The 113,292-nt window shown below is 72.8% G+C and carries 102 protein-coding genes, 1 tRNA gene and 3 pseudogenes (2 of these 106 only partly in view); 74 read left to right on the forward strand and 32 right to left on the reverse strand.

Going from position 1 to position 113,292, the window contains the following annotated elements; all coding sequences use genetic code 11:
- Positions 1–538, forward strand: partial view of a cytochrome b/b6 domain-containing protein gene (locus ACH4OA_RS15765; RefSeq protein ID WP_397946606.1) — the 3' portion only. It extends 89 nt beyond the left edge of the window; the window shows 538 of its 627 coding nt (coding positions 90–627); its start codon lies beyond the left edge, outside the window; it ends in the stop codon at positions 536–538.
- Between the two features lie 135 nt (positions 539–673).
- On the opposite strand, the gene ACH4OA_RS15770 is transcribed toward ACH4OA_RS15765, so the two are convergent.
- Both ACH4OA_RS15770 and ACH4OA_RS15775 read right to left on the reverse strand, forming a co-directional pair.
- Positions 674–2,071 carry a gluconate:H+ symporter gene (locus ACH4OA_RS15770; protein WP_365878633.1) on the reverse strand — a complete coding sequence of 466 codons (1,398 nt, stop codon included), beginning with the start codon at positions 2,069–2,071 and terminating at the stop codon, positions 674–676.
- Positions 2,072–2,164: 93 nt separating this feature from the next.
- On the reverse strand, positions 2,165–2,692 hold the full coding sequence (locus tag ACH4OA_RS15775; RefSeq protein WP_365878635.1) for a gluconokinase: 528 nt from the start codon (positions 2,690–2,692) through the stop codon (positions 2,165–2,167).
- 140 nt (positions 2,693–2,832) lie between these two features.
- Between ACH4OA_RS15775 and ACH4OA_RS15780 the strand changes: the two genes are divergently transcribed.
- Positions 2,833–3,534: a FadR/GntR family transcriptional regulator gene (locus ACH4OA_RS15780; protein WP_365878637.1), complete on the forward strand. Its 702-nt coding sequence runs from the start codon at positions 2,833–2,835 to the stop codon at positions 3,532–3,534.
- Positions 3,535–3,540: 6 nt separating this feature from the next.
- Here the strand turns inward: ACH4OA_RS15780 and ACH4OA_RS15785 are convergent, their stop codons facing one another.
- Positions 3,541–3,918 carry a YchJ family protein gene (locus tag ACH4OA_RS15785; RefSeq protein ID WP_397969444.1) on the reverse strand — a complete coding sequence of 126 codons (378 nt, stop codon included), beginning with the start codon at positions 3,916–3,918 and terminating at the stop codon, positions 3,541–3,543.
- Positions 3,919–4,063: 145 nt separating this feature from the next.
- Here ACH4OA_RS15785 and ACH4OA_RS15790 point away from each other — a divergent pair, with 145 nt between their 5' ends.
- From ACH4OA_RS15790 to ACH4OA_RS15800, 3 genes are read left to right on the forward strand one after another with little or no spacing between them, the layout of a single operon-like run.
- Positions 4,064–4,375, forward strand: a complete 312-nt coding sequence (locus ACH4OA_RS15790; protein WP_365878641.1) for a dsRBD fold-containing protein — start codon at positions 4,064–4,066, stop codon at positions 4,373–4,375.
- Positions 4,376–4,386: 11 nt separating this feature from the next.
- Positions 4,387–5,691, forward strand: coding sequence for a phosphoribosyltransferase family protein (locus ACH4OA_RS15795; RefSeq protein ID WP_397969446.1), 1,305 nt, complete (start codon positions 4,387–4,389; stop codon positions 5,689–5,691).
- A 9-nt stretch (positions 5,692–5,700) separates the two neighbouring features.
- Positions 5,701–6,816, forward strand: a complete 1,116-nt coding sequence (locus ACH4OA_RS15800) for a CapA family protein (protein WP_397946604.1) — start codon at positions 5,701–5,703, stop codon at positions 6,814–6,816.
- 64 nt (positions 6,817–6,880) lie between these two features.
- Here the strand turns inward: ACH4OA_RS15800 and ACH4OA_RS15805 are convergent, their stop codons facing one another.
- Complete coding sequence (locus tag ACH4OA_RS15805; protein ID WP_397937059.1) at positions 6,881–7,537, reverse strand: HD family hydrolase; 657 nt, start codon at positions 7,535–7,537, stop codon at positions 6,881–6,883.
- 353 nt (positions 7,538–7,890) lie between these two features.
- Here ACH4OA_RS15805 and ACH4OA_RS15810 point away from each other — a divergent pair, with 353 nt between their 5' ends.
- From ACH4OA_RS15810 to ACH4OA_RS15820, 3 genes are read left to right on the forward strand one after another with little or no spacing between them, the layout of a single operon-like run.
- A complete protein-coding gene (locus ACH4OA_RS15810; RefSeq protein WP_397969448.1) occupies positions 7,891–8,388 on the forward strand; it encodes a hypothetical protein in 498 nt (165 codons plus the stop codon).
- Positions 8,385–9,725 (forward strand): KGGVGR-motif variant AAA ATPase, encoded by a 1,341-nt coding sequence (locus tag ACH4OA_RS15815; RefSeq protein ID WP_397969450.1) that lies wholly within the window; start codon positions 8,385–8,387, stop codon positions 9,723–9,725. The genes ACH4OA_RS15810 and ACH4OA_RS15815 overlap by 4 nt, the downstream gene beginning before the upstream one ends.
- The gene (locus ACH4OA_RS15820; RefSeq protein ID WP_397969451.1) at positions 9,722–11,185 is read left to right on the forward strand and encodes a hypothetical protein; all 1,464 of its coding nucleotides are present in this window, start codon (positions 9,722–9,724) and stop codon (positions 11,183–11,185) included. Before ACH4OA_RS15815 ends, ACH4OA_RS15820 begins: the two co-directional genes overlap by 4 nt.
- A 387-nt stretch (positions 11,186–11,572) precedes the next feature.
- Here ACH4OA_RS15820 and ACH4OA_RS15825 read toward each other — a convergent pair.
- Positions 11,573–11,660, reverse strand: a tRNA-Leu gene (locus ACH4OA_RS15825).
- A gap of 218 nt (positions 11,661–11,878) precedes the next feature.
- Between ACH4OA_RS15825 and ACH4OA_RS15830 the strand changes: the two genes are divergently transcribed.
- The 3 genes from ACH4OA_RS15830 to ACH4OA_RS15840 all read left to right on the forward strand — a co-directional run bounded on the left by ACH4OA_RS15830 (position 11,879) and on the right by ACH4OA_RS15840 (position 14,535).
- Positions 11,879–13,204 carry a M20/M25/M40 family metallo-hydrolase gene (locus ACH4OA_RS15830; protein WP_365941586.1) on the forward strand — a complete coding sequence of 442 codons (1,326 nt, stop codon included), beginning with the start codon at positions 11,879–11,881 and terminating at the stop codon, positions 13,202–13,204.
- A gap of 157 nt (positions 13,205–13,361) precedes the next feature.
- The gene (chpH, locus tag ACH4OA_RS15835) at positions 13,362–13,595 is read left to right on the forward strand and encodes a chaplin ChpH (RefSeq protein WP_365941585.1); all 234 of its coding nucleotides are present in this window, start codon (positions 13,362–13,364) and stop codon (positions 13,593–13,595) included.
- A gap of 142 nt (positions 13,596–13,737) precedes the next feature.
- Positions 13,738–14,535: a chaplin family protein gene (locus ACH4OA_RS15840; protein ID WP_397969453.1), complete on the forward strand. Its 798-nt coding sequence runs from the start codon at positions 13,738–13,740 to the stop codon at positions 14,533–14,535.
- Between the two features lie 153 nt (positions 14,536–14,688).
- On the opposite strand, the gene ACH4OA_RS15845 is transcribed toward ACH4OA_RS15840, so the two are convergent.
- Positions 14,689–14,877 carry a DUF5703 family protein gene (locus ACH4OA_RS15845; RefSeq protein ID WP_043407302.1) on the reverse strand — a complete coding sequence of 63 codons (189 nt, stop codon included), beginning with the start codon at positions 14,875–14,877 and terminating at the stop codon, positions 14,689–14,691.
- 47 nt (positions 14,878–14,924) lie between these two features.
- On the opposite strand from ACH4OA_RS15845, the gene ACH4OA_RS15850 reads away from it, so the two are divergent.
- Positions 14,925–15,626 (forward strand): hypothetical protein, encoded by a 702-nt coding sequence (locus tag ACH4OA_RS15850; RefSeq protein WP_397937055.1) that lies wholly within the window; start codon positions 14,925–14,927, stop codon positions 15,624–15,626.
- Between the two features lie 80 nt (positions 15,627–15,706).
- On the opposite strand, the gene ACH4OA_RS15855 is transcribed toward ACH4OA_RS15850, so the two are convergent.
- Both ACH4OA_RS15855 and ACH4OA_RS15860 read right to left on the reverse strand, forming a co-directional pair.
- Complete coding sequence (locus ACH4OA_RS15855) at positions 15,707–18,208, reverse strand: helix-hairpin-helix domain-containing protein (RefSeq protein ID WP_397969455.1); 2,502 nt, start codon at positions 18,206–18,208, stop codon at positions 15,707–15,709.
- A complete protein-coding gene (locus ACH4OA_RS15860; RefSeq protein WP_397969456.1) occupies positions 18,205–19,188 on the reverse strand; it encodes an aldo/keto reductase in 984 nt (327 codons plus the stop codon). The genes ACH4OA_RS15855 and ACH4OA_RS15860 overlap by 4 nt, the downstream gene beginning before the upstream one ends.
- A 158-nt stretch (positions 19,189–19,346) precedes the next feature.
- On the opposite strand from ACH4OA_RS15860, the gene ACH4OA_RS15865 reads away from it, so the two are divergent.
- Entirely contained in the window at positions 19,347–20,402 is a 1,056-nt protein-coding gene (locus tag ACH4OA_RS15865; protein ID WP_397946598.1) for an LLM class F420-dependent oxidoreductase, read from the forward strand.
- Between the two features lie 294 nt (positions 20,403–20,696).
- On the opposite strand, the gene corA is transcribed toward ACH4OA_RS15865, so the two are convergent.
- Positions 20,697–21,692 (reverse strand): magnesium/cobalt transporter CorA, encoded by a 996-nt coding sequence (gene corA, locus ACH4OA_RS15870; RefSeq protein ID WP_397969458.1) that lies wholly within the window; start codon positions 21,690–21,692, stop codon positions 20,697–20,699.
- Between the two features lie 61 nt (positions 21,693–21,753).
- Here corA and ACH4OA_RS15875 point away from each other — a divergent pair, with 61 nt between their 5' ends.
- The 4 genes from ACH4OA_RS15875 to mshC all read left to right on the forward strand — a co-directional run bounded on the left by ACH4OA_RS15875 (position 21,754) and on the right by mshC (position 25,241).
- On the forward strand, positions 21,754–22,440 hold the full coding sequence (locus ACH4OA_RS15875) for a histidine phosphatase family protein (protein ID WP_397937048.1): 687 nt from the start codon (positions 21,754–21,756) through the stop codon (positions 22,438–22,440).
- Between the two features lie 99 nt (positions 22,441–22,539).
- A complete protein-coding gene (locus ACH4OA_RS15880; protein WP_365882235.1) occupies positions 22,540–23,130 on the forward strand; it encodes a DUF3090 domain-containing protein in 591 nt (196 codons plus the stop codon).
- Positions 23,094–23,918, forward strand: coding sequence for an SCO1664 family protein (locus ACH4OA_RS15885; protein WP_365882237.1), 825 nt, complete (start codon positions 23,094–23,096; stop codon positions 23,916–23,918). Before ACH4OA_RS15880 ends, ACH4OA_RS15885 begins: the two co-directional genes overlap by 37 nt.
- 93 nt (positions 23,919–24,011) lie before the next feature.
- Complete coding sequence (mshC, locus tag ACH4OA_RS15890; protein WP_397937046.1) at positions 24,012–25,241, forward strand: cysteine--1-D-myo-inosityl 2-amino-2-deoxy-alpha-D-glucopyranoside ligase; 1,230 nt, start codon at positions 24,012–24,014, stop codon at positions 25,239–25,241.
- Positions 25,242–25,305: 64 nt separating this feature from the next.
- Here mshC and ACH4OA_RS15895 read toward each other — a convergent pair whose 3' ends face one another.
- The 5 genes from ACH4OA_RS15895 to ACH4OA_RS15915 form a co-directional block, all read right to left on the reverse strand.
- A complete protein-coding gene (locus ACH4OA_RS15895) occupies positions 25,306–26,217 on the reverse strand; it encodes a PAC2 family protein (RefSeq protein WP_397937045.1) in 912 nt (303 codons plus the stop codon).
- Between the two features lie 351 nt (positions 26,218–26,568).
- Positions 26,569–28,185 (reverse strand): FAD-dependent oxidoreductase, encoded by a 1,617-nt coding sequence (locus tag ACH4OA_RS15900; RefSeq protein WP_397937043.1) that lies wholly within the window; start codon positions 28,183–28,185, stop codon positions 26,569–26,571.
- Between the two features lie 47 nt (positions 28,186–28,232).
- Positions 28,233–29,771: a glycerol kinase GlpK gene (gene glpK / locus ACH4OA_RS15905; RefSeq protein WP_365879751.1), complete on the reverse strand. Its 1,539-nt coding sequence runs from the start codon at positions 29,769–29,771 to the stop codon at positions 28,233–28,235.
- Between the two features lie 72 nt (positions 29,772–29,843).
- A complete protein-coding gene (locus ACH4OA_RS15910) occupies positions 29,844–30,638 on the reverse strand; it encodes an MIP/aquaporin family protein (protein WP_397937041.1) in 795 nt (264 codons plus the stop codon).
- Between the two features lie 1,015 nt (positions 30,639–31,653).
- A complete protein-coding gene (locus ACH4OA_RS15915; protein WP_365879747.1) occupies positions 31,654–32,418 on the reverse strand; it encodes an IclR family transcriptional regulator in 765 nt (254 codons plus the stop codon).
- Between the two features lie 277 nt (positions 32,419–32,695).
- Between ACH4OA_RS15915 and metH the strand changes: the two genes are divergently transcribed.
- The 4 genes from metH (at position 32,696) to ACH4OA_RS15935 (ending at position 40,776) form a co-directional block, all read left to right on the forward strand.
- The gene (metH, locus tag ACH4OA_RS15920) at positions 32,696–36,205 is read left to right on the forward strand and encodes a methionine synthase (protein ID WP_397937040.1); all 3,510 of its coding nucleotides are present in this window, start codon (positions 32,696–32,698) and stop codon (positions 36,203–36,205) included.
- 112 nt (positions 36,206–36,317) lie between these two features.
- The gene (locus ACH4OA_RS15925) at positions 36,318–37,019 is read left to right on the forward strand and encodes an HAD family hydrolase (protein WP_397969460.1); all 702 of its coding nucleotides are present in this window, start codon (positions 36,318–36,320) and stop codon (positions 37,017–37,019) included.
- A gap of 470 nt (positions 37,020–37,489) precedes the next feature.
- Positions 37,490–39,094, forward strand: a complete 1,605-nt coding sequence (locus ACH4OA_RS15930) for an ABC transporter substrate-binding protein (protein WP_365879740.1) — start codon at positions 37,490–37,492, stop codon at positions 39,092–39,094.
- Between the two features lie 98 nt (positions 39,095–39,192).
- Positions 39,193–40,776, forward strand: coding sequence for an ABC transporter substrate-binding protein (locus tag ACH4OA_RS15935; protein WP_365879738.1), 1,584 nt, complete (start codon positions 39,193–39,195; stop codon positions 40,774–40,776).
- A 66-nt stretch (positions 40,777–40,842) separates the two neighbouring features.
- On the opposite strand, the gene ACH4OA_RS15940 is transcribed toward ACH4OA_RS15935, so the two are convergent.
- Positions 40,843–41,514 (reverse strand): response regulator, encoded by a 672-nt coding sequence (locus tag ACH4OA_RS15940; RefSeq protein ID WP_397937036.1) that lies wholly within the window; start codon positions 41,512–41,514, stop codon positions 40,843–40,845.
- A 53-nt stretch (positions 41,515–41,567) separates the two neighbouring features.
- Positions 41,568–42,383: pseudogene (locus tag ACH4OA_RS15945) on the reverse strand (RecB family exonuclease); the annotation flags it as partial.
- 813 nt (positions 42,384–43,196) lie between these two features.
- Here ACH4OA_RS15945 and ACH4OA_RS15950 point away from each other — a divergent pair.
- The 3 genes from ACH4OA_RS15950 to ACH4OA_RS15960 all read left to right on the forward strand — a co-directional run bounded on the left by ACH4OA_RS15950 (position 43,197) and on the right by ACH4OA_RS15960 (position 46,594).
- Positions 43,197–44,735: a site-2 protease family protein gene (locus ACH4OA_RS15950; protein WP_397969462.1), complete on the forward strand. Its 1,539-nt coding sequence runs from the start codon at positions 43,197–43,199 to the stop codon at positions 44,733–44,735.
- A gap of 89 nt (positions 44,736–44,824) precedes the next feature.
- Positions 44,825–45,727 carry a tRNA (adenine-N1)-methyltransferase gene (locus ACH4OA_RS15955; RefSeq protein WP_365883579.1) on the forward strand — a complete coding sequence of 301 codons (903 nt, stop codon included), beginning with the start codon at positions 44,825–44,827 and terminating at the stop codon, positions 45,725–45,727.
- A gap of 288 nt (positions 45,728–46,015) precedes the next feature.
- On the forward strand, positions 46,016–46,594 hold the full coding sequence (locus ACH4OA_RS15960) for a hypothetical protein (protein WP_397946596.1): 579 nt from the start codon (positions 46,016–46,018) through the stop codon (positions 46,592–46,594).
- 7 nt (positions 46,595–46,601) lie between these two features.
- Here ACH4OA_RS15960 and ACH4OA_RS15965 read toward each other — a convergent pair whose 3' ends face one another.
- Complete coding sequence (locus ACH4OA_RS15965; protein WP_365882932.1) at positions 46,602–46,904, reverse strand: ferredoxin; 303 nt, start codon at positions 46,902–46,904, stop codon at positions 46,602–46,604.
- 520 nt (positions 46,905–47,424) lie between these two features.
- Between ACH4OA_RS15965 and arc the strand changes: the two genes are divergently transcribed.
- The 6 genes from arc (at position 47,425) to prcA (ending at position 53,258) form a co-directional block, all read left to right on the forward strand.
- Complete coding sequence (arc, locus tag ACH4OA_RS15970; RefSeq protein ID WP_397969463.1) at positions 47,425–49,191, forward strand: proteasome ATPase; 1,767 nt, start codon at positions 47,425–47,427, stop codon at positions 49,189–49,191.
- Positions 49,192–49,423: 232 nt separating this feature from the next.
- Complete coding sequence (gene dop / locus ACH4OA_RS15975; protein WP_365882930.1) at positions 49,424–50,935, forward strand: depupylase/deamidase Dop; 1,512 nt, start codon at positions 49,424–49,426, stop codon at positions 50,933–50,935.
- A 172-nt stretch (positions 50,936–51,107) separates the two neighbouring features.
- Positions 51,108–51,326 carry a ubiquitin-like protein Pup gene (locus ACH4OA_RS15980; RefSeq protein ID WP_016325855.1) on the forward strand — a complete coding sequence of 73 codons (219 nt, stop codon included), beginning with the start codon at positions 51,108–51,110 and terminating at the stop codon, positions 51,324–51,326.
- Between the two features lie 54 nt (positions 51,327–51,380).
- Positions 51,381–51,644, forward strand: coding sequence for an endonuclease domain-containing protein (locus ACH4OA_RS15985; RefSeq protein WP_365882929.1), 264 nt, complete (start codon positions 51,381–51,383; stop codon positions 51,642–51,644).
- A complete protein-coding gene (gene prcB / locus ACH4OA_RS15990) occupies positions 51,596–52,441 on the forward strand; it encodes a proteasome subunit beta (RefSeq protein WP_365882928.1) in 846 nt (281 codons plus the stop codon). The genes ACH4OA_RS15985 and prcB overlap by 49 nt, the downstream gene beginning before the upstream one ends.
- A 64-nt stretch (positions 52,442–52,505) precedes the next feature.
- Positions 52,506–53,258: a proteasome subunit alpha gene (prcA, locus tag ACH4OA_RS15995; RefSeq protein ID WP_365882927.1), complete on the forward strand. Its 753-nt coding sequence runs from the start codon at positions 52,506–52,508 to the stop codon at positions 53,256–53,258.
- A 59-nt stretch (positions 53,259–53,317) separates the two neighbouring features.
- Here the strand turns inward: prcA and ACH4OA_RS16000 are convergent, their stop codons facing one another.
- Positions 53,318–54,337 carry a LacI family DNA-binding transcriptional regulator gene (locus tag ACH4OA_RS16000; RefSeq protein ID WP_397969465.1) on the reverse strand — a complete coding sequence of 340 codons (1,020 nt, stop codon included), beginning with the start codon at positions 54,335–54,337 and terminating at the stop codon, positions 53,318–53,320.
- Between the two features lie 88 nt (positions 54,338–54,425).
- On the opposite strand from ACH4OA_RS16000, the gene ACH4OA_RS16005 reads away from it, so the two are divergent.
- From ACH4OA_RS16005 to ACH4OA_RS16070, 14 genes and pseudogenes are all read left to right on the forward strand, one after another.
- Positions 54,426–55,685 carry an MFS transporter gene (locus tag ACH4OA_RS16005; RefSeq protein WP_365872614.1) on the forward strand — a complete coding sequence of 420 codons (1,260 nt, stop codon included), beginning with the start codon at positions 54,426–54,428 and terminating at the stop codon, positions 55,683–55,685.
- Positions 55,686–55,694: 9 nt separating this feature from the next.
- On the forward strand, positions 55,695–57,056 hold the full coding sequence (pafA, locus tag ACH4OA_RS16010; protein WP_030344102.1) for a Pup--protein ligase: 1,362 nt from the start codon (positions 55,695–55,697) through the stop codon (positions 57,054–57,056).
- A 145-nt stretch (positions 57,057–57,201) separates the two neighbouring features.
- Positions 57,202–58,206 (forward strand): FKBP-type peptidyl-prolyl cis-trans isomerase, encoded by a 1,005-nt coding sequence (locus ACH4OA_RS16015; RefSeq protein ID WP_397969467.1) that lies wholly within the window; start codon positions 57,202–57,204, stop codon positions 58,204–58,206.
- Positions 58,207–58,287: 81 nt separating this feature from the next.
- Positions 58,288–58,659 carry an FKBP-type peptidyl-prolyl cis-trans isomerase gene (locus ACH4OA_RS16020; RefSeq protein WP_365872610.1) on the forward strand — a complete coding sequence of 124 codons (372 nt, stop codon included), beginning with the start codon at positions 58,288–58,290 and terminating at the stop codon, positions 58,657–58,659.
- 167 nt (positions 58,660–58,826) lie between these two features.
- Positions 58,827–59,780: a WYL domain-containing protein gene (locus ACH4OA_RS16025; RefSeq protein WP_365872608.1), complete on the forward strand. Its 954-nt coding sequence runs from the start codon at positions 58,827–58,829 to the stop codon at positions 59,778–59,780.
- Positions 59,781–59,793: 13 nt separating this feature from the next.
- Positions 59,794–60,837 (forward strand): WYL domain-containing protein, encoded by a 1,044-nt coding sequence (locus tag ACH4OA_RS16030; RefSeq protein ID WP_365872606.1) that lies wholly within the window; start codon positions 59,794–59,796, stop codon positions 60,835–60,837.
- A 108-nt stretch (positions 60,838–60,945) separates the two neighbouring features.
- Complete coding sequence (locus ACH4OA_RS16035) at positions 60,946–61,206, forward strand: hypothetical protein (protein ID WP_397937198.1); 261 nt, start codon at positions 60,946–60,948, stop codon at positions 61,204–61,206.
- Positions 61,207–61,270: 64 nt separating this feature from the next.
- Positions 61,271–61,465 carry a hypothetical protein gene (locus ACH4OA_RS16040; protein ID WP_365872604.1) on the forward strand — a complete coding sequence of 65 codons (195 nt, stop codon included), beginning with the start codon at positions 61,271–61,273 and terminating at the stop codon, positions 61,463–61,465.
- Positions 61,466–61,713: 248 nt separating this feature from the next.
- Positions 61,714–61,998 carry a Sec-independent protein translocase subunit TatA gene (tatA, locus tag ACH4OA_RS16045; protein WP_365872602.1) on the forward strand — a complete coding sequence of 95 codons (285 nt, stop codon included), beginning with the start codon at positions 61,714–61,716 and terminating at the stop codon, positions 61,996–61,998.
- Positions 61,999–62,046: 48 nt separating this feature from the next.
- Complete coding sequence (gene tatC / locus ACH4OA_RS16050) at positions 62,047–62,991, forward strand: twin-arginine translocase subunit TatC (RefSeq protein WP_397937022.1); 945 nt, start codon at positions 62,047–62,049, stop codon at positions 62,989–62,991.
- A gap of 118 nt (positions 62,992–63,109) precedes the next feature.
- Positions 63,110–65,962, forward strand: a complete 2,853-nt coding sequence (locus ACH4OA_RS16055; RefSeq protein ID WP_397969469.1) for a DEAD/DEAH box helicase — start codon at positions 63,110–63,112, stop codon at positions 65,960–65,962.
- Positions 65,963–66,381: 419 nt separating this feature from the next.
- Positions 66,382–66,725 (forward strand): annotated as a pseudogene (locus tag ACH4OA_RS16060) (DUF742 domain-containing protein).
- Positions 66,706–67,326 carry a GTP-binding protein gene (locus tag ACH4OA_RS16065; RefSeq protein WP_397969471.1) on the forward strand — a complete coding sequence of 207 codons (621 nt, stop codon included), beginning with the start codon at positions 66,706–66,708 and terminating at the stop codon, positions 67,324–67,326. Before ACH4OA_RS16060 ends, ACH4OA_RS16065 begins: the two are co-directional and overlap by 20 nt.
- A 43-nt stretch (positions 67,327–67,369) precedes the next feature.
- A pseudogene (locus ACH4OA_RS16070) lies at positions 67,370–67,576 on the forward strand (cytochrome P450); the annotation flags it as partial.
- A gap of 46 nt (positions 67,577–67,622) precedes the next feature.
- Here ACH4OA_RS16070 and ACH4OA_RS16075 read toward each other — a convergent pair.
- Positions 67,623–68,585, reverse strand: a complete 963-nt coding sequence (locus tag ACH4OA_RS16075) for a pseudouridine synthase (RefSeq protein ID WP_397969472.1) — start codon at positions 68,583–68,585, stop codon at positions 67,623–67,625.
- 175 nt (positions 68,586–68,760) lie between these two features.
- Between ACH4OA_RS16075 and ACH4OA_RS16080 the strand changes: the two genes are divergently transcribed.
- Complete coding sequence (locus tag ACH4OA_RS16080) at positions 68,761–69,342, forward strand: GNAT family N-acetyltransferase (protein WP_397969474.1); 582 nt, start codon at positions 68,761–68,763, stop codon at positions 69,340–69,342.
- A gap of 142 nt (positions 69,343–69,484) precedes the next feature.
- Here the strand turns inward: ACH4OA_RS16080 and ACH4OA_RS16085 are convergent, their stop codons facing one another.
- A complete protein-coding gene (locus ACH4OA_RS16085; protein ID WP_397969476.1) occupies positions 69,485–70,336 on the reverse strand; it encodes a siderophore-interacting protein in 852 nt (283 codons plus the stop codon).
- Positions 70,337–70,453: 117 nt separating this feature from the next.
- Positions 70,454–71,374 (reverse strand): 5'-3' exonuclease H3TH domain-containing protein, encoded by a 921-nt coding sequence (locus tag ACH4OA_RS16090; RefSeq protein ID WP_397969477.1) that lies wholly within the window; start codon positions 71,372–71,374, stop codon positions 70,454–70,456.
- Positions 71,375–71,797: 423 nt separating this feature from the next.
- On the opposite strand from ACH4OA_RS16090, the gene ACH4OA_RS16095 reads away from it, so the two are divergent.
- Together ACH4OA_RS16095 and ACH4OA_RS16100 are read left to right on the forward strand one after the other, a co-directional pair.
- The gene (locus ACH4OA_RS16095; protein ID WP_365872586.1) at positions 71,798–72,370 is read left to right on the forward strand and encodes a helix-turn-helix domain-containing protein; all 573 of its coding nucleotides are present in this window, start codon (positions 71,798–71,800) and stop codon (positions 72,368–72,370) included.
- Between the two features lie 7 nt (positions 72,371–72,377).
- Complete coding sequence (locus ACH4OA_RS16100; RefSeq protein ID WP_397969479.1) at positions 72,378–73,097, forward strand: helical backbone metal receptor; 720 nt, start codon at positions 72,378–72,380, stop codon at positions 73,095–73,097.
- On the opposite strand, the gene ACH4OA_RS16105 is transcribed toward ACH4OA_RS16100, so the two are convergent.
- A complete protein-coding gene (locus ACH4OA_RS16105; protein ID WP_397937008.1) occupies positions 73,009–74,166 on the reverse strand; it encodes a TDT family transporter in 1,158 nt (385 codons plus the stop codon). The genes ACH4OA_RS16100 and ACH4OA_RS16105 overlap by 89 nt on opposite strands.
- 71 nt (positions 74,167–74,237) lie before the next feature.
- On the opposite strand from ACH4OA_RS16105, the gene ACH4OA_RS16110 reads away from it, so the two are divergent.
- Positions 74,238–75,161: a LysR family transcriptional regulator gene (locus ACH4OA_RS16110; RefSeq protein ID WP_365872580.1), complete on the forward strand. Its 924-nt coding sequence runs from the start codon at positions 74,238–74,240 to the stop codon at positions 75,159–75,161.
- A gap of 117 nt (positions 75,162–75,278) precedes the next feature.
- Here ACH4OA_RS16110 and ACH4OA_RS16115 read toward each other — a convergent pair whose 3' ends face one another.
- Together ACH4OA_RS16115 and ACH4OA_RS16120 are read right to left on the reverse strand one after the other, a co-directional pair.
- Entirely contained in the window at positions 75,279–75,968 is a 690-nt protein-coding gene (locus ACH4OA_RS16115) for a gamma-glutamyl-gamma-aminobutyrate hydrolase family protein (RefSeq protein ID WP_397969481.1), read from the reverse strand.
- A gap of 96 nt (positions 75,969–76,064) precedes the next feature.
- Positions 76,065–76,802, reverse strand: a complete 738-nt coding sequence (locus tag ACH4OA_RS16120) for an FCD domain-containing protein (protein ID WP_365872576.1) — start codon at positions 76,800–76,802, stop codon at positions 76,065–76,067.
- A 96-nt stretch (positions 76,803–76,898) separates the two neighbouring features.
- Between ACH4OA_RS16120 and ACH4OA_RS16125 the strand changes: the two genes are divergently transcribed.
- The 3 genes from ACH4OA_RS16125 to ACH4OA_RS16135 are packed head-to-tail and all read left to right on the forward strand — an operon-like array spanning position 76,899 to position 80,427.
- Positions 76,899–78,263 (forward strand): glutamine synthetase family protein, encoded by a 1,365-nt coding sequence (locus ACH4OA_RS16125; protein WP_397946586.1) that lies wholly within the window; start codon positions 76,899–76,901, stop codon positions 78,261–78,263.
- A gap of 11 nt (positions 78,264–78,274) precedes the next feature.
- On the forward strand, positions 78,275–79,648 hold the full coding sequence (locus ACH4OA_RS16130; RefSeq protein ID WP_397969482.1) for an aldehyde dehydrogenase family protein: 1,374 nt from the start codon (positions 78,275–78,277) through the stop codon (positions 79,646–79,648).
- The gene (locus tag ACH4OA_RS16135; RefSeq protein ID WP_397937001.1) at positions 79,645–80,427 is read left to right on the forward strand and encodes a 3-oxoacyl-ACP reductase; all 783 of its coding nucleotides are present in this window, start codon (positions 79,645–79,647) and stop codon (positions 80,425–80,427) included. The genes ACH4OA_RS16130 and ACH4OA_RS16135 overlap by 4 nt, the downstream gene beginning before the upstream one ends.
- Before the next feature lie 6 nt (positions 80,428–80,433).
- On the opposite strand, the gene ACH4OA_RS16140 is transcribed toward ACH4OA_RS16135, so the two are convergent.
- Entirely contained in the window at positions 80,434–81,636 is a 1,203-nt protein-coding gene (locus tag ACH4OA_RS16140; protein WP_397946584.1) for an amino acid deaminase/aldolase, read from the reverse strand.
- Between the two features lie 271 nt (positions 81,637–81,907).
- Between ACH4OA_RS16140 and ACH4OA_RS16145 the strand changes: the two genes are divergently transcribed.
- The 3 genes from ACH4OA_RS16145 to ACH4OA_RS16155 all read left to right on the forward strand — a co-directional run bounded on the left by ACH4OA_RS16145 (position 81,908) and on the right by ACH4OA_RS16155 (position 85,466).
- Entirely contained in the window at positions 81,908–83,437 is a 1,530-nt protein-coding gene (locus ACH4OA_RS16145; RefSeq protein ID WP_397969483.1) for a hypothetical protein, read from the forward strand.
- Positions 83,434–84,618, forward strand: coding sequence for a type VII secretion-associated serine protease mycosin (mycP, locus tag ACH4OA_RS16150; RefSeq protein WP_397969484.1), 1,185 nt, complete (start codon positions 83,434–83,436; stop codon positions 84,616–84,618). Before ACH4OA_RS16145 ends, mycP begins: the two co-directional genes overlap by 4 nt.
- 101 nt (positions 84,619–84,719) lie before the next feature.
- Positions 84,720–85,466: an SseB family protein gene (locus ACH4OA_RS16155; protein ID WP_365872561.1), complete on the forward strand. Its 747-nt coding sequence runs from the start codon at positions 84,720–84,722 to the stop codon at positions 85,464–85,466.
- A gap of 83 nt (positions 85,467–85,549) precedes the next feature.
- Here ACH4OA_RS16155 and ACH4OA_RS16160 read toward each other — a convergent pair whose 3' ends face one another.
- Positions 85,550–85,906, reverse strand: coding sequence for a DUF1844 domain-containing protein (locus ACH4OA_RS16160; RefSeq protein ID WP_365872559.1), 357 nt, complete (start codon positions 85,904–85,906; stop codon positions 85,550–85,552).
- 390 nt (positions 85,907–86,296) lie between these two features.
- On the opposite strand from ACH4OA_RS16160, the gene infC reads away from it, so the two are divergent.
- The 10 genes from infC to ACH4OA_RS16210 all read left to right on the forward strand — a co-directional run bounded on the left by infC (position 86,297) and on the right by ACH4OA_RS16210 (position 97,072).
- Positions 86,297–86,986, forward strand: a complete 690-nt coding sequence (infC, locus tag ACH4OA_RS16165; protein WP_397937195.1) for a translation initiation factor IF-3 — start codon at positions 86,297–86,299, stop codon at positions 86,984–86,986.
- Positions 86,987–87,097: 111 nt separating this feature from the next.
- Complete coding sequence (gene rpmI, locus ACH4OA_RS16170; protein WP_003977225.1) at positions 87,098–87,292, forward strand: 50S ribosomal protein L35; 195 nt, start codon at positions 87,098–87,100, stop codon at positions 87,290–87,292.
- Between the two features lie 104 nt (positions 87,293–87,396).
- Entirely contained in the window at positions 87,397–87,780 is a 384-nt protein-coding gene (rplT, locus tag ACH4OA_RS16175) for a 50S ribosomal protein L20 (protein ID WP_006141703.1), read from the forward strand.
- Positions 87,781–88,008: 228 nt separating this feature from the next.
- Positions 88,009–88,869 carry a TrmH family RNA methyltransferase gene (locus ACH4OA_RS16180; RefSeq protein WP_397937194.1) on the forward strand — a complete coding sequence of 287 codons (861 nt, stop codon included), beginning with the start codon at positions 88,009–88,011 and terminating at the stop codon, positions 88,867–88,869.
- Between the two features lie 50 nt (positions 88,870–88,919).
- Positions 88,920–90,053: an ATP-binding protein gene (locus ACH4OA_RS16185; protein ID WP_397936993.1), complete on the forward strand. Its 1,134-nt coding sequence runs from the start codon at positions 88,920–88,922 to the stop codon at positions 90,051–90,053.
- 134 nt (positions 90,054–90,187) lie between these two features.
- Positions 90,188–91,309, forward strand: coding sequence for a phenylalanine--tRNA ligase subunit alpha (pheS, locus tag ACH4OA_RS16190; RefSeq protein WP_397936991.1), 1,122 nt, complete (start codon positions 90,188–90,190; stop codon positions 91,307–91,309).
- Positions 91,309–93,822: a phenylalanine--tRNA ligase subunit beta gene (pheT, locus tag ACH4OA_RS16195; RefSeq protein WP_397946579.1), complete on the forward strand. Its 2,514-nt coding sequence runs from the start codon at positions 91,309–91,311 to the stop codon at positions 93,820–93,822. The genes pheS and pheT overlap by 1 nt, the downstream gene beginning before the upstream one ends.
- Positions 93,823–94,003: 181 nt before the next feature.
- Positions 94,004–95,053: a PP2C family protein-serine/threonine phosphatase gene (locus tag ACH4OA_RS16200; RefSeq protein ID WP_397946578.1), complete on the forward strand. Its 1,050-nt coding sequence runs from the start codon at positions 94,004–94,006 to the stop codon at positions 95,051–95,053.
- Between the two features lie 75 nt (positions 95,054–95,128).
- Positions 95,129–96,469, forward strand: a complete 1,341-nt coding sequence (locus ACH4OA_RS16205) for a transcriptional regulator (RefSeq protein WP_397936987.1) — start codon at positions 95,129–95,131, stop codon at positions 96,467–96,469.
- A 66-nt stretch (positions 96,470–96,535) separates the two neighbouring features.
- Positions 96,536–97,072: an NUDIX hydrolase gene (locus tag ACH4OA_RS16210; RefSeq protein WP_397936986.1), complete on the forward strand. Its 537-nt coding sequence runs from the start codon at positions 96,536–96,538 to the stop codon at positions 97,070–97,072.
- Between the two features lie 12 nt (positions 97,073–97,084).
- On the opposite strand, the gene ACH4OA_RS16215 is transcribed toward ACH4OA_RS16210, so the two are convergent.
- Together ACH4OA_RS16215 and ACH4OA_RS16220 are read right to left on the reverse strand one after the other, a co-directional pair.
- Positions 97,085–97,345, reverse strand: a complete 261-nt coding sequence (locus ACH4OA_RS16215) for a hypothetical protein (RefSeq protein WP_365872545.1) — start codon at positions 97,343–97,345, stop codon at positions 97,085–97,087.
- A 195-nt stretch (positions 97,346–97,540) separates the two neighbouring features.
- Positions 97,541–98,416, reverse strand: a complete 876-nt coding sequence (locus ACH4OA_RS16220) for a 3-hydroxybutyryl-CoA dehydrogenase (RefSeq protein ID WP_365877262.1) — start codon at positions 98,414–98,416, stop codon at positions 97,541–97,543.
- Between the two features lie 180 nt (positions 98,417–98,596).
- On the opposite strand from ACH4OA_RS16220, the gene ACH4OA_RS16225 reads away from it, so the two are divergent.
- Positions 98,597–99,847, forward strand: coding sequence for a glycoside hydrolase family 10 protein (locus tag ACH4OA_RS16225; protein ID WP_397969592.1), 1,251 nt, complete (start codon positions 98,597–98,599; stop codon positions 99,845–99,847).
- Here ACH4OA_RS16225 and ACH4OA_RS16230 read toward each other — a convergent pair whose 3' ends face one another.
- Together ACH4OA_RS16230 and ACH4OA_RS16235 are read right to left on the reverse strand one after the other, a co-directional pair.
- Complete coding sequence (locus ACH4OA_RS16230) at positions 99,848–100,045, reverse strand: DUF1918 domain-containing protein (RefSeq protein ID WP_365877258.1); 198 nt, start codon at positions 100,043–100,045, stop codon at positions 99,848–99,850.
- Positions 100,046–100,064: 19 nt separating this feature from the next.
- Positions 100,065–100,976 carry a DMT family transporter gene (locus ACH4OA_RS16235; protein WP_397969486.1) on the reverse strand — a complete coding sequence of 304 codons (912 nt, stop codon included), beginning with the start codon at positions 100,974–100,976 and terminating at the stop codon, positions 100,065–100,067.
- Between ACH4OA_RS16235 and ACH4OA_RS16240 the strand changes: the two genes are divergently transcribed.
- The 3 genes from ACH4OA_RS16240 (at position 100,975) to ACH4OA_RS16250 (ending at position 103,658) form a co-directional block, all read left to right on the forward strand.
- Positions 100,975–102,408, forward strand: a complete 1,434-nt coding sequence (locus ACH4OA_RS16240) for a PLP-dependent aminotransferase family protein (RefSeq protein WP_397936981.1) — start codon at positions 100,975–100,977, stop codon at positions 102,406–102,408. The two genes, ACH4OA_RS16235 and ACH4OA_RS16240, sit on opposite strands and share 2 nt — an antisense overlap.
- A 146-nt stretch (positions 102,409–102,554) precedes the next feature.
- On the forward strand, positions 102,555–102,992 hold the full coding sequence (locus ACH4OA_RS16245) for a GNAT family N-acetyltransferase (RefSeq protein WP_397936980.1): 438 nt from the start codon (positions 102,555–102,557) through the stop codon (positions 102,990–102,992).
- Positions 102,993–103,064: 72 nt separating this feature from the next.
- Positions 103,065–103,658, forward strand: coding sequence for a histidine phosphatase family protein (locus ACH4OA_RS16250; RefSeq protein WP_397936978.1), 594 nt, complete (start codon positions 103,065–103,067; stop codon positions 103,656–103,658).
- Here the strand turns inward: ACH4OA_RS16250 and ACH4OA_RS16255 are convergent.
- Positions 103,640–104,083, reverse strand: coding sequence for a DUF6314 family protein (locus ACH4OA_RS16255; protein ID WP_397936976.1), 444 nt, complete (start codon positions 104,081–104,083; stop codon positions 103,640–103,642). The genes ACH4OA_RS16250 and ACH4OA_RS16255 overlap by 19 nt on opposite strands.
- Positions 104,084–104,237: 154 nt before the next feature.
- Between ACH4OA_RS16255 and ACH4OA_RS16260 the strand changes: the two genes are divergently transcribed.
- Positions 104,238–106,718, forward strand: a complete 2,481-nt coding sequence (locus ACH4OA_RS16260; protein WP_397969488.1) for an alpha-L-arabinofuranosidase C-terminal domain-containing protein — start codon at positions 104,238–104,240, stop codon at positions 106,716–106,718.
- A gap of 228 nt (positions 106,719–106,946) precedes the next feature.
- On the opposite strand, the gene ACH4OA_RS16265 is transcribed toward ACH4OA_RS16260, so the two are convergent.
- Positions 106,947–108,179, reverse strand: a complete 1,233-nt coding sequence (locus tag ACH4OA_RS16265) for a cysteine desulfurase (RefSeq protein WP_365877246.1) — start codon at positions 108,177–108,179, stop codon at positions 106,947–106,949.
- Positions 108,180–108,261: 82 nt separating this feature from the next.
- Between ACH4OA_RS16265 and ACH4OA_RS16270 the strand changes: the two genes are divergently transcribed.
- The 5 genes from ACH4OA_RS16270 to argC form a co-directional block, all read left to right on the forward strand.
- A complete protein-coding gene (locus tag ACH4OA_RS16270; RefSeq protein ID WP_397969490.1) occupies positions 108,262–108,864 on the forward strand; it encodes an ABATE domain-containing protein in 603 nt (200 codons plus the stop codon).
- 246 nt (positions 108,865–109,110) lie between these two features.
- Complete coding sequence (locus ACH4OA_RS16275) at positions 109,111–111,663, forward strand: YfhO family protein (protein ID WP_397969491.1); 2,553 nt, start codon at positions 109,111–109,113, stop codon at positions 111,661–111,663.
- A gap of 22 nt (positions 111,664–111,685) precedes the next feature.
- On the forward strand, positions 111,686–112,636 hold the full coding sequence (locus ACH4OA_RS16280; protein ID WP_365877240.1) for a glycosyltransferase family 2 protein: 951 nt from the start codon (positions 111,686–111,688) through the stop codon (positions 112,634–112,636).
- Entirely contained in the window at positions 112,636–113,004 is a 369-nt protein-coding gene (locus ACH4OA_RS16285; protein WP_365877238.1) for a GtrA family protein, read from the forward strand. The genes ACH4OA_RS16280 and ACH4OA_RS16285 overlap by 1 nt, the downstream gene beginning before the upstream one ends.
- A 45-nt stretch (positions 113,005–113,049) precedes the next feature.
- On the forward strand, positions 113,050–113,292 hold the 5' portion of the coding sequence (argC, locus tag ACH4OA_RS16290) for an N-acetyl-gamma-glutamyl-phosphate reductase (protein ID WP_397969493.1). Its footprint extends 786 nt past the window's final position; only the first 243 of its 1,029 coding nucleotides appear in the window; its start codon is at positions 113,050–113,052; its stop codon lies beyond the right edge, outside the window.

Raw genomic sequence — 113,292 nt, forward strand, 5'->3', positions numbered from 1 at the left:
CGCGCTGATGGGCGTGTGCGTGGTGAGCGCCGCCGTGCTGTACGTCCCGCAGCTCGCGGTGCTGGCGGGCCGGCGCGAGCTGGTGGTCCGGGTCCACGAGTGGGCGGGGCTCCTGCTGCCGGTGCCGCTCCTGCTGGGCCTGGCCTCCCGCGCCGTCCGCGGCGACCTGCGCCTGCTCGACCGATTCGGCCCGCACGACCGGGTCTGGCTGCGCGCCGTCCTGCGCCGCGACCGCCGCCCCGGCTCCCGGCCCGCCGGCAAGTTCAACGCCGGCCAGAAGGTGTACGCCGCCTGGATCGCCGGCGCCACCCTGGTCATGCTCGGCACGGGCCTGATGATGTGGTTCACCCACCTCACCCCGCTGCGCTGGCGCACCTCGGCCACCTTCGTGCACGACTGGCTCGCGCTGACGGCCGGTGTCGTCCTGGCGGGCCACATCGGCATGGCGCTCGGGGACCCGGAGGCGCGCAGGGGGCTGCGGACGGGCACGGTGAGCGAGGAGTGGGCCCGCCGGGAACACCCGCTGTGGCGCCCCTGACGGACCCGCCCGCCCCCCGGGGCCTCGGCGACCCGGGTGACCAGGACGAAGGGGCCCGTGCGGGGAGCGGGCGGGGGCGGCCGTCGCAGCGCCGCCGGAGGACGGTGAGCGCCCCCGGAGGACTCCGTAGCGCCGCTAGATGACTAGGGACAGCAGCAGGACCAGGCCGCCCGCCACCACCGAGATGATCGTCTCCATCAGCGACCAGGTCTTGACGGTCTGCCCGACGCTCAGCCCGAAGTACTCCTTCACCAGCCAGAAACCGGCGTCGTTGACATGGCTGAAGAAGAGCGAGCCCGCGCCGATGGCCAGGACCAGCAGGGCCGTGTGCGTGGTCGACATGTCGGCCGCCAGCGGGGCGACCAGGCCGGCCGCCGAGACCGTGGCCACCGTCGCCGAGCCGGTCGCCAGCCGGATCGCCACCGCGATCAGCCAGGCCAGCAGCAGCGCCGGGATCGACCAGTCCTTGGAGACGTCAAGGATCATCTGGCCCACACCGGAGTCGATCAGCGTCTGCTTGAAGCCGCCGCCCGCGCCGACGATCAGCAGGATGCCGGCGATGGGCATCAGGCCCTTCTCGACGGTCTGCTGGAGCCGGTCCCGGGTGAACCCGGCGGCCCGGCCCAGCGTGAAGAAACCGACGATCACGGCGGCGAGCAGGGCGATCAGCGGGGAGCCGGCGACGTCGAAGACGCGCTGGGTCCGGTCCGCGGGATCGTCGACGACGATGTCCACCAGCGCCTTGGCCAGCATCAGCACCACCGGCAGCAGCATGGTGGCGAGCGTGGCACCGAAGCCCGGACGGCGTTCGAGCTGCTCGGAGGCGCGCTGCGGCAGCATCCGGTCGGGCGCCGGGACGTCCACCCAGCGGGCCGCGACCTTGGAGAACAGCGGGCCGGCGATGATCACCGTCGGGATGGCGACCAGGATGCCCAGCGCCAGGGTCACGCCCAGGTTGGCCTTGACCGCGTCGATGGCGACCAGCGGGCCGGGGTGCGGCGGGATCAGGCCGTGCATCACGGACAGACCGGCCAGCGCCGGGATGCCGATGCGCATCAGGGAGTAGTTGCCGCGCTTGGCGACCATCAGCACGACCGGGATCAGCAGCACGATGCCGACCTCGAAGAACAGCGGCAGGCCGATCACGGAGGCGATCAGCACCATCGCCCACGGCATGGCCCGCCCGCCGGCCTTGGCGAGGATCGTGTCGACGATCTGGTCGGCACCGCCGGAGTCGGCGAGCAGCTTGCCCAGGACCGCCCCGAGCGCGATCAGGACGCCGACGCCCGCCACCGTGCTGCCGAGCCCGGTGGTGAAGCTGGTGATGGCCTTGTCGAGCGGCGCCCCGGCGACCGCCCCGAGCGCCAGCGACCCGATGGTCAGCGCCAGGAAGGCATGGAGCTTGAACTTGGTGATGAGCAGGACGATGACGGCGATGCCCACCAGGACGGCGATGCCCAGCTGGGCGTGTCCGGCGGAGGTGATCGGCGGAGGGGCGTCCGCTGCCAGCATCTCGACGCTGAGTCTGGTCACGGGGGTTCCTTGCGGTTACGGGGGATTCTGTCGGGGAGCCGGCGTCGGCTGCCCGTGGTCGGGGAGCCGGGGGCCCGCCCGTGGTGCCGGGAGCTAGCGGGAGCTGCCCGTGGTGCGGGGAAGCGCCGCGAGGGCCTGTACGGCGCGCTCGGTGATCTCCTGCGGGCTGCCGCCGACGTCCACGCCGACTCCGGCCTCGTCCGGCTCCAGCGGCTGGAGCGTGGCGAACTGGGAGTCCAGCAGCGCGGTCGGCATGAAGTGCCCCTGCCGCTGCGTCATCCGCTCCTCGATCAGCTGCCGGTCGCCCGTGAGGTGCAGGAACACGATCCCGGGCGCCACGCCCCGGAGCCGGTCGCGGTACGACCGCTTCAGCGCCGAGCTGCTGACCACCCCGCCCAGTCCGGCCCGGCCGTGCGCCCAGTGCCCGATGGCGTCCAGCCACGGCCACCGGTCGGCGTCCTCGAGCGGGATCCCGGCCGACATCTTGTCGATGTTGGCCTGCGGGTGGAAGTCGTCGCCCTCGGCGTACGGGACGCCAAGCCGCGCGGCGAGCAGGGGACCGATCGTGGTCTTGCCCGTCCCCGCGACGCCCATCACGACGACGACCTGGGGGGTTCGCATGACTGCCTCGCTGTCTTCCTCGACATCCGACGCCACTGCGGCGTCGCCACACTGAAACCCATTAGGTAGGACGAATTCAAGAGACTGTGATGTATAAGTCTGACTTTTTATCTCTGTGATCCAGGTCGTACGCTGAGTGCATGAGCACACGGGGCCGGGGGCTGCACGGCCATGTACTGGACACCCTCGGTCCCGCGATCACGGCGGGCGAGTACCCGCCGGGCAGTGTGCTGCGCACCGACGAACTGGCCCAGCACTTCGAGGTCTCCCGCTCCGTGATGCGCGAGGCGGTCCGCGTGCTGGAGTCCATGCACCTGGTCGAGTCCCGCCGCCGGGTGGGCGTCACCGTCCGCCCCCGGGCCGAGTGGAACGTCTACGACCCGCAGGTCATCCGCTGGCGGCTGGCCGGCGCCGACCGCCCGCACCAGCTCCGCTCGCTCACCGTGCTGCGCTCCGCGGTCGAACCCGTCGCGGCGGGCCTGGCCGCGCAGCACGCCACGGCCGAGCAGTGCGCCGAACTCACCGAGTGCGCGCTCGGCATGGTGGCCAACTCCCGCGGCCACCGGCTGGACCGGTACCTCGTCCACGACGTCGCCTTCCACCGGGCCGTCCTCAACGCCTCCGGCAACGAGATGTTCGCCCGCCTCGGAGACGTCGTCGCCGAGGTGCTGACCGGCCGCACCCAGCACGAGGTCATGTTCGAGGACCCCGACCCGGCCGCCGTCACCCTGCACGTCCGGGTGGCCGAGGCCGTCCGCGCGCGCGACGCCGTCCGCGCCGAGGAACTGACCCGGCAGATCACCGTGGGCGCGCTCCAGGAACTCGACATCCTCGCACCCTGAGCCCGGCTAGCCGTCCAGGAAGTCGCCGTCGACGTACACCCACGCCCCGGCCACCCGCTCGAACCGGCTCCGCTCGTGCAGCGCACCGCCCCGGTAGGACGCGCGGAACGTCACCGTCCCCGTGCCGTGGAACGCCGACCCGTCCGTGGTGGCGAGGATCTCCAGCCCCGTCCACCGCGTCCGCGGGTCCGTGTCCAGCCGCTCCGGCCGGGTCCGCGGGTGCCAGGTGCGCAGCAGATACCCCGCGTCCCCCTTGACGAACGCGCTGTACCGGGACCGCATCAGCAGCTCCGCGGTGGGCGCGGCCGCCGCGCCCGTGTGGAAACGGCCGCAGCAGGCGTCGTAGGGCTCGGGGAGTCCGCAGGGGCAGGCGCGCGAGGTCATGACCCCATTCTGCCCGGGGCAGCCAAGGCGCCCGCCGCGGGCCGGGTGCACAGTGCGCCCGGGGCAGCGGAGGCGCCCGCCGACGGCCGGGTGCACAGTGGAAGGGCTGGACCCGCACCACCGGCACAGGGAGGAGAGGGCGAGGATGACCGGACCCGCGAGCAGCCGGCCTCCCGCCGTCAAGGAGTGGCGGCTGAACCTGTACCTGTCCGAGCACGATCCGGACACCACGGCCCGGATCATCCTGGACACCGGGGACAACGTCCTGGAGAGCCACGCGGAGGCCCGCCGCAACCCCTACGACCCGGCGATGCCGGAGATCGGCGACGAACTCGCCGCCGGGCGCGCGCTCATCGCCATGGGACGCCGGCTGCTGCGCGCCGCCGACGGCGACATGAAGGCCACCGGAGCGGCCGGCACGGACGGCCCGGCGCCGCTCTGGCTGCCCCGCGAGTGAAGGAGCCCGCCGTGCACTTCGGCGACCGCGCGGAAGCGGGCCGGCGGCTGGGCGCCCGCCTGGAGTTCCTCAGGGACCGGGACGTGGTGGTGCTCGGGCTGCCGCGCGGCGGAGTGCCGGTCGCCGCGGCGGTCGCCGAGGCACTCGACGCGCCCCTGGACGTCTGCCTGGTACGGAAACTGGGCGTGCCCTACCAGCCTGAGCTGGGCATGGGAGCGATCGGCGAGGACGGCGTACGCGTGATCAACCAGGAGGTGCTGCGCGCCACCGGCGTCTCGGCGGCCGGCCTCGCCGCGGTCGAGGAACGCGAACGCCGGCTCCTCGCCGAGCGCGGCGCCCGCTACCGCGGTGCGAGCCCGCCGGTCCCCGTCGCCGGCCGGACCGCCGTCGTGGTGGACGACGGCGTGGCCACCGGCTCCACCGCGCGGGCCGCCTGCCGCATCGCCCGGGCCCGGGGCGCGGCCCGCGTCGTGCTGGCCGTCCCGGTCGCCCCGCGCGACGTCGCCCGGCGGTTCGGCGACGACGCCGACGAACTGGTCTGCCTGCACACGCCCGGGGACTTCACCGCCGTCGGCCAGTTCTACGACGACTTCACCCAGACCGAGGACGAGGAGGTCACCGCCTGCCTGCGGCAGGCCGCGGGCCGCCGCCGACGCCGCCCGGGCGCCACCGGCACCGACCGGGAGGTGACGGTGCCGGCCGGTGCCGTACGGCTGGGCGGACGGCTCACCCTGCCGGACGGCGCGGGCGGTGTCGTGCTCTTCGCCCACGGCAGCGGCAGCAGCCGGCACAGTCCGCGCAACCGGTTCGTGGCCCAGGGACTGCACCGGGCCGGACTCGGCACGCTGCTGTTCGACCTGCTCACGGACGCGGAAGAGGCCGACCGGGACAACGTGTTCGACATCGGGCTGCTGGCCGGCCGGCTGCTGGACGCGACCCGCTGGCTGCGCGCCGAGCCCGGCACCGAAGGGCTCGCCCTCGGCTACTTCGGCGCCAGCACCGGCGCGGCCGCCGCCCTGTGGGCCGCCGCCGAGCCCGCCGCCCGGCCCGCCGCCGTCGTCTCCCGCGGCGGCCGCCCCGACCTCGCCGGGCCCCGGCTGCCCCAGGTGACGGCACCCACCCTGCTCGTCGTCGGCGGCGCCGACCCGCTGGTGCTCGACCTCAACCGGGACGCCCGGGCACGGCTGCGCTGCGAGAGCCGGCTGGAGGTCGTCCCGCACGCCACCCACCTCTTCGCGGAGCCCGGCGCGCTGGAGCAGGTGACCGCTCTGGCGTGCGCCTGGTTCACCGGCCACATGGCACCGGCGCACGTGTAGGCCGCGGTCATGCCCGGCGGGCCCGTCACCCTGTTCCTCGGCGGGGACGTCATGCTCGGCCGGGGCGTCGACCAGATCCTCCCGCACCCGGGCGACCCGGTGCTGCGGGAGGAGTACGTCCACGACGCCCGGGACTACGTCGCCCTCGCGGAGGCCGCGAACGGCCCGGTGCCCCGGCCCGCGGACCCCGCCTGGCCCTGGGGCGAGGCGCTGGCCGTGCTGGAACGGGCCGCGCCGGACGCCCGGATCGTCAACCTGGAGACCGCCGTCACCACGAGCGGCGCCTTCGCACCGGGCAAGGGTGTGCACTACCGCATGCACCCGGCCAACCTGCCCTGCCTCGCCGCCGCCCGCCCGGACGTCTGCGCCCTCGCCAACAACCACGTGCTGGACTTCGGTCCGGCCGGCCTCGCCGAGACGCTGGACCGCCTCGCCGCGGCCGGGCTGCGCACCGCCGGGGCGGGCCGGGACGCGGACGCCGCGTGGCGGCCCGCGGCCGTCCCGCTGCGCACCGGCGGACGCGTCCTGGTCTTCTCCTTCGGCATGCCCTCCAGCGGCATCCCGCGCGGCTGGGCCGCCACCGCCGACCGGCCCGGCGTCGCCTTCGCCGCCGCGCCGACCCCGGCCGCCGCGGCCGACTTCGCCGCCCGGCTGCGGCGCACCGGACGGCCCGGCGACCTCGTCGTCGCCTCCGTCCACTGGGGCCCCAACTGGGGCTACGCCGTCCCGCGCGACGAGATCCGCTTCGCCCACGCGCTCGTCGACGCGGGCACCGACGTCGTCCACGGCCACTCCTCGCACCACCCGCGCCCGCCCGAGATCTACCGCGACCGGCTCGTCCTGTACGGCTGCGGCGACCTCGTCGACGACTACGAGGGCATCGGCGGCTACGAGCGCTACCGCGACGACCTGCGCCTGCTGTACCTGGCCTCGCTCGACCCCGGCACCGGCCGGCTGACCGCCGTGCGGATGGTCCCGCTGCGCTCCCGCCGCATGCGCCTGGAACACGCCACGCCCGCCGACACCGCCTGGCTGCGCACCACCCTGGACACCCACGCCCGCGCCCTCGGCACCCGGGTCGACCCCACCCCGGACCACACCCTCACAGCCCGCCCCGGGAACTGACTCACGGCCCGCCCCGGGAACTGACCCGGCACCCGCCCACCCGGAAACCGGCCGGCATCACCCGTCACACCCCGGGTGCGGCACTCCTCGACCAGCCCCGCGCCTCACCCTCGTCGATGAGGCGCCGCCCGGCCTTCCACAGGGAGGAGGACGCCTCCCCGATCACCGCCTTCCGGGCCCGGACATCGTCGGCGGTGACGCCCGGCGTGCGCCACGTACCGCCCCGGGCCATCCAGTTGAGGACAAGCGGCTGCAGCCGGTCCATGGCCTTGGCGAAGCGGGCCTCGGGAGTGCGGCGTTCCTCGAACTCGTCCCACAGCGCCCGCATGCGCTCTGCCTGGTCCGCCGGAAGCAGGCCGAAGAGTTCGTCGGCCGCGGCGACTTCCCGCTCCCGCTGACCGATCCCTGCCGCACCGTCGTAGAGAGGGGTGTCACCGGCGTAGATCTCCACGAGATCGTGCACCAGGACGAGCTGGATCGTGTGCCCCACGTCGATGGGCTCGTCGGAGTGCTCGGCGAGGACCGCGACCATCATCGCCAGATGCCACGAGTGCTCGGCGTCGTTCTCCCGGCGGTCCGCCGCGGCGAGGGGAGACTGACGCAGCACGGTCTTGAGCTGGTCCACCTCTACGAGGAACGTCAGCTGGGCGCGCAGTCTCTGGTCGAGATCGTCGGGAAAGGGCGTCTTCTCCGCGAGAAGGCTCCGCCGGTCATCGCTCATGCGCCCATGGTGACACGCAGGACCCCGCGCCCGCCCGGCCCCAAACAGAGCAACCCCAGTTGAACTGGCATTTCTGCTGGCGTCCGCCCGGCACTCCAGTGGCTCAGGATGCCTCGACTCCCGCTCCGTGTATGTGCCGCCGCGCAGCAGGATGGCGGCGTCCCTGCCATTCGCGTCACCGACCGGCAGGCCACGGCCCGCGGTTTCGAGAGAAGCGGTCTGAGCTCCCCCATGTGCGCTGCCCCGGCGCCGATCGAACAACCCCGGTTCCGGGCCGCCTACCCGGTTGGGGCAGAAGACCTGGGGTACGAAGACGCTGGAGCCTTCGCGAGGCGGAGCCCTAGGATCATGCCGTGCCTCAGACTTCGAAGGAAGACCACTACGCGGGTGCCGCTCTACGTCACCACAACGACGCGGTCTACCTGCACGACGACGGTCGGCTGCCCAACGCGGATCATCATTTCGGCTTCGCAGTGGAATGCGCTCTGAAGAGCATCATGCTGCGGTACACCCAGGTATCAGTAGCCCCGGTCAGGCCGGGTGGTCAGCCGACACAGAAGCCGTATATCCCGCAGCAGAGTGGCAAGCCGAGGTATATCGAGCACCTCCCGGAAGCGTGGTCCGACACGGGAGATGTCATATCCGACGCGACGCTCCTGCTCCGCGGCCGTACCGGAAGCGCCCTTTCCATGGTTCTGGCGGCCTCGGCGCCGTTCGCCACTTGGAGTGTGCATGACCGGTATAGTGATGGATCTTCCGTCACCGAGGCCGAGGTGCGAGCCCGTCGTGCCGCATCCGAACGAATTCTCGGCCTGCACGAGCAGGCGCTCATAGACGGAGTACTCACGTGACATTCCCACCTGATCCGGTCCGCTTCGACGAGGCGCGACCGCTCGCGCTCGCCGTGGCCGTCGATGTGGCCGCATCCGGTGTCGACGTGCTGCTTGTCCGGGACATCTTCGGTCGGCTCTCCCTGCTCCTGGACGACCGATCCAGCAAAGTCGACGCGGCGAAGGTCGAGGCTTGGCGGGAGCGGCTTACCAGCACGCTGGGCCGGTACGCGGCGGACCGGCCCCTGCTCCTCGCTTCCGGCCTCTTCCAGCCGGACGCATACTTCGCGTCACCCCGAGCGGCCGCCGAACTCGGTTACGTCGCCGGCCCCGGCCAGGGCCGTATCCACTGGCTTGACAACACTGTCGTCGGCGGAGACTGGGCCCGGGTGAGCACCCCGCAGGCAGAGTCGGAGGGAGTGCGCACCGCACGCACCGCACTGTACGGCTTCAAGGGCGGCGTCGGCCGCTCGACCGCAACCTTCATGCTGGCCAAGCACCTCGCCGGACAGGGCAACTGCGTCCTTGTCGTTGACCTCGACCTGGAGTCTCCCGGTGCGGGCCCGCTGCTCGTAGCCGAGGAGCAGATGCCCCAGTACGGCATTATCGACCAGCTGGTGGAATCGGCATTGGGCAACGAGGAAGGCCTCGATCTTGTTGCCCAGGCCACGCACTTTCAGCTCCAGAACAATGGCGAGCTCTGGGTTGCCCCTGCCCGGGGACGTGGGGTGCCCGGCACCGAGTACGCCTACGTCGACAAGCTGAACCGTGTCTACGCCGATGTGCCCGGGCATGGTCAGGGCAGCTTCGCGAACCGGCTTGAGTCAGCGGTCCGCGCGTGCGAGGAAGCGGTCGCCAGGGAGAGCCGCCGTCCCGACGTCGTGCTCCTTGACAGCCGGGCGGGCATTCACGATATCGCCGCAGTGGCGATCTCACGTCTTTGCGACCTTGCCCTGCTGTTCGGCAGCGACAACGGCCAGACCTGGGCGGGCTATCGCGATCTCTTCACGGCGTGGCTCTCCTCAGGCCAGGCGCCGGAGATCCGAGAAAAACTTCGGATGGTCGCCTCAATGGTCCCGGACGCCGATCGCTCCGCCTACCTGGAGACGTTCCGGGACCATGCCTGGGAATGCTTCTCCGTCCTCTATGACGACCTCGTCGATGACGATACGGGCTTCAACCCCAGCCCGGAGGACGAGTCGGCGCCGCATTCGCCTATTCCGATTCTGTTCGCCGTGGAACTCGTCGGTCTCGACGCTGTCTCCACGCCAGGCTGGGACGACCGCGCCTTCGTTCGTGCCGCGTACGATTCCTTCCTGAAAACCACCACCAACCTGATGATCGAAGGACAACGATGACCGCCCCGCTCGAAGCCGAGGACTATCGGAACCTGCTGGTCTCCGCGCTGCCTCCCGCACAGGACGCGGATACGGTCGAACCTACGCTTCTCAACCTCTTCACTCCTGACTCGCACCGCCTCGCGCTCAACGTAGACACCACCGTGGTGCGAGGCGGCCGTGGAGTGGGTAAGACCTTCTGGTGTCGTTCCCTGCTCGACGATCAACTGCGGGATGTCGCTGCGGAGGAGTACCGCATCGAGCGGCTCCGGAATCTGCGGGTTTCGCCGGGCTACAGTGCGAAGCTGGATCCCGATTTGTACCCGGGAGCAGGCGAGTTGGCCAGCCTGGTTGACAGTGGCGTGCGCGCCTATGACCTGTGGAACGCCGTGCTTCTTGTGGCACTCGGGCAGCCTGAGCTTCGTGGAAGCATGGAGTGGAAGGACCGCATCGCGTGGGTGCAGGCCAACCCGGGAGCGCGAGACCGGACCGTCGCCCGGGCTGATAAGGAAGCGCAGGCGGGCAAGATCACGCACCTGATCCTCTTCGATGCGTTGGAGCATCTCCACCGGGACCGTGTCCAGGCGGACCGGCTTGTCGCCGGCATCCTGCAGCTAGCTCTGGAGATGCGGCTGAGTACCAAGAATATCCGGTGCAAGATTTTTATTCGGCCCGACATGTTCGACGGGGCGCTTCTCCACTTCCCCGACGCGTCGAAACTGACGTCGAACGCCGCCAGCCTGCAATGGACGACCACCAATCTGTACGGTCTCTTCTTTCACTACCTTGGCAACCATGAAAGCGTCGAGTCCGCGAGATTTCGCTCGCAGACCGGCAGCTGGACCGAGCACGCCGGACGGCATCTGCTCCCCTCCACGCTGCTTGGTGACGAGCAGATTCAGGCCTCTGTCTTCAGCAACCTGGCTGGCCCGTACATGGGGGCCAACTACAGGAAGGGCATCACGTATACGTGGCTGCCCAACCACCTCATGGACGGCGTCGAGCAGGTGAGTCCCCGCAGCTTTCTCAATGCGCTGAGCATGGCCGTGGACGAGACGCGAGGGAAGTACGCGAGCCATCCGTACGCCATTTACCATGAGGGCATCCGAAAGGGCGTCCAGTCGGCCTCGCAGACTCGTGTCAATGAGATTCGCGAAGACATGCCGTGGGTGCGCACGGTCATCGAACCGCTGACGGGCCAGCAGGTGCCGATCGAGCAAGGGCTTGTGCTGGATCTCTGGCAAGAAGCGGATCTGACGTCCACCTTGGGCAAGGAGGCGGCCCGGACCATTGCGGGCGGGAGCAAGACAGCAGTCCGTACTGGGCCGCGATACTCGGATGATTACCTGCGCCTGATCGACGAACTGATCGCCCTTGGTGTGATGCGTCGCCGCAAGGACGGCCGGATCGACCTCCCGGACGTGTACCGAATCGCCTTCTCGATCGGCCGCAAGGGCGGGGTGCCGAAGGTCCAGTCATAGGCGACTGACCTTTGGGGCCCCGTAGTCCTAGGATTTCTGCCGGATCAACCGAGCCGTAAGCGCTGCTTCGTCGAACTGGCACATAGGGGTGACAAAACGAGGGATGGAACGGGGCCCGGTCCAGCCGGGTCGCGTTGTAGCCCACCCGAGTCAGGCCGGACGTACTCATGGGCGAGGACCCGGAGGTTGTCTCGCCCAGCGTGTGGTCACAGCGTCCGGCGCCCTCGGTGCGGTGGTGTCCAAGTCGGTTCCTTGTCACCCCGGCAGCCACGGCGTACCGCCCATGGCCTGGGTCTGGCCAGGACGTTTGCTCAGTTGCTCGCCACGCGGCCGGTCGCGCCACACTCCCACGAACAGAAAAACCCCAGCTCAGCTGGGGTTTTTCTCTGGTGTCCGAGGGGGGACTTGAACCCCCACGCCCGATAAAGGGCACTAGCACCTCAAGCTAGCGCGTCTGCCATTCCGCCACCCGGACAAGGTGTCTGTCGCTGCGGGACTTCCCCTTCGGCGGGGGTTTCCCTCGCGGCGACGAAGGAAACATTACCAGGCTTTCGAGGGTGGCCGATCACCCCCCGGGCCCCGTCGCCGGCCGCACGTGAACGGGGTGTCACAGGCCGGGCCCCGTCTTGGGCCCGGGGCGGGGGCGGGGAGAGGATGGGGGAACCACCAGCAGTGACAGCGGGAGGAAGCAGCGTGAGCGAGACGGACACGGCCAGGAACGTCACCGGCGAGGACGAGGTCGTGGACCTCTGCCGCGAGCTGATCCGGTTCGACACCAGCAACTACGGCGACCACTCCGGACCGGGCGAGCGCAAGGCCGCCGAATGGGTCGCCGAGAAGCTGGCCGAGGTCGGACTGGAGCCGAAGGTCTACGAGTCGCACCCCGGCCGCGCCTCCACGGTGGCCCGCATCGAGGGCGAGGACCCGTCCCGGCCCGCGCTGCTCATCCACGGCCACCTGGACGTCGTACCGGCCAACGCCGTCGACTGGACCCACGACCCGTTCTCCGGTGAGGTCGCCGACGGGTGCGTGTGGGGGCGCGGGGCCGTCGACATGAAGGACATGGACGCCATGACGCTCGCGGTCGTCCGGGACCGGCTGCGCAGCGGCCGCCGGCCGCCGCGGGACATCGTGGTCGCCTTCCTCGCCGACGAGGAGGCGGGCGGCACCTACGGCGCCCGCCACCTGGTCGACCACCACCCCGAGCTGTTCGAGGGCGTCACCGAGGCGATCAGCGAGGTCGGCGGCTTCTCCTTCACCGTGAACGACCAGCGGCGGCTCTATCTCATCCAGACGGCCGAGAAGGGCATGCACTGGATGAAGCTGACGGTGGCCGGCACCGCCGGGCACGGGTCGATGATCCACCGCGACAACGCCATCACCGAGCTGTCGGAGGCGGTCGCCCGGGTCGGCCGGCACAAGTTCCCGGTGCGTGTGACCAAGACCACCCGGGCCTTCCTCGACGAACTGGGCGACGCGCTCGGCACCGAGCTGGACCCGGAGGACATGGAGGCCACCATCGCCAAGCTGGGCGGCATCGCCAAGCTGATCGGCGCGACCCTCTCCAACACCGCCAACCCCACCCAGCTCAACGCCGGCTACAAGGTCAACGTCATCCCGGGCGAGGCCACCGCCCACATCGACGGACGCTTCCTGCCCGGCCACGAGGAGGAGTTCCTCGCCGACCTCGACCGGCTGCTCGGCCCGCACGTGCGCCGCGAGGACGTGCACACCGACAAGGCGCTGGAGACCGACTTCGACGGCGACCTGGTGGCGGCCATGCAGTCCGCGCTGCTCGCCGAGGACCCGACCGCCAAGGCGATCCCGTACATGCTCTCCGGCGGCACCGACGCCAAGTCCTTCGACGACCTCGGCATCCGCGGCTTCGGCTTCGCCCCGCTGAAGCTGCCGCCGGAGCTGGACTTCGCCGGCATGTTCCACGGCGTGGACGAGCGGGTGCCGGTCGACGGGCTCCAGTTCGGCGTGCGGGTACTCGACCGCTTCATCGACGCGTCCTGAGACCGCCCCCGGCCGTCGCGCCGGGGGATTCGGGCAGCCGTACGAGCCGCACTGAGAAGGGTGAATGCGACGATCAGTTCGTAGCTTCATTAGTTCCTCCTCGTTGCATCTGATGTGACCCCGCGCCTTGGGGTCGCACTGTCAACTAGGAGGAAGAATGATCAAGAAGGTCGTCGCTGCCGCGGTCGCCACCGGTGGTCTCGTTCTCGCGGGCGCGGGTCTCGCCGTCGCCGATTCCGGTGCCCAGGGTGCCGCCGTGGGTTCCCCGGGTGTCGTGTCCGGCAATGTCATCCAGGTGCCCGTGCACGTCCCGGTGAACGTGTGCGGCAACACGATCAACGTGATCGGGCTCCTGAACCCCGCCTTCGGCAACACCTGCGTCAACGACTGACACCGGCTCCCTGAGGGGCGTTTCTTTGACGAGCCGTCGGCCCCGGAGCGCGCGCCGCGCGCTCCGGGGCCGACCGGCTTTCCGAGAACGAGGCACTGGTCTTTCCGGGACGGAAAGCAAGGAAGGCAGGGGGGAATCCAGCATGCGACAGAGCACGCGCAAGGGCCTGATGACCATGGCCGCCGCGACCGGCGTGATCGCCGCCGCGAGCGGGTACGCACACGCCGACTCGGGTGCCGCGGGCGCCGCCGGCGGCTCACCGGGCGTACTGTCCGGCAACACGGTGCAGGTGCCGGTGCACGCGCCCGTGAACATCTGCGGCAACACCGTGAACGTCGTCGGGCTGCTCAACCCGGCGGTGGGCAACACATGCGTCCAGCACGGCGGCGCTCCGGCCGGCCCGCACGCCGGCTCCGGCGGCTCGCGCGCGGACGGCGGCACCGGCGGCTCGCCGGGCGTCGGCTCCGGCAACACGGTGCAGGTGCCGGTCGACATCCCGGTGAACGTGTGCGGCAACAGCGTCGACGTGATCGGCGCCGGGAACACCACGGCGGGCAACGACTGCGCCGACGACGGCGGACACGGCACCCCGGGCCAGCCCGGACACCCGGACCGCCCCGGCCGGCCGGGGCACCCCGGGAAGCCGGGCCACCCCGGACACCCGGACAAGCCCGGTACGCCCGCTCACCCGGGCAGGCCCGGCGGGTCGGGTACGGGCGCCCACCCGGGCACGCAGGGCGCCCACCCGGGCACCGGCGGCTCCACGGCCCACGGCGCCACGCAGGTCACGGCGCGGACGGCTCACCCCGCCTACCTCGAGGCCGGCGGCCGGCTCGCGCACACGGGCAGCGAGATCCCGCTCGGCATCGCGCTGCCGGCCGGCGCGGGCGCGGTGCTCGCGGGCGCGGTCCTCTACCGCAAGGCCCGGGCCGCGGTGTGACCGGAGGAATCCGGCCCGGAGCCGTGATCCGGGGCACTGGGCCGCGAGAACCGTGATCCGACAACCGTGACCGGACGACGGAGCGGGCCCTGCCATGCCGGCGGGGCCCGCTTTCCGTAGTGTCCGGTCACCTCCGCGGTGACGTTCCCGGAGTCACCAGGTGGCACGCACCTGGCGGATGATCCGCCGGCGCAACCGCACCTTGCGACTCCCGTCGCGCAACAGACTCAGTCGGTCCAACTCCCAGTGTCCGTACTCGGCATGATCCGTCAGCAGACGCGTCGCCTCCTTGCGGGACACCCCGCGCGGCACGTACACGTCGACAAATTCGTATTCCGGCATCGCATCTATTGTGCGGGGTGGTGCCCAGTACGGATAGCGTCTGCACTATGTCTGATGCTGCGCAGCCCACCGCTGCCGAGGTACGCGCCGCCGCCGAGGCGGTCAAGACCGCGCTCGACCGTCATCTCGCCGCGGTCGAACGCAGGTCGGGGGAGGACGATCCGGCCGTCTCGGAGGCGTTCAACCAGCTGGCCGCTGCCGCCGAGGCGTACGACGAACTGCTCTACGACCGTTACGACGAGGTCACGCCCTTCGAGATCCCCGGCGCCGAGGAGACGCTGCCGCCGTACGCCGGGCCCGGCGAACCGAACGCGATCAGCGTGCTGATCCGCCGCGACTACACCGTGGCGGAACCCCAGCGGCTGCTCGCCCAGGCCCAGCGGGTCGAGGCGGCGGAGTACGACGAGGGACCGGACGACGAGGCCGCCGGGTCCGTCCCCGGGGCGCTGGGCATCCTGTTCGGCGAGTTCGAACCCGACGAGATCGCCTCCCGGCACAAGGAGTTCGGTCTGGAGGAGGGCGACTCCACGCTCTGGGTCACGGCGGCGGAGGAACCACCCGAGGCCGGGGAGTGGCTGGCGGCGCCGTTCGACCACATCGACGCACAGGCGGTCGTGTGCCGGTTCGACGTGAGCGCGGTGTTCGACGACGAGGTCTCCCACGACGAGGACGACATCGACTTCGTCGACGAGGACGCCGACGAGGATGAGGACGGCGAGGAGCTGGAGCCGCTCGACACCGGCAAGTGAGCGGGCGGCGGTGCCGTAGGGCCTGGTACGGCCACGGCACCGCCGCCCGCCGCCCTGTGGCGCGCGAGTCCCGCGGGACCTCAGACGGCCTGCGTCCGCAGCAGGGTCTGCAGCCGGGTCGTACGAGGCTTGGCCGGCACCTCCGCGACCGCTCTCGGCAGGGCCTGCTCCACGCCGTGGACCACGGACAGATGCCGCTCGGCCCGGCCGAACGCCGTGTACACCCAGGGTCGGCTGAGCGCCTGCGCGGCGTCACCGGGCAGCACCACCACCGCCGCCGGCCAGCGGGTGCCGGCCGCCTGGTGCGCGGTCAGCGCCCAGCCGTGCCGGACACTGCCCTCCACCCGCTCCGGGGGTACGACGACGGGGCCGCCGGCGCACGTCAGGTGCAGTCCGTCGGCGTCGGCCTTCGCCACCACGCCCGGCAGCGTGCGGCCCGGCGCGGGGGAGTAGGCGATCCGGTCCCCGGGATCGAAGCCGCCGAACCGGCCCGGGCCCGGGTTGAGGCGCTCCTTCAGCGCGGAGTTCAGGGCACGGGTGCCCGCGGCGCCGCCGTGGCCCGGGGTGATCACCACGGTCTGGTCGGCCGGGACGCCGATCGCCCGTGGCACCGAGTCCGCGACCAGCTGCACCGTCCGGTGCACCGCCTCGCCCGCGTCCCGCACCGGCACGATGACGATCTCCTTGCCGGGCGCGGCGACCTGGTTCAGCTCGCCCGCGCCGATGCCGGAGACCAGCTCGCCCAGCGGACCGGGGTCGGGGACACGGGAGGCGATCTGCGGGCAGGTCCGGGCCGCGAGCAGGTCGGCGAAGACCCGGCCCGGACCGGCCGACCACAGCACCGCGGGGTCGCCGCTGAGCACCAGCCGGGCCCCGTCCGGCAGCGACTCCACCAGCATGGCCGCGCCCTCCACGTCGAGCTGGGGCGCGTCCAGCACGATCAGCAGATCGAGTGCCAGGGCACCGTCCGCGTCCCGGCCCGGACCCTCGGCACCGGACAGCAGCCCGGCCACCGTGCCCACGCCTGGCTCGTCGGGACCGCCGCCGGACACATCCGGGCCCCTGCCCGGCTCGCCACGGTCACCGCCCGGCTCGCCACGGTCACCGCCCAGCTCGGGACGGTCCCCGCCCGGTTCGGCACGGTCACCGCCGCGCGGCGCGGATGCTCCGCCCGGGTGCGGGGCCAGCCGCCGGTGTCCGTCCGGGGTGTGGCAGGCGGCGAAGGCCCGCAGGCCCGCGGCGCGGGCGGCGCCGAGCAGCGCGGCCGGTTCCGCGCGGGCCGCCTCCCCGCCGGTGTGCAGCACCAGGCCGTGCCCGGCGACCGCGCGGGCCAGCTCGGCGGCACCGCCGGACAGCCCGGCCGCGACCTCCTCCCAGGCCTGACCGGCCTCCGCGGCCAGGGAGTTGACCAGGCGGGCCAGACCGTCCGCGAGGCTCTCCTCGGCCAGCGCGTACCGCTCCAGACCGACCAGGACCCGGACCGGCCGCTCCTCCTCGTCCGGCTCCTCGTCGGCGCCGGTCTGCTGGGGTGTGGGGGCGCCGGGCTCCTCCAGGGCGTCCTGGAACGCCAGCGCCTCACCCTCGGCGAGGGCGTCCTGCAGCGCCCCGTCCGGGTCGGGCACGCCCTGCCGGCCCAGCGCCGCGGTGAGCGCGGGCAGTTCCAGGGCGGTGTGCCCGGCCACGGCCGCCTGCTCCAGCAGCCAGACGGTCAGCGCCCGGCCCCGCCGCTCGTCGTCCGGACCGCACGCGGCACCGAGCAGCGCCCGGGCGAAGCCGTCGGCCTGTTCCGGCCGCACCCCGCCGACCTGGAGCAACTGCCAGGGGTCCTCGCGGAGCACGGTGCCGGCGCCCTCGCCGAGGACCGCCGCGACCTGGGGAGCCAGGGTCTCGGGTGCGCCGCCCTCGGTGAGCACGGCGCGCACGGCGTCGACGGTCTCCGGCGCGGGTCCGGCGGGGGCGGCCGGGACCGGGACGGGCCGGGGCCTGCGCGCCGGTTCCGGGGCGGGGCGGCGCGGTGCCGGCGCGGGCCCGGCGAACGCCGTGGCCACCGGCTTCTCGCCGCTCTCCACGGCCCGGACCGCCGCGAGCAGGTCGGCCGCCGTGCCGCTGAGCTTGGCACCGCTGGCGATCCGGTCCCGCTCGGCCTTGCGCCGCTCGATCCGCTCGCGCTCGATCCGCTGCGCGGCCAGCTCGGCCGCAGCCTCGGACAGCCCGGCCGCGCCGGCCCCGCCCTCGGCCGCGCCGGCCCCGCCCTCGGCGGTGTCTCCCTCGCCCTTGGCGGTGTCTTCCGTGCCCTCGGCGGCGGCCTGCGCCTCCTGCCCGCCTTCCCCGGCCCCCACGGCGCCGGTGTCGTCCACAGCGCCGGTGTCCTCCACGGCGCCGCTGTCCTGCGCCCCGGCGGAACCCTCGGACGCGCCGTCGGCCATCTCCGTACCCCCCGTACCCCCGGGACCTTCGGGCGCGTCCTCGGCCGCCTCCGCGCTCTCGGCCGCGACGCCTCCGTCCGTGCCCTGGTCCGGGGTGTCACGGGTGTCCGGCGTCCCCGGCCCGGCTTCCTCCGTGGTCTCCGGCTCCGTGCTCACAGCGTGCTCCAGTCGTGATCGGGGTAGCGGTGCACGGGCGCCGACACATCGTCCAGCGCCCGGCAGATCTCGTCAGGAAGACTAAGGGCCTCCACTGACAACGCCGCCGTGAGCTGCTGCGCGGTGCGCGCGCCGACGACCGGCGCGGTCACCCCGGGCCGGTCCCGCACCCAGGCCAGGGCCACCTGGAGCGGGCTGACCGCGAGCCCGTCCGCCGCCGTCGTCACCGCGTCCACGATGCGGGTCGCCGTGTCGTCCAGATACGGCTCGACGAACGGCGCCAGGTGCTCGGAGGCGCCGCGCGAGTCCGCGGGAGTGCTGTGCCGGTACTTGCCGGTGAGCACGCCCCGGCCGAGCGGGGAGGAGGGCAGCAGGCCGATCCCGAGGTCGCGCGCGGCCGGCAGCACCTCGCGCTCCACACCGCGCTGGAGCAGCGAGTACTCCATCTGCGTGCTGGCCAGCCGGGTGCGGGTGCCCGGCGCCGCGAGCTGCCAGGTGGCCGCCTTGGCCAGTTGCCAGCCGCAGAAGTTGGACACGCCCGCGTACCGCGCCCGGCCGCTGCTCACCGCGAGGTCGAGGGCCTGGAGCGTCTCCTCCAGCGGGGTGTCCGGGTCGTAGGCGTGGATGTGCCACACGTCGACGTACTCCGTGCCGAGCCGGGCCAGCGAGGCGTCGAGGGCGGCGAGCAGGTGGCCGCGGGAGCCGTCGAAGCGGCGGTCGGGGTCGGGCACGCTGCCGGCCTTGGTGGAGACGACCAGGTCCCGGCGCGGCACCAGGCCGTCCATGAGCCGTCCGAGCAGGTACTCCGCCTCTCCGTCGCCGTACACGTCCGCGGTGTCGACGAGGCTCCCGCCGGCCTCCCAGAACGCTTTCAGCATGTCCGCGGCGTCGTGCTCGTCGGTGTCCCGTCCCCAGGTGAGGGTGCCGAGCCCGATCCGGGACACGCGCAGGCCGGTACGGCCCAGATGCCTCTGCTCCATGCGGGCGAGATTACTGGCCGGAACCGGTGCGGTGGGTGGCCTGTGGACAACCGGTCCGGCCGCGCTCCGCACCGCGTGGTGGCCTGTGGACAACCGCCGCCCGCCGCGCGCTAAGGTCACGGTCAAGGGACGTTACTCACCGGTAAGGGGAAGCGCGTATGCAGCTCGGGATCAACCTGGGGTACTGGGGTGCCGGAATGGACGGCGACAACCTGGCCGTCGCGCAGGAGGCCGACCGGCTGGGCTACGCGGTGTGCTGGGCCGCCGAGGCCTACGGCTCCGACGCGGCCACCGTGCTCAGCTGGGTCGCCGCGCGCACCGAACGCATCGACGTCGGCTCGGCCATCTTCCAGATCCCGGCCCGCCAGCCCGCGATGACCGCGATGACCGCCGCCACGCTCGACTCGCTCTCCGGCGGCCGGTTCCGGCTCGGCCTCGGCGTCTCCGGGCCGCAGGTCTCCGAGGGCTGGTACGGCGTCACGTTCGACAAGCCGCTCGCCCGCACCCGCGAGTACGTGGAGATCGTCCGCAGGGCGCTGACCCGGGAACGGCTGGCGTACGACGGCGAGCACTGGACGCTGCCGCTGCCCGGCGGCCCGGGCAAGCCGCTCAAGCTGACCGTGCACCCCCAGCGCGAGCACATCCCGCTCTACATCGCCGCGATCGGTCCGAAGAACCTGGAGCAGACCGGCGAGATCGCCGACGGCGCGCTGCTCATCTTCCCCTCCGCCGAGCACCTGGAGGAGACCACGATCGGGTACCTGCGCGCGGGCCGGGAGAAGGCGGGCCTGACGCTGGAGGGGTTCGACGTGTGCCCGACCCTGCCGATCGCCGTCGGCGAGGACCGGGACGTGGCCCGGCTCGCGGACGCCTTCCGCCCGTACACCGCGCTGTACGTGGGCGGCATGGGCAGCGCCAAGCAGAACTTCTACAACCGGCTCGCCCAGCGCATGGGCTACGAGGAGGCGGCCGCCGAGATCCAGCGCGCCTACCTGTCCGGGGACAAGGACGGTGCCGCCGCCGCGGTCCCGCAGGACCTCATCGACCAGACCACGCTGCTGGGCTCCGTCGACCGGATCGCCGACCGGATGCAGGCCTACGCCGCCGCCGGCGTCACCACCCTCAGCCTGTCCCCGGCCGGCTTCACGCTGGAGGAGCGGATCGCCTCGCTGCGGGCCGGCAGTGAGGCCCTGGAGCGCGCCGGGCTGGCCTGACGGAGTCTTCCACGGCCGTGGTGGGGGCTCGGGGTGTCTTCCCCGCCACGGCCGTCACGGAGAACAACGCGCCCGGCACCGCCCGGTTACGACCTCCGGTCCCTTCTTTCCCGCCACGATCACCACCGGCCCGCCCCGCCCCGGGTCACCACCGCCCCGTGCCGCGTCCGCCCCGGCCGCCTCCGCCCCGGGACACCACCGCCCCGGCCGCCTCCGTCACGCGTCACCACCGCCCCGCCCAGGTGACCGTGGCGCCCCCGCCCCGGACCGCGCGCTCGGCCGGCCGGCTCGCGCTCACAGCCAGCCGCGCCGCTTGAACAGCCCGTACAGCAGCACCTCCAGCGCGGCCATCACCACGATCACCGCCGGGTACGACCACACCCAGTGCAGCTCGGGCATGTGGTCGAAGTTCATGCCGTAGATGCCCGCGATCATGGTGGGGACCGCGGCCATCGCCGCCCACGCGGAGATCTTGCGCATGTCGTCGTTCTGCCGGACGCTCATCTGCGCCAGATGCGCCGACAGGATGTCCGAAACCAGCCGGTCCAGGGCCTCCACGCTCTCCGACACGCGCGTGAGGTGGTCGTTCACGTCCCGGAAGAAGGGCCGCGACTCGTCGTGCACGAACGGCACCGACGTGCCGAGCGGACCGCTGCCGGCCAGCCGGGCCAGCGGCAGCGCGAGCGGCCCGGTCGCCCGGCGGAACTCCAGGACCTGCCGCTTGAAGGTGTAGATCCGGGACGCGGTGTTGCGGGAACCGCCCACTTCCGGCCGGAACACCTCCGCCTCCAGCTCGTCGAGGTCGGTCTGCAGCTCCGTCGCCACCTCCAGATAGTGGTCGACGGTGGCGTCGGCGATCGCGTACAGCACGGCGGTCGGCCCCTTGTCGAGCATGTCCGGCTCCTTCTCCAGCCGGTGCCGCACGGCCGCCAGCGGCGCACCGTCGCCGTGGCGGACCGTGACCACGAAGTTCTCGCCGACGAAGACCATCACCTCGCCGGCCGAGACCGTGTCGCTCTCGGGCTCGTAGACGACCGGTTTCAGCACCATGAACAACGAGTCGTCGTACACCTCCAGCTTGGGCCGCTGATGTGCCTTGAGCGCGTCCTCCACGGCCAGCGGGTGCAGTCCGAACTCCTGGGTGACCAGGTCGAACTCCCCCTCCGATGGCTCGTGCAGACCGATCCACACGAAGCCGCCCGCCGCCCGCGCCGCGTCCAGCGCGTCGGACAGGTCCCCGGAACCCTTGGTGCGGTGCCCGTGCCGGTACACGGCGCAGTCCATGATCACGGAGCGCATTCTCCCTTCGCCCGGTCAACGGCGCACTTCCCGATGCGCCTACCCTTGCCGCATGCCCACGCTGATCCTCGTAAGGCACGGACGTTCCACCGCCAACACCTCGGGCCTGCTCGCCGGGCGGACACCCGGCGTCGCGCTGGACGAGCGCGGCGCCGCCCAGGCCGCCGCGCTGCCCGCGCGGCTGGCCGGCCTGCCGGTCCACGAGGTGGTCACCAGCCCGCTCCAGCGCTGCCGGGAGACCGTGCAGCCGCTGCTGGACGCGCGCCCCGGCCTGAGCGCCCACGCCGAGGAGCGCATCTCGGAGTGCGACTACGGCGACTGGTCCGGCCGCAAGCTGGCCGAGCTGAACGACGAGCCGCTGATGCAGGTCGTGCAGGCCCATCCGTCCGCCGCCGCCTTCCCGGGCGGCGAGTCCATGCGGGCCATGCAGACCCGCGCCGCCGAGGCCGTCCGCGAGTGGAACGCCCGCGTGGAGCGCGACCACGGCGCCGACGCCGTCTACCTGATGTGCTCCCACGGCGACATCATCAAGTCCCTCGTCGCCGACGCCCTCGGTCTGCACCTCGACCTCTTCCAGCGGATCTCCGTGGAGCCGTGCTCCGTCACCGTGATCCGCTACACCCGGCTCCGGCCGTTCCTGGTGCGCCTCGGCGACACCGGCGACTTCGCCTCCCTGGTCCCGCGCGAGGAACCCGGCGAGGGCGACGCACCGGTCGGGGGCGGTGCGGGCGCACCGTGATCGTCGGTCGCAGTAGGGTGAAGCGATCCACCCCGTCGCTTACCCGCACGGCCAGCACCGCCGAACCTTACGAAACCACGACATCAATGGAGACAGGACGTGTCCCGTCAGGTGTTCCTCTACGACCAGCCGGACCGCTTCGTGGCCGGCACGGTCGGACTGCCCGGGCGCCGTACGTTCTTCCTCCAGGCCACCGCAGGCTCCCGGGTGACCAGCGTGGCCCTGGAGAAGACCCAGGTCGCCGCGCTCGCCGAGCGCATGGACGAACTGCTGGACGAGGTCGTACGGCGTAGTGGCGGCAGCGCCGCCGTCCCCGCCGTGGTACCCACGGAGGTCGCCGACAGCGCCCCGCTCGACACTCCCATCGAGGAGGAGTTCCGCGTCGGCACCATGGCCCTGGCCTGGGACGGCGAGGACCAGCGCATGATCGTCGAGGCGCAGGCCCTGGTCGAGCTGGACGCCGACACGGACGAGGACCTCGCCGAGGCCGAGGAGCGCCTGCTCCAGGACGAGGAGAACGGGCCCCCGATGCTGCGGGTCCGGCTGACCGGCGCGCAGGCCCGGGCCTTCGCCAAGCGCGCCCTCGACGTCGTCAACGCCGGGCGGCCGCCGTGCCCGCTGTGCAGCCTCCCGCTCGATCCGGAAGGACACGTATGTCCGCGCCAGAACGGATACCGCCGGGGAGCGTGACGGCCGGTCCCGACCCCGCCGGACTGCTCGCGCGGGGTGAACTGACCGTGCGCGGACGGATCCGCGAGGCGTCCAACGCGGCGCTGCTGTGCACGGTCGCCCTGGACGGTCACACCGCCTCCTGCGTGTACAAGCCGGTGGCCGGGGAGCGCCCGCTGTGGGATTTCCCCGACGGCACCCTGGCGGGCCGCGAGGTGGCCGCCTACGAGGTCTCCGAGGCCACCGGCTGGGGCCTGGTGCCGCCGACCGTGCTGCGCGACGGGCCGTACGGCGAGGGCATGTGCCAGCTGTGGATCGACGTGCACGCCGAGGCGGAACTGCTCGCCCTGGTCGACGCCGGGGAACCGGAGCCGGGCTGGAAGGCGATCGGCCTCGCCGAGGTCGGCGAGGGCCGCACCGCGCTGCTGGTGCACGCCGACGACGAGCGGCTGCGCCGGCTCGCCGTCCTGGACGCGGTGATCAACAACGCCGACCGCAAGGGCGGCCACCTGCTGCCCACCGCCGACGGCCGGCTCTACGGCATCGACCACGGCGTCACCTTCAACGTCGACAACAAGCTGCGCACCCTGCTGTGGGGCTGGGCCGGGGAACCGCTCACCCCGGAGGCCGTCGACGTGCTCAAGCGGCTCCGGGACGCCCTGGACGGCCCGCTCGGCGAGCGGCTGACGGGGCTGATCACGGCGGCCGAGACCGACGCCACACGCGCGCGAGTCGAGGCGCTGCTCGCCTCGGGCCTGCACCCGGAGCCCAGTGGAGAGTGGCCCGCCATCCCCTGGCCGCCCGTGTGAGCACATCCGGCGCCGAGGTACAAGACCGCGAAACCGGCCGTCAGGCCCGATCCCGTTCGTATCCGCAGCTCGGCGCCGGTTAGGCTCATGTACATGCATGCCTGGCCCGCTTCCGAGGTCCCCGCCCTGCCTGGTCAGGGCCGCGACCTGAGGATCCACGACACCGCGACCGGCGGCCTGGTCTCCCTCGACCCCGGTCCCGTCGCCCGCATCTACGTCTGCGGCATCACGCCGTACGACGCGACCCACATGGGTCACGCGGCGACCTACAACGCGTTCGACCTGGTGCAGCGCGTGTGGCTCGACACCAAGCGGCAGGTTCACTACGTCCAGAACGTCACCGACGTCGACGATCCGCTGCTGGAGCGGGCCGAGCGGGACGGCGTCGACTGGACCGGCCTCGCCGAGAAGGAGACGGCCCTCTTCCGCGAGGACATGACCGCCCTGCGGATGCTCCCGCCGCGGCACTACATCGGTGCCGTCGAGGCGATACCGGGCATCGTCCCGCTCGTGGAGCGGCTGCGCGACCTCGGCGCGGCCTACGAGCTGGAAGGCGACGTCTACTTCTCCGTCGAGTCCGACCCGCACTTCGGGACGGTGTCACGCCTGGACGCCGCCGCGATGCGGCTGCTGTCCGCCGAGCGCGGCGGCGACCCGGACCGCCCGGGCAAGAAGAACCCGCTGGACCCGATGCTGTGGATGGCGGCCCGCGAGGGCGAGCCCAGCTGGGACGGCGGCTCGCTCGGCCGGGGCCGCCCCGGCTGGCACATCGAGTGCGTGGCCATCGCCCTGGACCACCTGGGCATGGGCTTCGACGTCCAGGGCGGCGGCTCGGACCTCGCCTTCCCGCACCACGAGATGGGCGCCTCGCACGCCCAGGTGCTCACCGGCGAGTTCCCGATGGCCAAGGCGTACGTCCACGCCGGCATGGTCGCCCTGGACGGCGAGAAGATGTCCAAGTCCAAGGGCAACCTCGTCTTCGTCTCCCGGCTGCGCCGCGACGGCGTCGACCCCGCCGCCATCCGGCTGGCCCTGCTGGCCCACCACTACCGGGCCGACTGGGAGTGGACCGACCAGGTCCTCCAGGACGCCGTGGCCCGCCTCGGCCGCTGGCGCGCGGCCGTCTCCCGGCCCGACGGCCCGCCCGCCGACGCCCTGGTGGAGGAGATCCGCGAGGCCCTGGCCCACGACCTGGACGCCCCGGCCGCCCTCGCCGCGGTCGACCGCTGGGCGGCCGGCCAGGAAGCCGGGGGCGGTTCCGACACCGCGGCCCCGGGCCTGGTGACCAGGGCGGTGGACGCACTGCTGGGCGTGGCCCTCTAGACACGGTCGCGAACACGCGAGAAGGGGCGGTTCCCGCACGGGAACCGCCCCTTCTCACGTGTCCTCAGTCCTCCGAGGTGTCCTCGTCGTCCTTGGCGCCGCCCGAGGACGGCCGGGGCTTGCCACCCGGCGGGCTCACGTCCCGCCGCCGCAGATACCGCTCGAACTCGCGGGCGATGGCCTCACCCGACGCCTCCGGCAGCTCGGCGGTGTCCCGGGCCTCCTCCAGCGTCTGGACGTACTCGGCGACCTCGCTGTCCTCGGCCGCGAGCTGGTCCACGCCCACCTGCCAGGCCCGCGCGTCCTCGGGCAGCTCGCCCTGCGGGATCCGCAGGTCCAGCAGGTCCTCCAGCCGGTTGAGCAGCGCCAGCGTGGCCTTCGGGTTCGGCGGCTGGGAGACGTAGTGCGGTACGGCCGCCCACAGCGAGACCGCCGGGACGCCCGCGTGCGTGCACGCCTCCTGGAGGACGCCGACGATGCCCGTCGGGCCCTCGTACTTGGTCTCCTCCAGGTCCATCCGGCGGGCCAGGTCCGGGTCGGACGTGACCCCGCTGACCGGCACCGGACGCGTGTGCGGGGTGTCCCCGAGCAGGGCGCCCAGGATCACCACCAGCTCCACGCCGAGTTCGTGCGCGAAACCGAGCAGCTCGTTGCAGAACGAGCGCCACCGCATGGACGGCTCGATACCGCGGACCAGCACCAGATCGCGCGGCTTGTCGCCGCCGACCCGCACCACCGACAACCGGGTCGTCGGCCACGTGATCTTGCGCACACCGCCGTCCAGGAACACCGTGGGGCGGTTCACCTGGAAGTCGTAGTAGTCCTCGGCGTCCAGCGCCGCGAACACCTCGCCCTTCCATTCGCGGTCCAGGTGCGCGACCGCCGTGGAGGCGGCGTCGCCGGCATCGTTCCAGCCCTCGAACGCGGCCACCATGACTGGGTCGATCAGCTCGGGAACCCCCTCCAGCTCGATCACCCAGTGCCTCCTTCCGACGTGCCCTCGCCTGACTCACCAACCTTACGGCGTCCGGCGGGGGCGCCCGCAGTCCCCTTGCACGGGGGTGTGAACGGATCACTGCCCCGTTCCCCGGCACGGAACACCCCGCGATCACCGACTCACAGCGTGCCGCTCCGCCCGCTCCCCGGGCCCGCCCCCGCCCGGGACCGGCCGGCGGCCCCGGACGGCCCGTCGCGCGCCCGGCACGGCACCTTCGCCACCGGCACCGCGCACGGGCGCCGGCACAGCACCGCGCACGGGCGCCGGGCCCCGGGCACGCGCGAGGGCGGCCTCCCCGCTCGCGGTGGGGGCCGCCCTCGCGCCTGCCGGCTACTTCTTGTCCAGCACGTCCCGGACCTTGGCGCGGATCTCGTCCGTGGCCAGGCCGCGGATGGTCAGCGTGGTCCGGCGGCGCAGCACGTCGTCCGGCGTCTCGGCCCACTCGTGGTCACGCGCCCAGACCACCTGCGCCCAGATCTCGGGGGCCTCGGGGTGGACGCGCTCGGCCAGCTCCGGGTTCTCGTTCGCCAGGCGGGCGATGTCGAACGCCAGCGAGCCGTAGTGGGTGGCCAGGTGCCTGGCGGTGTCGGCGGCCATGCGCGGGCCGGGCGCCGGGTGGTCCACCAGCAGCCGGTGGGCGACCGCGCGCGGGTTGGCGACACCGGGCAGCGGCATCTTCTTCGGCAGCGAGGAGACCGGCTCGAAGTCGTCGCCGAGCGGGTGGCCCGGCAGCGCCTCCAGCTTCTTCATGATCGTCCGGCCGATGTGCCGGAACGTCGTCCACTTGCCGCCCGCGACGGACAGCATCCCGCCCTTGCCCTCGGTCACCACGGTCTCGCGCTTGGCCTTGGCGGTGTCGCCGGGGCCGCCCGGCAGCACCCGCAGGCCGGCGAACGCGTAGGTGATCAGATCCCGCTGGAGCTGCTGGTCCCGCACGGAGAACGCGGCCTCGTCCAGGATCTGGGCTATGTCCCGCTCGGTGACGGACACCTCCGCCGGGTCGCCCTCGTACTCCTCGTCGGTGGTGCCGAGCAGCAGCATGTCCTCCCACGGGAGGGCGAAGGTGATGCGGTACTTGTCGATGGGGGTGGCAAGCGCGGCCTTCCAGGGCGAGGTGCGCTTCAGGACCAGGTGCGCGCCCTTGGACAGCCGGATGGACGGCGCCGCGTCCGGGTCCTCCATCCTGCGCAGGTGGTCGACCCAGGGGCCGGTCGCGTTCAGCACCAGGCGGGCGTTGACGCCGAACTCCTCGCCGGACAGCCGGTCCCTGAGGTCGGCGCCGGTGACCCGGCCCCGGGTGAAGCGCAGTCCGGCGACCTCGGCGTGGTTGAGCACGACCGCGCCCGCCTCGACGGCCGCGCGGACCGTCATCAGCGCCATGCGCGCGTCGTTCATCTGGTCGTCGCCGTACACGGCCACGGCCTTGAGGTTCTCCGTGCGCAGCTCGGGCACGTCCTGCGCCGCCTTGGCGGGGGAGAGCAGGTGGCCGACGCCGTCGCCGAACGCGGAGAGCGCCGAGTAGGCGAAGACGCCCGCGCCCAGCTTCGCCGCGCCGTGCGGGCCGCCCTTGTACACGGGGAGGTAGAAGGTGAGCGGGTTCGCCAGGTGGGGGGCCACCTGGCGGGAGACCGCACGGCGCTCGAAGTGGTTCTCCGCCACCAGCTTCACCGCGCCGGTCTGCAGGTAGCGCAGACCGCCGTGGAGCAGCTTGGAGGAGGCGGAGGAGGTGGCACCGGCGAAGTCGCCGGCGTCGACCAGCGCCACCCTGAGACCGGACTGGGCGGCGTGCCAGGCGGTGGAGATGCCCAGGATGCCGCCGCCGATCACAAGAAGGTCGTACGACGCCTTGGCGAGCTGCTCCCTGGTCTCGGCGCGGCTCGGGTTGGAGCCGGAGGCCGGGTGCGTCCCCAGGGCGGGCACGGACTGCAGGGTGGACTGACTGGTCATGTCGGGTACTTACTCCTCGTCAGAGATGTCTGAGCCGTCTTGGCCGCTCAGCTCTCGTCCTCGATCCAGCCCATGGTCCGCTCGACGGCCTTGAGCCAGTTCTTGTACTCACGGTCGCGGGTCTCCGCGTCCATGCGGGGGGTCCACTCGGCGGCCCGGCGCCAGTTGGCGCGCAGCTCGTCGGTGCTGGACCAGAAGCCGACGGCGAGACCGGCGGCGTAGGCGGCGCCGAGGCAGGTGGTCTCGGCGACCATCGGGCGCACCACGGGCGCGTCCAGGACGTCGGCCAGGGTCTGCATCAGCAGGTTGTTGGCGGTCATGCCGCCGTCGACCTTGAGGGTCACCAGCTCGTCGCCGGAGTCCTTGACCATGGCGTCGGCGATCTCCCGGGTCTGCCAGGCGGTGGCCTCCAGGACGGCGCGCGCGAGGTGCGCCTTGGTGACGTACCGGGTCAGGCCGGCGATCACACCGCGGGCGTCGGAGCGCCAGTGCGGGGCGAACAGGCCGGAGAAGGCCGGCACGAAGTAGGCGCCGCCGTTGTCCTCGACCGAGAGCGCCAGCGTCTCGATCTCGGCGGCGGTGGAGATCAGGCCCATCTGGTCGCGCATCCACTGCACCAGCGAGCCGGTGACGGCGATCGAGCCCTCCAGGGCGTACACCGTCGGCTGCTCGCCGATCTTGTAGCCGACGGTGGTCAGCAGACCGGCGTAGGAGTTGATGATCTTGTCGCCGGTGTTCATCACCATGAAGGTGCCGGTGCCGTAGGTCGACTTGGTCTCGCCCTCGGAGAAGCAGGTCTGGCCGAACAGGGCCGCCTGCTGGTCGCCGAGCGCGGAGGCGACCGGGATGCCGCCGAGCAGCTCGCCGAGCCTGCCGCCGGTGACCTCGCCGTAGACCTCGGCGGAGGAGCGGATCTCGGGCAGGATCTGCAGCGGCACGCCGATCGACTCGGCGATCCGCTCGTCCCACCGCATCGTGTGCAGGTTCATCAGCATGGTGCGGGAGGCGTTGGTGACGTCGGTGACGTGCCGGCCGCCGTCGACACCGCCGGTCAGGTTCCAGATGACCCAGGTGTCCATGGTGCCGAAGAGGATGTCGCCCGCCTCGGCGCGCTCGCGCAGGCCCTCGACGTTGTCGAGCAGCCAGCGGGCCTTGGGGCCGGCGAAGTACGACGCGAGCGGCAGACCGGTCTCCCGGCGGAAGCGGTCCTGGCCGACGTTGCGGCCCAGCTCCCGGCAGAGGGCGTCGGTGCGGGTGTCCTGCCAGACGATGGCGTTGTGGACGGGCTCACCGGTGTTCTTGTCCCACAGCACGGTGGTCTCGCGCTGGTTGGTGATGCCGATGGCCTTGATGTCGTCCCGGGTGATGCCGGCCTTGGCGATGGCGCCGGCGACGACCTCCTGGACGTTGGTCCAGATCTCGTCGGCGTCGTGCTCGACCCAGCCCGGCTTGGGGAAGATCTGCTCGTGTTCCTTCTGGTCGACGGAGACGATCCGGCCGTCCCGGTCGAAGACGATGCAGCGCGAGGAGGTCGTGCCCTGGTCGATCGCCGCGATGAAGGGGCCTGCGGTGTGGGCGTCGGTCACTGTGTGCTCCTGAAAGTCCGTGGTGAGGGGTGCGTACGGCGCGTGCGAAGACTCGCGGTGGTCCGCGGCTTCCTACGCGAAGGCGACGTTGTAGATGCCCGCCGCGATCGCGCCGCCGACCAGCGGACCGACCACCGGGACCCAGGCGTAGCTCCAGTCGGAACCGCCCTTGTTGGGCAGGGGCAGCAGGGCGTGCACGATGCGCGGGCCCAGGTCGCGGGCCGGGTTGATCGCGTAACCCGTCGGACCGCCCAGCGACAGACCGATCGACACCACCACGAGCGCCGTGATCAGACCGCCGAGGACACCGAGGCCGTTGCCCTGGTCGTTCAGGCCCTGGGTGAGGACGGCGAGGATCAGCACGACGGTGCCGACGATCTCGGTGGCGAGGTTCTGCGCCACGTTCCGGATCTCCGGGCCGGTGGAGAAGATGCCGAGGACCGGGCCGGCGCCCTGTTCCTGCGCCTCGACGGCCTTGGCCGAGGTGGCCTGCGCGCCCGGGCCGCCGACGATCTCCTTGTCGGTCAGGTGGGCCTGGAACTGGCCGTAGTAGACGACCCACACCAGGGTCGCGCCGATCATCGCGCCGAGCAGCTGGCCGGCGAGGTAGGTCGGGACGTTGCTCCAGGCGCCGTCCTTGATGGCCAGGGCGATGGTGAGGGCCGGGTTGAGGTGCGCGCCGGACAGCGGTCCGGAGATGTACGCGGCCGTCATGACGGCGAAGCCCCACCCGAAGGCGATGGCGAGCCAACCGGCGTTGCGGGCCTTGGAGGCCTTCAACGTGACGGCGGCGCAGACGCCGCCGCCGAGCAGGATGAGTATGGCGGTACCGATGGTCTCGCCGATGAAGATGTCGGAGCTGGACACCCGCGACTCCTTTGTCCTTCGTCCAGGGATAGCCGAACCCCGGGTCCCTCCGGGGGTTCTGGCGCCCTCGGGGATGAGAGCGATGCCGGCCCTTGGCGTTGTCACACTCTAGCGCGTATTGCCGGTAGGTGTTCGACAATGCCGACCGATGGACGGGAGTCTTGTTCGGCGCTACGCGTGCGTCAAGAGTTCTGTTATCGGAAACAGGATCGTTATTGATCGCTGCGGGTTATCGGCCTTCGGGGGTGGACGTGCGGTTTGGCGCGGTTTGTACATATCAGGGTAGATCGACAGCCGGAACACCGCCCGGCACTCCGGCCGTTCGCCACCCGTGTCGCGATTCCCGCGGGCCGCAGCCGCTACGGCGCCCGTCCTGAGCCGTCCGGCGTCCGTCCGGGGCCTTTCCGGCCTCGACCCGCAGTTGTCCGGCGTCCCGGTCGGAAGCGCTCGGCGCCCGGCCGGAACCGCTACGGCGCTCGTCTGCAGCCGCTACGGCGCCCTGGTCAGGAGTGTCCGGCGCCCGGCCGCGGCCGTCCGGCGTCCGTCCGAAGCCGCTATGGCGCTGGGCCGCAGCCGTCCGGTGTCCCGGTCGGAAGCGTTCAGTGCCCGGTCGCAGTCGGCCGGCGGCCGTCCGGAGCCGCTACGGCGCTGGGCGCAGCCGTTCGGTGTCCCGGTCGGAAGCGTTCAGTGCCCGGTCGCAGTCGGACGGCGCTCGTCTGCAGCCGCTACGGCGCCCTGGTCAGGATTGTCCGACGCCCAGGCGCAGTCGACCGGCGCCGGTCCGGGGTCTCTCCGGCCCCGACCCGCAGCCGTCCGGCATCCCGGTCGGGAGTGTTCGGCGCCCGGCCGCAGTCGACCGGCGTCCGTCCGAAGCTGCCACGGCGCTCCGGTCAGGAGTGTTCGGCCCCGGTCGCAGTCGTCCGGCGTCCGTCCGTACCCGTGTGGCGTCCGTCCGTACCCGTGTGGCGCCCGGCCGTACCCGTGTGGCGCTCGGCCGTACCCGTGCGGCGCTCGGTCAGAAGCGTCCGGCGCCCAGGTCGCGGGAGACCGCGCGGGCGCAGTCCCGTACCGCCGCGATCAGCTCCGGGCGCAGCTCGCCCTCCCGGCACAGCCGCTCCACGGCCCCGGTGATGCCGACCGCGCCCACGGGCATCCGGCGCCGGTCGTGGATCGGCGCCGCGATCGACGCGACGCCCTCCCAGGTCTCCTCCACGTCCGCCGCGTATCCCCGCGCGCGCGTGATGTCGAGGAGGTGCTCGAAGTCGCGGGCGTCGCACACGGTGCGGTCGGTGAAGGGCTTGCGGTCCGCCTCCAGCGCCTCGCTGTGCGCCACCGGGTCGTACGCCGAGAGCACCTTGCCGAGCGCCGTGGAGTGCAGCGGCTGCATGGCGCCGATCTCCAGCACCTGCCGGCTGTCGTCGGGCCGGAAGACGTGGTGCACGATCAGCACGCCCTGCTGGTGCAGGACGCCGAGGTGCACGCTCTCCCCGCTGGACCGGGCCAGGTCGTCGGTCCACACCAGCGCCCGCGCGCGCAGTTCGTGCACGTCCAGGTAGGTGGTGCCGAGCCGCAGCAGCTCCGCGCCCAGCTGGTAGCGGCCGGAGGCGTCGTCCTGCTCCACGAACCCCTCCTGCTGGAGGGTGCGCAGGATGCCGTGCGCGGTGCCCTTGGCGAGTCCCAGTGACGAGGCGATGTCCGACAGGCCCAGCCGCCGCTCGCCGCCCGCGAGCAGCCGCAGCATCGCCGCCGCCCGTTCGAGCGACTGGATGTTCCGTGCCATCGCCGTCCTGCCTCCGTCCCCTTCGACTGCCCAATGGTGCTGTCACCGTTCGGCAATGCCGAACACTACCGGTCCATGCCGACCTCCCGCTAATGGTCGGACAGCACCTGTTACACGACGGGTGGCTTCCGCGTGACTTCGGGGTCACCCGCGTCCGTCTCGTGGACGCGGGTGCCCATCCAAGCCGACTCCCGGCTACTCTGACGCCGTGCGGCAAGCCCCGCCCCGCCGGGGAAGCCGCATAGCCGACAGCCGTCGCATCTCAGGGAGCCCTTACATGGCCTCGTCGCCAACGTCCCCTTCCGCCGACAGCCGGGCCCGTGTGTCCGCGCTCCGCGAGGCGCTCGCCACCCGTGTGGTGGTCGCCGACGGAGCCATGGGCACGATGCTCCAGGCCCAGGAGCCCACTCTTGAGGACTTCCAGCAGCTGGAAGGCTGCAACGAGGTCCTGAACGTCACCCGCCCGGACATCGTCCGCTCCGTCCACCAGGCGTACTTCGACGCCGGCGTGGACTGCGTGGAGACCAACACGTTCGGGGCGAACCACTCCGCGCTGGGTGAGTACGACATCTCCGACCGGGTCTACGAGCTGTCCGAGGCGGGCGCGCGGGTGGCCCGGGAGAGCGCGCAGGAGTTCACCGCGCGCGACGGCCGGCCGCGCTGGGTGCTGGGCTCGATGGGCCCGGGCACCAAACTGCCCACCCTCGGCCACACCACCTTCGGGGTGATCCGGGACGCCTACGAGGCCAACGCCGAGGGACTCCTCGCGGGCGGCGCGGACGCGCTGCTGGTGGAGACCACGCAGGACCTGCTCCAGACCAAGGCGGCCGTCCTGGGCGCCCGGCGCGCGATGCGGACGGCCGGGTACGACGTCCCGGTGATCGTGTCGGTGACGGTGGAGACGACCGGGACGATGCTGCTGGGCTCGGAGATCGGCGCGGCGCTGACCGCGCTGGAGCCCCTGGGCATCGACATGATCGGCCTGAACTGCGCCACCGGCCCGGCCGAGATGAGCGAACACCTGCGCTACCTGGCCCGGCACGCCCGGGTCCCGCTGTCCTGCATGCCCAACGCGGGACTGCCCGTCCTGGGCAAGGACGGCGCGCACTACCCGCTGGGCGCGCCCGAGCTGGCCGACGCCCAGGAGACCTTCGTCCGCGAGTACGGACTGTCGCTGGTCGGCGGCTGCTGCGGCACGACGCCGGAGCACCTGCGGCAGGTCGTGGAACGGGTGCGGGGCGTGACGCCGCCGGTGCGCGATCCGCGCCCCGAGCCGGGCGCGGCCTCGCTGTACCAGTCGGTGCCGTTCCGGCAGGACACCGCCTACCTGGCGATCGGCGAGCGGACCAACGCCAACGGGTCGAAGAAGTTCCGGGAGGCGATGCTCGAGGGCCGCTGGGACGACTGTGTGGAGATCGCCCGGGAGCAGATCCGCGAGGGCGCCCACCTGCTGGACCTGTGCGTGGACTACGTCGGCCGCGACGGCGTGGCGGACATGAAGGAGCTGGCGGGCCGCTTCGCGACCGCCTCCACCCTGCCGGTCGTGCTGGACTCCACCGAGGTGGAGGTGATCCGGGCGGGCCTGGAGAAGCTGGGCGGCCGCGCGGTGATCAACTCGGTGAACTACGAGGACGGCGACGGCCCCGACTCCCGGTTCGCGAAGGTCACCCGGCTCGCCCGGGAGCACGGAGCGGCGCTGATCGCGCTCACGATCGACGAGGAGGGCCAGGCCCGTACCCCGGAGAAGAAGGTCGAGATCGCCGAGCGGCTGATCACGGACCTCACGGGGAACTGGGGCATCCGTGAGGAGGACATCCTCATCGACACCCTGACCTTCACCATCTGCACCGGCCAGGAGGAGTCCCGCAAGGACGGCGTCGCCACCATCGAGGCCATCCGCGAACTCAAGCGCCGCCACCCGGCGGTGCAGACCACGCTGGGCCTGTCGAACATCTCCTTCGGCCTGAACCCGGCCGCGCGCATCCTGCTGAACTCGGTCTTCCTGGACGAGTGCGTCAAGGCGGGCCTGGACTCCGCGATCGTGCACGCCTCGAAGATCCTGCCGATCGCCCGCTTCGACGAGGAACAGGTCGGCACCGCCCTGGACCTGATCTACGACCGGCGCCGCGAGGGCTACGACCCCCTCCAGAAGCTCATGCAGCTGTTCGAGGGCGCCACGGCGAAGTCGCTGAAGGCGGGCAAGGCCGAGGAGCTGGCCGCGCTGCCGCTGGAGGAGCGGCTGAAGCGGCGGATCATCGACGGCGAGCGCAACGGCCTGGAAGCCGACCTGGAGACCGCCCTCGCCGACCGCCCCGCCCTCGACATCGTCAACGAGACGCTGCTGGACGGGATGAAGGTCGTCGGCGAGCTGTTCGGCTCCGGGCAGATGCAGCTGCCGTTCGTGCTCCAGTCCGCCGAGGTCATGAAGGCCGCGGTGGCGTACCTGGAACCGCACATGGAGAAGACGGACACCGAGGGCAAGGGCACGATCGTGCTGGCCACGGTCCGCGGCGACGTGCACGACATCGGCAAGAACCTGGTCGACATCATCCTGTCCAACAACGGCTACACCGTGGTCAACCTCGGCATCAAGCAGCCGGTCTCCGCGATCCTGGAGGCCGCCGAGGAACACCGGGCCGATGTGATCGGCATGTCCGGACTGCTGGTGAAGTCCACCGTGATCATGAAGGAGAACCTGGAGGAGCTGAACCAGCGCGGCCTGGCCGCCCGCTTCCCGGTCATCCTCGGCGGTGCCGCGCTCACCCGCGCCTACGTCGAACAGGACCTGCACGAGGTCTACGACGGCGAGGTGCGCTACGCCCGGGACGCCTTCGAGGGCCTGCGCCTGATGGACGCCCTGATCGGCGTCAAGCGGGGCGTGCCCGGCGCGAAGCTGCCCGAGCTGCGCCAGCGCCGGGTCCGCGCCACGGCCACGGTCGAGACGGAGGAGCAGCCGCAGCCGGGCCGCTCCGACGTGGCCACGGACAACCCGGTGCCCGCCCCGCCGTTCTGGGGGACCCGGGTCGTCAAGGGCATCCAGCTCAAGGAGTACGCGAGCTGGCTGGACGAGGGCGCGCTGTTCAAGGGCCAGTGGGGACTGAAGCAGGCCCGCACCGGCGAGGGCCCGTCGTACGAGGAGCTGGTGGAGAGCGAGGGCCGGCCCCGGCTGCGCGGCCTGCTGGACCGGCTCCAGACCGACAACCTCCTCGAAGCGGCCGTGGTCTACGGCTACTTCCCGTGCGTGTCCAAGGACGACGACCTGATCCTCCTGGACGAACACGGCAACGAGCGCACCCGCTTCACCTTCCCGCGCCAGCGCCGCGGCCGGCGGCTGTGCCTGGCGGATTTCTTCCGCCCCCAGGAGTCCGGCGAGACCGATGTCGTCGGGTTCCAGGTCGTCACCGTCGGCTCGCGCATCGGTGAGGAGACCGCGAAGCTGTTCGAGGCCAACGCCTACCGCGACTACCTCGAACTGCACGGCCTCTCGGTGCAGTTGGCCGAGGCGCTCGCCGAGTACTGGCACGCGCGCGTGCGCGCCGAACTCGGCTTCGACGGCGAGGACCCGGCCGGCATCGAGGACATGTTCGCGCTGAAGTACCGCGGCGCGCGCTTCTCGCTCGGCTACGGCGCCTGCCCGGACCTGGAGGACCGCGCCAAGATCGCGGAACTGCTGCGGCCCGAGCGGATCGGCGTCCACCTGTCCGAGGAGTTCCAGCTCCACCCCGAACAGTCCACCGACGCCATCGTGATCCACCACCCGGAAGCCAAGTACTTCAACGCACGGTGACGCGCGTCTCACTGGGCACATTGATCGGACAGGCCGTACACTGGTCGGTCCACCGCAGGCCGGTTCCCCACCGGGGAGCCGGCCTGGCCGTCCCGTCAAGGAGGTGCCCCGGATGACCAGCACGGTCCCCGCGCTAGGAACCCGTACGGCCGAAGGCTCCGCCCTGCAAGCGGTCCTCCTGGACATGGACGGCACCCTGGTGGACACCGAAGGCTTCTGGTGGGACGTCGAGGTGGAGGTCTTCGCCGCGCTCGGCCACACCCTGGACGAGACCTGGCGCCATGTCGTGGTCGGCGGCCCGATGACCCGCAGCGCCGGCTTCCTCATCGAGGCGACCGGCGCCGACATCGGCCTCGACGAACTCACCGTGCTGCTCAACGAGGGCTTCGAGAGCCGGATCGGCCGGTCGCTGCCGCTGATGCCGGGCGCCGCCCGGCTGCTCGCCGAGCTGTCCGAGCAGCAGATCCCCACCGCCCTGGTCTCCGCCTCCCACCGCCGCATCATCGACCGCGTGCTGTCCGTGCTCGGCCCGCACCACTTCGCCCTGTCCGTGGCCGGCGACGAGGTCTCCCGCACCAAGCCCTTCCCGGACCCGTACCTGCTCGCCGCGGCGGGCCTCGGCGTCGAGCCGGCCCGGTGCGCCGTGGTCGAGGACACCGCGACCGGGGTCGCCGCGGCCGAGGCCGCCGGCTGCCGGGTGGTCGCCGTCCCGTCCGTCGCGCCCATCGGCCCGGCCGCGGGACGCACGGTCGTCGGCTCGCTGGAGCAGGTCGACCTCGCATTCCTGCGAGGTCTGATGACGCACACGCACTAGCCGTTCCCACCCCGGTGCCCCCGCTTCCCGAGCGCGGCGCGGAAGCCCATTGACCGCGCCGGACACATTTACGAGGACGTACACCCGGAGGTAATTCACCGGCGTTCGACCGGCCGAATTCCACTGACCGGCGGCACAGTTGGGAGTGTGACGTTCCCCACGCCCGGCGGCCTCGACAACGTTGGCCGAGTGTGCAGAACGGCACCGATCGGATGGTGCGGACGGGTCCTTGTGTCCCGATTGGTGGGATGCTGCACTAATCATGCCGCTGTCGGGTTTTCGGTGTGTCCGCGACCGGTTCCACTGCGTGATGAGGGGTCAGCTCACGCGGCCGTGAACCCCGCTGCGGGCGCGGACTAATCTCATCGCCGAGAACATCGCCGAGAACATCGCCGAGAACCCCTGTGATCCGCCGCACCACCCCTGCATGCCGGATACACGGACCCGAACAGCTCTGGAGAAACTCCCGCATGAACCGCAAGACTTTGGTGCTGCCGGCGGTGGCCGGCCTGCTCACCCCGGTTCTCGCCGCGTGCGGCGGATCCGGCAGCGGGGGCAAGAGCGGTGACGCCATCGTCGTCGGTACGACGGACCAGTTCACGGCCACCAAGGACGCCCCGGCGCCCCTCGACCCGGCCTTCGCCTACGACGTCGGCACCTGGAACATCCTGCGCCAGTCCGTGCAGACCCTGATGGCGCAGCCCAAGGGCGAGGGCGAGCCCGTCCCGGACGCCGCCGAGAGCTGCTCCTTCACCGACAGCGGCAGCGAGCGCTACGCCTGCAAGCTGCGCGAGGGGCTGAAGTTCGCCGATGGCGACGCGGTGACCGCCGAGGACGTCAAGTACTCCATCGAGCGGGTGCTGCGCATCAACGCGGACAGCGGTGTCTCCGCCCTGCTGAACACCATCGACACCATCGAGACGCAGGGCGACCGCGACGTCGTCTTCCACCTGAAGACGGCCGACGCCACCTTCCCGTACAAGCTGTCCACGCCGGTCGCGGGCATCATCAACCCGAAGGACTACCCGAAGGACAAGCTGCGCGACGGGTTCGCGGTCGACGGGTCCGGCCCGTACACCTTCTCGGCCGACGTCAAGAACGACGCGATCACCACCATCACCTTCACCAAGAACGCCTCCTACCAGGGCAACGTCACGGTGAAGAACGACAAGGTCCAGCTGCGCTCCTTCGCCGACGCCGACGCCATGGGCGCGGCGATCGACAAGGGCGACATCGACGTGATGACCCGCACCATGTCGCCGGCGCAGATCCAGAAGCTGGACGCCGGCGACGACGCGAACGTCGACCTGGTGGACATGTCGGGCCTGGAGATCCGCTACCTGGCCTTCAACACCGACGCCCCCAGCGTCAAGTCCAAGGCCGTACGCCAGGCCATGGCCCAGGTCATCAACCGCGGCGAACTGGTCTCCAAGGTCTACGGCACCCAGGCCGAGCCGCTGTACTCGCTGGTCCCGGCCACCGTCACCGGCCACTCCAACGCGTTCTTCAACAGGTACGGCAACCCCAGCGTCGACAAGGCCAAGCTGCTGCTGTCCAAGGCCGGCATCACCACTCCGGTCAAGCTGACCCTGCACTACACCACCGACCACTACGGCTCGGCCACCCGGCAGGAGTTCGAGGTCCTGAAGAAGCAGCTCGACGACAGCGGGCTGTTCGACGTCTCCATCGAGGGCCACCCGTGGTCGTCCTTCCGGCCCGCCGAGCAGAAGGGCCAGTACGACGTCTACGGCATGGGCTGGTTCCCCGACTTCCCGGACGCCGACAACTTCCTCGCGCCCTTCCTGGACAAGGACAACTTCCTCGGCTCGCCGTACGACAACACCACCATCCAGCGCTCGCTGATCCCGCAGTCCCGCCGCGAGGCCGACCGCCTCGGCGCCACCAAGAGCCTGACCGAGATCCAGAACACCGTCGCCGAGGACGTCCCGGTGCTGCCGCTGTGGCAGGGCAAGCAGTACGTCGCCGCGCGGGACGACATCACGGGCGTGGCCTACACCCTCAACTCCTCCTCGACGCTTCAGCTCTGGGAGCTGGGCCGCGGTGTGAGCGGCTGACGGCTCCTTGCAGCCGGGGCCCGGCACGGTGCGGCCCCGGCGCCCGGTTCCAGGGACGGCCGGAGCCGGGCTGACGAACCGACGACAAGGCATTCCGAGTGAACATGCGCAACCAGTGGCCGGTCCTGCCCCTCGTGGCGGGGCTGGCCTCCGGCCTGCTGACCGGCTGCGGGACCGAGACCGGTGACTCCGGGGACACCGGCTCCTCCGTGGTGATGGGGATGTCCGACGACATCCTCACCACGGACCCGGCGTCCGGCTACGACCCCGGCTCCTGGCTGTTGTTCAACAACGTCTTCCAGTCGCTGCTCGGCTTCCCCAAGGGCGCGACCGAACCCCAGCCCGAACTGGCGGAGCGGTGCGGCTTCACCGACGCCCGGGCCATGGTCTACCAGTGCAAGCTGAAGGACGGCCTGAAGTTCAGCAACGGTGACGCCCTCACCTCCGAGGACGTGAAGTTCTCCTTCGACCGCATGCTGAAGATCGCCGACCCCGCCGGTCCCGCGATCATGTTCCCGATGCTCGACAAGGTCGAGACACCGGACGCCAGCACGGCCGTCTTCCACCTGAAGGTGCCCGACGCCACCTTCCCCAGCAAGATCGCCTCCGGTGCCGGCTCCATCGTGGACCACCGCCAGTACGACGCGAACGGCCTGCGCACCGACCACCAGGCGGTCGGCTCCGGCCCCTACAAGCTGGACTCCTTCGACAAGGACCAGGCCGTCTTCTCCGTCAACGGCAACTACCGGGGCACCGCCGAGGTCAACAACTCGGGCGTCACCGTGAAGTTCTTCCACGGCGACCGCACCGCCCTGAAGAAGGCCCTCCTCGACGGCGGCATCGACCTCGCCTACCGCGGTCTGACCGCCTCCGACATCGCCCAGCTGGACGAGCAGAACGACAGCAAGGGCGTCGACGTCATCGAGGGCACCAGCGCCGAGGTGCAGCACCTGGTCTTCAACATGAAGGACCCGGTGGCCGGCAAGCTGGGCGTCCGCAAGGCCATCGCCTACCTCCTGGACCGGGACGCCCTGATCAAAGACGTGTACCAGGACACCGCCACCCCGCTGTACTCGATCATCCCGGCGGGCATCGTGGGCCACAACACCGCCTTCTTCGACACCTACGGCGCCCGGCCCTCCCAGGCCAAGGCCGCCGACGCGCTGCGCGCCGACGGCATCACCGGCAAGGTCAAGCTCACCCTGTGGTCCACGCCGTCCCGCTACGGCCCCGCCACCGACGAGGAGCTGAAGGCCATCGCCGGCCAGCTCAACGCCAGCGGACTGTTCGACGCCGACGTCCAGTCCGTCGCCTTCGACCAGTACGAGAAGGACATCGCCGCCGGCAAGTACGGCGTGTACGTGAAGGGCTGGGTGCCGGACTACCCGGACGCCGACAACTTCACCGCCCCGTTCTTCGGCAAGGGCAACGTGCTGGACAACAACTACAGCAACCGCACGATCACCGGGACGCTCCTGCCCGGCACCGCCGCGCAGAGCGACCGCGCGGCGACCGACAAGGACTTCGGCAAGCTGCAGGACATAGTCGCCGACGAACTGCCCGTCCTGCCGGTCTGGCAGGCCAAGCAGTACGCGGTCGTCCGCGACGGCGTGTACGGCCTGGAGTACTGCCTGGACGCCTCCACGGTGTTCCGGTTCTGGGAACTCAGCAAGAGCGGCTGACACCGGACACGGCGAAGGGCGCCCGCTCCCCGTGGGGGAGCGGGCGCCCTTCGCCGTGCCGTCCGCCTACTGGGCGCCGGGACGCACCAGACCGCTCTCGTAGGCGTACACCGCCGCCTGCACCCGGTCCCTGAGCCGCAGCTTGGTCAGCACATGACCCACGTGCGTCTTCACCGTCGTCTCGCTGACGAACAGATCGGCCGCGATCTCCGCGTTGGACAGCCCGCGCGCCACCAGCTTCAGCACCTCCACCTCACGGTCGGTGAGGGTGTGCAGGGTGTCCGGCACCGGATCCTCGCCGGACGGCAGATGCGTGGCGTACTTGTCCAGCAGCCGCCGGGTGATGCTCGGCGCCAGCATGGCCTCGCCGGCCGCCACCACCCGGATCGCCTGCACCAGTTCGTGGGCGGGCGCGTCCTTCAGCAGGAAGCCGCTCGCGCCGGCCCGCAGCGCCTCCACCACGTACTCGTCCAGGTCGAAGGTGGTCAGCACCAGCACCTTGGCCGGGCCGTCCCGTTCCGGACCGGTGATCTGCCGGGTGGCCTCCACCCCGTCCATCCGCGGCATCCGGATGTCCATGAGCACCACATCCGGTTGCAGGGCGCGCACCTGGTCGAGGGCCTGCAGACCGTCACCGGCCTCGCCGACGACGGCGATGTCCTGCTCGGCCTCCAGGATCATCCGGAAACCCGTACGCAGCAGGGGCTGGTCGTCGACCAGTAGGACGCGGATGGCCACGTGACACTCCTTCGCTAGTCCGGCCCCATTCTGCCCTGCCCCCGTCCACCGCCTCACCCGGTCCCGGGCGCCCCGACCGGCAGCGGGTAGGGCGGGGGAGTGCCGCCGAACTCCGGGCAGTGCGCCTGGTGGTCGCACCAGCCGCACAGCTTCGTCGGCCGGGGCCGCCAGTTCCCGGTCTCCGTGGCCTGCCTGATGGCCTCCCACAGCGCGTGCAGCTTGCGCTCCACCCGCTCCAGGTCGGCGAGGACCGGGTCGTACGTCAGCACGTCCCCGCTGCCGAGGTAGACGAGCTCGAGCCGGCGCGGCACGACCCGCTTCAGCCGCCAGACGACCAGGGCGTAGAACTTCATCTGGAACAGCGCGCCTTCGGCGTACTCCGGGCGCGGGGCCTTGCCCGTCTTGTAGTCGACGATCCTGACCTCGCCGGTCGGCGCCACGTCCACCCGGTCGATGATCCCGCGCAGCCGCAGCCCCGACTCCAGCTCGGCCTCCACGAACAGCTCCCGCTCGGCCGGCTCCAGCCGCGTGGGGTCCTCCAGCGTGAACCAGCGCTCCACGAGCCGCTCCGCCTCGGCGAGCCATCCGGCCAGCCGCTCGCCCTCCGGATCGTCGGCGAACAGCTCGGTCACCTCCGGGCGGCTCTCCCGCAGCCGGTCCCACTGACCCGGGATCAGCGCCTTCGCCCGGGGTGCCGTCCGCTCCCCGGCCGGCGCGTCGAACAGCCGCTCCAGCACCGCGTGCACCAGTGTGCCCCGCGTCGCCGCCGCGCTGGGCTTCTCCGGCAGCCGGTCGATCACCCGGAACCGGTACAGCAACGGGCACTGCATGAAGTCACTGGCCCGGGAGGGCGACAACGAACGCGGCGCCAGGGCACCACGCCCTCCACCAACTCCCCGAGGGCCACCACCGACGCCGGATTCCCCACCGGCGACGGCTCCGCGGCCCCCGGGGGAGGCAACGCCGGCGGCACCGGCCTCATCGCCGGATACGGCGCCCGCGCCGGGTCCCGCGCTGGCGGGCGGTTCCCCACCGGCGGCGGGTCCGTGGTCACCGGGGGAGGCAGCGCCGGCGGTGGCACCGGCCCCACCGCTGGAAACGGCATCCGCGCCGGGTCCCGCACTGGCGGGGGCCTCGTCACCGGTGGTGGGCGCATCGCCGCCAGGCACCGCACTCGCACCCGGTCCGGCGTGCGCCGTGACCCCGGCGTCCGTCTCGGCTTCGCCGGCCGGTTCGGACGCGCCGGCCGGTCCGGGGCCGGCACCGACCGGTCCCGCTCCGGTCACTGGTCGCGCTTCGGCAGCCGGTCCCGTGGGCACGGTCGGCTGCGCCTCCGCGGCCGGTTCCGCCTCGGTGGCCGCCCCCGTGGCCGCGGACGACTCCGCCTCGGCGGTCCGTTCCGTCGCCGTGGGCATCGCGGGGCCCGGCGTCCGGGGCGGTGTGGCCGGTGGCGTCTGGGCGGCGCCGCCCGGCGGGGCCGCTGCCTCGTCGATGCTGCTTTCCATGCCCCCGACCTTACGGCCCGCCACTGACAGTGACCCATTCGCCGGCCGCGTTCGCCCCGGCGTCCTCGGGGCAAACACAAAGGGTGCCGGGGCGGAACACGCCACCAAGGCCGCATACCATCGACCAGAGACCTTCCGTCCGGCAGGCGCGGAAGACGCTTCGAACGAGGGGACACCGTGGACGTGAGCGGCGGGAGCGGGCAGCCGCGGTCCGGCAACGACGAGCCGGCCGGACACTCCGCGGAGCCTACGGCCCCGGCGACCGGACCCACCGACCCCTCCCGCCCCGAGCCCACGGCACGTAACCGGCCGGACCCGTCGTCCCCGGAAGACGACCCGTCGTCCCCGGAAGGCGGCGAGGACGGACCCGGCACGAGCGCGGACGACACCGGGAGCGCTCCCGCGGGCAAGCCCGAAGAGCACGGCGGCACCACCCCGGCCCCGGCGGACGACGGCGCGCGGACGCCCGCCGGCCCCGGCCCGGGCCCCGCCCCCGACCACCGTTCCCTCGCCCACTCCGGCATCGCCAAGGGCCGGCCGCCCGGACCGCGGCCGAAGGAGCCCGGCCCCGGCGGCGGCATCCTCATGGGCCGTCCCTTCGGCGTGCCCGTCTACGTCGCGCCGAGCTGGTTCCTCGTCGCCGCCCTGATCACCTGGGTCTTCGGCGGCCAGCTCGACCGCGTGCTGCCCGAGCTGGGCGCCGCCCGTTACCTGGTCTCCCTGTTCTTCGCGGTCGCCTTCTACGCCTCCGTCCTGGTCCACGAGCTGGCCCACACGGTCGCCGCGATCCGCTTCAAGCTGCCGGTCCGCCGCATCCAGCTCCAGTTCTTCGGCGGTGTCTCGGAGATCGAGAAGGAGGCCGAGACCCCGGGCCGCGAGTTCGTGCTGGCCTTCGTCGGCCCGCTGCTCTCCCTGGTCCTGGCCGGCCTGTTCTACCTCGCCCTGAAGCCCGTCGAGCCCGGCACCGTACCGGGAGTCCTGCTGGCCGGACTGATGGTCTCCAACCTCATCGTGGCGATCTTCAACTTCCTCCCGGGTCTGCCCCTCGACGGCGGCCGCATGCTCCGCGCCGTCGTCTGGAAGATCACCGGCAAGCCGATGAGCGGCACCGTCGCCGCCGCCTGGGTGGGCCGCGCCCTCGCCGTCGCCGTCCTGATCGGCCTGCCGCTGCTCAACTCCTCCGGCGCCCTCGGCGGCGGCGGGGAGGACGCGGGCGGCATGGACACCGTCACCGACGCCCTGCTCGCCGCCATCCTCGCCGCGATCATCTGGACCGGCGCCGGCAACAGCCTGCGCATGGCCCGGCTGCGCGAACACCTCCCCGAGCTGCGCGCCCGCACCCTCACCCGGCGGGCCGTGCCGGTCGAGAGCGACACCCCGCTCTCCGAGGCGCTGCGCCGCGCCAACGCCGCCGGGGCCCGCGCCCTGGTCGTGGTCGACGGCGACGGCACCCCGCTGTCCCTGGTCCGCGAGGCCGCCATCGTCGGCGTACCGGAACACCGCCGTCCCTGGGTGGCGGTCGGCGGGCTCGCCCAGGACCTCACCGACGGCATGCGGGTCTCCGCCGAGCTGGCCGGCGAGGAACTGCTGGACGTGCTGCGCGCCACCCCGGCCACCGAGTACCTGGTGGTCGAGGAGACCGGCGAGATCTACGGCGTGCTCTCCGCCGCCGACGTGGAACGCGCCTTCGTCCGGGCCATGGCGCGGCCCGCCTGACCCGCCGTGCACCGGCCGCGCGCCCGCGGCGCCGGCCCGGACGCCCGCCGCGGGCCGGGACCCCCGCGGGGAACCGGTAGGCTGGTCACATGTCCGAACCGACCGGTGCCGCCCGCAGGCGCGGGCCCTTCAAGGTCGGGGACCAGGTACAGCTGACCGACCCCAAGGGTCGCCACTACACGTTCACGCTCGAAGCCGGGAAGAACTTCCACACCCACAAGGGTTCCTTCCCGCACGACGAACTGATCGGCGCTCCCGAGGGCAGCGTTGTCCGGACCACCGGCAACGTGGCCTACCTCGCGCTGCGCCCCCTGCTCCCCGACTACGTCCTGTCCATGCCCCGCGGGGCAGCCGTCGTCTACCCGAAGGACGCGGGGCAGATCCTCGCCTTCGCCGACATCTTCCCCGGCGCCCGCGTCGTGGAGGCCGGTGTGGGCTCCGGCTCGCTCAGCAGCTTCCTGCTGCGGGCCATCGGCGACCAGGGCATGCTCCACTCCTACGAGCGCCGCGAGGACTTCGCCGAGATCGCCCGGCAGAACGTCGAGCGCTACTTCGGCGGCCCGCACCCCGCCTGGCAGCTCACCGTGGGCGACCTCCAGGACAACCTGTCCGACGCCGACGTGGACCGCGTCATCCTGGACATGCTCGCTCCCTGGGAGTGCCTGGAGGCCGTCTCCAAGGCGCTCGTCCCGGGCGGCATCCTGTGCTGCTACGTGGCCACCACCACCCAGCTCGCCCGGACCGTGGAGTCCATCCGGGAGATCGGCTGCTTCAACGAGCCGACCGCCTGGGAGAGCATGATCCGCAACTGGCACATCGAGGGCCTGGCCGTCCGCCCGGACCACCGGATGATCGGCCACACCGGCTTCCTGCTCACCGCCCGCCGCCTCGCGGACGGCGTCGAGCCGCCCATGCGCCGCCGCCGCCCCGCCAAGGGCGCGTACGGCGAGGACTACGCCGGACCGAACGCCGACGGCGGCTCCGGCCGCTGACCGCCACGCGCGCGCGACCGCCGACCGGTCCGCGCGCCCCAGCCAGCCACCCGCCCGCGTGGCGGCCGCCGACCGGCCGCCACGCGCGCACAACGTGAGGGCGCCGTGGCCGAGTTTCCCGCCGAGGACGGGAACTCGGCCACGGCGCCCTCACGTTGACCCGGCGCCCGCTCCCGCGCACGGACCCGCCGGCCAGGGCAAATCCCGGACCCGCCGTTCCGCCGCACTGTGACGTGTGGCACCATGCAGGCCATCCCACCGGCACAGCCCTCACAGGAGACGCTCCTCGTGCAGCAATCCGCCGTTCCGGAGCTGGCGCACACCCGGACCCGGCCCATCCACTGGGTCGCCACCGCCACGGCCCTCGCGGGCGTCGTGGCCCTCTCCTCCGTAATCCGGCCCGGCTCGGCCACGGCCGCCCAGCCCGCCCCCGGCACCGCGGCGAAGCCTCTCCCCGCGGCCGTCGCCCCGCCGGACCCGGCCGGTGTGGACTTCCCGCTGGAGTGCGGACCGGTGAAGGCGGTGGTCGTCAAGAAGGCCACCGGGGACCTGGACGGCGACGGCAGGCCGGAAACCGTCGCGGTGGTCCACTGCGACGCCCCCATGGGCACCCCGCCCGACGGGGTCTACGTCCTCACCCGCGCCGCCGACGGCAAGCCGCGTCTGGTGGCCACCCTGGTCGCGCCGCGGGAACGGCTCACGGTCACCGGCTTCGGCATCCGCGCGGCCACGGTCTCCGCCACGCTGCTCGGCTACTCCTCGGACGCCGTGCCCAGTTGCTGCCCCGACACGCGGACCCCGGCGGGCTGGCGGTGGAACGGCAAGGCCTTCCTCCGCTCCACGCCGGCCGGGGCCCACCGCGTCTGAACCGGGCTCACCCCGCGTCGGGGCCGTACACCTCGGCCTTGTCCGAGACCCGGCGGACGTGGATGCACTCGCCGGGACACTCCTTCGCCGAGTCCACCACGTCCGTCAGCAGCGGCAACGGCACCGGCGTGGTGGCGCCCGGCTGCGTGAGCAGCTCCTCGTCCGCGCCCTTCACATAGGCCAGCCCGTCGATGTCCAGCTCGAACACCTCCGGGGCGTACTGGGCGCAGATCCCGTCGCCGGTACACAGGTCCTGGTCGATCCAGACCTCCAGTGCCTCGCCGCCCGGGGCCTCCTGCTGCACGGTCATCTCTCCTGCCGTCGGTGCGCCGGGCGGGCCGGGTGCCACGGGGGCCGGCCGGGTCCGCTCCAGCGGTGGGGGAACACCCCCGACCCTACCTCCGCCCGGCGCGCGCCCGCGGGGCGCGGGGCAGGGGGTTTCCGGCACCGCCCGGTCGGGTACCAGCGCCGGACCGGGAGAGGAAGGCCCGGCGGCCGGGGCCGATCGTTTCCGGCCGCCACGCGGTGACACCGTCCGTTCGTACCGTCGCTCTGCGTGAGGAACGCGCGAGCGCCATGAGGGCTGCCCGCAACCGGGCCGATCGGTCCCCGGCGGACAACTCCGGTCAGCCGCGGAGGGATTCGAGCACGCCATGCAAGGAACAAGCTGCTTTCCCCTCACGTTGAGTGGGTATCCCCTCCGTGCGAGGGAGTGTGCAGCGGGTGACCGACGACACACCTTGACAGTCTTTGTGATCTAGGGGTTTCAATCGACACCCACCCAGGTAGGGTCTGGAAGCGTCCAGCTCCCCTTGGAGGAGGTGAGGACCGTGGCAGCCCACGACGACGACATGAACCGCGGCATCCGCCCGGGACGCGGGTCCGAGGACCCGGACGGGCAGATTGCCTATCTTGAGCAGGAGATCGCCGTCCTGCGCCGCAAGCTCGCCGACTCTCCGCGCCACACGAGGATTCTCGAAGAGCGGATCGTCGAGCTGCAGACCAACCTGGCCGGCGTGTCCGCCCAGAACGAGCGGCTGGCCAACACCCTGCGCGAGGCCCGCGACCAGATCGTGGCCCTCAAGGAGGAGGTCGACCGGCTCGCCCAGCCGCCGGCCGGCTTCGGTGTCTTCCTGCAGGCGAACGAGGACGGCACCGCCGACATCTTCACCGGCGGCCGCAAGCTCCGGGTGAACGTCAGCCCCAGCGTCGAAGTCGACGACCTGCGGCGCGGCCAGGAGGTCATGCTCAACGAGGCGCTCAACGTGGTCGAGGCCATGGAGTTCGAGAGCGTCGGTGACATCGTCACCCTCAAGGAAATCCTGGAGGACGGCGAGCGCGCCCTCGTACTGGGGCACACGGACGAGGAGAGGGTGGTGCGGCTCGCCGAGCCGCTGCGCGGCATCACGATCCGTGCCGGTGACGCCCTCCTGCTCGAACCCCGCTCCGGCTACGTCTACGAGGTCGTGCCCAAGAGCGAGGTCGAGGAACTGGTCCTCGAAGAGGTCCCCGACATCGGGTACGAGCAGATCGGCGGCCTCGGCAACCAGATCGAGGCCATCCGCGACGCGGTGGAACTGCCGTACCTCTACCCGGACCTGTTCAAGGAGCACGAGCTGCGCCCGCCCAAGGGCGTCCTGCTCTACGGCCCGCCCGGCTGCGGCAAGACGCTCATCGCCAAGGCCGTCGCGAACTCGCTGGCCAAGAAGGTCGCCGAGGTCACCGGCCAGGCCGCCGGCAAGAGCTTCTTCCTGAACATCAAGGGTCCAGAGCTGCTCAACAAGTACGTCGGCGAGACCGAGCGGCAGATCCGCCTGGTCTTCCAGCGTGCGCGGGAGAAGGCCAGCGAGGGCACCCCCGTCATCGTCTTCTTCGACGAGATGGAGTCCCTCTTCCGCACCCGCGGCTCCGGTGTCAGCTCGGACGTGGAGAACACCATCGTCCCGCAGCTGCTCGCCGAGATCGACGGTGTGGAGGGCCTGCAGAACGTGGTCGTGATCGGCGCCTCCAACCGCGAGGACATGATCGACCCCGCCATCCTGCGGCCCGGCCGGCTCGACGTGAAGATCAAGATCGAGCGGCCGGACGCCGAGGCGGCGAAGGACATCTTCGGCAAGTACCTCACCGAGCGTCTGCCGCTGCACGCGGACGACCTCACGGAGCACGGCGGCGACCGGGGCGCCACGGTCCAGGGCATGATCCAGACCGCGGTCGAGCACATGTACGCCGAATCCGAGGAGAACCGCTTCCTGGAGGTCACCTACGCCAACGGCGACAAGGAAGTCCTGTACTTCAAGGACTTCAACTCCGGCGCCATGATCGAGAACATCGTGGGCCGCGCCAAGAAGATGGCGATCAAGGACTTCCTGGAAAAGACCCAGAAGGGCCTCCGCGTCTCCCACCTGCTCCAGGCCTGCGTGGACGAGTTCAAGGAGAACGAGGACCTGCCCAACACCACCAACCCGGACGACTGGGCCCGGATCTCCGGAAAGAAGGGCGAGCGGATCGTGTACATCCGTACGCTCATCACCGGAAAGCAGGGCGCGGACACCGGACGCTCCATCGACACGGTGGCGAACACCGGTCAGTACCTGTAACGGCAGGGCGGCTGCGGGTGCCCTCGGCGGGTACCCGCAGCCGACTGTTTTCCGGGCCACGACCGGAGCAGCCAATGACGCAAATGATCTCCCCACCAGCGCAAAGGCGTTCTAGGCTCGTTTCTGCCGCCGAGTCGCGCCGTGCGGGGACGGGCACCGCACAGGCACCGGAGCGCCGGCGGTACTTGAGCGGCGCCCACGACCGAGGGCGCCGCCGGGCAAGGAGGGCCGCATGACCGTACGGCGAGTAATGGGCATCGAGACGGAGTACGGGATCTCCGTCCCCGGCCACCCGAACGCCAATGCCATGCTCACCTCGTCCCAGATCGTCAACGCCTACGCGGCGGCGATGCACCGGGCCCGCCGGGCCCGCTGGGACTTCGAGGAGGAGAATCCGCTGCGGGACGCGCGAGGCTTCGACCTCGCCCGGGAAGCCGCCGACTCCAGCCAGCTCACCGACGAGGACATCGGCCTGGCCAATGTGATCCTCACCAACGGCGCGCGCCTGTACGTCGACCACGCCCATCCCGAATACAGCGCTCCGGAGGTCACCAACCCCCGCGACGCCGTCCTGTGGGACAAGGCCGGCGAGCGGATCATGGCCGAGGCCGCCGAGCGGGCCGCGCAGCTGCCCGGCGCCCAGCCGATCCACCTGTACAAGAACAACACCGACAACAAGGGCGCCTCCTACGGCACGCACGAGAACTACCTGATGAAGCGGGAGACGCCCTTCTCGGACATCGTGCGCCATCTGACGCCCTTCTTCGTCTCCCGGCAGGTCTTCGCCGGCGCCGGCCGCGTCGGCGTCGGCCAGGACGGGCACGAGCACGGCTTCCAGCTCAGCCAGCGCGCCGACTACTTCGAGGTCGAGGTCGGCCTGGAGACCACGCTCAAGCGGCCCATCATCAACACCCGCGACGAACCGCACGCGGACGCCGAGAAGTACCGCCGGCTGCACGTGATCATCGGCGACGCCAACCTCTCGGAGATCTCCACCTACCTCAAACTGGGCACGACCGCCCTGGTCCTGTCCATGATCGAGGACGGCTTCATCGCCGTGGACCTGGCCGTCGAGCAGCCGGTGCGCACCCTGCACCAGGTCTCGCACGACCCGTCCCTCAAGCGCCTGGTCACGCTGCGCAGCGGGCGCACCCTCACCGCGGTCCAGTTGCAGATGGAGTACTTCGAGCTGGCCCGCAAGTACGTCGAGGAGCGCTTCGGCGCCGACGCCGACGACCAGACCAAGGACGTCCTCAGCCGCTGGGAGGACACCCTCACCCGGCTGGAGAACGACCCCATGAGCCTGGCCGGCGAACTGGACTGGGTCGCCAAGCGGGAGCTGATGGAGGGCTACCGCCGCCGCGACGGCCTCGACTGGGACGCCCCCCGGCTGCACCTGGTCGACCTCCAGTACGCCGACGTACGGGCCGAGAAGGGCCTCTACAACCGTCTGGCGGCCCGTGGGCGCATGAAGCGGCTGCTGGACGAGTCCGAGGTCGACCGGGCCCGTACGAAGCCGCCGGAGGACACCCGGGCGTACTTCCGCGGCCGGTGTCTGGAGCAGTACGCCGACGACGTCGCCGCGGCCTCCTGGGACTCGGTCATCTTCGACCTGCCGGGCCGCGACTCCCTCCAGCGGGTCCCAACCCTGGAACCGCTACGCGGAACGCGAAATCACGTCAAGGAGCTGCTGGACCGCTGTCGCACGGCGGAAGACCTGGTCAGGGTCCTGTCGGGCAACTGAGCGCGGCCCGCGGGTACCCGTACCGCCCCGGGCGGGCGGGGTGGAAACCCCACCGCCCGGGAATCATCGAGGTGGCCCCCGCACGTTGTGGAAAGTGCGGGGCCGATGTCGGACCCGGCTTGTAGGGTCTGATCATCACCGATCGGCAGGCGAACTGAGCGGGGTGAGGGTTATGGCGACCAAGGACACGGGCGGCGGCCAGCAGAAGGCCACGCGCTCCACCGAGGAGGTCGAGGAGCAGGCGCAGGACGCGCAGGCGTCGGAGGACCTCAAGGAGCGGCAGGAGAAGCTGTCCGACGACGTGGACTCCGTCCTGGACGAGATCGACGACGTCCTGGAGGAGAACGCGGAGGACTTCGTGCGTTCCTTCGTGCAGAAGGGCGGGCAGTAGGCCGCCCGCGCCTTCGGATCGGGGGTTCGAGGGCGGGCGTGCCGTGAGGGGCCGGTGAGCGGACGACGAAGCACTGCTCGCGGCCGGAGGAGTCCGGGCCGCGGGCGGTCTTTGCCGCCCGGGACGGCTCCCACAGGGCATGTGGATCACCGCCACCAGCCGGGTAAGGTCCGTGGCATACCGTGCTTCAACCGCAATTCGGCCATCGGCAAGCGGGGAGAGACGCCCTGGACTTGCCGGCCGGACTGCCGCTATGTGGAAGGAAACTCGTGGGAGCCAATACCCGTGGCACCGGGCGTCTACCAGCTGCCTTCCTGACGCCAGGATCCTCTTCGTTCATGGATTTCCTCGCCGAGCACCAGCCGGAGCTGCTGCCCGGCAGCCGGCAGCTGCCGCCCGTCCAGGGCGTGCTCGAGGCGCCGCACGGCACGACCATCGTGGCCGTGACGTTCGCCGGAGGGGTCGTGCTCGCGGGTGACCGCCGGGCCACGATGGGCAACGTGATCGCCCAGCGGGACATCGAGAAGGTCTTCCCCGCCGACGAGTACTCGGCCGTCGGCATCGCCGGCACGGCCGGCCTGGCCGTCGAGATGGTCAAGCTGTTCCAGCTCGAGCTGGAGCACTTCGAGAAGGTCGAGGGCGCCCAGCTTTCCCTGGAGGGCAAGGCGAACCGCCTGTCGACCATGATCCGTTCCAACCTCGGCATGGCCATGCAGGGCCTGGCCGTGGTGCCCCTCTTCGCCGGGTACGACCTGGACCGCGGGCGGGGACGCATCTTCTCCTACGACGTCACGGGCGGCCGCTCCGAGGAGCACCACTTCGCGGCGACCGGCTCCGGCTCGATCTTCGCGCGCGGCGCGCTGAAGAAGCTGTTCCGCGGCGACCTGACCGAGGAGCAGGCCACCACGCTGGTGGTGCAGGCCCTGTACGACGCGGCTGACGACGACTCGGCGACCGGCGGTCCCGATGTCGCCCGCCGGATCTACCCGATCATCACCGTGATCACCGAGGACGGCTTCCGCCGGCTCACCGAGGACGAGGGAGCCGAACTCGCCCGCGCGGTGCTCCAGCGGCGCCTGGAGGAGCCGGACGGCCCCAAGGCCGCCCTGCTCTGAGCGCGGGCCCGGTTCTTTTATCCAAGGTGATCCAGTGACCATGACAGAAAGGGACGGATAACCGGTGTCGACGCCGTTCTATGTCTCACCCCAGCAGGCCATGGCCGACCGCGCGGAGTACGCCCGCAAGGGCATCGCCCGCGGCCGCAGCCTGGTCGTGCTGCAGTACGCCGACGGCATCGTGTTCGTCGGCGAGAACCCGTCCCGCGCGCTGCACAAGTTCAGCGAGATCTACGACCGGATCGGCTTCGCGGCGGCCGGGAAGTACAACGAGTACGAGAACCTGCGCATCGGCGGCGTCCGCTACGCCGACCTGCGCGGCTACACCTACGACCGGGACGACGTCACCGCCCGCGGCCTGGCCAACGTCTACGCCCAGACGCTGGGCACGATCTTCTCCTCGGCGGCCGAGAAGCCGTACGAGGTGGAACTGGTGGTCGCCGAGGTCGGGGAGACCCCCGAGGGCGACCAGATCTACCGGCTGCCGCATGACGGCTCCATCGTGGACGAGCACGGCTCGGTCGCGGTGGGCGGCAACGCCGAGCAGATCAGCAGCTTCCTGGACCAGCGCCACCGCGACGGGATGAGCCTCGCCGAAGCCCTGAAGCTGGCCGTGCAGGCGCTGTCCCGGGACACCAACGGCAGCGAGCGGGAGATCCCCGCCGAGCGCCTGGAGGTGGCCGTACTCGACCGCACGCGCCCGCAGAAGCGCAAGTTCAAGCGCATCGTAGGCCGCCAGCTCGACCGTCTGCTGGAGGCGGGCGGCGCGAGCACGGAGGCGGAGAGTTCCGCGGAGGAGAACTCCGAGCAGGAGTGACCCGCCCGCGCTCACCGGGCCCAGCGGTGCCCCGGCCGGTTCCCGGCCGGGGCACCGGCTTATCCGCTCACGCGCGGCGGGGCCGTGGAGCCCCGGACGACGAGGTGGACCGGGATGTCCCCGCTCTCCGGCTCCCGGCCCTCCAGGACCGCCAGCAGGGCCCGCATACCGCGCTCGCCGAACAGCTCGGCGTCCAGCCGCACGGTCGTCAGCTCGGGGTCGAGGGCGGTGGCCAGGGCCAGGTCGTCCAGGCCGGTGACCGAGACGTCGTCCGGCACGCGCAGGCCGAGCCGGCGCAGCGCCTTGTAGGCGCCGGCGGCCAGCTTGTCGTCGTCGCAGACCACCGCCGTCGGCCGGGGGCCGGGCGCGGTCAGCGCGGCCTCGGTGGCAGCGAGCGCCCCCTCGATGGAGATCGGCGCCCGGGCCGTGCGGATCTCCGTGCCGGGCACGGCGGCCAGCCGCGCGGCCAGCTCGGCCGCGCGGATCTCGAAGGTCCAGGACGGCACGTCCGCGGCCAGGTGCAGGATCCGGCGGTGGCCGAGGCCCAGCAGATGCCCGGCGACCTGGCGGACGCCGTCGGCGATGTCCAGGTTCACGGTCGCGGCGCCCAGGCTGCCGGCCGGGTCGCTGTCGAGCATGACCAGCGGCAGCGCCTCGCCGCGGATCGCGGTGAGGGCGTCGGCGGCCATGGAGGAGGCGATGACGCCGTCCAGGGCGGCCTGCGCGGAGGCGAAGGGGTCCCGGGCCGGGCCGACGCCCTCGGGGGAGGGGTAGAGCACCATGCCGAAGCCGTGCTCGGCCGCCACGCGGGCGGCGCCGGTGTAGACGCCGGCGAAGAACTCCGTGGTCAGCGCGGGCACCACGAGCAGCACCGTGCGGGTGCGGCCCAGCCGGAGGTTGCGGGCGGCGAGGTTCGGCCGGTAGCCCAGCTCGCGCGCGGCCTCGCGCACCCGCTCGGCGGTGGCCTGCGACACCCGGCCGCGCCACTTGTCGCCCAGCACGAGGGAGACGGCGGCCTGGGAGACCCCGGCCGCGTGGGCGACGTCCCGGCTGGTCGGGCGCGTGCTGCTGCGTGCCACCGTGGGCCTGCTCCTTCATGTGGACGGGTGAACAGCGCACATGGTACGTATGGAGCGCGACGTTATACGTAAAACTTGGAGGCTGGGCATGGCCACGGGATACCTGGAGATCCTGAAGGCGAGGCATGCGCTACGGCTGCTCACCGGCACCCTGGTGGGCCGGCTGCCGAACGCGACCGCGGCCATCGCCCTGGTGCTCTTCGTCCGCGCCGAGGGCGGCACGTACAGCCTCGCCGGCGCGCTCGCGGCCGTGTACGGCGTCGCCAACGCCATCGGCCAGCCGGTCCTGGGCCGGCTAGTCGACCTGTACGGGCAGCCGCGCGTCCAGCTGCCCGCCGCGGTCCTCGCCGCCCTCGCCATGACCCTCTTCGCGTTCCGCGGCACCGACCCGCTGCCGCTCGCCTACGCGGCGGTCGCGGCGGCCGGCCTGTTCACCCCGCCCCTGGAGGGCGGCCTGCGCGCGCTGTGGCCCTCCGTGCTGCGCCGCGAGGAGCAGGTGCACACCGCGTACGCCATGGACGCCATCGCGCAGGAGGTCATGTTCACCGCCGGCCCGCTGCTGGTGACCCTCTGCGTCACCCTGTGGGACGAGCGCGCCGCCCTGCTCGTGCTGAACGTCCTGGGCGTGCTCGGCGCCCTCTCCGTGGTCCTCTCGCCGCCCTCGCGCGCCTGGCGCTCGGCTCCCCGCGAGGCCCACTGGCTGGGCGCCCTGCGCTCGCCCGGCCTGCTCGTCCTGCTCGCCGCCTTCCTGTTCGTCGGCATCGCGCTGGGCTCCATCACGGTCGCCGCGGTGTCGTACGCCGACGCCCACGGCGGCGACGCGGTCTACGGCTGGCTGATGGCCGGCCTCGGCCTGGGCGCCCTGGCCGGCGGCTCCGTCTACGGCGCCCGCCGGTGGGCCGGTGCGCCCGAGCGGCGGCTGAGGGTCCTCGTGGCCCTGCTGGCGGTGTGCTACCTGCCGCTCACGCTGATGCCGGGCACGGTCCCCATGGTGCTGCTCAGCGTGGTCTCCGGGGTCTTCCTGGCGCCCTGCATCGCGTGCGCCTTCATCATCGTGGACCGGCACGCGCCGAGGGGCACGGTCACCGAGGCGTTCTCCTGGCTCGTGACCACGTTCACCGTGGGCGCCTCGGTCGGAACGGGCCTGGCCGGACCGGTGGTCCAGACCGGCGGCACGCTGTGGGGCTTCGCCCTGCCGAGCGTGGCCGGGGCCGTGTCGTTGCTGGTCCTGCTGGCCACCGGAGGGGTCCTCGCAGCTCCCGCGCACGGCGGGGTCGTTGCGGCTTCATCGGAAAATGATCCAAATCGTGCCGTCGAACCCCGTTTCAGCTCGGGGGATCGGGCGTAATGTTCCCTCATGGACCGCCGCATTTTCGGGCTGGAGAACGAGTACGGCGTCACGTGCACGTTCAGGGGACAGCGCCGCCTGTCTCCTGACGAGGTGGCGCGGTACCTCTTCCGCCGTGTCGTGTCATGGGGCCGCAGCAGCAACGTCTTTCTGCGAAACGGCGCCCGGCTCTATCTCGACGTGGGCTCACATCCGGAATACGCGACCCCCGAATGTGACAACGTGACCGAACTGGTCACCCACGACAAGGCCGGCGAGCGCATTCTCGAAGGACTCCTGGTGGACGCGGAACGACGCCTGCACGAGGAGGGAATCGCGGGCGACGTCTACCTCTTCAAGAACAACACCGACTCGGCGGGCAACTCCTACGGCTGCCACGAGAACTACCTGGTGGCGCGGCACGGGGAGTTCTCCCGGCTCGCGGACATCCTCATCCCCTTCCTGGTCACCCGGCAGCTGCTGTGCGGCGCCGGCAAGGTACTGCAGACCCCGCGCGGCGCCGTCTACTGCGTCAGCCAGCGCGCGGAGCACATCTGGGAGGGCGTCTCCTCGGCGACGACCCGCTCCCGGCCCATCATCAACACCCGCGACGAACCCCACGCGGACGCCGAGCGCTACCGCCGGCTGCACGTCATCGTCGGCGACTCGAACATGTCCGAGACGACGATGCTGCTCAAGGTCGGCGCCACCGACCTGGTGCTGCGCATGATCGAGGCCGGCACCGTGATGCGCGACCTCACCCTGGAGAACCCGATCCGGGCGATCCGCGAGGTCAGCCACGACATCACCGGCCGGCGCAAGGTGCGCCTGGCCAGCGGCCGGGAAGCCTCCGCGCTGGAGGTGCAGCGCGAGTACTTCGACAAGGCAGTGGACTTCTGCGACCGCCGGGGCATCCGCACCGGCACGGTCGCGCAGGTCCTGGAGCTGTGGGGCCGTACGCTCGAAGCGATCGAGAACGAGGAACTGGACCGCATCGAGACCGAGATCGACTGGGTCATGAAGTACAAGCTCATCGAGCGGTACCGGGCCAAGCACAACATGACGATGTCGCACCCGCGGGTCGCCCAGATAGACCTCGCCTACCACGACATCCACCGCCGCCGTGGGCTGTACTACCTGCTGGAGAAGAAGGGCCAAGCCGCCCGGATCTGCAACGACTTGAAGATCTTCGAGGGCAAGTCGGTCCCGCCGCAGACCACTCGGGCCCGGCTGCGCGGCGACTTCATCCGGCGGGCCCAGGAACAGCGCCGGGACTTCACGGTCGACTGGGTGCACCTCAAGCTCAACGACCAGGCCCAGCGCACGGTCCTGTGCAAGGACCCGTTCCGTTCGGTGGACGACCGGGTGGAGAAGCTGATCGCCGGAATGTGACCGGAACCGGGCGGCTCGCGAGCCCGGTCACCGGCAGAACCGGAACGCCACACGGGCGCCGTACGTTTTCCGTACGGCGCCCGTATCAGGTCGTAGAGTTACGCGCACGCCACCCGCAGGACCGACCGATTACGAGGCTTTTCCCGTGCGCCGACGCTCACTCCTCCTCGCCGCCGTACCCGCAGGACTGGTCACGCTCGCCGGATGCGGTGACGACTCGTCCGACGCCAGCACCTCCGGCGCCTCGTCGTCGGCCTCGGCGTCCTCCCCGCCCCCGCCCAAGATCGTGGACGGACCGCTGCCGGCGGTCACGGCGGGCACGAAGTCCGGCCAGAAACCGACCGTCGCCAAGGGGCAGGGCGATCCGTCGAAGAACCTCGCCGTCAAGACGCTGATCGCGGGCGGCGGCCGGACGGTCGCGGAGAACGACTTCATCCGGGCCGACTACCTCGGCCAGATCTGGGACACCGGCAAGGTCTTCGACAACTCCTTCGACCGCGGGCGCCCGCTGGTCATGCAGCTCGCCCAGGGCAGCATCATCGACGGCTGGCGCTACGCCCTCCAGGGCAAGAAGACCGGCAGCCGCATCGAGATCGCCGTCCCGCCCACCTGGGGGTACGGCAAGGGCGGCAACCCGCAGGCGGGCATCAAGGGCACCGACACCCTGGTCTTCGTCATCGACCTCATCGAGTCCTACAATTCCAAGAGCTCCGCCAAGGGCACCAAGGTCCCGCAGACCGACGCGGCCCTGCCGACGGTCGGCACCAACACCGACGGCGAGGTGCCCGAGGTCACCGTGCCCAAGACGGACCCGCCGAAGAAGCTGGTTGCGCAGTACGTCCTGGAGGGTGACGGCCCCGAGCTGAAGTCCGACCAGACCATCCTGTGCCAGTTCCAGGGCCTCGTCTGGGACGGCGGCAAGACCTTCCAGCGCACCTACGGCTCCGGCCGGCTCAGCCAGTTCTCGCTGGAGCAGATGCAGCAGGCCGTCAAGGGCCTCGCCCAGGGCCTGACCGGCAAGAAGGTGGGCAGCAGGGTCCTGCTCGTCATCCCGCCGGAGCTGGGCTACGGCGACCGCCCGCCGAGCGGCGGCGCCGTCAAGAAGGGCTCCACGCTGGTGTTCACGGTGGACATCCTCGCGGCGATGTAGTCCCGCACCCGGCGGGTGCGAGCGCCGTGGAGATGAAAGACTGTCCGCGATTCGTGTCGTACACAAGCAGGAGCTTTTGACGTGAGCATCGAGAAGCCCGAGATCGACTTCCCCGAGGGCAACCCCCCGGCGGACCTTGAGATCAAGGACATCTGGGAGGGCGACGGACCGGTCGCGCAGGCGGGCCAGACGGTCACCGTCCACTACGTGGGCGTCGCCTTCAGCACCGGCGAGGAGTTCGACGCCAGCTGGAACCGCGGCACCCCGTTCCGCTTCCCTCTGGGCGAGGGCCGGGTCATCCAGGGCTGGGACCGGGGCGTGCAGGGCATGAAGGTCGGCGGCCGCCGCCGGCTGACCATCCCCGCCCACCTCGCCTACGGCGACCAGAGCCCGACCCCGGCGATCAAGCCCGGCGAGACCCTCATCTTCGTGGTGGACCTCCTCGGCGTCTGATCCGCCCGAGCCGCGGTCCGGCCGCACCCGGCCACCCGCCGGGTCCGGCCGGACCCGGTCATCCGGGGCCCATGCCCGTGCGGGCATGGGCCCTCGGCTTTTGCCACCGGCCCGCGGAGCGGTACGGTCATCGGTCGGAAGCACCATAGGGAAGGCGAAGGGCGTCGATGGCCATTGCCAAGGCCGAGCGGCTGATGAACCTCGCGCTGTGTCTGCTCGGCGCACGCCGGCCGCTCAGCAAGCGCGAGCTGCGCGAGTCCATCGAGGCCTACCTGGAAGCGGGCTCCGACGACTCCTTCAACCGCATGTTCGAGCGGGACAAGGACGACCTGCGCGAGCTGGGCCTGGTCATCGCGACCGTGGAGAACCTCGACGGCGAGATCGGCTACCTCGCCCGCCGTGACAGCAACCGGCTGCCCCCCATCACCCTGGACGCCGAGGAGGCCGCCGCCCTCGGCCTCGCCGCCAAGGTCTGGCAGCAGGCCAGGCTGGCCGGGGCCGCCAGCGGCGCCCTGCAGAAGCTGCGCGCCGCCGGCCTGCCCGAGGACGTCGACCCGTACGAGGCGCACGGCGCCCTGGAGCCGCGCATCCCGGTGCACGAGGCCGCCTTCGAACCGCTGATGCTGGCCTGCCGCGACCGCCGCCCGGTCCTCTTCGACTACCGCAAGGCCAACGCCGCCCGCCCCGAGCCCCGGCACGTCGAGCCGTGGGCGCTGGAGTGCTGGCGCGGCCACTGGTACCTGGCCGGCTTCGACCGCGACCGGGGTGCCGAACGCGTCTTCCGGCTGTCCCGGATCACCGGCAAGGTCCGCTCCCGGGGCACCGGCTTCACCGCGCCCGTGCCCGATGTCGTCACCGTGCGCGAGACCGTCGCGGGCTGGGCCGGAGAGATCGCCGACCGCTCGGCGCTGATCCGGCTGCGGTCCGGCTCCGGTTACCCCCTTCGGGCGAAGGCCGCCAAGGTCCGGGAACTCGGCGACGGCTGGGACGAGTTGGAGATCCCGTACGGGCACGGCCTGGACGCCTGGCTGGTGGAGTTCGGACCGGACGTCGTGGTCGTGGAACCGGCCGAGCTGCGGGCCGACGTGGTGGACCGGCTGCGCGCCGTGGCCAAAGGCTGAGGGGGAGCGGACTGTGGCAGGCAAACCGGCCAGGACCGTCAACGCGATCGACCAGACCCGGCGGATGCTCTCCCTGGTGACCTATCTCCGCGAGCGCCCCGGCGCCCGGATCGCCGACGTCGCGCGCGCCTTCGGCATCAGCGAGGACGAACTCGTCGCCGACCTCGATCTGCTGCCCATGTGCGGCACCAGCTTCCGCGGCGGCGACCTGCTCGACATCGACACCGACGGCGAGCGCATCTGGTGGCACAACCCGGCCGCGCTCGGCGAGGAGGCGGCCGAACCGCTGCGGCTCGCCGCCGACGAGGCCACCGCCCTGCTGGTCGCCGCCCGCGCGGTGGCCACGCTGCCCGGCCTGCGGGAGAGCGACCGCCAGGCCCTGCTGCGGGCCACCGCCAAGGTGGAGACCGCGGCCGGCGAGGCCGCCGGCGCCAGCGCCCGGCTGTCGGTGACCTTCGAGTCCGAGGGCGGTGTCTTCGCCGACGTCGACCGGGCCATCTCCGAGCGCCGCCGGCTGTGGATCCGGTACTACTCCCCGGCCCGCGACGAGGTCACCGAGCGCGAGATCGACCCCATCCGCCTGGTCAGCGTGGGCCACACCTATGTGGAGGCGTGGTGCCGCCGCTCCGAGGCCCGGCGCACCTTCCGGCTCGACCGGGTCGCCGAGATCAAGGTCCTCGACGCGCCCTCCGCACCGCCCGAGCTGGAACTGCGCGACCTCTCCGAGGCCCTGGTGCAGCCGGCCGCGGAGGACCCGGAGGTCGTGGTCGAGGTCGGCCCCGGCGGCCGCTGGGTCGCCGAGTACTACCCGCACGACAGCGCCGAGGAGCTTGCCGACGGCGGGCTGCGCATCACGCTGCGCACGCCCGACCCGACTTCGCTGCGCCGGCTGGCGCTGCGGCTCGGCGGCGACGGCCGGATCGTCTCGCCGCCCGAGCTGGCCGACAGCGCCCGCCGCGCGGCCCGCGCGGCCCTCGCGGCGTACGGCGAGGGCCCCGACGCCCCGGCCGGCGCGGTGCCCGCAGTCCCGGGCGACCGGGGTGAGGGGTCCGCGTGAGGCCGGCCGGCGCCGGTGCCGTGCCGCCCGGGCGGCGGACGACCTGCTGCGACCAGAGGAAGAGGAGCGAGGGCTGTGAGCGAGTCTCCGGAGCCGGGCGCGGGTGAGATGACGGCGGCCACCGCCTTCGCGGGGATGAGGAGAGTGGCCCCCGTGGTGTTCCGGGCCGGCTGCCCGGACTGCCGGGGCCGCTTCGAACTCGCCGCCGGCGCGCTGCGCCTCGCCATCGGCGCCAGCAGCCGGACGACGTTCTACTCCTTCACCTGCCCCGACTGCGGCGCCGCGGTCCGCAAGCCGGCCGGCGAACGGATCGTGGAACTGCTCACCGGCGGCGGCGTGCGGACCCTGCGGCTGCACTCCACGGTGTAGCCCCCCGGCCCCCGGGCCGGGCTGGATTTCGGCGGACGCCGGCGGACCGTCTAGTCTCGTCGTCATGTTCTGGCCGATGTTCGCGGTAGCCATGGGTTTCGTGGGTCTCGCCGTCCTGGGGGTGCTCGCCGTCCGGGTGTTCCTGGAGGCCCGGCGCCTCGGACAGCAGGTGGCGGACTCCGCGCGCCGCATCGACCGGGCCGCCGAGGACCTGGAGCGGGCGGCCGTGAGCGCGGCCCGCGCCGTCGACACCCTGTGAGCCGTCCCGGGCGGTGTCCCGGTGTCCGGTGATATCAGCGGTTTGCGTCACTTCGCTCTGTCACCCGCCCCAGGCGGCCAGGTACGCTGCTGGTCGCGGCCCGGATAACGAGGCACGGTCCGCAGAGCAGGAGTACGCCAGGGGATTGTCCCGCGTTCACCCCCAGGCGTTACGATCGCAGCCAGCATGACTTCGGACACCTGTCCGGCCTGTCGGACATGCCCGCCTCGATGAGAAGGTGAAGATTTATGTTCCGCAACGGACTTGAGCCGTGGCACCTGCTGATCCTCGTTGTGGTGATCCTCCTCGTGTTCGGTTCCAAGAAGCTGCCGGACATGGCGCGCTCGCTCGGCAAGTCCGCCCGGATCCTGAAGAGCGAGGCGAAGGCGATGAAGGAGGAGGGCAAGCAGCCCGCCGACCCCGCCCCCTCCGCCGAGGAGCCCGCACCCGCTCAGCGTACGATCCAGGCCGCCCCCGGTGACGTGACCAGCTCCCGCCCGGTCAACGAGCCGACGGACACGACCCAGCGCTGACGCGAGGACCGGGGGTATCCGGTCCGCTGCACGAGATGAGGATGTGGGTTGCTCAAGTCCGCCCGCAAAAAGGAGAGAGATCCCGAGGGGCGGATGCCGCTCGCGGATCACTTGCGTGAGCTGCGCAACCGGCTCGCGAAGGGTGTCCTGGCGATCCTCGCCGTCACGATCATCGCGGCCTTCTTCTACCGCGACATCATCGATGTCATCACCCGGCCGATGCTCGACGAGATCGGCTGCGGCCAGTCCTTCGGGGAACTGGCCAAGACGGAGAGCGCCCACTGCGCGCACATCACCGTCAGCGGCCTGCTGGCGCCGTTCACCCTGGCCCTGAAGGTGGCCCTGATGACCGGTGTCGTGCTCGCGGCGCCGGTCTGGCTCTACCAGCTGTGGGCGTTCGTCGCACCCGGCCTGCACCGCAACGAGAAGAAGTACGCCTACGCCTTCGTCGGCTTCGGCTTCCCGCTCTTCCTCGGCGGCGGCTACCTGGCGTTCCACGTGCTGCCCACCACGGCCAAGGTCATGATCGGCCTCACGCCCGACGGCGCCGAGAACCTGCTGCCGCTGGACGATCTGCTGGACCTGGTCACCCGCATGATCGTCGTCTTCGGCCTCGCCTTCGAGATGCCGTTGCTGCTGGTCATGCTCAATCTCACCGGTGTGCTGTCCGGGCGGCGCATGCTGGGCTGGTGGCGCGGCATGGTCATCGGCATCACCGTCTTCGCGGCCGTCGCCACACCCAGCCCCGACCCGATGACGATGCTGGCGCTGGCGGCGCCGATCTGGGCGCTCTACTTCGTGGCCGTGGCCATCGCCCTGCTCAACGACCGGCGCCGGGCCCGCCGCGAGGCCGAAGGCCCCGGCGACGACGAGGCCAGCGAGCTGGATCTCACCCCCGAGGACATCGGCGAGGTGGAGCCGGTCCCGGCCAGCCGCGCGCTCCCCGAGCAGGCGAGCACCGAGCGGGTCAACGGCTACGACGACGTGACGTGACCGGCCCGTCGTGACCGGCCGGGGCTGATCCGGCCCTCGCCGAGCCGCCGCGCGCGATGCCCCCGTTCCCTGCAGGGAACGGGGGCATCGCGCTGCCGCCGGGCCGGCCGTCGGGATAATGATCGTCCTGTTGTCAGCGCGGCCCGGTACGCTCGAAAGTACGATGACAGAGGATCTCTCACCGGCCGAGCGGTATGCGGCAGCCCGCAGGCGGGCCGCCGAGCAGGCCACCGCGCTCGCTTCCTTCCGCGAGATGTACGACTTCGGCCTCGACCCCTTCCAGATCGAGGCCTGCCAGGCACTCGAGGCGGGGAAGGGCGTGCTGGTGGCCGCCCCCACCGGCTCGGGCAAGACGATCGTGGGCGAGTTCGCCGTCCACCTCGCCCTCGCGGAGGGCAGGAAGTGCTTCTACACGACGCCCATCAAGGCGCTGTCGAACCAGAAGTACGCCGACCTGTGCCGGCGCTACGGCGCCGCGAAGGTGGGCCTGCTCACCGGCGACAACAGCGTGAACTCCGACGCCCCGGTGGTCGTGATGACCACCGAGGTGCTGCGGAACATGCTCTACGCCGGTTCGCAGACCCTCCTCGGCCTCGGCTACGTGGTCATGGACGAGGTGCACTACCTCTCCGACCGCTTCCGCGGCGCCGTCTGGGAGGAAGTGATCATCCACCTCCCCGAGTCGGTGACCCTGGTCTCGCTCTCCGCGACCGTGTCCAACGCCGAGGAGTTCGGTGACTGGCTGGACACGGTCCGCGGCGACACCGAGGTGATCGTCTCCGAGCACCGGCCCGTGCCGCTGTTCCAGCACGTGCTCGCCGGGCGCCGGATGTACGACCTGTTCGAGGAGGGCGAGGGCCACAAGAAGGCCGTCAACCCCGATCTGGCCCGGCTGGCCCGTATGGAGGCCAGCCGGCCGTCGTACCAGGACCGCAGGCGCGGCCGGGCGATGCGCGAGGCCGACCGGGAGCGGGAGCGCAGACAGCGCTCGCGCATCTGGACGCCGGGCCGCCCCGAGGTCATCGAGCGGCTGGACTCCGAGGGCCTGCTCCCGGCCATCACCTTCATCTTCAGCCGCGCCGCCTGCGAGGCCGCCGTCCAGCAGTGCCTGTACGCGGGCCTCCGGCTCAACGACGAGGAGGCGCGCGAGCAGGTCCGCGCCCTGGTCGAGGAGCGCACCGCCGCCATCCCCTCGGAGGACCTGCACGTCCTCGGCTACTACGAATGGCTGGAGGGCCTGGAGCGGGGCATCGCCGCCCACCACGCGGGCATGCTGCCGACCTTCAAGGAGGTCGTCGAGGAGCTGTTCGTACGCGGTCTGGTCAAGGCCGTCTTCGCCACCGAGACCCTGGCGCTCGGCATCAACATGCCCGCCCGCTCGGTGGTGCTGGAGAAGCTGGTCAAGTGGAACGGCGAGCAGCACGCCGACATCACGCCCGGCGAGTACACCCAGCTGACGGGCCGCGCCGGCCGCCGGGGCATCGACGTCGAGGGCCATGCCGTGGTGCTGTGGCAGCGGGGCATGAGCCCCGAGCACCTGGCCGGTCTCGCGGGCACCCGCACCTACCCGCTGCGCTCCAGCTTCAAGCCGTCGTACAACATGGCGGTCAACCTGGTCGAGCAGTTCGGCCGGCACCGCTCGCGCGAGCTGCTGGAGACCTCCTTCGCGCAGTTCCAGGCCGACAAGTCGGTCGTCGGGATCTCCCGCCAGGTGCAGCGCAACGAGGAGGGCCTGGCCGGCTACAAGGCCTCCATGACCTGCCACCTCGGTGACTTCGAGGAGTACGCGCGGCTGCGCCGGGAGCTGACGGACCGGGAGACCGAACTGGCCCGGCAGGGCGCCAGCCAGCGCCGGGCCGAGGCCGCCGTCTCCCTGGAGAAGCTCAAGCCGGGCGACGTCATCCACGTGCCCACGGGCAAGTACGCGGGGCTCGCGCTGGTCCTGGACCCGGGGCTGCCCGCGGGCCGCTCCAACGGCCACCGCGGCTTCGACCAGTACGACGGGCCGCGCCCGCTGGTGCTGACCGCCGAACGGCAGGTCAAGCGGCTGGCGTCGATGGACTTCCCGGTGCCGGTGGAGCCGCTGGACCGGATGCGGATCCCCAAGACCTTCAACGCGCGCTCGCCGCAGTCCCGCCGGGACCTCGCCTCCGCGCTGCGCACCAAGGCCGGGCACATCCCGCCGGAGCGGGCGCGCAAGAAGCGGTCGCAGGCCGCCGACGACCGGGAGATCGCGCGGCTGCGCACGGCGATCCGGGCGCATCCCTGCCACGGCTGCAACGACCGGGAGGACCACGCCCGCTGGGCCGAGCGCTACCACCGGCTGATGCGGGACACCTCGCAACTGGAGCGGCGCATCGAGGGGCGGACGAACACCATCGCGCGCACCTTCGACCGGATCGTGGCGCTGCTGACCGAGCTGGACTACCTGCGCGGTGACGAGGTCACCGAGCACGGCAAGCGGCTCGCTCGGCTCTACGGCGAACTCGACCTGCTGGCCAGCGAGTGCCTGCGCGAGCGGGTCTGGGAAGGACTCGGCCCGGCCGAACTGGCGGCCTGTGTCTCGGCGCTGGTGTACGAGGCGCGGGCCGCCGACGACGCCATGGCGCCGAAGCTGCCGTCCGGCAAGGCCAAGGCGGCGCTGGGCGAGATGGTGCGGATCTGGGGCCGGCTGGACGCCCTGGAGGAGGAGTTCCGGATCAGGCAGGCGGAGGGCGTGGGCCAGCGCGAACCCGACCTCGGCTTCGCCTGGGCCGCCTATATGTGGGCCTCCGGCAAGGGTCTGGACGAAGTGCTGCGCGAGGCGGAGATGCCGGCCGGCGACTTCGTGCGGTGGTGCAAGCAGGTCATCGACGTGCTCGGGCAGATCTCCGCGGCCGCTCCCGCGGAGGGCTCGACCGTGGCCAAGAGTGCGCGCAAGGCCGTCGACCAGCTGCTGCGCGGTGTGGTGGCCTACTCGTCCGTGGGCTGAGCCGCCGGGGGAACCGAGGCCGCACCTGCCCGGTGCGGCCTCGTTTTCCTATGTCACTCGTTACGGTGAGTGACATTCGCACGCCCATACGTCGATACTGAATGTGTGCGAACAGCGACGCAGCGTGTGAGAAGAATCGAGCCTAGTGCGGTCGCCGGACCGATTTCAGGTGCTTACCGAAGGCGACGCGGGGTTGGCCCGGTCGGGCTGAGTTCGCCCGCGGCGCACCGAGTTGAGGTAATTCGCGCGTCTGTTCCGGAACATGCGGTAGATCCCGCCAGTTCCATGAACCTTCCCCCCGCAAGCTCCCCCGACACCCAGCCGATTCGTCCCGGAAGGCATCCATGGTGAGTGTGCAGAAGCCTCCCCGCGGCCGTGAACATTCCTCTGTGCGGGTGCTGTTGCCGCCGACCGCGGTGATGGCCGCGGCGGCCGCGGCCGCCGCCCCCGAGCGGCTCTACGCGATCACGGGCTCGGCGGACGGCGCGCGCGCCGAACTCGACCTGATGACGCTGATCGTGGCCCGTGCCACGCCCCCGCCGGCCGCCTCGCCGGAGACGGCGGCGGTGCTCCGGCTCTGCGCCGCCCCCCTGTCCGTGGCCGAGCTCTCGGCCTGCCTCCGACTCCCGTTCAGCGCGAGACCGTCCTGATCACCGAGCTGATCGCGGCGGAACTGGTGCAGGCGCGCGCGCCGATCGTCCGCCAGGCGGCTTTCGACCGATCACTCCTCGAAGCGGTGATGCATGGACTTCAACGGCTCTGACACGATTCCCGGACCGCGCATCGAGGATCACCTGCCGCACACGGCCCAGGCGGCGGCGAAGATCGTGATCGTGGGCGGCTTCGGTGTCGGCAAGACCACCCTGGTCGGCTCCGTCAGCGAGATCAGACCGCTGACCACCGAGGAGACCACGACCCAGGCCGGCATCGGCGTGGACGACGACTACGGCTCCGACATCAAGACGGCCACCACCGTGGCCATGGACTTCGGCCGCATCAGCATCACCGACACACTCGCGCTCCACCTGTTCGGCACGCCCGGCCAGGAGCGGTTCCGGTTCCTGTGGAACGGCCTGTTCGCAGGCGCCCTCGGCGCGGTCGTCCTGGTCGACACCCGGCGCCTGGAGGCCGGCTTCGATGTGATGGGCCGGCTGGAGGAGCGCGGCGTGCCCTTCGTCGTCGCCGTCAACTCCTTCCCGGACGCGCCCCGCTACCCGGTCGAGGAGCTGCGGACCGCCCTGGACCTGGGCCCGGAGATCCCGATCGTCGAGTGCGACGCGCGCCGCCGGGCCTCCGGCAGGGACGTGCTGATGACCCTCACCCGCTTCCTGCACTCGCTCGCCCTGTCCGGCGCCCTCACCTGACCCGCCGCCGACCGGCCCCACCCATCCGTTCCGGAGCGACCCCGTGACGTCCGAAACCCCCTCCCTGACCGGCACAGACCCCCTGACCCCGCCGCCGGGCTGCCCGGCGCACGGCCTCGGCCCCGGCGGAGTGCACCGGCTCCACGGCCCCGACGCCGAAGACCTCGGCGCCCTGTACGAACGGCTGCGCGAGCAGTACGGCCCGGTGGCGCCCGCCCTGCTCCACGACGACGTGCCGGTGTGGGCTGTGGCGCCGGCTGCTGCGCTGGTGGCGCGCGGAGTGAGCGCGGGCGGGGTCAGCTGTGGGGGCGGTCCGGCGCGGACCAGTCGGTGTAGGAGGTCCAGGCGCGCAGCCGGCGGCCGCTGGTGAAGGTGTGGTGCGTTCCGGTGACCGGGTCGGTGAACTCCAGCCGCCGCGCGAGCAGTTGCAGCGGTCGCCGGAAGTCGCCGGCCGGCACCGGGGCGGTCACCTCGGGATACAGCGGGTCGCCGAGGATGGGCACACCGAGCGCGCTCAGATGCACCCGGAGCTGGTGGGTCTGGCCGGTCGTCGGGACCAGCCGGTACCGGCCCAGGCCCGCCCGGTGCCCGGCCAGCTCGACGTGGGTCTCGGCGTTCGGCTCGCCCGCCACCTCCCGCGCGGCCGGCACCCCGCGTTCCTTCACGATCCGGCTGCGAACGGTCCGGGGCAGGGCGAGCGCGGGATCGTACGGCGCCACCGCCTCGTACTCCTTGTGCACCCGCCGGTCCCGGAACAGCGTCTGGTAGGCGCCGCGCTCCTCGGGCCGGACCGTGAACAGCACCAGCCCCGCGGTGAGCCGGTCCAGGCGGTGGGCCGCCGTCAGCGCCGGGATGCCCAGCTCGTGCCGGAGCCGGGCCAGCGCGGTCTGGGCGACATGGCTGCCGCGCGGTGTGGTGGCCAGGAAGTGCGGCTTGTCGGCCACCACGATGTGCTCGTCCCGGTACACCACCTCCACCGGGAACGGCACCGGCACCTCGGCGGGCGGCTCGCGGTGGAACCACACGAACATGCCCGGCCGGTAGGGCGCGTCCGGCGGCAGGGCCCGCCCGTCGGCGCCGACCACCCGGCCCGCGGCGAACATCGACTCCACCATCCCGGGACCGGCCCCGGTGAGCCGCCCCACCAGATGCTCCCGCACGGTGGCCCACGTGCCGCCGACGGGCAGCCGGACCCGTACCGGATCGACCCCGTCGCGTTGGGGGAGCGGGGCGGGCGGGAGCGGCGTACGGCGTCTCATCGGCGTCCAGGGTACGGCGGCGGGGTCAACGGGGCGGCGGCGCGGTCACCCGGTGACGGTCAACGGGGCGGCGGCGCGGTCACCCGGTGACGGTCAACGGGGCGGCGGCGCGGTCACCCGGTGACGGTCGAAAACAGGTGGGCCGGCGCGCCGTGCACCGGGCAGGATGTGGATCATGCCGTATCTCACCCGCCCGGTCCTCGCCTCCGGTGCCCTCGCCCGAGTCCCGCAGCCCGCCCTGCCCACCGGCGACGGCCTGGTCCTGCGCCCCTGGCGGGCCGGGGACGCGCCCGCCGTGTACGCCGCCTTCCAGGACCCGGCGATGCACCAGTGGCACCTGAGGGCTTGTGACTCCGAGGAGGAGGCCGCCGGCTGGATCGCGCTGTGGCAGGCGTCCTGGGCGGGCGAGAAGGAGGCCCAGTGGGCGGTCGTGGACGAGGGGACGGACGCACTGCGCGGCCGGGTCGCGCTGCGCCAGATCCTGCTCGGTGAGGGGGTCGCCGAGGTCGCGTACTGGACGGTGGCGCGGTCGCGCGGCCAGGGTGTCGCGGCCCGGGCCGCCCGCACGCTGAGCCGGTGGGCCTTCGAGGAGATCGGCTTCCACCGCCTGGAACTCTTCCACGCCACCGCCAACGAGGCGTCCTGCCGGGTCGCCGGCAAGGCCGGCTTCGCCCTGGAGGGCACCAAGCGCAGCGCGCTCCTCCACCCGGACGGCTGGCACGACATGCACCTGCACGCCCGCCTGCAAGCCGACTGACCCACCGGGCCTCCAAGCCGACTGGCCCGTCCCGACGACGCCCCCGGCCCGGTGGAAGGGCCCGCCTCGGCGGGAACGCGACAGCGGTGGCGGGGCCGGGGTGCCAGGGCCAGCGAGCCCGGCATGATCCAAACGAGAGGCCCTAGGCTGCCACGGCCGCCCCGTCGCCCTCCTGCTCCGCCTCGACGCGGGCGTTCCACTCCCGCTTGGACGCCTGCCAGCCGTCCTCGTTGTGGCCGAGGCGCCAGTAGCCGGAGACCGACAGGTCCTCGCGCGGGATCTGGTGCTCGACGCGCAGCAGGCGGCGCAATTCCTTCACGAAGCCCGCCTCGCCGTGGACGAACGCCTGCACCCGGCCCTGCGGGAAGTCCAGCCCGCGTACCGCCTCCAGCAGGGCCTCGCCGACCGGGCGGTCGCCGCGGTGCAGCCAGACGACCGGCACCCCGGTGTCGATCTTCTGCTCCTCCTCGGGGCCGGACACCTCGACGAAGGCGTGCGCGCGGGCGCCGGCGGGCAGCGTCTCCAGGGCGCGGGCGATCGCCGGCAGGGCGCTCTCGTCACCGGCGAGCAGATGCCAGTCGGCCGCGGGGTCGGGCGTGTACGCGCCGCCGGGACCCAGGAAGCGCACGGTCTCGCCGGGCTGCACGCGGGCGGCCCACGGGCCGGCCAGGCCCTCGTCGCCGTGGATCACGAAGTCCAGGGCCAGCTCGTGCCGCTCCGGGTCCCAGCCGCGCACGGTGTACGTCCGGGTCACCGGCCACTGCTCGCGCGGGAACTCGGCGCGGATCCGCTCCAGGTCGAAGGGTTCCGGGTAGGTGACACCGGCGGGGCCGAACAGCAGCTTGACGTAGTGGTCGGTGCAGGTGTCCGCGGCGAATCCGGCGAGTCCCGGACCGCCGAGCACCACGCGCCGCATGTGCGGGGTCAGCCGTTCGGTGCGCACGACCTGGGCGGTGTGGGGCTTGCGCGGCTTTCGTCCCGGGCGCTCTGCCATGACGGCCTCCTGCATGTTGGTTAGGATTACCTAAGTTAACATTCCCTTCCGGTCAACACCCCTCTCCCGGTACCGGCCTGAGAGCTTTTGCCGATTATTTGGGCGAGGCCGTCCACGTCAGCGCGTCAGCGTGGCCAGCAGACGCTCCAGCGAGCCGCCCAGTCCCCAGCGGCGCGCCAGCTCCTCCAGGGCCGCGGGATCGCGGGGAGCGCGCGGCAGGGCGGTGTCGACGTCCGGCAGCGGCACGTCGCCGGCCACCCGCACCACCTTCGGCGCGACCGCCACGTACGGCCGGGCCTCGGCGAGCCGCTTGCGCTGCGACGGGGTGAGCTTCGCCCGCGGGTCGTCGACCGCCGCCATGATCCCGGCCAGGTCGCCGAACTCGGCGAGGAGCTTCGCGGCCGTCTTCTCGCCGATGCCGGGCACGCCCGGCAGGCCGTCGCTCGGGTCGCCGCGCAGCAGCGCCAGGTCCGCGTACCCGCGCCCGTCGACGCCATACTTCTCGCGCAGCACCGCCTCGTCGGTGAGCTGGAGCGTGCCCACGCCCTTCAGCGGATACAGCACCCGGATCCCGCGGCCGTCGTCCACCAGCTGGTACAGGTCGCGGTCGCCGGTGACGATGTCGACCGGGCCGCCGGCCCGCGCGGTGAACGTGCCGATCACGTCGTCCGCCTCGTACCCCGCGACCCCGACGCGCGCGATGCCGACCGCGTCCAGCACCTGTTCGATCACCGGCACCTGCGGGGCGAGCGTGTCCGGCACCTCCTCGGCGTCCGGCGCGTCCGGGTGCTCCTCGGCGACCCGGTGCGCCTTGTAGCCCGGGATGAGGTCCACCCGCCAGGCCGGGCGCCAGTCGGCGTCCATGCAGGCCACCAGGTGGTCCGGCCGGTGGTCCTTGACCAGCCGGTCGATGAAGTCCAGCAGCCCGCGCACCGCGTTGACGGGGGTGCCGTCGGGCGCCTTCACCGAGTCCGGGACGCCGAAGTAGGCGCGGAAGTACAGCGAGGCGGTGTCGAGAAGCATGAGTCGTCCGGTCACGTCCGCATCATGCCGCACGGCACCGACAGCGCCCCGCGCGCCGCCGGACCACCCGGCGGCATGCGGCCGGGCCCTCCGGACCCCGTCGCCCAGGACCGCCGCCCGGAGCGGCGCCGCCGGCCGGCCGTTCACGGCACACTTCCGGCCAATCACCCCGCGTGACGATCTCTGGCCCGCACCCGGGTCGGGGACCCGGCCGGGCACATCTTCCTCCTCGCGGGGGACCCGGTGTACGACCGGTCCCGTCCCCGGGGCGGTGGCGAGAATCGTGACGGTGAAGGATCACGGGAGTGTCAGGGATGTGACAGCCACGTGAAACGGTTTGCCGAACATGCGTAGGGTGCAGAGAAGTCATCAGAAGAGGGGTGGCCCCGGGCGGGCACCCGTACGGCGGTACGACGAGCGAGGGAGGGAGCCGGAGCGATGGGCGACCACAAAGAGCAGCAGCCCGTGCGGGTGGGCGCGGCCGTCCGGCGGCGCCGGCGTGCGCTGGAGCTGACCCTCGCCGTCGTGGCCGAGCGCAGCGGCCTGTCGGTGCCCTTCCTCAGCCAGGTCGAGAACGACCGGGCCCGGCCCAGCCGCACCTCCCTGGAGAAGGTGGCCGACGCGCTGCGCACCACCGCCGTCGAACTCCTCGCCGCCGCCGACCCGGCGGCCAGCGTCGACGTGGTCCGCGCGGAGGCGGTCGCCGAGGACGACTTCGACCCGCGCACGCGCACCCTGGTGCGCGGCCACCACCAGCTCCACGCGTCCGAGTACACCGGCGACCACGACGCCGGCCGCGAGTTCCAGCACCGCAACGACGAGCTGATGTACGTCGCCGACGGCGCGGTGGAGATCGAGGCGGAGGGCCGCGCCTACCGCCTCGGCCGCGGCGACACCCTGTATCTGACCGGCGGCGTCCGGCACCGCTGGCGGGCCACGGTCCCGGACACCCGGGTCATCGTGGTGGCGGTCGCCGAGCACATCGAGGCCGTCCAGGACCGCTCCCGCTGACCGGGCCATGCGCGTCGTCTCGCTCGTCCCGTCGCTCACCGAAGCCGTGGCCGCGACCCTGCCCGGGGTGCTCGTCGGGGCCACCGACTGGTGCGGTCACCCGGCGGACCTGGACGTCACCCGGATCGGCGGGACGAAGAACCCCCGGGTCGGCTCGATCGTCTCCCTCCGCCCCGACCTGGTGATCGCCAACGAGGAGGAGAACCGCGCCGCCGACCTGGACGCCCTGCGGGCGGCGGGCGTCCAGGTGCTGGTCACCGAGGTACGGACGGTGCCGCAGGCCGTGACCGAGCTGGACCGGGTGCTCACCGCCTGCGGCGCCCCGGACCGGCCGGACTGGCTGGCCGGGGTCGAAGCGGCCTGGGCGGCCCTGCCCGCGCCGGCGGAGCGTACGACGGCGGTCGTGCCCGTCTGGCGCCGCCCCTGGATGGTCCTCGGCCGGGACACCTTCGCGGGCGACGTCCTGGCCCGCCTCGGCGTGCACCACGTGTACGCCGGCCACCCCGAGCGCTATCCGCGCGTCCCGCCGGCCGAGCTGTGCGCCCGCGCCCCCGGCCTGGTCGTCCTGCCCGACGAGCCCTACCGGTTCACCGCCGACGACGGCCCCGAGGCCTTCCCGGGCCTGCCCTGCGCGCTGGTCAGCGGCCGGCACCTGACGTGGTACGGACCGTCGCTGGCCGAGGCGCCACGCGTGCTGGGCGCGGCCCTGCGGGCAGCTCGCCGCTGAGCAGACCGCGCACGGTGCCGCGGGCCGCCGCGAGCCAGGCCGCCACCAGGACGCCGTACAGAGCCACCGTCAGCGCGTCGTAGACGGCGAGTCCGGTGTGCCGGGCGAGGGCCGCGGCGCCGGTGACACAGGTGCCCACCGGGAAGGTGAACGCCCACCAGGTCAGCGCGAACCCCATGCCCCGCCGCCGGGCCCGCACCACGTGCGCCGTCGCGAGCGCCAGCCACAGCAGCGCGAACCCCATCACGGGCACGCCGTACAGCAGGGCGAAGACCGCCAGGCCGCGGTCGTACGGGGCCGGTACGACACCGGGCGCGGCGTCCGCGATCAGGCCGACGGCGGTGACGGACTGGCCGAGCGGGCCGAGCACCAGGAACAGGGTCGGGGCGAGCGCGACCGGCAGCGGCCCGGTGGTGACCAGCCGGGCGAACACCAGCGGCAGCATCAGCAGCACGGCCACGAGGCTCAGCCCGAACAGCGCCAGGCACCCCAGCAGCAGGGTCTCCCGGGGCTCGCCCGGCGGCAGGTGCGGCACCAGCAGCGGGCCGAGCGCGGCCGACACCATGGGCGCGACCAGCGGCAGCAGCCACACCGGGGTGGCCTGGCCGGGCTCGACCCGATGCCGCACGGCCATCAGGTACGGCACGGCCACGGCGGCCCCGAGTCCCACCGCCGTACCGGCGGTGAACAGCACGGTGTCCAGGGCGACGGCCGCCCGGACGCCCAGCAGGTCCCGGCCGGCCGTCAGCGCGCCGCCGCCCACCGCCAGCAGGGCCATCGCCAGACAGCCCTGGAAGGGCGCCATCGCCGGGTCCAGGAGATGGGCGCGGGCCTGGTCGCGGTGGTGGATCCAGTGCCCGGCCCGCGCCGCCAGCAGGGCCACGAGTAGCAGCAGGGACAGCGCCCAGACGGCCGCGAACACGGCGCGCGGCGCGTGCGCCGGCGCGGGCAGCGCGACGCCGGCCGAGCCGAGGACGGCGGTGCCCATCACGGAGGCGTACCAGTTCGGGCCGAGGTGCCGCAGCCGGGCGGCGCGGCGGCGGGGCAGGGGCTGGACTGCGGTGACCATGACCCTCACGGTCTCCCGGCCGGGCATCGCTGACCAGGGAGTTCGCGTCTATGAGGGCATAAGCTGGTCTTATGACCGGGGTCGAGGGAGAGCAAGGACGCAACGGATCGCTGGCGCACCGGGTGCCGGACCTCGCCGCGCTGGAACTGCTGCTCGCGGTGGCGCGGCTGGGCAGTCTCGGCGCGGCGGCGCGCGAGGTCGGCATCACGCAGCCGGCCGCCAGCAGCCGGCTGCGCTCCATGGAACGGCAGCTCGGCGTCGCCCTGGTCGACCGCTCACCGCGCGGCTCCCGGCTCACCGACGCGGGCGCCCTGGTCACGGACTGGGCGCGCCGGGTGGTGGAGGCGGCGGCGGCCTTCGACGCGGGCGCGCGGGCGCTGCGGGACCGGCGGGACTCGCGGCTCCGGGTCGCGGCCAGCATGACCATCGCCGAGTACCTGCTGCCCGGCTGGCTGCTCGCCCTGCACGCCGCGCGCCCCGACACGGCCGTGTCGCTGCTCGCGGGCAACTCGGCGAAGGTCGCGGAACTGCTGCTGGCCGGCGAGGCGGACCTCGGTTTCGTGGAAGGGCTGAACGTGCCCACGGGACTGGACTCCACGGTCATCGCCCGCGACCGGCTGATCGTCGTCACCGCGCCCGGCCATCCCTGGGCCCGCCGCCGGCGGCCCCTGACGGCGGCGGAGCTGGCCGTGACCCCGCTCATCCTCCGGGAGCGCGGCTCCGGCACCCGCCAGGTCCTGGACGCGGCGCTCGGCGGCCTGGCCCGGCCGCTGATCGAGCTGTCCTCGACCACGGCGGTGAAGGCGTCCGCGGTCAGCGGCGCGGGCCCCTCGGTCCTCAGCGAACTGGCGGTGGGGGAGGAGCTGGCGATGCGCCGCCTGGTCAGCATCCCGGTGGACGGCGTCTCGCTCCGCCGCGACCTGCGCGCGGTCTGGCCGACGGGCCACCGCCCGACGGGCCCGGCCCGCGAACTGCTGTCCCTGACACGCGGCTGACCACCGGCCCACCGGCCGGCCCCACCGGCGTACGTTCACCGCGCCGGCCGTGACAGCTCAGGAAGCCTCTCCCGCGCCCGTTCCGGTGTCCCCGGGGCGGGGCCGTCCCGGGCCGGCTCAGGCAGCGGCCGCGGCGACCAGGGCCCGCATGACCCGCGTGTCCTCGCCCATCTCCGGATGCCACTGGACGCCCAGCGCCCAGCCCCGGTCCGCCGGCAGCTCCACGGCCTCCACGGTGCCGTCCGCGGCGTAGGCGGACGGCACCAGTCCCTCGCCCAGCCGCTCCACGGCCTGGTGGTGGTACGTCGGCACGGTCAGCTCCTCCGGGACGATGCCGCCGTACCGCGTGCCCGGCACCGGCTTCACCGGGTGCCCGCCGAACACGCCGACCGCCTCCGCGTGCCCGTCCAGGTGCTGGACCAGCGTGCCGCCCAGGGCCACGTTCAGCAGCTGCATGCCCCGGCAGATGCCGAGCAGGGGCAGGCCCGCGGCCAGTGCCGCGTCGATCAGCGCCAGCTCCCAGGCGTCCCGCCGAGGCGCGGGCGGCCCCGTGCGCGGGGAGCGCTCGGCGCCGTAGCGGGCCGGGTCGACGTCCGGGCCGCCCGCGACGACCAGCCCGTCGAGCCGGGCGACGGCCGCCGCCGCGTGCGCCGGCGCGTCCGGCGGCAGCATCGCCGCGAGCCCGCCGGCCCGCTGCACCAGCCGCGGATAGCCGGCCGGCAGCAGCGCCGCCTCCAGCTCCCAGACTCCCCAGCGCGCGCCGGACTCCAGGTACGTGCTCACGCCGATCAGCGGCCGTGCGGTCATGCTGCCCTCCACCGTCGTGCAAAGGTACCCACGCATACCTTTTCGAGGCCAGTGTGCGTCCCATGCGTGTCCCGTGCGTGTCCCGTGCGGCGCCGGTCAGGCCAGGAAGCCGCGCAGCAGCGCCGCCGTGCCCGCGCAGTGCTCGCGCGCGATCTCCCGGGCCCCGTCCGCGTCCCCGTCCAGCACCGCCTCCACCAGCGCGGTGTGCTGCCGCTGGGACCGCTCCAGGTTGCGCACCAGCAGCGGGATGCAGTCCAGCAGGTCGTTCACCGTGGCCCGGACCGCCGCGTACCGCGCGGTCAGCGACGGCGAGCCGCACAGCTCGGCCAGGGTGAGGTGCAGCAGCGTGTCGGCCCGTCGGTACTGGGCGAGCGGGGCCTCATGGGTGCCCTCCAGCGCCCGTCGCAGCCGCTCGGCCCGCTCCTCGTCCAGCCCGTCCGCCGCGCACAGCCCGGCCGCGCCCACCTCCAGCACCTCACGGAAGCGCAGCACGTCCTCTATGTCGACCTCGCTGATCCGGCGCCGCAGCTCGTCCTCGCCGCCCAGGTCCGCACGGTGCCGCACGAACGTTCCGCCGTACCGCCCGCGCCGCGCCTCCACCAGGCCCTGGTCCTGGAGCACCTTCAGCACCTCGCGCAGCGTCACCCGGCTGATCCCCAGCCGCTCCGCCAGCTCGCGTTCGGCCGGCAGCCGCCCGCCGTCCGGCACCAGGCCCAGCCGGACGACCTGGAGTATCTGCTCCAGCGCCTCCTCGAAGCCGTTGCCCGCCCGCACCGGCCGCAGCACCGCGGTGAGCCGGTCCTCCGGTCCGTCCGGACCCGCGTCCCGCGACATCCGCCGTTCCCCCTTCCCAAGCAATGGTCCTCCGCAATACCTTATGGCTCCCGGCTCCGGCCGATCGAGCGCGTTGACGCCGAAGGAGACCGTCCCGTGGCAGACCGCAGGCCCCCGCTCGGTGTCGAGGAACTGCACGCCCTCGTCGCGAGCGGCGAGACCGACACTGTCGTCCTGGCCTTCCCCGACATGCAAGGCCGGCTCCAGGGCAAGCGGTTCGCCGCCCGCTTCTTCCTCGACGAGGTCCTGCACCACGGCACCGAGGGCTGCGCGTACCTGCTCGCCGTCGACACCGAGATGAACACCGTCGACGGCTACGCGATGTCCTCCTGGGACCGCGGCTACGGCGACTTCGCGATGCGTCCCGACGTGTCCACCCTGCGCCGCGTCCCCTGGCACCCCGGCACCGCCCTGCTCCTCGCCGACCTCGCCTGGCACGACGGCACCCCGGTCACCGCCGCGCCCCGCCAGATCCTGCGCCGCCAGCTCGACCGGCTCGCCCGCCTCGGCTACACCGCCCAGGCCGGCACCGAGCTGGAGTTCATCGTCTTCAAGGACACCTACGAACAGGCCTGGGACGCGGGCTACCGCGGCCTGACCCCGGCCAACCAGTACAACATCGACTACTCCGTCCTCGGCACCGGCCGCATCGAACCCCTGCTGCGCCGGCTGCGCAACGACATGGCCGGCGCCGGACTCACCGTGGAGTCCGCCAAGGGCGAGTGCAACCCCGGCCAGCACGAGATCGTCTTCCGCTACGACGAGGCCCTCGTCACCTGCGACCAGCACGCCCTGTACAAGACCGGCGCCAAGGAGATCGCCGCCCAGGAAGGCGTCTCGCTCACCTTCATGGCCAAGTACAACGAGCGCGAGGGCAACTCCTGCCACATCCACCTCTCGCTCGCCGACGCCGACGGCACCAACGTCATGGCCGGGGACGGGCCCGGCGGCATGTCGGACGTGATGCGGCACTTCCTCGCCGGACAGCTCGCCGCCCTGCGGGACTTCGCCCTCCTCTACGCCCCGAACATCAACTCCTACAAGCGGTTCCAGCCGGGCTCCTTCGCGCCCACCGCCGTCGCCTGGGGCCACGACAACCGCACCTGCGCCCTGCGCGTGGTCGGCCACGGCCGCTCCCTGCGCTTCGAGAACCGGCTCCCCGGCGGCGACGTCAACCCGTACCTGGCCGTCGCCGCCATGATCGCGGCCGGTCTGCACGGCATCGAGCGGCGGCTCGAACCGCCCGACCCGTGCCCCGGCAACGCCTACACCGCCGGGTACGCGCACGTCCCGGCCACCCTCCGCGAGGCCGCCGCCCGCTGGGCGGACAGCCCCCTCGCGCGGGACGCCTTCGGCGACGAGGTCGTCGCGCACTACCACACCATGGCCCGCGTCGAACTGGACGCCTTCGACGCCGCGGTCACCGACTGGGAGCTGCGCCGCTCCTTCGAACGCCTGTGAGAGGTCACCACGTGTCCGACCCGAACGAGCTGACCGTCCGCAACCCCGCCACGGAAGAGACCGTCGCCACCGTCCCCGCCGCGAGCGAGGAGGACGTCGCCGCCGCCGTCGTACGGGCCGTACGGGCCCAGCGGACCTGGGCCGCCCTCGCCGCCGCCGACCGGGCCCGGCTGCTGCGCCGCTTCGCCGACGCGGTCGACGCCCACGGCGAGGAACTCGCCCGGCTGGAGGTCCAGGAGGCCGGGCACACCCTCGCCAACGCCCGCTGGGAGGCGGGCAACGCCCGCGACCTGCTGCTCTACGCGGCCGGCGGCGCCGAACGCCTGCTCGGCCGGCAGATCCCGGCACCCGGCGGCTGGAACGTCACCTTCCAGGAACCCCTGGGCGTGGTCGGGGTGATCGCTCCCTGGAACTTCCCGATGCCGGTCGCCGCCTGGGGCGCCTTCCCGGCGCTCGCCGCGGGCAACGCGGTCGTCCTCAAACCCGCCGAGGCCACCCCGCTCACCGCGCTCCGCCTCGCCCGGCTCGCCCTGGAGGCGGGCCTGCCCGAACACGTCCTCCAGGTCGTGCCCGGCTACGGCCCCACCGCCGGACGCGCCCTCGTGGACCACCCGGACGTCGCCAAGATCGTGTTCACCGGCTCCACCCGCACCGGCCGCGAGATCATGGAACGCTGCGCCCGCCTGGTCAAGCCGGTCACCCTGGAACTCGGCGGCAAGAGCCCCAACGTCGTCTTCGCCGACGCCGACCTCACGGCCGCCCTCGATCCCTTCTCCTTCCTCGACAACTGCGGACAGGACTGCTGTGCCCGCACCCGCATCCTGGTCCAGGACACCGTGCTGGAGGAGGCCCGCGCCGTCCTCGCCGACGCGCTGGCCGCCGTGGTGGTGGGCGACCCGGCCGACGAGAAGACGCAGATGGGCCCGCTGATCTCCGGACGGCAACGGGACCGCGTGCAGTCCTACGTCCCGGCCGGCGCCCCGGCCCTGCGCGGCACCGCACCCGAGGGGCCCGGCTTCTGGTTCCCGCCCACCGTCCTCACCGGGGAGCGGCACGACAGCCCCGCGGCCACCGAGGAGATCTTCGGTCCCGTCGCCGTCCTGCTCCCCTTCACCGACGAGCAGGACGCGATCCGCCTCGCCAACGGCACGCCCTACGGCCTCGCCGGCTCCGTCTGGACCCGGGACCTGGGCCGCGCCCTGCGCGTCTCCCAGGCGGTCCGCGCGGGCAACCTGTCCGTCAACTCCCACTCCAGCGTCCGCTACTGGACGCCGTTCGGCGGCTTCAAACAGTCCGGCCTCGGCCGCGAACTCGGCCCCGACGCCCTGACCGCCTACACCGAGACCAAGAACGTCTTCATCAGCACGGAGGGTCCCGCACAGTGACCGACACCAGTGTCTGCCGCCGCCTGGCCGGCCGTACCGCCGTGGTGACCGGAGCCGGCAGCGGCATCGGACTCGCCGCCGCCCGCCGGCTCGCCGCCGAGGGGGCCCGCGTCGTCTGCGCGGACGTCGACGAGATCCGCGGCAAGGCCGCCGCCGACGAGACCGGCGGACTGTTCGTCAGGACCGACGTCACCGACCCCGAGGAGGTCGAGGCGCTGTTCAAGGCGGCGTACGACACCTACGGCAGCGTCGACGTCGCCTTCAACAACGCCGGCATCTCCCCGCCCGACGACGACTCCATCCTGGAGACCGGCCTGGAGGCATGGAAACGCGTCCAGGAGGTCAACCTCACCTCCGTCTACCTGTGCTGCAAGGCCGTCATCCCGTACATGCGCCGGCAGGGCAAGGGCTCCATCATCAACACCGCGTCCTTCGTGGCCCGGATGGGCGCGGCCACCTCCCAGATCTCCTACACGGCCTCCAAGGGCGGTGTCCTCGCCATGTCCCGCGAACTGGGCGTGCAGTTCGCCCGGGAGGGCATCCGCGTCAACGCCCTGTGCCCCGGACCGGTGAACACCCCGCTGCTGCGGGAGCTGTTCGCCGCGGACCCGGAGCGGGCCGCGCGCCGCCTGGTGCACATCCCGGCCGGCCGGTTCGCCGAGGCGGAGGAGATCGCCGCCGCCGTCGCCTTCCTGGCCAGCGACGACTCCTCCTTCGTCAACGCCACCGACTTCCTGGTGGACGGCGGCATCGCGGGCGCCTACGTCACCCCCCTGTAGGGAGCCTCACAGGAACGTGCGCCCCTCACCCCGGTAGGTCGGCACCGTCGCGGTGACCGCCTCCCCCTCGACCAGGTGCAGCGCGTCGAACCGCTCGCACAGCTCGCCCGCCTTGGCGTGCCGGAACCACACCTTGTCGCCGATGAGCAGATCGTCGGCGGGCGAGCCGAGCAGCGGGGTCTGCACCTCCCCGGCGCCCTCCTGCGGGTCGTACGCCAGCCCCTCGGGCAGGTACGGCACGGGCAGCCGGTCGGGACCGGCGGCGCCGGAGGCCGGATAGCCGCCGCCCAGCACGGTGACGACGCCCACGCCGGGCCGGCGGACCACCGGCTGGGCGAACAGGGCGGCCGGACGGCCGGTGAACGAGGTGTAGTTGTCGAACAGACGCGGCACGTACAGCCCCGAGCCGGCGGCGATCTCGGTCACCGCGTCCTCGGCGGCGGTGTGCTGCACGCTGCCGGTGCCGCCGCCGTTCACGAACTCCAGGCCGGGTACGACAGCCCGCACCGCGCGGACGGCCTCGGCCCGCCGCCCGGCCAGCTCCCGCCGGGCGGCGGCCTGCATCAGCCGCACCGCCCGGGAGCGCACCGGCCGTCCCGCGACCGCGTCCCCGACGCCGGCGACATGCCCCTCGTACGCCATGATCCCCACCAGCCGGAAACCCGGCCGCCGGTCCACCGCCCGGGCCAGCCCGGCGAGCCGGTCGGGGGAGTGCAGGGGCGAGCGCCGGGCGCCGACCCGCACCCGGCCGCCCAGCAGCCTCAGCGAGGTGTCCAACTCCAGGCAGACGCGCACCTCTTCGCGTCCGCCGTCGCGGGCGGCGTCGATGAGATCGAGCTGCGCGGGATCGTCCACCGTCACGGTGACGGCACCGGCCAGCTTGGGATCGGCGGCCAGCTCCGCGAAACCGGCCCGGTCGGCGGACGGATACGCCAGCAGGACGTCCTCGAAGCCGGACCGGGCGAGCCACAGCGACTCGGCGAGCGTGAACGACATGACGCCCCGGAAGCCCTCCTTGGCCAGGACGCGTTCCAGCAGGGCCCGGCAGCGCACCGACTTGCTGGCGACCCGCACGGGCTTGCCCGCCGCGCGCCGGACCAGATCGTCCGCGTTGGCGTCGAACGCGTCCAGGTCCACGATCGCGAGAGGGGCGTCGAGATGGGCGGTGGCCCGGTCGTAACGGGCCCGGGCGGCGGCAGGCGCAGTCATGACGGAAGCCTGCCAGAGAGGATTACCGCAGGGTAGGGGGACGTTCCGGGCAGATGCCCCGGCCCCGTGGACCGGTTCCGTTCCGGTGCCCGGCAAGCCGTAGAGTGACGCGCACGTGCGGCGGACCGCACCCGGTGGGAGAGGTGAACCGGGATGCCCGTCCGGCCGTACGGGTATGCGTGCCCGGACGAGCATCCGCACCGGGCGCCGCCGGACGGCAGGACGGCCCGCGTACGAGGAGACGGCCCGGGCACGAGGAAACGGGGGGTGCATGAGCACGGAAGCGCGGCACGTCCCGGTTCCGCCCCGCCCCCCGGCTCCGCCCCCCGCACCCGCCGGCACCGGCGAACCGGCGCACGGCACGGTCCCGCACCCGGCCGCCGACCTCGACGACGAGCCGTCGGTCTTCACCCCGCGCGCCGCCCGTCTCCACAGCCCGCGCTCCTCGGCCGTACCCGAGGCCACCGCACCCGTGAGCCCGCCACCGCCGCCCGCCTCGGCCCGGTTCCCCGACGCCCCGCCGAGCGCGGGCACCGGCGGGCGCCCCGGCACCCTGCCCGGCCGGCCGGCGGCACCGGCCCGGACGGTCGCCGCAGCGGCCGGGGACACCGCCGCGCGGCCGGCCACGGACCCCGGCCCCCGCACCGAGCCGCCTCGCCGGACCCCCCCGGCCGACACCCCGCCCGGCGCAAGTGCCCATGACGGCCTGTCCGTTGGCGGCGCGTTCGGGGCGGTGACCGGGGTCGAGTCCGGTTCGCCGGGTGGCGGCGCGGGTGCGTTCGGGGCGGCGGCCGGGAGCGGTCCGGGCGGGTCGCCACGGCGTGAGGTGCCCGGCGAGGGTCCGTCCGAGACGACCACCCGGCTGCGGCCCGTTCCCCCCGGGGCCGGACCGGTGCCCGGGCGGGCGTGGGCCTGGAGCCCGGCCGGGTCCGCCCGCCCCGAGCGGCCCGCCGCGCCCGATCCGGCGCGGTCCTGGAGCAGCACGCCGGCCGCCCGGCCCGTCGTGTCGTTCGCGGAACCGGACGTCTCCGGTGCGCCGCGGCGGCTCCACGTGGGAGCGCGCACCGTCGCCGCCGCGGCCTGCCTCGTGCTCGGCCTCGGGCTCGTCGGCGGTGCCCTCACCGGGAGCTGGCTCACCGGGGACGGCGGCGACGACGGTGTGCGGACCGCCTACACCACCGCCGGCACGCTCTGGCACAGCCTGCCCGTGGACGACCTGTTCCCGCCCACCGTCCAGGGCAAGGACGCCGGCCCCGGCGGCGCCGACCGCACCTGGACCCGGATCGCCGTGGCCCCCGACAGCGGCTGCGCCCAGGGCTTCGACCCGCTGCTGCGCCGGATCCTCGCCCCGGTCGGCTGCCGGCGGCTGCTGCGCGCCACCTACACCGACGCCACCCAGAGCCATGTCACCACCGTCGGCCTGCTCTTCACCAAGGCCGACCCCGCCGCCATGTCCGCGCTCGCCGCCCGCTTCCGCGCCGAACACCTGGACCGCCGCGCCGACCTGATGCCCCGGCCGTACGCCGCCGCCGGCACGGCCGCCGCCGGCTTCGGCGACCGGCAGCGCGCCGCCTGGACCCTCTCCGTCCGCACCGACGCCCCCGTCGTCGCCTACGCCGTCTCCGGCTGGGCCGACGCCCGCACCGTCGACGCGCCCCAGTCCGCCGCGGACGCCGTCCGCTCCGGCGCCGTTACCGCACCGGCCCAGGCCGGCCTCGGCCACGAGGCCATGGGCCTCGCCGACCGCATAGGGGCCCGGCTGAGCAGGAGCATCGGCCGGGCCACGGAGAAGCCCGCATGACCCGACCGCCGCGCCGCCACCGCCGCGCCGCCCTGTCCGCGGCGGTGAGCCTGCTGCTCGCCGGCTCCCTCGCGGTGCTGCCGGCCACCGCCGCCCGCGCCGACGAACTCCGCGCCCAGCAGTGGGCCCTGTCCGCGCTCCACCTGGACGAGGCGTGGCGCACCACCAAGGGGCAGGGCGTCACCGTGGCCGTCCTGGACACCGGTGTGGAGGCCGGCCACCCGGACCTGGCCGGCAACGTGCTGCCCGCCAAGGACATGATCGGCTTCGGTGCCGGACCCGGCGACCGCGCCTGGGCCCGGCACGGCACCGCCATGGCCGGCATCATCGCCGGGCACGGCCACGGACCCGGCGGCGCCGACGGTGTTGAGGGCGTGGCCCCGCAGGCGAGGATCCTGCCGGTGCGCGTGATCCTGGAGGACGGCGACCCCGCCCGCGCCAAGGCCCGCACCACCCGCGGCAACGCCCTCGCCGACGGCATCCGCTGGGCCGCCGACCACGGCGCCGACGTCATCAACCTCTCCCTCGGCGACGACTCGAACTCCGCCCATCCGGAGCCCGGCGAGGACGAGGCCGTGCAGTACGCCCTGGAGAAGGGCGTGGTCGTCGTCGCCTCCGCGGGCAACGGCGGCGACAAGGGCGACCACGTCTCCTACCCGGCCGCCTATCCGGGCGTCATCGCCGCCGCCGCCGTGGACAGGTACGGCACCCGCGCGGCCTTCTCCACCCGCCGCTGGTACGCCGCCGTCAGCGCGCCCGGCGTGGACGTCGTCATCGCCGACCCCGACCACAAGTACTACGCGGGCTGGGGCACGAGCGCCGCCTCCGCGTTCGTCTCCGGGGCCGCGGCCCTGATCAGGTCGGCCTACCCCGCCCTGGCCCCGGCCCAGATCAAGAAGCTGCTCGAGGACACCGCGCGGGACGCCCCGGTCGGCGGCCGGGACGACTCCCGGGGCTTCGGCATGATCGACCCGGCGGCGGCCCTCACGGCGGCCGCCCGCCTCAGGCCGCAGAGCCTGCGCGCCGCGTCGTACGGCGGGAAGTACTTCGGCCCCGGCCCGGACCCCGCAGGGCCGGCCGGCGGCACCTCCGGCTGGGCGGCCCCGTTCGCCGGCGGTGCGGGCGGCGTCCTGCTGGTGGCCGGGGTGATCCTCTGGCGCGGCCGCAGACAGCCGCGCTGAGCCCGGCCCCGCCGGCCCGCCCGGCGCGTCCCGGTGCCGGGACGCCGGGGCGACCGGCCCCGCACCGGGCGGGCGGTCCGCCCCCGATAGGGTCGGTGACCGTGGCGAACAAGAACATTCCCGACTCCGGCTTCTCCGACGACGACGGCTCCGCCGACCCCCGGCTGAGCGCCGCGCTCGCCGCCTGGGCCGAGGACCGCGGCGCGCTGGGGCCCGTCCTGGAGGCGCTCAAGGGCGCCCGTCTGCTCGTGCCGGTGGTCGCCGTGCTCGGCGAGGTGGAGGAGGACGAGGCGGGGCTGCGCCGCGAGAAGACCAGCGACATGGCCGTGCCCACCCTGAAGGCCGGTGACCGCACCGCGCTGCCCGCCTTCACCTCCACCGACGCCCTGGCCCGCTGGGACCCCGCGGCCCGCCCGGTCGCCGTACCGCTGCACCAGGCGCTCCAGGCCGCCGCGCACGAGAAGGCCGACACGGTCGTGCTCGACCTCGCCGGACCGGTGCCGTTCGAGCTGACCGGACCGGCGCTGCTCGCCCTCGCCGAGGGCCGCACCAGCACCGATCCGCTCGCCGACCCGGCCGTGGTGGAGGCCGTCCGGGCCGCGGTGGCGGCGGAGCCCGCCGTCCTGCGCGCCCATCTCGGGCCCGGGCGGGCCGACGGCACCCTGGCCCTGGTCCTCGACCCGGCCGCGCCGCCCGCCGAGTCCGCCCGCGCGGTCGCCGAGCGGCTCGCCGCCGACGAGACGTTGCGGGCCCGCCTGGTGCGCGGCCTCGACCTGGCACTGCTGCCGGCCGGGACCACACCTCCGGGCGAGCCCCTGTACGTGAAGGAACGCGGCTCCCGTCCGTGAAGGAACGGGCCTCCCTCCGTAAACGAACGAGGCCCCCGTCCGTAAGGGAAGAGGGCCTCGTACGGGAAGCGGCGGGGCGGGGGTCAGCCGTAAATGGGGCCGGTGTACTTCTCGCCCGGTCCCTGGCCCGGCTCGTCCGGGACGACCGACGCCTCGCGGAACGCGAGCTGGAGCGACTTCAGGCCGTCGCGCAGCGGCGCCGCGTGGAAGGAGCTGACCTCGGTCGCGCTCGCGTCCAGCAGACCGGCGAGGGCGGTGATCAGCTTGCGGGCCTCGTCCAGGTCCTTGTACTTCTCGCCCTCCTCGCTCAGCCCCAGCTTCACGGCGGCGGCGCTCATCAGGTTGACGGCGACCGTCACGATCACCTCGACGGCGGGGACCTCGGCGATGTCCCGGGTCATCGCGTCGAAGTCGGGGGACTCGGCAGGGGTGTCACTCATGCCCCACACGATAGGCCCCGCCGCGGACCCCGCCGCGCCCGCCCCGGGCCGTCCGCACGGTTTGGCAGCCTCTGCGCCGACCCTGTAGTGTGGGAGAACGACCGGCCGAACACCCAGGTGTGCGGCCCACAAGTGGAGGCTCCGATCTCCCACCTGACCGTCCTCCGGGATGGCGGGTCACCCGGTCAGACGACCGCCATCGTTCCGTACGGGCGATGGAGCCGTCCGAAAGCGCGCCCCGCGGCATCGCGGTGGTGCTCCGGTAGTGCTCGGAGTCCCGCCTGTGATCGTCCGGGGCATTTTTCATGCTTCGGCGCGGTCAGGTCTAACGAACACAGACGTTACGCGGCTGTCCGCCAGACCGCCGCGTGGTGCTACCGAGGAGGATCCATCAGCGCCGAGCCCCGCATCAACGACCGGATTCGCGTTCCCGAGGTGCGACTTGTCGGTCCCAGTGGCGAGCAGGTCGGCATCGTGCCGCTCGCGAAGGCACTGGAGCTTGCGCAGGAGTACGACCTGGACCTGGTCGAGGTCGCGGCGAACGCCCGTCCGCCCGTGTGCAAGCTCATGGACTACGGGAAGTTCAAGTACGAGTCGGCCATGAAGGCCCGTGAGGCGCGCAAGAACCAGGCGCACACGGTCATCAAGGAGATGAAGCTCCGGCCGAAGATCGACCCGCACGACTATGACACCAAGAAGGGTCACGTCGTCCGGTTCCTCAAGCAGGGCGACAAGGTCAAGATCACGATCATGTTCCGTGGCCGTGAGCAGTCCCGCCCCGAGCTGGGCTACCGACTGCTGCAGCGGCTGGCGGAGGACGTCCAGGACCTCGGCTTCGTGGAGTCGAACCCGAAGCAGGACGGCCGAAACATGATCATGGTCCTCGGTCCGCACAAGAAGAAGACCGAGGCGATGGCCGAGGCCCGTCAGGCGCAGGAGGCCCGCAAGGCCGAGGCGAAGGCGAACCCCGGCAAGTCGCAGAACGCCGCGGACCCGGACGCTGTGAACGCCGAGGGCCACGACGAGGCTCACGACGAGGCTCACGACGAGGCCCCTGCCGAGGCTTCCGCCGAGGCGTGATCCCGGGGGACGTACGTCCCCGAGGATGTAACCGAAAGAAGAGCGACGCTCCACCGTGCCCGGTTTCACGACCGGGCACCGGAGCGCCACCGACGAGGAGATAACGGCGCTATGCCGAAGAACAAGTCGCACAGCGGTGCCAGCAAGCGCTTCAAGATCACCGGCTCCGGCAAGGTGCTCCGCGAGCGCGCCGGCAAGCGCCACCTGCTTGAGCACAAGTCGTCCCGCGTCACGCGTCGTCTCACCGGCAACGCCGAGATGGCCCCGGGCGACGCCGCGAAGATCAAGAAGCTTCTCGGCAAGTGACGTACCGGCGCTCGCCTGAACTGAGCGCCGTACGCCAGGACCGGGACCCAGCCGTTTCCGGGTCGTGTGAAGACCACCACGACCCCGCTACAAGGAGTTAACAAGTGGCACGCGTCAAGCGGGCAGTCAACGCCCACAAGAAGCGCCGGGCGATCCTCGAGCAGGCCTCCGGCTACCGCGGTCAGCGCTCGCGCCTGTACCGCAAGGCCAAGGAGCAGGTCACCCACTCGCTGGTCTACAACTACAACGACCGCAAGAAGCGCAAGGGCGACTTCCGTCAGCTGTGGATCCAGCGCATCAACGCCGCTGCCCGCGCCAACGGCATCACCTACAACCGCTTCATCCAGGGTCTGAAGGCCGCGAACGTCGAGGTCGACCGCAAGATCCTGGCCGAGCTGGCCGTGAACGACGCGAACGCCTTCGCGGCGCTCGTCGAGGTCGCGCAGAAGGCGCTGCCGTCGGACGTCAACGCCCCGAAGGCCGCGTGACGAAGCGCCGGCTCTGAGCCGACGTTCACCTCAGGACCCGCAGGCTGTATGGCTTGCGGGTCCTGTTGTTGGGGGACCCGGCGTCCGGACCCGGCCTCGGGTCCGCCGGGCCGCCGGCCACGCCCACGCGGCGGCGCCCCGCGTCGCCGCCGCCCCGCGCCCCTCCGGGAACGCGCCGCACGTTCGCGGTGCCGCAACCAGAAGACTCTCCTGAAAGTGACGAAGAGGATGGCCCCCGTCAGCCCCGAGCTGATCTCCCCCCGTTCCGCCCGCGTCGGCGCCGCCCGGCGGCTCGCCAAGCGGAACTTCCGGGGCAAGGACCGGCTGTTCCTCGCGGAGGGCCCGCAGGCCGTGCGGGAGGCCGCCGGGCACCGGACCGGGGGACAGGCCACGCTCGTCGAGCTGTTCGCCACCGTCGAGGCCGCCGAGCGGTACGCCGACATCATCGGCGAGGCCCGCGACGCCGGCGCCCGGGTGCACCTCGCCGCCGAAGAGGTCATCGCCGAGATCTCCACCACCGTCACCCCGCAGGGCCTGGTCGGCGTCTGCCGCTTCCTGGACACCTCCTTCGAGGACATCCTCGCCGCCCGGCCGAAACTGGTCGCCGTCCTCGCCCATGTGCGCGACCCCGGCAACGCCGGCACCGTGCTGCGCTGCGCCGACGCCGCCGGCGCCGAGGCCGTGATCCTCACCGACGCCTCCGTCGACCTGTACAACCCCAAGGCCGTCCGGGCCTCCGTCGGCTCCCACTTCCACCTGCCCGTCGCCGTCGGCGTACCCGTCGAGCGGGCCGTGGCCGGTCTGAGGGAGGCCGGGGTGCGCGTCCTCGCCGCCGACGGGGCCGGCGACCGCGACCTGGACGAGGAACTGGACAAGGGCACCATGGGCGGACCCACCGCCTGGGTGTTCGGCAACGAGGCGTGGGGACTGCCCGAGGAGACCCGCGCCCTCGCCGACGCCGTCGTCCGCGTCCCCCTCCACGGCAGGGCCGAGAGCCTGAACCTCGCCACCGCCGCCGCCGTATGCCTGTACGCGTCGGCCCGTGCGCAGCGCGCCTCCGGAGGGTGCCGCTCCGTCACCCACAGCTAGTAGGGTGACCAGCTCGGGGCCCTGCGCCGTCTGAGAGGTGGGCTACGGGGATGAGTGTGGCCGGCACGAGCACCGCGCCGGAAGGCCGGGACGAGCGTCCCGCCGGTGCGCCCCGGCGGTACGAGGCGGCGGGTCTCGACGCCGACATGCTGCCCGACGGTCTCGTCGTCGCCGATGAAAACGGCCGCGTGACCTGTTTCAACGCCGCCGCCGCCCGCATCACCGCGGTACGGCCGGCCGACGCCCTCGGACAGCCGCTGCACCGGGCGCTGCCGTTAGAGGACCTGGAGGGCCGCCGCTGGTGGCAGCTCACCGATCCGTACGGCGGGCTCGCCACCCGCATCCGCCAGCCCGAGCGCAACCTGCTGCTGCCGGGCGGCCGGGAGGTGCTGGTCTCCGCCCGCTACGTGCGCGACCAGCCGCTCGGCCCGGTGCGCCGCGTGGTCGTCTCCCTGCGGGACACCGAGGCCCGCCGCCGCACCGAGCGCAGCCACGCCGAGCTGATCGCCACCGTCGCCCACGAGCTGCGCTCCCCGCTCACCTCCGTGAAGGGCTTCACCGCCACCCTGCTCGCCAAGTGGGAGCGCTTCACCGACGACCAGAAGCGGCTCATGCTGGAGACCGTCGACGCCGACGCCGACCGGGTCACCCGGCTCATCGCCGAGCTGCTGGACATCTCCCGGATCGACTCCGGGCGGCTGGAGGTGCGCCGCCAGCCCGTAGACATCGGGGCCGCCGTCTCCCGGCACATCCAGGCGTACGTCGCCGCCGGACAGCCCGCCGGCCGGTTCCTGCTCCGCATCCAGCAGCCGCTGCCCGCGCTCTGGGCCGACCCCGACAAGATCGACCAGGTGCTCAGCAACCTCATCGAAAATGCCGTGCGGCACGGCGAGGGAACCGTCACCATTGACGTCACGCCCTCGGCGTCCCCGCGCGAGGGCGAGGAAACCGGCACGTCGGTCACGGTGAGCGACGAGGGGCCCGGCATCCCGGAGGCTTCCATGAACCGCGTCTTCACCCGCTTCTGGCGGGGCAGCAAGCGCGGCGGTACCGGACTCGGGCTGTACATCGTCAAGGGCATCGTCGAGGCGCACGGCGGCACCATCGCGGTCGGCCGGGCCCCCGTCGGCGGCGCCGAGTTCCGCTTTACCCTGCCCGTGGCGGCCCCGGCGTATCTCGCTTAGCGGCCCACGGGCGCATTCGCCCGTCCCCACCCCGTTAGACTCGGCCTCTGGCACCTTTGTGTCCTTCACGCGGCCCTCGCGAGTCGAGTCGGTGACGGGGACCATCCGCCAGACAATCGGAAGCACGGGAAGAGATGTCGGCACCCAATAAGTCGTACGACCCTGTCGAGGTCGAGACGTTGAAACCGGAAGAGATCGAGCGCATGCGGGACGAGGCGCTCGCCGCCTTCGCCGCCGCGGACTCCCTCGACGCGCTCCACGAGGCGAAGGTCGCCCACACCGGCCCGGCCTCCCCGCTGGCCCTCGCCAACCGCGAGATCGGCGCCCTGCCCCCGCACGCCAAGGCCGAGGCCGGCAAGCGCGTCGGCATGGCCCGCGGCGCCGTCAGCAAGGGCCTCGCCGCCCGCCAGAGCGAACTGGAGGCCGAGCGCGACGCCCGGGTGCTGGTCGAGGAGTCGGTGGACGTCACACTGCCCTACGACCGCGTCCCGGCCGGCGCCCGGCACCCCCTCACCACGCTCTCCGAGCGCATCGAGGACATCTTCGTGGCCATGGGCTACGAGGTCGCCGAGGGCCCGCAGGTCGAGGCCGAGTGGTTCAACTTCGACGCGCTCAACATCGGCCCGGACCATCCGGCCCGCGGCGAGGCCGACACGTTCTTCGTGGCGGGCCCGGACGGCGGTACCGACTCCGGCGTGGTGCTGCGCACCCACACCTCGCCCGTCCAGATCCGCTCCCTGCTCGACCGCGAGCTGCCGGTCTACGTGATCTGTCCGGGCCGGGTCTACCGCACGGACGAGCTGGACGCCACCCACACCCCGGTCTTCCACCAGGTGGAGCTCCTCGCCGTCGACGAGGGCCTGACCATGGCCGACCTCAAGGGCACCCTGGACCACATGGTCCAGTCGCTGTTCGGCGAGGGCATGAAGACCCGGCTGCGGCCGAACTTCTTCCCCTTCACCGAGCCGAGCGCCGAGATGGACATGCTCTGCTACGTCTGCAAGGGCGAGTCCGTCGGCAACCCCGACCGGCCCTGCCGCACCTGCTCGTCCGAGGGCTGGATCGAGCTGGGCGGCTGCGGCATGGTCAACCCGCGGGTGCTCACTGCCTGCGGCGTCGACCCGGAGAGGTACAGCGGCTTCGCCTTCGGGTTCGGCATCGAGCGGATGCTGATGTTCCGCCACAACGTCGAGGACATGCGAGACATGGTCGAGGGTGACGTCCGGTTCACCCGGCCGTTCGGGATGGAGATCTGATGCGGGTCCCGCTTTCTTGGCTGCGGGAGTACGTCGACCTGCCGGCGACGGAGACCGGCCGGGACGTCCAGGCCAAGCTCATCTCGGCCGGCCTGGAGGTCGAGACCGTCGAGCAGCTCGGCGCCGACCTCAAGGGCCCGCTGGTCGTCGGCCAGGTGCTGACCATCGAGGAGCTGGAGGGCTTCAAGAAGCCGATCCGCTTCTGCACGGTCGACGTCGGCCAGGCCAACGGCACCGGTGAGCCGCAGGAGATCGTCTGCGGCGCCCGCAACTTCGCGGTCGGCGACAAGGTCGTCGTGGTCCTGCCGGGCGCCACGCTCCCCGGCGGGTTCTCCATCGCCGCCCGCAAGACCTACGGCAAGGTCTCGCACGGCATGATCTGCTCCAGCGACGAGCTGGGCATGGGCGACGACGGCACGCACGGCATCATCGTGCTGCCGCCGGAGACCGAGGTCGGCAAGGACGCCATCGAGCTGCTGGAGCTGGTCGACGAGGTCCTGGACATCGCCGTCACCGCCAACCGCGGCGACTGCCTGTCCCTGCGCGGCGTCGCCCGCGAGACCGCCATCGCCTACGGCCTGCCGCTGAGCGACCCCGCCCTGATCGACGTACCGGCCCCGAACGCCTTCGGCTACCCGGTCAAGGTCTCCGAGCCGTTCGGCTGCGACCGCTTCACCGCCCGCACGGTCTCCGGGCTGCGCCCCGAGGCCCGCTCCCCGCTCTGGCTCCAGCGCCGGCTGCAGAAGGTCGGCATGCGCCCGATCTCGCTCGCCGTCGACGTCACGAACTACGTGATGATGGAGCTGGGCCAGCCGCTGCACGCCTACGACCGCAGGCTGGTCCAGGGCACCATCGGCGTCCGCCGGGCCGAGGAGGGCGAGAAGCTGGTCACCCTCGACGGGGTCGAGCGCACGCTGCACGCCGAGGACCTGGTCATCACCGACGAGCGCGGCCCGATCGGTCTCGCCGGCGTGATGGGCGGCGCCGACACGGAGATCGCCGACCACGAGGACGCCGAGAACGCCACCACGGACGTCGTCATCGAGGCCGCCCACTTCGACGCCGTCTCCATCGCCCGCACGGCCCGCCGGCACAAGCTGCTGTCCGAGGCGTCCCGCCGCTTCGAGCGCGGTGTCGACCCGCAGGCCGCCGCGGCCGCCGCGCAGCGCACCGTCGACCTGCTCGTCCTGCTCGCGGGCGGCACGGCCGAGGCCGGCGTCACCGAGGTCATCGCGCCCTCCGCGCCGCACACCATCACCCTCCCGGCCGACCACCCGGACCGGGTCGCCGGCGTCGACTACGGCCGTGAGACGGTCGTGCGCCGCCTCCAGGAGGTCGGCTGCGACGTCTACGGGCAGGACGAGCTGATCGTCACCGCCCCGTCCTGGCGGCCCGACCTGACCGACCCGAACGACCTGGCCGAGGAGGTCATCCGGCTGGAGGGGTACGAGAACCTGCCCTCCACGCTGCCCAAGCCCCCCTCGGGCCGCGGCCTGACCCACCGCCAGCGGCTGCACCGCCGGACCGGCCGCGCGCTGGCCGGCGCCGGGTACGTCGAGGCGCCCACCTACCCGTTCGTCGGCGAGCAGGTCTTCGACCAGCTCGGCCTGGCGGCCGACGACCCGGCCCGCCGGGCCGTCCGGCTGGTCAACCCGCTCAGCGACGAGGAGCCGGCGCTGCGCACCACGCTGCTGCCCGGGCTGCTCGGCGCGCTGCGGCGCAACGCCGGCCGGGGCTCGCACGACCTCGCGCTGTTCGAGACCGGGCTCGTCTTCCACCCGCGCGAGGAGCGGTCGGCCGTCGCGCACCTGTCCGTCGACCGGCGTCCCACCGACGAGGAGATCGCCGCGCTGGACGCCGCGCTGCCCGCGCAGCCGCGGCACGTGGCCGTCGTCCTGGCCGGCGCCCGCGAGCAGGCCGGCTGGTGGGGCAAGGGCCGTCCCGCGGACTGGGCCGACGCCGTCGAGGCGGCGCGCACCGTCGCCCGCGAGGCCGGTGCGGAACTGGGCGTGCGCAAGGGCCAGTACGGTCCCTGGCACCCCGGCCGCTGCGCCGAGCTGGTGATCACCGCCGACGGCACGGAGCGGGTCGTGGGCCACGCGGGCGAACTGCACCCGCGGGTGGTGAAGAGCCTGGGGCTGCCGGAGCGCACCTGCGCGATGGAACTCGACCTGGACGCCCTGGAGGCGGCCGGTGGCGGTGTGCCGCAGGCTCCCGCCATCTCCACCTTCCCGGTCGCCACGCAGGACGTCGCCCTCGTCGTCGACCAGCCGGTGCCGGCCGCGGAGGTCGAGGCGGCGCTGCGCGAGGGCGCGGGTGAACTGCTGGAGGCCATCCGGCTGTTCGACGTGTACGAGAACGCCGAGCAGCTGGGCGACGGGAAGAAGTCGCTGGCGTACGCGCTGCGCTTCCGCGCGGCCGACCGGACGCTGACCGTGGACGAGGCCTCGGCCGCGCGGGACGCGGCGGTCGCCCTGGCGGGCGAGCGGACCGGCGCGGTGCTGCGCGGATAACCCGTCGGGGTCGTGCGCGCCCCCCGGGTGCGCGGCACAGCGGACCGACGGCGGCGGACTCACTCGTTCGAGTGGGAAGCGGGATGATCCCGCCCGCCCGGGTCGTGCCGCCGACAGAATCGGACCGGCCCTTCGGGGTCGGTCCGTCTGCTTGTCAGGGCCCACACGGGGGCGCAGAGGCATGATCCGCATCAAGGCACGGGCGCCCACCGGGCGCGCAGTCGTCCTGCCCACGGTCTGGGGAGCCGCGGCGGTCGGCTACAGGTTCGGCTGTCCGCTCGCCCAGCAGAACGGGATCGGCGCGCGCCTCGTCACCAGCGCCGTGTTCTTCGCCGTCGGCACGGGTCTCCTGGTGCACGTCCGCCGCGGCCTGCTGCGGGAGCTGCGGCTCGCCCGGCGGGCGGCCCGCGCCGCCCAGAACGTCGTCCTGCGTCCGCCGCCGCCCCGGCTGGACGGGATCGGCGTCGCCGCCGCCCAGCTCTCCGCCGACCGGGGCGCGAGCGTCGGCGGCGATCTGTACGAGGCGGTCGCCACCGAGCACGGGATCCGGGTGGTGATGGGCGACGTGCGCGGGCACGGTCTGGCCGCCCTCGGCACCGTCGCCGCCCTCCTCGGCAGCTTCCGCGAGGCCGCCCACGACGAGGCCGAACTGGGCCGGGTGCTCCACCGGCTCGACCGCGCCCTCGCCCGCCACCTGCGCGAACGCGCCCGCGCCGAGCACCCCGCGAGCGCCGCGGCGGACCCGGAGCACCCGGTCGCCGAGGAGTTCGTCACCGTCCTGCTGCTGGAGATCGACCGGGACGGCGAGGTGCGCGCGCTCAACTGCGGCCACCCCTGGCCGTACCTGCTCAGCGGTACGGCGGTCGACCCGCTGGCCCAGGCCGATCCGCTGCCGCCGCTGGGCCCCTTCCCGCTCCCGGCCGACCTGACGGCCCGCCCGTGCGGCCGGCTCCTCCCCGGCGAGTTGTTGGTCCTCTTCACGGACGGCGCGGAGGACGCCCGGGACGCCCGGGGCCGGTTCTTCCCCCTGTCCGCCGTGCTGCGCGCCGCCGTGCGCGAGCACCAGGTGTCGCCCCAGACGGTCCTGCGCACGGTCTTCCGGGCCCTGCTGCACCACACCGCCGGCACCCCGGCGGACGACGTCGCCCTCCTGGTCCTGCGCAACGACCGCGGGAGGACACCGCTGCCCGGGACGCGGGAGCCGGCCCGGCCGACCTGTACCCACCCGTAACCGCACCCGTCTTCACACCCCGTGTGAACGCCCACCCACTACGCTGACCGGACCAGGTCACTCGGGGGGCATCCCATGCAGCCCAACACTCTGCTCGACGCCATCCTGGACGAGGCGGGGATCTCGCACGCCGGTCTCGCCGCCCACGTCAACCAGGCGGGACGGGCCCGCGGTCTCGCGTTGCGGTACGAACACACCGCCGTGGCACGCTGGCTGAAGGGGCAGCGGCCGCGCGGCCAGGTGCCCGACCTGATCTGCGAGGTGCTGGCCGCCCGGCTCCGGCGGCCCGTCACGCTCGACGACATCGGGCTCGGCGTGCCCGGTCAGCCGGGCACCGCGCACGCCGGTTCGCTGGGCGGGTTCGTGGAGCGGGCCACCGCCCTGTGGCGGTCCGACGAACAGCAGCGCCCGCACGTGCTGGGCGCCCCGGCGGTCACCGGGACCCCGGCCGTGATGCCGGTGTGGGAGTGGGAGAACCCGCCCGAGGACACCGACGTGTCCCGGGGCGGCCGGCTCCGGGTGACGGCGGCCGACATCGAGATGCTGCGCGCCGCCCGGACGCACTACGAGCAGATGTACCGCAAGGCCGGCGGGATCGCGACCCGGTCCCGGATCGTCGGGTTCCTCAACGCGGAGGCCGCGCCGCTGCTGCGCGGCAGCTACCCGGACGCCACCGGCCGCCAACTGCACCGGGCCACCGGCGGACTGGTGGCGGTCGCCGGCATCTGCGCGTACGACTCCGACGCCCACGGACTGGCCCAGCGCTACTTCCACCAGGCGCTGCGGCTGGCCAAGGCGAGCGGGGACCGGGGACTCGGGGCCTATGTGATCGCCCTGCTGGTCAACCAGTCGCTGTTCATGCGGGAGTACCGGCAGGCCGTCGCCTTCGCCGAGGCCGCGCTGCGCGCCGCCGGCCGGCACCTCACCCCGGCGCTCGCCTCCGACCTGTACGCGATGCAGGCCAAGGCGTACGCCCATCTCGGCGACAGCGCCGGCGCACTGTCCTGCATACGGCGCGCGGAGACGGCGGCCGAGCGGATCCGGCGGGGTCACGAGCCCGACGAGACCGGGTACGTCCAGCCCGGCCTGGTCAATGTGCAGGTGGCCGAGGCGCTGCTGAGCCTCGGCGATCTCGGCGCGGCCCGGGAGCACGCCACGGCGGCCGTCGGCACCCCGTCCCACGACCGCGGACGGGTGCACCGGCTGGCCATGCTCAGCACCATCGAACTGCGCCAGGGCGACGCCGACCAGGCCGTGGTCACCGCCGTGCGGATGGCGGAGCAGGCCCGGGGCATGGAGTCCCGGCGGCTGCGCGACCGGCTCCGCACGGTGCGCGAACACCTGGCGCGCTGCGGTTCGGCCGGCACCGCGGAGGCCGCCGAACTCATCGACGGGGCGCTGCGCGTGCCGCTCTAGGCCCACTGTGGGGGCGCCGTCTTCTGCTGCGATATTGCCACCTACTCGGCGGAAGGTGGCAGAACCGTGCAGTGGACGAAAAAGAACGAACAAACCGTGTATGGAAACCGCTGGTTCAGCGTCAATCTGGCAGATGTCGAACTGCCGGACGGCCGGCACCTCGACCACTTCGTCATCCGGCTGCGGCCCGTGGCCGTGGCCACGGTCGTCAACGAGGCGAACGAGGTGCTCCTGCTGTGGCGGCACCGCTTCATCACCGACAGCTGGGGCTGGGAGCTGGCCGCGGGCGTCGTCGAGGACGGCGAGGACCTCGCCGGCGCGGCGGCCCGGGAACTGGAGGAGGAGACCGGCTGGCGGCCGGGCCCCCTGCACCACCTCATGACCGTGGAGCCGTCCAACGGCCTCACCGACGCCCGGCACCACATCTACTGGTCCGACCGGGGCGAGTACGTCGGACACCCCGTGGACGACTTCGAGTCGGACCGGCGGGAATGGGTCTCCCTCAAACTCGTCCCGGACCTGGTCGCCCGTGGGGAGGTCCCGGCCGCCAACATGGCGGCCGCGTTACTCCTGCTGCACCACCTCAGGCTCGCCGAGGGGTGACGGTCCCGCCGGCTAGCGGGCCGTCAGCGCCTGCCAGACCGTCACCACGAGCGCGCCGAGCGCGGTCAGCGCGGCGAGCGAGGGCAGTGGCCAGCGCGCGTGTTCCAGCGAGGCCAACCGGGAATCCAGCTCGTCCAGTTCCTTGGCGGTCTCCTCGGTGCGGTGGCGCAGCAGCGCCAGCCCGCCCTCGACGCGGGCGTAGGCCACATCGAGGCGGCGCCGTAACTCTGCGAGTTCTCCATGGACCACGGGATGCTCCGGTTCGACGGTCACGGGTCCGCTCCTCTCGGTAGTCGAAATGGATGGTTCCGCATCCGTTGCATGCGCATCATGAGTCAACTCGCCTGGTGGGCGCATGGGGAGCGTGTGTGAGGGGCAGGTGCGTGCCCGGCGCGCACACGGAGTGTGAAACCGAGGGGTCCGGCACCGTCCACCGGTGCCGGGCCCCTCGGGCATCGCTCTTCGTAATCAGGCGTAGGTGTAGAAACCCGACCCGGTCTTCCGGCCGAGCCGGCCCGCCTCCACCATCCGCTGGAGCAGCGGGGGAGCGGCGTACAGCGGCTCCTTGTACTCGGCGTACATCGAGTTGGCGATGGAGACGATGGTGTCCAGGCCGATGAGGTCGGACAGCCGCAGCGGGCCCATCGGGTGGGCGCAGCCCATCTCCATGCCGTTGTCGATGTCCTCGCGGCTCGCGATGCCCGTCTCGAACATCCGGATCGCGGACAGCAGATACGGCACCAGCAGCGCGTTCACCACGAACCCGGAGCGGTCCTGGGCCCGGATGGCGTGCTTGCCGAGCACCTTCTCGGCGAAGAGCTGCGCCCGGCTGAGCGTGCCCTCCGAGGTGGTGAGCGCCGGGATCAGCTCGACCAGCTTCTGCACCGGGGCCGGGTTGAAGAAGTGGATGCCGACCACATGGTCCGGGCGGGAGGTGGCGACGGCCAGCTTCACCAGCGGGATCGAGGAGGTGTTGGAGGCCAAGATCGCGTCGGGCCGGGTCACCACCTGGTCCAGCACCTGGAAGATCTCGGTCTTCACCTGCTCGTTCTCGACGACGGCCTCGATCACCAGGTCCCGGTCGGCGAACTCGCCGAGATCGGTGGTGAAGCCCAGCCGCGCCCGGGTGGCGTCCCGCTCGGCCTCGGTGATCTTGCCGCGCTCGGCGGCCTTGGCCAGGGAGTTGTACAGCCGGGTACGGCCGATCTCCAGGGCCTCGCCGGTGGTCTCGGCGACCTTCACGTCCAGCCCCGCGCGGGCGCACACCTCGGCGATGCCCGCGCCCATCTGGCCGCAGCCCACGACTCCGACGCGCGCAATGTCTCCCGATGGGAAGTCCGTCACATCGTCCCCTTCGCTGGTCTTCCGGCACGCTGGCAGGACTTCCGGGTTCGGCGCCTGCTCCGATCGTGCACGTTACCGCGAAGTATCGATGATCGATCGATCGGGTGGGGGCATCCTGGTGCCCGGAGCGGTCCGTGACCCGGCGGATCCACAGCGTGAGGGAGGTGTCCGGTGGGGCGTATGCCGCGGCGGACCTTCGCACGGGCGGCGCTGTCGGCGCTGGCCACGGCACCGGGCGCGACGGCGGCCGGGGGCGGCACGAGCGCGGAGGGCGCGGGCGCCCGGGCCGTGACCGCGACCGCTGCCACCGGGCTGCGGGGCGTCTGGATCGCGACCGCCGGCAACCGGGACTGGCCCTCGCGGCCCGGCCTCCCGGCGGCGCGGCAGCGCGCGGAGCTGATCGCCCATCTCGACCGGGCGGTCCGCTACCGGCTCACCACGGTGATCCTCCAGGTGCGGCCGGCGGCCGACGCGCTGTGGCCGTCGCCGTACGAGCCCTGGTCCGCGTGCCTGACCGGCACCCAGGGCGGCGATCCCCGCTGGGACCCGCTCGGCACGGCCGTCGCGGAGGCCCACGCCCGAGGCCTGGAACTGCACGCCTGGTGCAACCCGTACCGGATCGCGCAGCACGCCGACCCCGGCCGCCTGGCCGCCTCGCACCCCGCCCGCCGGAATCCCGGCTGGGTCGTGCCGTACGCCGGCCGGCTGTACTACAACCCCGGGCTGCCCGAGGTCCGCGCCTTCGTGCGGCGGGCGATGCTGGACGCGGTCGCCCGGTACCCGGTGGACGCCGTCCACTTCGACGACTACTTCTACCCCTATCCCGTCGCCGGGCAGACCTTCGACGACGACGCGGCGTACGACCGTCACGGCGGCGCCTTCCCCGGCCGGGCCGCCTGGCGCCGGCACAACGTCGACACGCTGGTGCGGGAGACGGCCGCCGGCGTCCGCCGGATCCGGCCCGGCACCCGGTTCGGGATCAGTCCGTTCGGGGTGTGGCGCAACGCGTCGGCCGACCCGCGCGGCTCGGAGACGCGGGCGGGCGTGCAGAGCTACGACGATCTGCACGCGGACACCCGGACCTGGGTGCGCCGGCACTGGATCGACTACGTCGTCCCGCAGCTGTACTGGCCGCTCGGCGACGCCGCCGCCGACTACGCCGCGCTCGTGTCCTGGTGGGCGCGGGCCGTCCGGGGCACCGGGACGCGGCTGTACCTCGGCGAGGCCCTGTACAAGGCGGGCGCCGCCGGCGAGCCCTCGGCCTGGCAGGACCCGGTCGAGCTGTCCCGGCACCTCACGCTCGCCGCGCGGTACCCGCAGGTGCGCGGCCATGTGTTCTTCGCCGCCCGGGACCTGGCGGCCGATCCGGCCGGGGCGATGGCACGGGTGGTCGCCGACCACTACCGGGGGCCGGCGACGCCACCGCGCTGACTAGTGCTGATGCGTTTCCCCGTGCCTGACCTGGCAGTCGGGGCCGGGGGACATGATCGTCTCGTGTCCGTTCTCGGCGCGCACACGGTAGGGCGGGTTGCCCTCGGGGCCGAGCACTTCGACGATCTCCACGACATGGTCGTGCTGGCCGACCACCCTGCCGTGCTGGACAAGCCGGTCGCCCTTGGCTGCGTGCATCTGACGGGCCTCCTCACGCTCACGACCGCTGGGTGACGGCGATGCAGACCAGCACGGCGACGGCGGTCAGGGGAGCGGCCGCCGTGAAGTGCTCGCCCAGCAGCAGCGCCGACCACACCAGTGTGAGCAGGGGCTGGGCCAACTGCAACTGGCTGGCCCGCGGGATGCCGACGGCCGCCATGCCGCGGTACCAGACGATCAGGCCCAGGAACTGCGAGCCCAGCGCCACCCACAGCAGGCCCGCGACGCCGTGCCCGGTCAGGTGCACCGGCTCGAAGGCCAGCGCCACCGCGGTGGCCGGCACGGTCAGCGGCAGACAGAGCACCAGCGCCCAGCCGATGACCTGCCAGCCGGGCATGGTCCGGGCCAGCCGGCCGCCCTCGGTGTAGCCGGCCGCGCACACCAGCAGCGCCGCGAAGAGGTAGCCGTCGGACACGGTGAGCGCGCCGCCGCTCTGGCCGAGGGTGAAGGCGATCACGGCCGCCGCGCCCGCCACGGCCGCCGCCCAGAACCGGCGGGAGGGCCGGGCGCCGGTGCGCAGGGCCGAGAACACGGCGGTGGTCAGCGGCAGCAGCCCCACCACGACGGCCGCGTGGGCGGTGGTGGAGGTCTCCAGGGCCAGCGTGGTCAGCATCGGGAAGCCCAGCACCACCCCGGCGGCCACCACGGCCAGGCCCGCCAGCCGGTGCCGCGGCGGCAGCGGCACGCGCAGCGCCAGCAGACAGCCGCCGGCGACGACCGCGGCGAGCACCGCGCGCACCGCCACCAGCGACCACGGACCGAAGCTCTCCAGGCCCCAGGCGGTGGACGGGAAGGTCAGGGAGAAGGCGATCACACCCAGGCCGGCCTGGAGGGTGCCGAGTCCGGCCGGGTCCCGGGGAGCGGTGACCGCTATCGGGCGGACGGCAGTAGCGCTACTCTGTGCTCTCATGCAACAGCGTAGCAGTGTGGGTGAACTGGCAGAACGACTGCGAACGGAGCTTGACCGCTACTCTTCTGGTGAGAAGCTGCCGTCGAGCCGGGCCCTGGTCGAGCGGTTCCGGGTGAGCCCGGTGACCGTCTCGCGGGCCCTCGCCCAGCTCGCCGCCGAGGGCTTGGTGGTCACCCGGCCGGGCGCCGGCGCCTTCCGGGCCGGACCGCACCGCGCGCAGGCCCCGGCCGGGGACACCTCCTGGCAGGAGGTCGCGCTGAGCGCCGCCGGCGGGAGCGACCTCGTCCCGCGCACGGTGGACGCCTCGGGCGTCACGGTCTCGCTGGCCGCCCCGCCGCCCGGCGTGCTGGAGTTCAACGGCGGCTATCCGCACCCGTCCCTGCAGCCCGAGCGGGCCATGGCGGCGGCCCTGGCCCGGGCCGGGCGGCGGCCCGGCGCCTGGGGCAGACCGCCGCTGGAGGGGCTGGCGGAACTGCGGGAGTGGTTCGCGCGCGGGATCGGCGGCGCCGTCACCGCGGCCGAGGTGCTGATCGCCGCGGGCGGTCAGGCGGCCCTCGCCACCGCCCTGCGCGCCCTGGCCCCGCCCGGCGCCCCGGTGCTCGTGGAGTCGCCCACCTACCCGGGCATGCTGGCCCTCGCCCGGGCGGCCGGACTGCGGCCCGTCCCGGTGCCCGTGGACCCCGACGGCGTACGCCCCGACCTGCTCGCGGACGCCTTCCGCGCCACCGGCGCCCGGGTCTTCGTCTGCCAGCCGCTGTTCCAGAACCCGACCGGAGCCGTGCTGGCGCCCGCCCGGCGCGCCGAGGTGCTGCGCATCGCCCGCGCGGCCGGGGCGTTCGTCGTCGAGGACGACTTCGTGCGCCGGCTCGTGCACGCCGACGCCGGCCCGCTGCCCCGGCCGCTGGCCGCCGACGACCCGGACGGCGTGGTCGTCCACGTCGGCTCGCTGACCAAGGCCACCTCGCCCAGCTTCCGGGTCAGCGCGCTGGCCGCGCGCGGGCCGGTGCTGGAACGCCTGCGCGCCATCCAGGTGGTGGACAGCTTCTTCGTCCCGCGGCCGCTCCAGGAGGCGGCCCTGGAACTCGTCGGCTCCCCGGCCTGGCCCCGCCATCTGCGGGCGCTGTCGGCCGAGCTGAAGACCCGCCGCGACGCCATGACGAGCCTGCTCGCCCGGCACCTGCCCGAACTGGCCCTCCCGCACATCCCGTCCGGCGGCTACCACCTGTGGCTGCGGCTGCCCGACGGCATGGACGAGGCGGCCCTGACGGCGGCGGCCCTGCGGGCCGGCGTCGCCCTCACACCCGGCCGCCCCTACTTCAGCGCCGAACCGCCGGCCGCCCACCTGCGGCTGAGCTTCGCGGCGGTGGCCAACGCCGGCGAGATCGCGGAGGGCGTACGCCGGCTGCGCACGGCCTGCGACGAGGTGCGGTGAAGGCACGGCGCAAGTGCACGCGGGGCGCGGTGAAGCCGGTGGGCGGCGCGGTGCACACGAGGCGCGGCGAAGCCGGTGGGCGGTGCCGGCCGCCGTACCGGGAAAACCACTCGTCGCGCCCCGCCTCCGCCTGTGAGGATCACCGTATGAGCGATACACCCGGCCTCCCCGAGGGCTACGAGTTCTCCGCCGATTCCGCCCGCGTCGACGTCGGCCGCGTGCACGGCTGGCTGTCGTCCGACGCGTACTGGGCGATCGGCCGCACCCGCCGGACCCAGGAGCGGGCGATGGCGTCCTCGCTGAACTTCGGGGTCTACGCCACGGCCTCCGGCGAGCAGGTGGCGTACGCGCGCGTGGTCACCGACCAGGCCCTGTTCGGCTGGCTCGCCGATGTGTACGTCGATCCGTCCGCGCGCGGCAAGGGCGTCGGCACCGCGTTCGTCGGCCGGATACGCGACCACCTCGCGCCCCTCGGCCTGCGCCGGCTGCTGCTGGCCACGCACGACGCGCACGGGGTGTACGCGAAGCTGGGCTTCCGGCCGCTGGACCGTCCCGACCAGTGGATGGTGCACTCCTTCGAGTGAGCCGCGCGCACGCCCGCGGTGACAGCGGCGCGACCCCTTGACGGGTACCTGTCGTCGGCTCACCATCACCGCATGCCACTGAGGGTGACGTTCGTCGCCGCGGCGCGCGGTGCCCCGCCGTCCGCCGAGCGCTTCCAGGACGACCGGCCGCTGGACCAGGGCGGCTGGGACGACGTGCGGCGCGTCGCCGCGGAGCTGCTGCCGCTGGCCGCCGCCGAGCTGCGCTACTGCTCGCCGACCCCGCGCAGCCGGGCCACGGGCGACGCCCTCGGGTACGCCCCGCTGGTCCAGCTCGCGCTGCGGGACTGCGACATGGGCCGCTGGCGCGGGCTGACGCCGGCCGAGGCGATGGCCCGCGAACCGCAGGCGGTGGACGTCTGGCTCGCCGATCCGCGCTCCACCCCGCACGGCGGCGAGTCGCTGCTGGCGTTCATCTCCCGGGTCGGCGGCTGGCTGGACACCCGCCCGGCCGACGGCGGCGGCCGGATCGTCGCGGTGGCCGAGCCCTCCGTGATCCGGGCGGCCCTGGTGCACGCCCTGCGGGCGCCGTCCTCGACCTACTGGAACCTCGACGTGCGCCCGCTGTCGACGATCACGGTCACCGGCCGCTCCGGCCGCTGGAGCCTGCGCTTCGACGCGGTGCGGCCTCAGCCCTCGCGGGCGTAGTCGGTACGGAGCACGAGGTCCTTCGCCGGACCGCCGACCCGCCACACCGTGCGCCAGTGGCCGGCGTCCCGCACGGTGAACTCGCCCCGGTAGAGGTCGGCCGCACACGGGTGGTCGGCGACATACCGCCCCGTGGTCAGGTCCAGCTCGTGGAAGGGCCGCCCGTCGGCGAACCGCACGTCCGCCCGGCCCGGCGCGGGACCCGGCAGGAACAGCAGGGTCCGGGTGGCCGGCCGCGCCGTCCCCCGCCAGGTGAAGGTGCCGGACTCCTCGTGCAGCAGCCCGCCGCCGTCCCGCGGGGCGAAGACGGTCGTCCCCGTGAAGTGCCCCTCGTCCCCGCCCGCCAGATCCCGCACGCTCCGCTCCACGCGCCAGCGCCCGGCCAGGTGGGCCAGGAGGTCGGGCACCGGCCAGTATGCGTCCATCACCGCGCCTTTCGCTCCGGTCGGCACTTCCCCCGGCCGAGCTTACGGGCGACCTCGCCCACCCCATTGACGTGCCCACGTCCCTTTCCTATCGTGCGTTCGAAGTGCTGACCAATGTCCGATATTTCGAACAACTCTGAGTCGCGGAGTACCCATGTCACGCACCGCCCGCCAAAGACTCGGCCTGGGAGTGGGCGCCCTCCTGCTCGCCACGGCCGCGCTGCCCGCCCCGGCCCACGCCGAGGACACCGCCGACTACGCGATCACCGTCGACCCGGCCGCCACCGGGCCCGAGATCGGCAAGACGATGTACGGCGTCTTCTTCGAGGACATCAACCGCGCCGCCGACGGCGGCCTGTACGCCGAACTCATCCAGAACCGGTCCTTCGAGTACTCCGCCGACGACAACGCCTCCTACACCCCGCTGACCGCCTGGACGGTCTCCGGCACCGCGCGGGTCAGGAACGACTTCGGCCGTCTCAACGACCGCAACCGCGCCTACCTCTCGCTGGACGCCGGCTCCTCCGTGGCCAACAGCGGCTACAACACCGGTATCGCCGTGCGGGACGGCGAGAAGTACGACTTCTCGGTGTGGGCCCGCGCCGAGGCCGGCGGCGCGCTCACCGTCGCCCTCCAGGACGCGGACGGCCCGCTCGCCACCGCCCGGCGGATCGCGGTGGGCCGGGGCGGCTGGGCCCGCTACCGGGCCACGTTCACCGCCACCCGCACCAGCACCACCGGCCGGCTCGCCGTGGCCGCCGGCACCGCCACCGCGCTCGACATGGTCTCCCTGTTCCCGCGCGACACCTACCGGCACGAGCCCAACGGCCTGCGCAAGGACCTCGCCGAGAAGGTCGCCGCCCTGCACCCGGGCTTCGTCCGCTTCCCCGGCGGCTGTCTGGTCAACACCGGCTCCATGCAGGACTACAGCGCGTCGTCGGGCTGGCAGCGCAAGCGCGCCTACCAGTGGAAGGACACCATCGGCCCGGTCGAGCAGCGCGCCACCAACGCCGACTTCTGGGGCTACAACCAGAGCTACGGGCTCGGCTACTACGAGTACTTCCGGTTCGCCGAGGACATCGGCGCCATGCCGCTGCCCGTCGTACCCGCCCTGGTCACCGGCTGCGGCCAGAACCAGGCCGTCGCCGACGACGCCCTGCTCCAGCGGCACATCCAGGACACCCTCGACCTGATCGAGTTCGCCAACGGCCCGGCCACGAGCCGGTGGGGCGCCAAGCGCGCCGCGATGGGCCACCCCAGGCCCTTCCACCTCACCCACATCGAGGTCGGCAACGAGGAGACCCTCCCCGAGGAGTTCTTCGCCCGCTTCCAGCGCTTCCGCGCGGCGATCCAGGCCGAGTACCCGTACATGAAGGTGCTCTCCAACTCCGGGCCGGACGACTCCGGGACCACCTTCGACACGGCCTGGAAGCTCAACCGGGACGCCCGGGTCGACCTGGTCGACGAGCACTACTACAACAGCCCGCGCTGGTTCCTGCAGAACAACGACCGCTACGACTCCTACGACCGCTCCGGGCCGAAGGTCTTTCTCGGCGAGTACGCCTCCGAGGGCAACGCCTTCCGCAACGGCCTCGCCGAGGCGGCGTACATGACCGGTCTGGAGCGCAACGCGGACGTGGTCGCCCTCGCCTCGTACGCGCCCCTGTTCGCCAACGAGGACGCGGTGCAGTGGCGCCCCGACCTGGTGTGGTTCAACAATCACGCGTCCTGGGGCTCGGCCAACTACGAGGTCCAGAAGCTGTTCATGACCAACGTGGGCGACCGCGTGGTGCCGAGCACGGCCACCGGCACACCCGGTGTCAGCGGACCGCTCACCGGCGCGGTCGGCCTGTCCACCTGGAACACCGCCGCCGCCTACGACGACGTGCGGGTCACCGGCGCCGACGGCACCACCCTGCTGAACGACGACTTCTCCGGTGACGCGGCGCGCTGGACCCACACCGGCACCGGCGCCTGGACCGTCCGGGACGGAGAGTACGTCCAGAGCGACGACACCGCCGAGAACACCATGGTCCAGGCCGGTGACCCGGCCTGGCACGACTACGACCTGCGGGTGAAGGCCACCAAGAAGTCCGGCAAGGAGGGCTTTCTCGTCGCCTTCGGCGTGCAGGACACCGGCAGCTACTACTGGTGGAACATCGGCGGCTGGAACAACACCCAGTCCGCCGTCGAGCAGACCGCGGACGGCGGCAAGTCCACGCTGCTCGCCAAGGCGGGCTCGGTGGAGACCGGCCGCGCCTACGACGTCCACGTCAAGGTGCGCGGCCGCCAGGTCACCCTGTACCTCGACGGCGAGGAGTGGGGCCACTTCACCGACGACAAGCCGGCCGAGCCGTTCCGCCAGGTCGTCACGCGGGACACCCGGACCGGTGAGCTGATCCTCAAGGTCGTCAACGCCCAGCCCGCCGCCGCCCGTACGGCCATCGACCTGGGCGGCGCGAAGGTCGCGTCCCGGGCGAAGGCGACCACGCTCGCCGCGGCGCCGGACGCGGTGAACACCGAGACCGCCACGGCGGTCGCCCCGCGGACCTCCGTCGTCACCGGCGTCGCCGGCCGGTTCACCTACACCTTCCCGGCCAACTCCGTCACGTTCCTGCGGATCAGGCAGCGGTAGCCTCCGGCGCGGTCCGCCGCCCGGACGGCGGACCGCGCAGGGCCGGACCCGCGCAGGGCCGGACCCGCGCAGGGCCGGACCCGCGCAGGGCCGGACCCGCGCAGGGCCGGACCCGCGCAGGGCCGGACCCGCGGACCCGCGGACCCGCGGACCCGCGGACCCGCGGACCCGCGGACCCGCGGACCCGCGGACCCGCGGACCCGCGGACCCGCGGACCCGCGGGCGTGCTCAGGCGCCGAAGTACCGCTGGGCCTCCCGCACGCCCGCCACCAGCGCGTCGATCTCCTCCGGGGTGTTGTAGACGTAGAAGCTGGCCCGGGTGGTCGCCGGGATGCCGTACCGCTTCACGATCGGCCGGGCGCAGTGGTGGCCGACGCGGACCGCGATACCCCGCTCGTCCAGCACCTGGCCGACGTCGTGCGGGTGGACGCCGTCCACCGTGAAGGAGACGGCCGAGCCGCGGCCGGCCGGCCCGGCCGGGCCGACCACGCGCACGCCCGGCACCTCGGCGAGCAGTTCCAGGGCGCGGGCGGTGAGCGACTCCTCGTACGCCGCGACCTCCGCCATGCCCAGCCGCTCCAGGTATTCCACCGCCGCCGCCAGCCCCACCGCCTGCGCGGTCATCGGCACGCCCGCCTCGAAGCGCTGCGGCGGCGGCAGGAAGGTGGTGCGGTCCATCTCCACGATCTCGATCATCGAGCCGCCGGTGAGGAACGGCGGCAGCTCGGCGAGCAGCTCCGCGCGGCCCCACAGCACGCCGATGCCGTTCGGGCCGAGCATCTTGTGCCCGGAGAAGGCGAGGAAGTCCGCGCCCAGCTCGGCCACGTCGACCGGGCGGTGCGGCACCGACTGGGCGCCGTCCACGACCACCAGCGCGCCGGACGCGTGGGCCCGGTCGGCGAGTTCCCGGACCGGGTTGAGGGTGCCGAGGACGTTGGACTGGTGGGTGAGGGCGAGCACCTTGGTGCGCTCGTCCAGCAGCTCGTCCACCCGGGTCAGATCCAGCCGGCCGTCGTCGGTGAGGCCGAACCAGTCCAGCGTCGCGCCCGTCCGCGCGGCGAGCTGCTGCCAGGGGACCAGGTTCGCGTGGTGCTCCATCTCGGTCACCACGATCCGGTCTCCGGGCCCCACCCGGCCGGCGTGGCCCAGCGCGTACGCGACGAGGTTGATGCCCTCGGTGGTGTTCTTGGTGAAGACCACCTCGTCGTCGGCGGCGCCGACGAACCGGGCGACCGTGTGCCGCGCCTGCTCGTACGCCTCCGTCGCCTCGCCCGCGAGCTGGTGCGCCCCACGGTGCACGGCCGCGTTGCGGGTGAGGTAGAAGTCCCGCTCCGCGTCCAGCACGGGCAGCGGCTTCTGGGTGGTCGCCCCGGAGTCCAGGTAGACGAGCCGCGCGCCGCTCGCCACCGTCCGCTCCAGGATCGGGAAGTCCTCGCGCAGCGCGCCCACGTCGAAGGCCACGACAGCTCACCTCTCACGCTTTCGTCTTCGGTTCTCCGTGAGGCACGCTAGGCCATTCTCACGGAGAACCGCAAGAAATACCATGAGCGGTGTGGATAACGAGTCACCTGTGTACCTGCATCAGCTCCCGGTCCCCGGCGAGGACCAGTACGTCTCGCTGGCGCTGGTCAACACGCTGTTCACCGTCAGCCACGGCGAGGTGGACCTGCTGGACGGCGCCGAGGCCGCGCACCTGTGGCTGGTCAGGCACGCCCTGCTGCCCGACAAGGTGGCCTTGAACGGCAGGCAGTCCGGTCGGCTGCGAGCCCTGCGCGAGGCGCTGCGGCTCCTCTTCGCCGCCCGTGCCGCCGGGGCCCGGCCGCCCGCCGACGCCCTGGACACCCTGAACGCCACCCTCGCCGCCGCCCCCGCCACCCCCCGGCTGGACTGGGGCGCCGACGGCCCGCGTCGCGCCGACGTCCCCGATGTCGGCAACCCGGCCGCCGCCGCGCTCTCGCTGCTCGCCGAGGACGCCGCCGACCTGCTCACCGGCACCGACGCGGCCCAGCTCACCGAGTGCGCCGCCCAGGGCTGCGCCCGCTGGTTCCTGCGCTCCCACGGCGCCCGCCGCTGGTGCACCACCAAGTGCGGCAACCGGGTCCGCGCGGCCCGGGCCTACGCGGCCAGGAAGGCCAGTTCACCCTGAGCACACCCGCCGGATATCCAATGTTTCCCGGCCGGTCGGGAAATTCACCCGGTGTTTCCCGGGCCCGGCGGAATTCCCCTCGTTTTCCGGTGCGCACACAACCATCCGGAAACCCGTCCCGTCTAAGTCGGCGAATACACGGGGCACACATTCTGCGAGGTCCGCCGAAATGCATCGCACCACACCGGCCGGCACTCCCGGCACGGCCCGCGGGAACGCGGCGCCGCACCCGGACGGGAACCGGCTGTGAAAGGGACATCCCGGCCCGGCCGGGCCGCCGGCCTGCTCGCCGCGGCCCTCGCGGCCACCGCCCTGTGCGCGGGCGACGTCCTCGCCCGCAGCTACCCCTTCGGCCCGCGCACCCGCGCCGTCAACGACCTGGGCAATCAGTTCGTGCCCTTCCACGCCCACCTGTGGGACCTGCTGCACGGCAGGTCCGCCGGCGGCCTCCTCGTCAACTGGCAGTCCGGGTACGGCGCTTCCTTCCTGCCCGACCTCGGCACCTATCTCGGCAGCCCGTTCGCCCCGCTGGTGGCGCTCTTCCCCCGGGACCAGATCGACCTCGCGGTGTACGTGATCACCGTCCTGAAGATCGCCTCGGCCGCCGCGGCCATGGCCTGCCTGCTGCTCGTCCTGCGGCCCGGCCGTTGGTGGGCGGCGGGCCTGCTCGGCGCCTCCTACGCGCTGTGCGGCTGGACCGTCGCCGACGCCGACTACAACCCGATGTGGCTCGACGGCCTGCTCGCCCTGCCCCTGCTGTGCCTGGTCGGCGAGTGGACGCTGGCAGGACGCCGGCGCCTGGCCGGCGTCCTGCTCGTCGCCCTCGCCTGGACGGCCAACTTCTACACCGCCTACATGGCCACCCTCGGCGCCGCCCTGGTGCTGCTGCTCCGGCTCGCGCTCACCCGGCCCCCGGCCCGGCAGGCCCTGGCCACGGCCGGCCGCGCCCTCCTCACCGTCGCCCTCGGCACCGGCCTCGCCGCCCCGCTGGTCCTGACCGTCTACTTCGGCACCCGGCACGCCTACCCGGGCCGGGTGCGGGTGTTCGCCCCGGTACCGGCCGAGGACGTCCTCGCCCGGCTGCTGCCCACGACGTACGGCTGGGGCTCGCCCGCCCTCTACGTCGGCACCACCGCGCTGCTGCTCGCCCTCGCCCTGCCCTTCCACCGGGCGGTCCCGGTCCGGGTCCGCGCGGGCTGGACCGCCCTGGTGCTCGTGGCGGTCCTGTCCCTCCAGTGGACGCCCGCCCATCTGCTCTGGCACGCCTTCGCCACCCCGCAGGGCAGCCCCTACCGGCAGACCTTCGTCGTCTGCGGACTGCTCGTCATCGCCGCCTGGCACACCCTGTCCCACGGCCCGCCCGGCCCGCGCACCCTCGGCGCGGCGACCGCCCTGCTCGCCCTGATCACCGCGCTCGCCGGCCGCTCCACCCTGATCCGGTTCTTCACCTGGCCCGTGCTGCTGCTCGCCGTCGCCGGCGCGCTGGGCGGGCTCCTGCTGCTGGCCCGCGCCGGCCGTCGCGCGGGACTCGCCGGGCTGGCCGTCGCGCTGCTGCTCGGCGCGCAGACCGGCGAGAGCGCCGCCACCTCCGCCGTCGCCACCCGGCTGCGCCTCGCCCACCTGGACGACTACGCGCCCTGGGGCGAGCGGCAGGAACGCCAGTCCGCGCTGATCGCCGGGGCCGACGACTGGCCCCGCTACCGCACCGAGCCCGGCCGCCAGCAGACCGTCGGCAACGACCCGCTGCTGGTCGGCGGCGAGGGCGCCCAGTACTACAGCAGCCTGACCTCCGACGTCCTCAGCCGCACCCTGACCGCGCTCGGCGGCGGCTGGACCTCGCGGGGCCGCAGCGTGCAGAGCCTGGACAACCCGGTCACGGACGTGATCTTCTCCGTCGGCGCCCGGGTGCACTCCCCGCCCGACCCGCACCAGAAGCACGCGCCGCCCGCCGACGGCCCCGCCACCGTGACCCGGCGGGAGGTGCCGCCCCTGGTCACGGTGCGGCCCGCGCCCGGCACCCGCCCCTTCGGCCCCTCGCCGTACCGCAACCAGGAGACGCTGCTCGGCAGCCGCGTCTACACCGTGCCCCGCCTCGCCGTACGGGACGACCACGGGGGGCCGCTGCCGTCGCGCCGGGTCGGTTCCGGCGACGCCCTGGCCCGCCCGGTGATCACCGCCCGCTGCCCGGCGGGGACCGAGGTGCAGCTGTGGGCCCCGCACTACGCCGGCACCGCCCGGCTCGAAGGCACCGCCACCACCGCCCTGTTCAACGCCAGGGAGGGGCGCAACCGCGCCGCCATGGCACCGCTCGGCACCGCGCCCGCCTCCGGCAGGCTGGCCATCCGCCTCACTCCGACCCGGCCCGGCGGCATCCCGCCCGGCGCCGTCGGCTGCCTGGACACCGGACGGCTGCGCACCGCCGCCGCGCGCCTGACGGCCACCGGCGCCACGCACGTGAGCGTCTCCGACGGCACGGTCCGGGCCGCGCTGCCCGCCGGCAGCACCGGCGTCGCGGTCCTCGCCGTACCCCGCATCGCCGGCTGGCGGTGCGCGGCGGGTGACGGGCCGGCCCGGCCGGCGGGGGACTACCACGGCCTGGTCGCCGTACCGCTCGGCACCACCTCGACCAGCCTGACCTGCACCTTCCATCCGCCCGGCCTGAGGCTGGGCACGGCGGTCGGGGCCGCCTCGCTGCTCGTCCTCGCCGCGCTGACCGCCGCCGGCGCCGTCCGCCGCCGACGCACCCCGGCGCCGCCCACGACCACATCACCGCGCGAGCGGACGACCGCCGCTCTCTGATCGCGCCCAGGGGGAAACCACCATGCTGATATCCATCGTCGCGCCCTGCTACAACGAGGAAGACGTCGTCGCCCGCTTCCACGAGGAGGTCCAGAAGGTCGCCGAGGAACTGCTGCCCCTCGGCCACGACACCGAGTTCGTGTACGTGGACGACGGCAGCCGGGACCGCACGCTCGCCGTCCTGGAACGGCTCGCGGAGCACGACTCCCGGGTGCGCTACGTCTCCTTCAGCCGCAACTTCGGCAAGGAGGCGGCCCTGCTCGCCGGCCTGCGGCACGCCTCGGGTGACGCGGTGATCGTCATGGACGCCGACCTCCAGCACCCGCCGGCGCTGATCCGGCGCATGGTCGACCTGCGCGAACAGGGCCACGACCAGGTCATCGCCCGGCGCAGCCGCACCGGCGACCGGCTCACCCGGACCCTCACCGCGCGCCTGTACTACCGGCTGGTCAACCGCCTGGTCGACGTGGAACTGACCGACGGCGTGGGCGACTTCCGGCTGCTGTCGCGCCGGGTGGTGGACGCGGTGCTGGCCCTGACCGAGTACAACCGCTTCTCCAAGGGCCTGTTCGCCTGGGTGGGCTTCCCGAGCACCACCTTCGAGTACCGCAACGCCGCGCGCGAGGCCGGGCGCAGCTCCTGGAACCTGCGCGGCCTGCTCAACTACGGCCTCGACGGCCTGCTGTCGTTCAACAACCGCCCGCTGCGCGCCGCGCTCTGGCTGGGCGTGTCCCTGTTGCTGTGCGCGGGCCTGTACACCGCCTGGATCGTGGGCGCGGCCCTCGTCAACGGCGTCCAGACCCCGGGCTACGTGACGATCATCACCGCCGTCACCGCCCTGGCGGGCGTGCAGATGGTCATGCTGGGAGTCATCGGGGAGTACACCGGCCGCATCTACTACGAGGTGAAGGGGCGTCCGCACTTCCTGGTCAAGGCGACCAACGTGGAACGGACGAAGGATCTCATCCCCTGATGCGGCAGATTCTCACCTTCGGCGTGGTGGGCGTCGTCAACACGGCGACCTACTACTGTCTTTACCTCTTCTTTCTCACCGCTTTTCCCTATCTGGCCGCGCACCTCCTGGCATTCGCGCTCAGCATGATCGGGTCCTTTTTCCTGAACGCCCGCTTCACCTACCGGACGCGGCCCACCTGGCGGAAATTCCTGCTCTTCCCGCTGACCAATCTCACCAACTTCGCGCTCACCACGGCCGGGGTGTACCTGATCGTGGACGTCCTGCACGCCGGCAGCCGCTTCGCGCCCCTGCTCGCCTCCGCCGCGGCGATCCCGGTCACCTTCGTGGTGTCCCGCTGGGTGATGCTTCCCAAGACGATTGCATAAACGTGCGGCGAAACGTATAGTCATGCCATCCAGAGGAGGGTGGACATGGCAGTACGTGCGGCGGTGGCCGGAGCGAGCGGATACGCGGGCGGAGAACTCCTGCGCCTGCTCCTTGCGCACCCCGAGATCGAGATCGGTGCCCTGACCGGCAACTCCAACGCCGGGCAGCGGCTGGGCGCGCTCCAGCCGCATCTGCCGCCGCTGGCCGGGCGGGTGCTGGCCGAGACCACGCCCGAGGCCCTCGCCGGGCACGACGTGGTCTTCCTCGCCCTGCCGCACGGGCAGTCG

Origin of the sequence: Streptomyces sp. NPDC017095, from assembly GCF_044332325.1 — a bacterium.
GTDB lineage: Bacteria > Actinomycetota > Actinomycetes > Streptomycetales > Streptomycetaceae > Streptomyces.

Coding starts and splice junctions, on each gene's coding strand:
- ACH4OA_RS15775 (WP_365878635.1), bottom strand. CDS start 2,692: ATGCGAACCCCCCAGGTCGTCGTCGTGATGGGCGTCGCGGGGACGGGC.
- ACH4OA_RS15780 (WP_365878637.1), top strand. CDS start 2,833: ATGAGCACACGGGGCCGGGGGCTGCACGGCCATGTACTGGACACCCTC.
- ACH4OA_RS15785 (WP_397969444.1), bottom strand. CDS start 3,918: ATGACCTCGCGCGCCTGCCCCTGCGGACTCCCCGAGCCCTACGACGCC.
- ACH4OA_RS15790 (WP_365878641.1), top strand. CDS start 4,064: ATGACCGGACCCGCGAGCAGCCGGCCTCCCGCCGTCAAGGAGTGGCGG.
- ACH4OA_RS15800 (WP_397946604.1), top strand. CDS start 5,701: ATGCCCGGCGGGCCCGTCACCCTGTTCCTCGGCGGGGACGTCATGCTC.
- ACH4OA_RS15805 (WP_397937059.1), bottom strand. CDS start 7,537: ATGAGCGATGACCGGCGGAGCCTTCTCGCGGAGAAGACGCCCTTTCCC.
- ACH4OA_RS15820 (WP_397969451.1), top strand. CDS start 9,722: ATGACCGCCCCGCTCGAAGCCGAGGACTATCGGAACCTGCTGGTCTCC.
- chpH (WP_365941585.1), top strand. CDS start 13,362: ATGATCAAGAAGGTCGTCGCTGCCGCGGTCGCCACCGGTGGTCTCGTT.
- ACH4OA_RS15840 (WP_397969453.1), top strand. CDS start 13,738: ATGCGACAGAGCACGCGCAAGGGCCTGATGACCATGGCCGCCGCGACC.
- ACH4OA_RS15845 (WP_043407302.1), bottom strand. CDS start 14,877: ATGCCGGAATACGAATTTGTCGACGTGTACGTGCCGCGCGGGGTGTCC.
- ACH4OA_RS15850 (WP_397937055.1), top strand. CDS start 14,925: ATGTCTGATGCTGCGCAGCCCACCGCTGCCGAGGTACGCGCCGCCGCC.
- ACH4OA_RS15860 (WP_397969456.1), bottom strand. CDS start 19,188: ATGGAGCAGAGGCATCTGGGCCGTACCGGCCTGCGCGTGTCCCGGATC.
- ACH4OA_RS15865 (WP_397946598.1), top strand. CDS start 19,347: ATGCAGCTCGGGATCAACCTGGGGTACTGGGGTGCCGGAATGGACGGC.
- ACH4OA_RS15875 (WP_397937048.1), top strand. CDS start 21,754: ATGCCCACGCTGATCCTCGTAAGGCACGGACGTTCCACCGCCAACACC.
- ACH4OA_RS15885 (WP_365882237.1), top strand. CDS start 23,094: ATGTCCGCGCCAGAACGGATACCGCCGGGGAGCGTGACGGCCGGTCCC.
- mshC (WP_397937046.1), top strand. CDS start 24,012: ATGCATGCCTGGCCCGCTTCCGAGGTCCCCGCCCTGCCTGGTCAGGGC.
- ACH4OA_RS15900 (WP_397937043.1), bottom strand. CDS start 28,185: ATGACCAGTCAGTCCACCCTGCAGTCCGTGCCCGCCCTGGGGACGCAC.
- ACH4OA_RS15915 (WP_365879747.1), bottom strand. CDS start 32,418: ATGGCACGGAACATCCAGTCGCTCGAACGGGCGGCGGCGATGCTGCGG.
- metH (WP_397937040.1), top strand. CDS start 32,696: ATGGCCTCGTCGCCAACGTCCCCTTCCGCCGACAGCCGGGCCCGTGTG.
- ACH4OA_RS15925 (WP_397969460.1), top strand. CDS start 36,318: ATGACCAGCACGGTCCCCGCGCTAGGAACCCGTACGGCCGAAGGCTCC.
- ACH4OA_RS15930 (WP_365879740.1), top strand. CDS start 37,490: ATGAACCGCAAGACTTTGGTGCTGCCGGCGGTGGCCGGCCTGCTCACC.
- ACH4OA_RS15955 (WP_365883579.1), top strand. CDS start 44,825: ATGTCCGAACCGACCGGTGCCGCCCGCAGGCGCGGGCCCTTCAAGGTC.
- ACH4OA_RS15965 (WP_365882932.1), bottom strand. CDS start 46,904: ATGACCGTGCAGCAGGAGGCCCCGGGCGGCGAGGCACTGGAGGTCTGG.
- dop (WP_365882930.1), top strand. CDS start 49,424: ATGACCGTACGGCGAGTAATGGGCATCGAGACGGAGTACGGGATCTCC.
- ACH4OA_RS15980 (WP_016325855.1), top strand. CDS start 51,108: ATGGCGACCAAGGACACGGGCGGCGGCCAGCAGAAGGCCACGCGCTCC.
- ACH4OA_RS16005 (WP_365872614.1), top strand. CDS start 54,426: ATGGCCACGGGATACCTGGAGATCCTGAAGGCGAGGCATGCGCTACGG.
- pafA (WP_030344102.1), top strand. CDS start 55,695: ATGGACCGCCGCATTTTCGGGCTGGAGAACGAGTACGGCGTCACGTGC.
- ACH4OA_RS16025 (WP_365872608.1), top strand. CDS start 58,827: ATGGCCATTGCCAAGGCCGAGCGGCTGATGAACCTCGCGCTGTGTCTG.
- ACH4OA_RS16035 (WP_397937198.1), top strand. CDS start 60,946: ATGACGGCGGCCACCGCCTTCGCGGGGATGAGGAGAGTGGCCCCCGTG.
- ACH4OA_RS16040 (WP_365872604.1), top strand. CDS start 61,271: ATGTTCTGGCCGATGTTCGCGGTAGCCATGGGTTTCGTGGGTCTCGCC.
- tatA (WP_365872602.1), top strand. CDS start 61,714: ATGTTCCGCAACGGACTTGAGCCGTGGCACCTGCTGATCCTCGTTGTG.
- ACH4OA_RS16055 (WP_397969469.1), top strand. CDS start 63,110: ATGATCGTCCTGTTGTCAGCGCGGCCCGGTACGCTCGAAAGTACGATG.
- ACH4OA_RS16065 (WP_397969471.1), top strand. CDS start 66,706: ATGGACTTCAACGGCTCTGACACGATTCCCGGACCGCGCATCGAGGAT.
- ACH4OA_RS16075 (WP_397969472.1), bottom strand. CDS start 68,585: ATGAGACGCCGTACGCCGCTCCCGCCCGCCCCGCTCCCCCAACGCGAC.
- ACH4OA_RS16080 (WP_397969474.1), top strand. CDS start 68,761: ATGCCGTATCTCACCCGCCCGGTCCTCGCCTCCGGTGCCCTCGCCCGA.
- ACH4OA_RS16085 (WP_397969476.1), bottom strand. CDS start 70,336: ATGGCAGAGCGCCCGGGACGAAAGCCGCGCAAGCCCCACACCGCCCAG.
- ACH4OA_RS16095 (WP_365872586.1), top strand. CDS start 71,798: ATGGGCGACCACAAAGAGCAGCAGCCCGTGCGGGTGGGCGCGGCCGTC.
- ACH4OA_RS16100 (WP_397969479.1), top strand. CDS start 72,378: ATGCGCGTCGTCTCGCTCGTCCCGTCGCTCACCGAAGCCGTGGCCGCG.
- ACH4OA_RS16105 (WP_397937008.1), bottom strand. CDS start 74,166: ATGGTCACCGCAGTCCAGCCCCTGCCCCGCCGCCGCGCCGCCCGGCTG.
- ACH4OA_RS16110 (WP_365872580.1), top strand. CDS start 74,238: ATGACCGGGGTCGAGGGAGAGCAAGGACGCAACGGATCGCTGGCGCAC.
- ACH4OA_RS16115 (WP_397969481.1), bottom strand. CDS start 75,968: ATGACCGCACGGCCGCTGATCGGCGTGAGCACGTACCTGGAGTCCGGC.
- ACH4OA_RS16120 (WP_365872576.1), bottom strand. CDS start 76,802: ATGTCGCGGGACGCGGGTCCGGACGGACCGGAGGACCGGCTCACCGCG.
- ACH4OA_RS16140 (WP_397946584.1), bottom strand. CDS start 81,636: ATGACTGCGCCTGCCGCCGCCCGGGCCCGTTACGACCGGGCCACCGCC.
- ACH4OA_RS16145 (WP_397969483.1), top strand. CDS start 81,908: ATGAGCACGGAAGCGCGGCACGTCCCGGTTCCGCCCCGCCCCCCGGCT.
- mycP (WP_397969484.1), top strand. CDS start 83,434: ATGACCCGACCGCCGCGCCGCCACCGCCGCGCCGCCCTGTCCGCGGCG.
- ACH4OA_RS16160 (WP_365872559.1), bottom strand. CDS start 85,906: ATGAGTGACACCCCTGCCGAGTCCCCCGACTTCGACGCGATGACCCGG.
- rpmI (WP_003977225.1), top strand. CDS start 87,098: ATGCCGAAGAACAAGTCGCACAGCGGTGCCAGCAAGCGCTTCAAGATC.
- ACH4OA_RS16180 (WP_397937194.1), top strand. CDS start 88,009: ATGGCCCCCGTCAGCCCCGAGCTGATCTCCCCCCGTTCCGCCCGCGTC.
- ACH4OA_RS16185 (WP_397936993.1), top strand. CDS start 88,920: ATGAGTGTGGCCGGCACGAGCACCGCGCCGGAAGGCCGGGACGAGCGT.
- pheS (WP_397936991.1), top strand. CDS start 90,188: ATGTCGGCACCCAATAAGTCGTACGACCCTGTCGAGGTCGAGACGTTG.
- pheT (WP_397946579.1), top strand. CDS start 91,309: ATGCGGGTCCCGCTTTCTTGGCTGCGGGAGTACGTCGACCTGCCGGCG.
- ACH4OA_RS16200 (WP_397946578.1), top strand. CDS start 94,004: ATGATCCGCATCAAGGCACGGGCGCCCACCGGGCGCGCAGTCGTCCTG.
- ACH4OA_RS16205 (WP_397936987.1), top strand. CDS start 95,129: ATGCAGCCCAACACTCTGCTCGACGCCATCCTGGACGAGGCGGGGATC.
- ACH4OA_RS16225 (WP_397969592.1), top strand. CDS start 98,597: ATGCCGCGGCGGACCTTCGCACGGGCGGCGCTGTCGGCGCTGGCCACG.
- ACH4OA_RS16230 (WP_365877258.1), bottom strand. CDS start 100,045: ATGCACGCAGCCAAGGGCGACCGGCTTGTCCAGCACGGCAGGGTGGTC.
- ACH4OA_RS16240 (WP_397936981.1), top strand. CDS start 100,975: ATGCAACAGCGTAGCAGTGTGGGTGAACTGGCAGAACGACTGCGAACG.
- ACH4OA_RS16235 (WP_397969486.1), bottom strand. CDS start 100,976: ATGAGAGCACAGAGTAGCGCTACTGCCGTCCGCCCGATAGCGGTCACC.
- ACH4OA_RS16245 (WP_397936980.1), top strand. CDS start 102,555: ATGAGCGATACACCCGGCCTCCCCGAGGGCTACGAGTTCTCCGCCGAT.
- ACH4OA_RS16250 (WP_397936978.1), top strand. CDS start 103,065: ATGCCACTGAGGGTGACGTTCGTCGCCGCGGCGCGCGGTGCCCCGCCG.
- ACH4OA_RS16255 (WP_397936976.1), bottom strand. CDS start 104,083: ATGGACGCATACTGGCCGGTGCCCGACCTCCTGGCCCACCTGGCCGGG.
- ACH4OA_RS16260 (WP_397969488.1), top strand. CDS start 104,238: ATGTCACGCACCGCCCGCCAAAGACTCGGCCTGGGAGTGGGCGCCCTC.
- ACH4OA_RS16270 (WP_397969490.1), top strand. CDS start 108,262: ATGAGCGGTGTGGATAACGAGTCACCTGTGTACCTGCATCAGCTCCCG.
- ACH4OA_RS16280 (WP_365877240.1), top strand. CDS start 111,686: ATGCTGATATCCATCGTCGCGCCCTGCTACAACGAGGAAGACGTCGTC.
- ACH4OA_RS16285 (WP_365877238.1), top strand. CDS start 112,636: ATGCGGCAGATTCTCACCTTCGGCGTGGTGGGCGTCGTCAACACGGCG.